This window comes from Levilactobacillus zymae DSM 19395, assembly GCF_001434115.1.
Lineage (GTDB): Bacteria > Bacillota > Bacilli > Lactobacillales > Lactobacillaceae > Levilactobacillus > Levilactobacillus zymae.
On the sequence record NZ_AZDW01000022.1, the window covers coordinates 1 to 87,272 of the forward strand.

69 protein-coding genes, 2 tRNA genes, 1 other RNA gene and 1 pseudogene are annotated in these 87,272 nt (G+C 50.6%); 23 read left to right on the forward strand and 50 right to left on the reverse strand.

Annotated elements, in window-relative coordinates:
- Nucleotides 1-48: 48 nt before the first annotated feature.
- The gene (locus FD38_RS05120) at nt 49-942 is read right to left on the reverse strand and encodes a HAMP domain-containing histidine kinase (protein ID WP_057731951.1); all 894 of its coding nucleotides are present in this window, start codon (nt 940-942) and stop codon (nt 49-51) included.
- Nucleotides 943-1,245: 303 nt separating this feature from the next.
- Between FD38_RS05120 and FD38_RS05125 the strand changes: the two genes are divergently transcribed.
- The 3 genes from FD38_RS05125 to FD38_RS05135 all read left to right on the forward strand — a co-directional run bounded on the left by FD38_RS05125 (nt 1,246) and on the right by FD38_RS05135 (nt 3,282).
- A complete protein-coding gene (locus FD38_RS05125; RefSeq protein WP_057731954.1) occupies nt 1,246-1,611 on the forward strand; it encodes a hypothetical protein in 366 nt (121 codons plus the stop codon).
- Between the two features lie 259 nt (nt 1,612-1,870).
- Nucleotides 1,871-2,878: a GIY-YIG nuclease family protein gene (locus FD38_RS05130; RefSeq protein ID WP_083485276.1), complete on the forward strand. Its 1,008-nt coding sequence runs from the start codon at nt 1,871-1,873 to the stop codon at nt 2,876-2,878.
- 29 nt (nt 2,879-2,907) lie between these two features.
- On the forward strand, nt 2,908-3,282 hold the full coding sequence (locus tag FD38_RS05135; protein WP_057731957.1) for a hypothetical protein: 375 nt from the start codon (nt 2,908-2,910) through the stop codon (nt 3,280-3,282).
- Between the two features lie 70 nt (nt 3,283-3,352).
- On the opposite strand, the gene rfbB is transcribed toward FD38_RS05135, so the two are convergent.
- Together rfbB and FD38_RS05145 are read right to left on the reverse strand one after the other, a co-directional pair.
- On the reverse strand, nt 3,353-4,384 hold the full coding sequence (gene rfbB, locus FD38_RS05140; RefSeq protein ID WP_057731959.1) for a dTDP-glucose 4,6-dehydratase: 1,032 nt from the start codon (nt 4,382-4,384) through the stop codon (nt 3,353-3,355).
- Nucleotides 4,385-4,449: 65 nt separating this feature from the next.
- Nucleotides 4,450-5,526 (reverse strand): LCP family glycopolymer transferase, encoded by a 1,077-nt coding sequence (locus tag FD38_RS05145; protein WP_057731961.1) that lies wholly within the window; start codon nt 5,524-5,526, stop codon nt 4,450-4,452.
- A 310-nt stretch (nt 5,527-5,836) separates the two neighbouring features.
- On the opposite strand from FD38_RS05145, the pseudogene FD38_RS05150 reads away from it, so the two are divergent.
- A pseudogene (locus FD38_RS05150) lies at nt 5,837-6,550 on the forward strand (IS30 family transposase).
- 387 nt (nt 6,551-6,937) lie between these two features.
- Here the strand turns inward: FD38_RS05150 and FD38_RS12760 are convergent.
- The 14 genes from FD38_RS12760 to FD38_RS05210 form a co-directional block, all read right to left on the reverse strand.
- On the reverse strand, nt 6,938-8,179 hold the full coding sequence (locus FD38_RS12760) for an O-antigen ligase family protein (RefSeq protein ID WP_147007837.1): 1,242 nt from the start codon (nt 8,177-8,179) through the stop codon (nt 6,938-6,940).
- A gap of 167 nt (nt 8,180-8,346) precedes the next feature.
- Nucleotides 8,347-9,768 carry an oligosaccharide flippase family protein gene (locus FD38_RS05155; protein ID WP_057731963.1) on the reverse strand — a complete coding sequence of 474 codons (1,422 nt, stop codon included), beginning with the start codon at nt 9,766-9,768 and terminating at the stop codon, nt 8,347-8,349.
- Between the two features lie 6 nt (nt 9,769-9,774).
- A complete protein-coding gene (gene glf, locus FD38_RS05160; RefSeq protein WP_057731965.1) occupies nt 9,775-10,896 on the reverse strand; it encodes a UDP-galactopyranose mutase in 1,122 nt (373 codons plus the stop codon).
- A gap of 4 nt (nt 10,897-10,900) precedes the next feature.
- Entirely contained in the window at nt 10,901-11,797 is an 897-nt protein-coding gene (locus tag FD38_RS05165) for a glycosyltransferase family 2 protein (protein ID WP_057731967.1), read from the reverse strand.
- Between the two features lie 663 nt (nt 11,798-12,460).
- The gene (locus FD38_RS05170) at nt 12,461-13,558 is read right to left on the reverse strand and encodes a glycosyltransferase (protein ID WP_057731969.1); all 1,098 of its coding nucleotides are present in this window, start codon (nt 13,556-13,558) and stop codon (nt 12,461-12,463) included.
- A gap of 18 nt (nt 13,559-13,576) precedes the next feature.
- The gene (locus FD38_RS05175; protein WP_057731971.1) at nt 13,577-14,647 is read right to left on the reverse strand and encodes a glycosyltransferase; all 1,071 of its coding nucleotides are present in this window, start codon (nt 14,645-14,647) and stop codon (nt 13,577-13,579) included.
- 255 nt (nt 14,648-14,902) lie between these two features.
- Nucleotides 14,903-15,571, reverse strand: a complete 669-nt coding sequence (locus FD38_RS05180) for a sugar transferase (RefSeq protein WP_057731973.1) — start codon at nt 15,569-15,571, stop codon at nt 14,903-14,905.
- 18 nt (nt 15,572-15,589) lie between these two features.
- Complete coding sequence (locus FD38_RS05185; protein WP_057731975.1) at nt 15,590-16,369, reverse strand: tyrosine-protein phosphatase; 780 nt, start codon at nt 16,367-16,369, stop codon at nt 15,590-15,592.
- Nucleotides 16,366-17,121, reverse strand: coding sequence for a CpsD/CapB family tyrosine-protein kinase (locus tag FD38_RS12560; RefSeq protein WP_083485279.1), 756 nt, complete (start codon nt 17,119-17,121; stop codon nt 16,366-16,368). The genes FD38_RS05185 and FD38_RS12560 overlap by 4 nt, the downstream gene beginning before the upstream one ends.
- A 10-nt stretch (nt 17,122-17,131) precedes the next feature.
- Nucleotides 17,132-17,938, reverse strand: a complete 807-nt coding sequence (locus tag FD38_RS05190) for a YveK family protein (protein ID WP_057731977.1) — start codon at nt 17,936-17,938, stop codon at nt 17,132-17,134.
- Nucleotides 17,939-18,455: 517 nt separating this feature from the next.
- The gene (gene cydC, locus FD38_RS05195; RefSeq protein WP_057731979.1) at nt 18,456-20,192 is read right to left on the reverse strand and encodes a thiol reductant ABC exporter subunit CydC; all 1,737 of its coding nucleotides are present in this window, start codon (nt 20,190-20,192) and stop codon (nt 18,456-18,458) included.
- Nucleotides 20,189-21,922, reverse strand: a complete 1,734-nt coding sequence (gene cydD, locus FD38_RS05200) for a thiol reductant ABC exporter subunit CydD (protein ID WP_057731981.1) — start codon at nt 21,920-21,922, stop codon at nt 20,189-20,191. Before cydD ends, cydC begins: the two co-directional genes overlap by 4 nt.
- 645 nt (nt 21,923-22,567) lie before the next feature.
- Nucleotides 22,568-23,578 (reverse strand): cytochrome d ubiquinol oxidase subunit II, encoded by a 1,011-nt coding sequence (gene cydB / locus FD38_RS05205; RefSeq protein ID WP_057731983.1) that lies wholly within the window; start codon nt 23,576-23,578, stop codon nt 22,568-22,570.
- Nucleotides 23,571-25,022: a cytochrome ubiquinol oxidase subunit I gene (locus FD38_RS05210; protein WP_057731985.1), complete on the reverse strand. Its 1,452-nt coding sequence runs from the start codon at nt 25,020-25,022 to the stop codon at nt 23,571-23,573. The genes cydB and FD38_RS05210 overlap by 8 nt, the downstream gene beginning before the upstream one ends.
- A gap of 576 nt (nt 25,023-25,598) precedes the next feature.
- Between FD38_RS05210 and FD38_RS05215 the strand changes: the two genes are divergently transcribed.
- Nucleotides 25,599-26,549, forward strand: coding sequence for an NAD(P)-dependent oxidoreductase (locus FD38_RS05215; protein ID WP_057731987.1), 951 nt, complete (start codon nt 25,599-25,601; stop codon nt 26,547-26,549).
- A gap of 45 nt (nt 26,550-26,594) precedes the next feature.
- Here the strand turns inward: FD38_RS05215 and FD38_RS05220 are convergent, their stop codons facing one another.
- Nucleotides 26,595-26,963, reverse strand: coding sequence for a hypothetical protein (locus tag FD38_RS05220; protein WP_147007838.1), 369 nt, complete (start codon nt 26,961-26,963; stop codon nt 26,595-26,597).
- A 187-nt stretch (nt 26,964-27,150) separates the two neighbouring features.
- Between FD38_RS05220 and FD38_RS05225 the strand changes: the two genes are divergently transcribed.
- Complete coding sequence (locus FD38_RS05225) at nt 27,151-27,531, forward strand: hypothetical protein (RefSeq protein ID WP_057731991.1); 381 nt, start codon at nt 27,151-27,153, stop codon at nt 27,529-27,531.
- Between the two features lie 58 nt (nt 27,532-27,589).
- Here FD38_RS05225 and FD38_RS12765 read toward each other — a convergent pair whose 3' ends face one another.
- The 3 genes from FD38_RS12765 to FD38_RS05240 form a co-directional block, all read right to left on the reverse strand.
- Nucleotides 27,590-30,997 carry an LPXTG cell wall anchor domain-containing protein gene (locus tag FD38_RS12765; RefSeq protein WP_057731993.1) on the reverse strand — a complete coding sequence of 1,136 codons (3,408 nt, stop codon included), beginning with the start codon at nt 30,995-30,997 and terminating at the stop codon, nt 27,590-27,592.
- Nucleotides 30,998-31,318: 321 nt separating this feature from the next.
- Nucleotides 31,319-36,361 carry a phosphodiester glycosidase family protein gene (locus tag FD38_RS05235; protein WP_057731995.1) on the reverse strand — a complete coding sequence of 1,681 codons (5,043 nt, stop codon included), beginning with the start codon at nt 36,359-36,361 and terminating at the stop codon, nt 31,319-31,321.
- 277 nt (nt 36,362-36,638) lie between these two features.
- Nucleotides 36,639-36,710: transfer RNA gene (locus tag FD38_RS05240), tRNA-Gln, on the reverse strand.
- A 170-nt stretch (nt 36,711-36,880) separates the two neighbouring features.
- Here FD38_RS05240 and FD38_RS05245 point away from each other — a divergent pair.
- Nucleotides 36,881-36,954 (forward strand) — tRNA-Glu (locus FD38_RS05245).
- A 166-nt stretch (nt 36,955-37,120) separates the two neighbouring features.
- On the opposite strand, the gene FD38_RS05250 is transcribed toward FD38_RS05245, so the two are convergent.
- From FD38_RS05250 to FD38_RS05275, 6 genes are all read right to left on the reverse strand, one after another.
- Nucleotides 37,121-40,723 (reverse strand): mucin-binding protein, encoded by a 3,603-nt coding sequence (locus FD38_RS05250; RefSeq protein WP_057731998.1) that lies wholly within the window; start codon nt 40,721-40,723, stop codon nt 37,121-37,123.
- 510 nt (nt 40,724-41,233) lie between these two features.
- A complete protein-coding gene (locus tag FD38_RS05255) occupies nt 41,234-42,580 on the reverse strand; it encodes a glucose-6-phosphate isomerase (protein WP_057731999.1) in 1,347 nt (448 codons plus the stop codon).
- Nucleotides 42,581-42,723: 143 nt separating this feature from the next.
- Entirely contained in the window at nt 42,724-43,593 is an 870-nt protein-coding gene (locus FD38_RS05260; protein ID WP_057732001.1) for a GRP family sugar transporter, read from the reverse strand.
- 182 nt (nt 43,594-43,775) lie between these two features.
- Nucleotides 43,776-44,927, reverse strand: coding sequence for a class I SAM-dependent methyltransferase (locus tag FD38_RS05265; RefSeq protein ID WP_057732003.1), 1,152 nt, complete (start codon nt 44,925-44,927; stop codon nt 43,776-43,778).
- Nucleotides 44,928-45,341: 414 nt separating this feature from the next.
- On the reverse strand, nt 45,342-46,808 hold the full coding sequence (locus FD38_RS05270; protein WP_057732005.1) for a sensor histidine kinase: 1,467 nt from the start codon (nt 46,806-46,808) through the stop codon (nt 45,342-45,344).
- A gap of 2 nt (nt 46,809-46,810) precedes the next feature.
- A complete protein-coding gene (locus FD38_RS05275) occupies nt 46,811-47,539 on the reverse strand; it encodes a response regulator transcription factor (RefSeq protein ID WP_057732007.1) in 729 nt (242 codons plus the stop codon).
- A gap of 267 nt (nt 47,540-47,806) precedes the next feature.
- Between FD38_RS05275 and ssrA the strand changes: the two genes are divergently transcribed.
- Nucleotides 47,807-48,177, forward strand: a transfer-messenger RNA (tmRNA) gene (ssrA, locus tag FD38_RS12570).
- A gap of 322 nt (nt 48,178-48,499) precedes the next feature.
- Entirely contained in the window at nt 48,500-49,465 is a 966-nt protein-coding gene (locus FD38_RS05280) for a hypothetical protein (protein WP_057732009.1), read from the forward strand.
- 77 nt (nt 49,466-49,542) lie between these two features.
- Here FD38_RS05280 and FD38_RS05285 read toward each other — a convergent pair whose 3' ends face one another.
- Both FD38_RS05285 and FD38_RS05290 read right to left on the reverse strand, forming a co-directional pair.
- On the reverse strand, nt 49,543-49,812 hold the full coding sequence (locus FD38_RS05285) for a helix-turn-helix domain-containing protein (RefSeq protein WP_057732011.1): 270 nt from the start codon (nt 49,810-49,812) through the stop codon (nt 49,543-49,545).
- 2 nt (nt 49,813-49,814) lie between these two features.
- On the reverse strand, nt 49,815-50,996 hold the full coding sequence (locus FD38_RS05290) for a hypothetical protein (RefSeq protein WP_057732013.1): 1,182 nt from the start codon (nt 50,994-50,996) through the stop codon (nt 49,815-49,817).
- 239 nt (nt 50,997-51,235) lie between these two features.
- Here FD38_RS05290 and FD38_RS05295 point away from each other — a divergent pair, with 239 nt between their 5' ends.
- Genes FD38_RS05295 through FD38_RS05310 form a run of 4 tightly spaced genes read left to right on the forward strand, consistent with a single transcriptional unit; the run spans nt 51,236 to nt 55,262 of the window.
- On the forward strand, nt 51,236-52,288 hold the full coding sequence (locus FD38_RS05295) for an ABC transporter ATP-binding protein (protein ID WP_057732014.1): 1,053 nt from the start codon (nt 51,236-51,238) through the stop codon (nt 52,286-52,288).
- Entirely contained in the window at nt 52,281-53,174 is an 894-nt protein-coding gene (locus FD38_RS05300; protein ID WP_057732016.1) for a carbohydrate ABC transporter permease, read from the forward strand. The genes FD38_RS05295 and FD38_RS05300 overlap by 8 nt, the downstream gene beginning before the upstream one ends.
- Nucleotides 53,171-53,989 carry a carbohydrate ABC transporter permease gene (locus FD38_RS05305; RefSeq protein WP_057732018.1) on the forward strand — a complete coding sequence of 273 codons (819 nt, stop codon included), beginning with the start codon at nt 53,171-53,173 and terminating at the stop codon, nt 53,987-53,989. Before FD38_RS05300 ends, FD38_RS05305 begins: the two co-directional genes overlap by 4 nt.
- Before the next feature lie 10 nt (nt 53,990-53,999).
- Complete coding sequence (locus FD38_RS05310; protein ID WP_057732020.1) at nt 54,000-55,262, forward strand: ABC transporter substrate-binding protein; 1,263 nt, start codon at nt 54,000-54,002, stop codon at nt 55,260-55,262.
- Nucleotides 55,263-55,353: 91 nt separating this feature from the next.
- Here FD38_RS05310 and FD38_RS05315 read toward each other — a convergent pair whose 3' ends face one another.
- From FD38_RS05315 to FD38_RS05340, 6 genes are all read right to left on the reverse strand, one after another.
- The gene (locus FD38_RS05315; RefSeq protein WP_057732023.1) at nt 55,354-56,190 is read right to left on the reverse strand and encodes a CAP domain-containing protein; all 837 of its coding nucleotides are present in this window, start codon (nt 56,188-56,190) and stop codon (nt 55,354-55,356) included.
- 161 nt (nt 56,191-56,351) lie between these two features.
- Nucleotides 56,352-57,317, reverse strand: coding sequence for a helix-turn-helix transcriptional regulator (locus FD38_RS05320; protein ID WP_225430789.1), 966 nt, complete (start codon nt 57,315-57,317; stop codon nt 56,352-56,354).
- Nucleotides 57,318-57,400: 83 nt separating this feature from the next.
- Nucleotides 57,401-58,264, reverse strand: a complete 864-nt coding sequence (locus FD38_RS05325) for a metallophosphoesterase (RefSeq protein ID WP_057732025.1) — start codon at nt 58,262-58,264, stop codon at nt 57,401-57,403.
- Between the two features lie 143 nt (nt 58,265-58,407).
- Nucleotides 58,408-59,817: an anion permease gene (locus tag FD38_RS05330; protein WP_057732028.1), complete on the reverse strand. Its 1,410-nt coding sequence runs from the start codon at nt 59,815-59,817 to the stop codon at nt 58,408-58,410.
- A gap of 1 nt (nt 59,818) precedes the next feature.
- Nucleotides 59,819-60,337 (reverse strand): LeuD/DmdB family oxidoreductase small subunit, encoded by a 519-nt coding sequence (locus tag FD38_RS05335; protein ID WP_147007839.1) that lies wholly within the window; start codon nt 60,335-60,337, stop codon nt 59,819-59,821.
- A complete protein-coding gene (locus FD38_RS05340) occupies nt 60,337-61,596 on the reverse strand; it encodes a 3-isopropylmalate dehydratase large subunit (protein WP_057732032.1) in 1,260 nt (419 codons plus the stop codon). The genes FD38_RS05335 and FD38_RS05340 overlap by 1 nt, the downstream gene beginning before the upstream one ends.
- 110 nt (nt 61,597-61,706) lie before the next feature.
- Between FD38_RS05340 and FD38_RS05345 the strand changes: the two genes are divergently transcribed.
- From FD38_RS05345 to FD38_RS13125, 3 genes are all read left to right on the forward strand, one after another.
- On the forward strand, nt 61,707-62,630 hold the full coding sequence (locus FD38_RS05345) for a LysR family transcriptional regulator (RefSeq protein WP_057732033.1): 924 nt from the start codon (nt 61,707-61,709) through the stop codon (nt 62,628-62,630).
- Between the two features lie 31 nt (nt 62,631-62,661).
- Nucleotides 62,662-63,486 carry a glycosyltransferase family 8 protein gene (locus FD38_RS05350; RefSeq protein WP_057732035.1) on the forward strand — a complete coding sequence of 275 codons (825 nt, stop codon included), beginning with the start codon at nt 62,662-62,664 and terminating at the stop codon, nt 63,484-63,486.
- Between the two features lie 227 nt (nt 63,487-63,713).
- Complete coding sequence (locus FD38_RS13125; RefSeq protein WP_057732037.1) at nt 63,714-64,337, forward strand: C40 family peptidase; 624 nt, start codon at nt 63,714-63,716, stop codon at nt 64,335-64,337.
- A 56-nt stretch (nt 64,338-64,393) separates the two neighbouring features.
- Here FD38_RS13125 and FD38_RS05360 read toward each other — a convergent pair whose 3' ends face one another.
- The 4 genes from FD38_RS05360 to FD38_RS05375 all read right to left on the reverse strand — a co-directional run bounded on the left by FD38_RS05360 (nt 64,394) and on the right by FD38_RS05375 (nt 66,900).
- Complete coding sequence (locus FD38_RS05360; RefSeq protein ID WP_057732039.1) at nt 64,394-65,179, reverse strand: hypothetical protein; 786 nt, start codon at nt 65,177-65,179, stop codon at nt 64,394-64,396.
- The gene (locus FD38_RS05365) at nt 65,166-65,885 is read right to left on the reverse strand and encodes an ATP-binding cassette domain-containing protein (protein ID WP_057732041.1); all 720 of its coding nucleotides are present in this window, start codon (nt 65,883-65,885) and stop codon (nt 65,166-65,168) included. The genes FD38_RS05360 and FD38_RS05365 overlap by 14 nt, the downstream gene beginning before the upstream one ends.
- Entirely contained in the window at nt 65,878-66,252 is a 375-nt protein-coding gene (locus FD38_RS05370) for a GntR family transcriptional regulator (protein ID WP_057732043.1), read from the reverse strand. Before FD38_RS05370 ends, FD38_RS05365 begins: the two co-directional genes overlap by 8 nt.
- Before the next feature lie 153 nt (nt 66,253-66,405).
- Complete coding sequence (locus FD38_RS05375) at nt 66,406-66,900, reverse strand: alcohol dehydrogenase (RefSeq protein ID WP_057732044.1); 495 nt, start codon at nt 66,898-66,900, stop codon at nt 66,406-66,408.
- A gap of 211 nt (nt 66,901-67,111) precedes the next feature.
- Between FD38_RS05375 and FD38_RS05380 the strand changes: the two genes are divergently transcribed.
- Nucleotides 67,112-67,483, forward strand: a complete 372-nt coding sequence (locus tag FD38_RS05380; protein WP_057732046.1) for a DUF1304 domain-containing protein — start codon at nt 67,112-67,114, stop codon at nt 67,481-67,483.
- 862 nt (nt 67,484-68,345) lie between these two features.
- Here the strand turns inward: FD38_RS05380 and FD38_RS05385 are convergent.
- Nucleotides 68,346-68,528: a hypothetical protein gene (locus FD38_RS05385; RefSeq protein ID WP_057732048.1), complete on the reverse strand. Its 183-nt coding sequence runs from the start codon at nt 68,526-68,528 to the stop codon at nt 68,346-68,348.
- A gap of 370 nt (nt 68,529-68,898) precedes the next feature.
- On the opposite strand from FD38_RS05385, the gene FD38_RS05390 reads away from it, so the two are divergent.
- A complete protein-coding gene (locus FD38_RS05390) occupies nt 68,899-69,357 on the forward strand; it encodes an OsmC family protein (RefSeq protein WP_057732050.1) in 459 nt (152 codons plus the stop codon).
- A 45-nt stretch (nt 69,358-69,402) separates the two neighbouring features.
- Here the strand turns inward: FD38_RS05390 and FD38_RS12925 are convergent, their stop codons facing one another.
- On the reverse strand, nt 69,403-69,576 hold the full coding sequence (locus tag FD38_RS12925; protein ID WP_170218388.1) for a hypothetical protein: 174 nt from the start codon (nt 69,574-69,576) through the stop codon (nt 69,403-69,405).
- A 29-nt stretch (nt 69,577-69,605) separates the two neighbouring features.
- Nucleotides 69,606-70,058 carry a MarR family winged helix-turn-helix transcriptional regulator gene (locus tag FD38_RS05395; protein WP_057732052.1) on the reverse strand — a complete coding sequence of 151 codons (453 nt, stop codon included), beginning with the start codon at nt 70,056-70,058 and terminating at the stop codon, nt 69,606-69,608.
- A 228-nt stretch (nt 70,059-70,286) separates the two neighbouring features.
- Between FD38_RS05395 and FD38_RS05400 the strand changes: the two genes are divergently transcribed.
- The 4 genes from FD38_RS05400 (at nt 70,287) to ppx (ending at nt 75,941) form a co-directional block, all read left to right on the forward strand.
- On the forward strand, nt 70,287-71,108 hold the full coding sequence (locus FD38_RS05400; protein ID WP_057732054.1) for a LicD family protein: 822 nt from the start codon (nt 70,287-70,289) through the stop codon (nt 71,106-71,108).
- Nucleotides 71,109-71,320: 212 nt separating this feature from the next.
- Nucleotides 71,321-72,853, forward strand: coding sequence for an acetate and sugar kinases/Hsc70/actin family protein (locus FD38_RS05405; protein WP_057732056.1), 1,533 nt, complete (start codon nt 71,321-71,323; stop codon nt 72,851-72,853).
- Nucleotides 72,850-75,018 carry an RNA degradosome polyphosphate kinase gene (locus tag FD38_RS05410; RefSeq protein WP_057732058.1) on the forward strand — a complete coding sequence of 723 codons (2,169 nt, stop codon included), beginning with the start codon at nt 72,850-72,852 and terminating at the stop codon, nt 75,016-75,018. The genes FD38_RS05405 and FD38_RS05410 overlap by 4 nt, the downstream gene beginning before the upstream one ends.
- Nucleotides 75,015-75,941: an exopolyphosphatase gene (ppx, locus tag FD38_RS05415; protein WP_057732060.1), complete on the forward strand. Its 927-nt coding sequence runs from the start codon at nt 75,015-75,017 to the stop codon at nt 75,939-75,941. Before FD38_RS05410 ends, ppx begins: the two co-directional genes overlap by 4 nt.
- Nucleotides 75,942-76,017: 76 nt before the next feature.
- Here the strand turns inward: ppx and FD38_RS05420 are convergent, their stop codons facing one another.
- A complete protein-coding gene (locus FD38_RS05420) occupies nt 76,018-76,578 on the reverse strand; it encodes a sugar O-acetyltransferase (protein ID WP_057732061.1) in 561 nt (186 codons plus the stop codon).
- Nucleotides 76,579-76,634: 56 nt separating this feature from the next.
- Nucleotides 76,635-77,246: an FMN-dependent NADH-azoreductase gene (locus FD38_RS05425; RefSeq protein ID WP_057732063.1), complete on the reverse strand. Its 612-nt coding sequence runs from the start codon at nt 77,244-77,246 to the stop codon at nt 76,635-76,637.
- 63 nt (nt 77,247-77,309) lie between these two features.
- Here FD38_RS05425 and FD38_RS05430 point away from each other — a divergent pair, with 63 nt between their 5' ends.
- Nucleotides 77,310-78,665, forward strand: coding sequence for an aminotransferase-like domain-containing protein (locus FD38_RS05430; protein ID WP_057732065.1), 1,356 nt, complete (start codon nt 77,310-77,312; stop codon nt 78,663-78,665).
- Nucleotides 78,666-78,791: 126 nt separating this feature from the next.
- Here FD38_RS05430 and FD38_RS05435 read toward each other — a convergent pair whose 3' ends face one another.
- The 6 genes from FD38_RS05435 to FD38_RS05455 all read right to left on the reverse strand — a co-directional run bounded on the left by FD38_RS05435 (nt 78,792) and on the right by FD38_RS05455 (nt 86,825).
- On the reverse strand, nt 78,792-79,100 hold the full coding sequence (locus FD38_RS05435; protein WP_057732067.1) for a hypothetical protein: 309 nt from the start codon (nt 79,098-79,100) through the stop codon (nt 78,792-78,794).
- 380 nt (nt 79,101-79,480) lie between these two features.
- Nucleotides 79,481-80,566 (reverse strand): ABC transporter ATP-binding protein, encoded by a 1,086-nt coding sequence (locus tag FD38_RS05440; RefSeq protein WP_057732069.1) that lies wholly within the window; start codon nt 80,564-80,566, stop codon nt 79,481-79,483.
- 203 nt (nt 80,567-80,769) lie between these two features.
- Complete coding sequence (locus FD38_RS05445; protein WP_057732071.1) at nt 80,770-82,200, reverse strand: glycoside hydrolase family 73 protein; 1,431 nt, start codon at nt 82,198-82,200, stop codon at nt 80,770-80,772.
- A gap of 96 nt (nt 82,201-82,296) precedes the next feature.
- Nucleotides 82,297-83,001 carry a glucosamine-6-phosphate deaminase gene (locus FD38_RS05450; protein ID WP_057732077.1) on the reverse strand — a complete coding sequence of 235 codons (705 nt, stop codon included), beginning with the start codon at nt 82,999-83,001 and terminating at the stop codon, nt 82,297-82,299.
- Between the two features lie 200 nt (nt 83,002-83,201).
- On the reverse strand, nt 83,202-83,324 hold the full coding sequence (locus FD38_RS13075; RefSeq protein ID WP_087741706.1) for a hypothetical protein: 123 nt from the start codon (nt 83,322-83,324) through the stop codon (nt 83,202-83,204).
- Nucleotides 83,325-83,468: 144 nt separating this feature from the next.
- On the reverse strand, nt 83,469-86,825 hold the full coding sequence (locus FD38_RS05455; protein ID WP_057732073.1) for an SEC10/PgrA surface exclusion domain-containing protein: 3,357 nt from the start codon (nt 86,823-86,825) through the stop codon (nt 83,469-83,471).
- Nucleotides 86,826-87,272: the final 447 nt, after the last annotated feature.

Genomic DNA, 87,272 nt, shown 5'->3' on the forward strand with positions numbered 1-87,272 from the left:
ACTTGAATCATGTGTTTGATGGGGATTTTGGAGTTTCTGGTGAATAATTCAGGATCGGTTGTCTTTCTTAAGTTTAACATTAAGCATCGTCCCGTAGAAATGTTCTTTAAGACTATGGACAACCGGATTTACGTGTTGCGGATCAATTCGCAAATGAATATCGTTACAATAAACATCCAACGACCCCTTATTCAATTGGAGAAACTCTTTAATTAAAGCTAACCCCAAGCCACCACTCTCATCACCACGAGTGGTAAACCCATCAATAAATGCTTTGCGGATAGCCTCCTCACTAGAAATCTTTTGCCCAATTTTTTTATAATACTGCTGGACATTCTGAACGATACCCACGCCCAGGTCCACGACACACAGATCAATATCATGGGATTCACTTTGGCCGCTAGCGATACAGCCAATCGGACTCTTAGAATGTTCCAGTGCATTCGCAAAAAGTTCATACAAGCGGGCCGTAATATCTTGCCGTAAGGGTTCCGAAAAATGAATATTAGCCTTGGCTAACCATTCCTTCGTAATATAAGTTTGAATTTTATCATTCACGGAACGGTCTTCCGTACTCCCTATAAAATGATTGAACTTTATGTGATTTGAATCCACGCTCATCATAGAGTGGTATTTCTTAAAATTAGATCCTAAAAAGCCGTCTTGACTTAACGTTTCAAATACTTGGGCGTTTAGACTCCCAATCTCATAAAAGACATGGTATCCCTGTTGGGCGAAAACATAACTAATCGCTCCCAGATACGAAACACCATTTTGTTTGAGAACCTGGCATCTTTCAAAATTAAAACTCACATTAATATCTTTGCTTGGTTCGTCGATGTCCATACCCAAAATATCGTGGCACCGACCATTTAACTTTACCAGTACCTGATAACCCTCAATGCTATCGTCAATTGAAGGAATCTGAATCACCTTTTTCAATTTAATCCCCCACAATTGTCAGCCAATCGATACGCTTAGTATCAGTTTATCATACCCCACTAACTTTAGCCGTGTGGTTATTCTGCCAATACTGAACTAATCATTTATAACAGCAATCCTTCAAGTACTCTCATTATTAACCAGTTATCACCCCACACTCAGATTTTGTTTTTCCCTTTTCAATATTGTTCCGAATTTACTTGGAATTTTTTTCTATTCACTTGTAATTTACCTTGTTTTTCCAAACTCCTTTTGAGTATTCTAGCGGTGTTTCAAAATTCTAGAAAGGTAGGTTATGTCATTATGCATAATAAAGTTAAACAATGGATTCGCAAAAAAACACAGCAAGCCGCTCGCCACTATTCTGATGAGGAATTAAAGCTTCGCATTCAAGCTCTTAATTCTTCATCAGCTAGTTTACCAACCGTTGTATCAACCACTTCATTTCTCGCCCTGGTTACACTATTTGTCACCATTTCAACTTACACGCTAACGGCTATCTCCCAAGAACATGCAGCAGCGTCCGCTTTATACAACCAACAATCCATTTTAAACGACAGTATCTTCGCCATTTTACTAATCCTTATCTTCATTTCGTACAGCCAAAAGTATTACTACCACGTTAAGTCAGAAACTTTATTCGAGATTCTTCGCAAGCGTACCAAGTAACCATCTAAATTTAGAATTCTAATACCCTTAAAGTATAAATAACGAGTTAGCCCATTTTCAAATAAGCTAACTCGCTTTTTATTCGAATCAGCGCTTCACTTTCGTGATCACTGTTTACTCATAAACCAGCATTGTGCCGCCAGTCTCTGCATTTTAGTTTCCCATAAAATAGTTTTCCTTAACTATAATCTTTATATCACTTAATTTATAGTCAGTTCTAATTACCATCCCCACCTAAAAGCGGTAAGATGGATTTATAATGACTAATGAACTGGGAGGAATCACCATGGGGCTTTTCGGTAATCACACTGATACCGCCGAGCTACGCACCGCCAATCAGCAACTTCAACAACAAACACAGGCCTTACAACAACGATTAGATACCCTAAGTGAACACCTACAAAACGCCCAAGCACGGTATGATCAGGCTTCCGTGCGGATTCAAGACCTGTTGACCAAGATTCAACAGTTGAACGAGCAAAAACGGCAACTATCGACCTGGCACTTTTTCGAAAAGGACGAGGGCCATCACAACTACGTTTACCAATTGCGTCTTCGGGACGGTAAGTATTACGTTGGCTCAACTAGTCACTTAAGGAGCCGCATTCAGGCACACTTTCTCGGTGAAAACGAGGACGGTTTCAAATGTGCTTACTGGACGACCGACCATCACCCGTTAGAAGTCATCGGTTTAACGGAATTTACCGACATTACCCGACCCGATTTGGAAGCAGCAGAAACTCAGGCCACGTTAAAGCTGATGAAACGGTACGGTTACCAAGCCGTGCGGGGCGGCAAATTCACGGCGGTTCAAGAAGACCAACTCGTTAAAGTCCTAAATAACCCCGCTAACCAGCACAAATTTGGCTATCAGCCACAGGAAGTGGGTATCTCCGCGACTAAGCCGGTAATCGCCACACATTCACAACCCGATTATCTGTCAAAGTACCTACCCCAGCAACGACGAGCCGCCATCTTAGCCGCGCCGGCCAATGCCATTATCGCGATTACGGTATCCGACAGCAACGACTATCTGCTCTTTCACCGATTACGAAAAAGTCTTAACTTTGCGTTTAAGAAGTTATCAACGGGAAAGTTCACCGTGGCTGGGGATGACCAATCCTCTAAGCGATTCGCCAAAGTCCAAGAAGCCGTTATCTTGACGGACTGTACCAACAGTCAGGAAGCCAAGGCCTACTTGGATCAACGGCAAAAACAGTTGGCAACTAACCACCACACCGTGTTTCGGGAAGATTATACTAAGTGAACCAAATCTACATAAAAGGAAGTTTTACCATGTTCAAGAAACTCATGATTACCACGTTAACGTTACTCCTCAGCTTGGGTACCCTCGCAACGGTTCAACCTGCTTCAGCCAAAAGCGTCTACCGGTCGATTCCTAAGTCATACCGGGGGACTTGGGTTCTGCGCTCCCCTAAAATTAAGCGGGGGCAAAAGTTAGTAGTCCACGCCCGTTCCATTAAGGCCGCCGCGATTCACCTCAAGGGCAAGCGCCTGGGTATCCACGTCGGTAAGGGCTATGTCACCGTCTTTCAGGCACACAAGGGCGAACAGGTCGGGGAAAACTTCAACCTTAAGCGTAGCCACTACAAGCACCACAAGGCGTTGAAGATTACTTACGACACCCAGACGGAATACTACACGAAGTAGGTCTCTAAACCTAAGATTTCTCACACTAAAACCGCCAACCGGAAAAATCTGGTTGACGGTTTTAGTCGTCTTATTGTCCCTGCCGCCCATACTTCGCTTCCACCGCAGCCTTCTCAGGCTTCCACCAGTCTTCATGCTCACGGTACCAGTCAATGGTTTGCTGTAAGCCCTGCTCAAAATCGATGACTTCTGGCCGCCAACCCAACTCTTGGCGCAACTTGGTGGCGTCAATAGCGTAACGGCGGTCGTGTCCCGGTCGGTCGCGGACGTGATCATAGGCATCGACCGGTTGCCCCATCAGCTTTAAGATTAGTTCTAAGACCTCCTGATTACTCCGCTCACCGTTGGCCCCAATCAGATAGGTCTCGCCCAGCTTCCCGCGGGTCAGGATATCCCACACAGCCCGGGAATGGTCGGTCGTATGAATCCAGTCGCGGACATTCTGCCCACTTCCGTAGAGCTTCGGTCGAATGCCGCTCAAGATATTGGTAATCTGGCGTGGAATGAACTTCTCGATATGCTGGTAAGGCCCATAGTTGTTGGAACAGTTGGAAATCGTCGCCTTCAGACCAAACGAACGCACCCAGGCCCGCACCAACATGTCCGAACTGGCCTTGGTCGCCGAATAGGGACTGCTGGGCTGATACGGCGACGTGGGCGTAAATTTTTCACCCGCACCCGTCCCCTGTCCTGGTAAGTCAGCACGTAAGGGTAAATCACCGTAGACCTCATCCGTGGAGATGTGGTGGTAGCGCACCCCATACTGGTGACACGCCTGAATCAGGGTATAGGTGCCCACAATGTTGCTTTGAATAAACGGGGCCGGGTCCAGTAGTGAGTTATCGTTGTGACTCTCCGCGGCGTAGTGCACGACGGCATCGGCGGCCTGCACCAGCCGATTGACCAACGACGCATCGCAAACGTCGCCCACCACCAACGTCACCCGGTCGGCGGATAACCCCGTGAGGTTCGCCCGATTACCCGCGTAGGTGAGTTTATCCAGGACCGTCACGTGTCGAACCTCCGGATGGTACTCAACGACGTACCGGACAAAGTTGGAGCCGATGAAACCGGCAGCACCGGTAACTAATAAATTATTCATAGCAACCCTTCTCCCTAATCAAAAAGACCAATCCGCAATGAATTGGTCTCTTCAAATTAATGATTTTAATAGCCGTAATCGGTGGTTCCGGTGGCGTCAGTCGTCGCCGTGGTGGTTCCGGCCGTCGTAGCGTCCGAAGTCGTCGAAGTTGAGCTAGATGACTTCTTACTGCTGGTACTGCTAAACAGGGCAATGGAACCCGTGGTCTTATGTGGCAAGTCCAGCCCGTTACGGATAAAGTTCGTCACCCGTTGTAATTCTGGCTTCTTCATGACTTCCATGTCTTGGCCACTAAGTTCTTTTCCGTGACCTTGTAAGTGGGTTTGCTTAATATTACCAGTTGCCTTTCGGTAATCTTTAGCAATGGCTGTTAAATCATCAAAAGTTAAATCAGTTTGAGTTTGTTCTGCTAATGAATTAATGAAATCTTGGTTTAATAATGCGGAAACTGATCCAGTTTTACGTACTATTGCCATCAAAACATTACGTTGCCGAGTCTGTCGACCGTAATCTCCTTGTGGATCTTTATAGCGCATGTCAACATAAGCCAACGCCTTTTTCCCATTCATGTGGGTTTTAACGCCCTTCGTAAAAGTATATCCCAAATTACTAAAGCTTAGAGTTGGCGTTACATCAACACCGCCAACTTTATCAACTACCTTAATCAATCCCTTAAGATTAACTAAAGCGTAAAAGTCGATAGGAATATTCAACATTTGCTGAACCGTCTTAATTGACGTCTTAGTCTTTCCCCATGCATACGCTGCATTAATTTTTGACGGGGCCTCACTGGTATAACCAGGAATAGACACAGCCGTGTCCCGCGGAATACTTGTAATAGTCGTTTTATTAGTCTTGGGGTTAAGTGTAACAACCATCATACTATCAGTTCTTCCACGATCAGTACGATTAAATTCACCTGTATCAGTTCCTAACAAAAGAACGGAAACGGGCTTTTTATCTTTTAATTGTTGCGTAACATTTCTTTCTTTTTGAATTCCTGAGGCTTTAAAAGAACTATTTATAGACTCCTTCACACTACGATATCGTTGCATTCCATAAGCGGCCCCTCCAACCACTAACAACAAAATTATAGTTAAAAAAACATTTCTAACCGTATGTGTTTTTTTTCGATGTTGCATAAGTATCCCTCCGCTTACTAACTAAAAATAAGTAGCCCTAGGTTAACATATTGTTACCATACATTAGCCTTATTCACATCAACCATTTTACCGCAAAATACTGGCAATAGTCGGTTAAACTCTTTTTCTTTAAAATATCGATAACCATTCATACTCAAATGTGAATGCAGAAATACAAAACATATTATGTAAACGTCAATTCATCCATGTATAAGCAAAAGAACGTCTTCCTTGTATGATTGACGGATTTACAATTGAAGTGCAACAAGTGAGAAGAGAATAAAAGAACTCATAGCCTGAGTCCTGTAGAATGAAGTCACCACAACAAACATTTAAAGGAAATCTTACCTTAAAAGACCGAGAATGCATCTGTTGGGCGTCACTTTAAACGACACCTATCAAGGGTTCTAAAGCCACCGCATCACGCGAAATCAAGCGCAATGGCGGTCGTAAGGCCTATTCGGCCGTCAAGGCTCAAGAGAACTATCAAGGACGTCGGCTAAAAAGCCGACGTCCTAGGCTTCTAACTAACTTGAAGTTACAGGATTTTATCCTTCACTGTATTGTTCAACGTCAGTGGTCCCCGAAACAAATTTCAGGTCGTTTAGCCCTGGTAACCTTAGTGGACCGTAAATCTCGGTACTTATCATCTCAGCGGGTTCTCAAAGTAAATGCCAAGAACGTTACACAAACGATGATTGACCTACTGCATACCACGACGCCTAAACGAGTTCGGACGCTTACGCCGGACCGTGGAACTGAATTCTCAGGATACCGCGAAGTTAGTCAAGAGCTAAACATTCCGGTCTATTTTCCCAATCCCTATGCGCCCCAACAACGGGGATCCAATGAGAATACCAACGGCCTCATTCGAGAATATTTCCCCAAGGGAACCGACTTAGACCAACTGACTGATCAAGATATCGACAAGTTTGTCAGGGATTTGAATAACCGACCACGCAAGGTCTTAGGCTGGAAGAGTCCATTTAAAGTTCTCTTCGAGACAAAGTCGCGCTTGATCTGACAATTCGTCAATCTGATTCCACCAGTAAAATTGTCTGCTCTTCTAAGTTGTTTGACTTATCACTAAAACCTAAAATATCCTTTTGTTCTTTTGTTATTTACGGTGTAATAGCCTACACAATTTATTAAATGTGTTTATATTAAACGGCAAGCTATATATTTCTTCTTTATAATTTACAATTAGACTATTTGTATAATTATTAAACGTTGTAAATTAATATAATCTCACATATTTTTTCATTTTAGCGTGAAGCTTGAATTCCTTCAACTCTCTAATATAAATATTTACACCAATATAATCTCTATTTTCAACGACTATACTCTTTTAGTAGCCTCATAAGTAAAAACTAAACCCACAATTCAAGTTATTTTTCTATCCCTTCCGTAACTATTTTACATTGGTTTTTCGAGTCAGATAACCAGCCCAAAAATAGCATAGTAGCAGTAAATATATATATGTACCATCAACAATGGTAAATACAAATAAAACAAATGATATTAAAGACAGCCCCAATATCCTTTTAGAATAGACTAAACTTAATACTGTAGGAATAACATAAAACATTAAACCTAACACGCCCCCATATGCCAGCACTTCCATAGCACCACTGGAATACCCAGTTAATCCTATTAATCTACGAGAGTCCATATATTGTATAATAGTCGTGTAATTACCAAGTCCATTTCCCATCCAAGGATGATCCTTCCAAGCTAAAAAACCGGCCACTATATCATTGAACCGTATGCTTGATGATGAGTTCCAATTTGGATCTATTTTATCCGATAAAATTCTTATAACAGAAAATATTAACGCAGAAATACCAACCAGAAAAATTAATACCTTTAGCACAGCTGACTCCCTATCAACTACAACGAATTCGTAATAGGCAACTGCAAGAAATGCAATAATCACTCCTGTAGTTGATGTCGTAGTGAGTAATGCTATTCCAAGTGTCAGCGTAATCCAATTATAACCGCTTTTACTTACGAATAAATTTATTAAAAATGCTAAACTAAGTATGTACGAATACATTGGCGCTTCAACGAATATCCCAGTATTTCTAATTGTATCAATTCCCAAAAAATTAACTGATCCTTGAGCAATAAAATGAATGTGAAAGTATCCCGGTATTGAATGTTCCGTCCCCCAAGCAATGGTGCTTTCAGAATTCGTAGGTACTCCTAAAATAGATAATAACCAGAAGAATAACGAGAGAACTGCTAAACATAAAACAATATTTCTGAATACAACAAGTAGACGCCCGCCAGCACCAGACGTAAAGTAGTCATACATAACAATAGTTCCAGCAATCGGAATAAACAAATAGCTTACCATTGACTCCATAGAAAAAGCATATATTTGATAACTAATCGCTAAAAATGATATCACTAACAACAAAAACAATAATACAAACCATATCAATGGTTGTATATTTCTTTTTAATATTACAAATCGAAGTACTGCTCTCAAAAGAAATAATGCGGTCAACAATACCCACACTATTTTTATTTTACCTGAATTATTATTTTCACAAAACAACACACTATTACACTGTAATAGTGTTACAAACATATAGAAATATTCAAAAAAGACTAGCATATAGGAATATGTTGCTTTTTTTCTATTCATACTCTTTCACCACTCAATTTAGACCCAATCCTTAGGAAATTAATTTTAAAGTGCTTTCAATATATTCTTCACAGGATCTAATGTAGACTGTCCTGAAGTTATCTTTTTAGTAATTCAACGTTATCCACGATTACTTCATCATATAGTATGATTCCACCTTTCAAACTTCATTTACGATTTTTAATCATTTGTATAGTTTCACCAACCATTTTAACCCTAAATAACAACAATAAAAGAGTATAGATAGTAATTCCTAAAAGCACTTCTATTATAAGCATTAGCCATGTAGAACTTGTATTCCTATCAATTAGATTAGTAACTACAAACATTAAGAAACCAGCAGTTAAATATTTAAAAGTATCAGTAAATAATAGTTTATAATTTACTTGTTTTCTAATAGACAGTAATTGATATCCAGTTACTGCTATCTCGGATAATACTGTCGCAATAGCCGTTCCAACTGCCCCCAAAAACATAATTAAAGGTATATTTACTATTATATTAATAATGGCCCCTAATATAACTGACATCGTATAAAAATGAACTTGCTGTGTAGGTAACAAATACTGAGCGCCAATTACATTACTCCAAGCTATTAGCAGTATAACAATCGATTCAATAATCATTAATGGTGTGACGGCAGAAAAACGTGAGGTAAAAAACAGTGGAACAAATTTTGACGATACCGCCATCAATCCAAAAAACATTGGAACAGATACTGCAGTTACAAATGAAAAACTCTTATATAGATACAATCGTGTTTTTTTATGTTCACCATTTGCATAGGCATTAGCTACATGTGGTAACATAACTGTTCCTGTAGCTGTAACAATAGCTAGAATCATCTTGACTATCTTATCAGACTGTTCAAAATACCCCGCAGCCTGAACCGATACCATTATTCCAAGCATAGTTTTGTTAACGACGGAGTATATCTGGATTGCAATTTGAGGAACAAATAATACAATCGACGGCATAATATGATGGACAATATGCATATCATTAAAATTAGGATGACCCACATATTTTCGCAAACTGGGAAACAGTGTTAAATTTCCTAAAAGCAACGATAATGACAGTATCATAATGTAGGTTGTTAAGTCCTGATCTGTTTTTACCAATGAAAAGATCAAAATTAGCGTAATTATTTTCACCATAAAGTTTCTAACGACCGTAACAACAAAGTTCTCAACACCCATGAAAAACCACGATATATCAAGCGCAACCGCAATTAATGACACAGATTGTGCCCAATAATAGGCATGATAATGGTTTGTAGTAGATAAAAATAGTATAAAAGCCATATACGCAATAATTACCGCAATTATTCTCATAATAAATATTTCGTAAAATGTCTGTGTCATTTTATATTTATTATCCCGCACATAAGCAATTTGCCGATTACCATACAAGTTGACACCAATACCACCAAGTAAAATAAAATACTGAATAATCGAATTAGTATAAGAATTAATGCCTACGCCCTTAGGCCCCAATACCCGCGATAAATACGGTGTGGTTATTAACGGTACTAATAATATAAAAACTTGATAAGACGCATTGTACAGATAATTCTTAACAACTCTCATATTTCTTTATTCACCAAATTCCTGCTTAACTGCCTGTAACGCCGCCATAATAGTTTGATCCATATTATAGTACCGATATTGACCTAATCTTCCTCCAAATATTATCTCCGGATTTTTAGACTTTGCCATCTCGCTATATTTCGTGTATAATTCTTTGTTTCTCTTATTATTAATAGGATAATACGGCTCTGCGCCCTTACTCCATGTAGTAGGGTATTCATAAGTAATAACGGTTTTATCTTTATTTCCATTTCCAAATTCAAAATGTTTGTGCTCAATAATTCTAGTAAAAGGAGTCTCTTCATCGGTATAATTAACAACCGCATTTCCTTGAAAATTACTTGTTTCTTTAAGTTGTGTTTTGAATTTGAGACTTCTGTATTCTAAAGTGCCAAGTTCATAATTATAAAATTGATCAATCATACCCGTAAATATTATCTTCTCATATCCACCACTATACTCATTAATAGAATTAAAATAATCCGTTCCAGTATGAACATCTATTAGATCGCTAGCCAACATTTTTTCTATAATCTGAGTATAACCGCCTATTGGTATTCCCTGATAAGGATCATTGAAATAATTATTGTCGTAAGTGAAGCGAACCGGTAACCTTCTTATAATAAATGCTGGTAACTCTTTTGCTGAGATTCCCCACTGCTTTTCTGTATATCCCTTAACCAATTTTATATAAACGTCCGGTCCAACTAATGAAAGCGCCTGCTCTTCAAGATTTTGAGGTTTCCCATTTAATACAATGTTCTTTTTTTGTTGATCTATTTTACGTTTAGCTTCATCGGGTGTAATCACACCCCAAAGTTTATTAAACGTATTCATATTAAAAGGCAGGTTATAAATTTCGTTATGATAGTTAGCAATCGGACTATTTACATAGTTATTGAACGTTGCAAATCGATTAATATATTCCCATATATTTTTCATACTCGTATGAAAAATATGAGCACCATATTTATGAACCTGTATTCCTTCAATTTCCTCTGTGTAGATATTTCCTCCAATATGATCTCTTTTTTCTAAGACAACAACATGGTGTCCCCTCCTTGCCGCCTCAAACGCAAATACTGATCCAAATAGTCCCGCTCCAATTACTAAGTACTCTTTTTTCATATAATTATTCTCCTTTAAAATACTCTATCTTAGGACTAAATTTTATTCCATCCATAGTTCCTTTTACCAAAACTTTCAGTTTCAATAATTTATATTTACCTGGATAGAAGATGATTCTAAAGAACCAGACTATTCTTCCAACAAGTGTTTTTAGCAATCTTCGATATCCCAATTCACGGCTCAAATAAACACGATTTCTAAAATCATAATAGTACCTACTTATCCGTCCAACATTATTATTTTCATGTACAATATTTGTAGAATTATTAGCTGCCATTTTATGTATGATTTTAGCATCTAACACTTGAACACCTAAATATCCATTGCTAATCAGTCGTCTAGTATACTCAACATCATCTCCCCATATAAAGAAATCGCGAATAGGTAGTCCAACAGTCAATACTGCATTTCTGTAAATTAAAATGGCAACAAACGAAGCTTCATCAACATATCTGACACTTTTTTTATCAGCTTTTTTACTTGATATAAGGGGTTTGTTCATAACCGCCAGAGAGCCATCAGTCCAATAAGTTTGGCCCACAGCAAAACCTCTGTTTTTTTCTGGTACAGCACTTAATCCCACTTCTAATTTTGTTAAAGCATTCATATTCGGAACTGTATCATCATCCATTAACCAAACATAATTACTATTACTATTCTCTAGAAACATCTTAAGGCCGGTATTAAATCCACCGGCCCCACCAATATTTTTTCTCAAATTCTTTACAATTACTTTTTCATTTTTAGCTTCTATTTGCATCAAATAGTCAAGCGTTCCATCAGTACTAGCATTGTTTACAATAAATATATGTTTTAAATTCATCGATAACAAGTTACTTAAACACTCTTTCAACTTATTAATACGATTGTAAGTAACAACTATAGCATCAGTGTTTACCAAAAGGATTCTCCTAACCAAATATTTTTAAAAAGCGGATGTGTACGAATGCGTTTGCCCCGTATTTAAAATCACTATACTTACAAATCAATACGCGGTAAAAATAGAGACTATTAAACCCGATAGTAAAATTCGCACATGGAGTATTTTACTGGGATTACGAGCCAACTTTGATATTAATAGATATACTACAAATACAAAACTATATAATTCAATTGACGAACTGTTAAATCAAGTTCAACTTTCGTTCTTTAATGGTGCCTTTGACCTTTCGGCTTTTACCACGGTGACGTAGCTTACAGGCTAAACAATCTGAAACCTAAAAAGTCGTTTGTTTAGCTGACGTCCCTGATAGTTTAGGCCCTGACAGTAAGCTTTACGACCGCCATTGTGCTTAATTTCGCACGATATGATGGCTTTAAGTTCGTTTAAAGCGACGCCTAACAGCAGACATTCTCGGTCTTTTAAGATAGATGGTTGTACGGACTCATAACCTAAAATCTCCTTTAGATGTTTATTGTGGTGACTTTATTCTACCGGACTCAGGCTATGGGTCATTTTTTATTTTCTTCTCACTTGTTGAACTTCAATTGTAAATTCTTCGCACAAAAAACAAGGTATGGTACTAACGCGTATATAAAAATCATTAAATATAGTTCATATGAACTATATTTCCTCTACTGCTTGTTTATAAAAACCATTTAAATTCTCCACTTCTTTTTCTATTGAAAAGCCTTTTTGAACTAAAATATCTTTAATTGTGCTAAAATCGATTTTTCTTTCGTGTACCAGTCGATCTAGATTTTTTTCCCATTTTAGATTACTTAAATTCAAACTCAATAGTTTAGTAGTGGATAGTATTTTAGCATCTGAATCAATTGTATTGGATATTAGCATTGGTATTCCTGAACATTGCGCTTCAATAGCCACAATAGGTAACCCTTCATACAAAGAAGGCAATAGAAACACATCCATGACCGAATAATACTTTGACACATTATCAACATTCCCAGTAAACAAAACTCGATTTTTGATGCCCAGATTGTCCGCTTTTATTTCCATTTCCTTTTTTAGATCTCCATCACCAACTAGCAAAAGATATGCCTTACGATTTAAATTCCAATAATAATCGAAAAAAATATCTAATAATCTACCATGGTTTTTTTGATCAACAAAACGACCAATATGACCAATCACTACTGCATCACTTGGTATGTGTAGCTCGCGTCTTTCATCCTGATTTTTCTTTCTAATATTAATAAAATTATCAATATTAATCGCATTCCTTATAACCTTAAACTTACTTTTACCATATAGAAAATGTCCAGCATCTTCCCCGCAAGCAAGTAGTTTTGTAGCAAATATTATATTCAACCTCTTAAAAATCCAATCCACAAATCTAGGATTGCTACTTGACGAAATATGTGAATGCGATATTCGAACCTTAACATGGCATATCCACGCTATAAATAATGGAAAAAAATTCAACAAACTCATATGACAATGCACAATATCCGGTTGTTCACTCTTTATTATTCTATAACTCTGCCATAAATTTTTTAGTGGATGATGCCGTTTATCCGAAATCCGCACGCATTTATCCCCAGCTCTCTCAAGCTTATTCAGACAAATTTTATCAGGGTCATGTTGAAATACTACGATTTGCGTAAAATCAGTATTTTTATTTAAAATGCCCGTGTAGTTAATTAACATTTGTTCTACCCCACCTGATCCTATACCAGATATAAAATGTATAATCTTCATAAGCATCTCCTATAAAATTCAGATATTACTTAAATACACTTTCTGAATACCATTTATCATTTTTTCAATTGAATACTCTGAACTATATAGTTCGAGACTTGCTGCAGAATACGATTCTTCATTTTCTAAAATATCAGCTGCTCTTTTTTTAATCTGATAAGGTTTATCAGAATCACTCAGTAAATATCCGTTATTTTTAACTAAGGATTTATGTCCAATAATATCCGTTAATAATAGCGGAAGCCCATACGATAATGCCTCTAAAACAGAGAACGGAAGTCCTTCATACCGTGACGTGGACAGATATACATCCGCCTTTTTCAAATAACTAGCTACGTTATTTGAATATCCAACAAATTTTATTTTACTATCCAAATCTAATTTCTTTACCTTTGCCCTACATGATTCAAGTAATGGTCCATCCCCAACCCATACAAATTTACAATCTAATTCATTCAATATGATTTGAGCCAAATCGATGAACTTAGAGGGGTTTTTCTGATCAGCACATCGAGCAACATTTATAAAGGTTGTCTCTTTATGACTTTGATTCACCAATTCTTGTTTCGGAACGCCATTGTTTACAACCACACTTTTTTTTCCTGCAACTAAGTTACTTCTTAGTGCATACCCTTCTTCTTCCTTTGATACGTGAATAACGCAAGAAAAAAAGTGGTTCATGAACCTTTCTATAAGCCTCAAAATTCCATTTTTCAAAACTCCTCGGTCCATTTCAGAGTAATAAGCATGTGGAGTAAATATAACCGGAATCTTGCTAAAAAAAATCATTTTATAAAGTACCATTGCAATACCTGCAATGGTACTATGAGCGTGAACAATCTGTACTTGATTTTTCTTAACAACCTTATTAATGCTCATTAAGGACTCTAAAAATTTTATTGGATTTTTTATTTCAGACAACTTGTCTTCAATTATATAATCTGATGGGATTCCATTTTCCCTTTTAGAGCTTACCATTACAACAAAGTCGAACTTTTTCTTATCTAAATAAGTATTTAAAAAATCTAATTGCGTTTTTACTCCTCCGCCATAAGATTCACAAAGTTCTAGCACACGTATCTTAGACAAAATATCCTCCTAACAATGCTTTTAAATATGTACTCTCCTATCAAAAAGTTTAGAATTCGTTATTAGGTAAAATTAATTAGACCCATCTTCACAAAAAATCGTACTCAAAAATAACTTGTTTCAAGTTTCCTTTCCCATGCAAATACATAAAGTAACGCCGATATTGAACCACTCCACTGAAAATTAGAAAATATATTGCATTATCTACTGACATTGAAAACCCATTATAAGCTACCGCTCAAACTTTTATGCTAATTAATAAGCACCTTTTCCATTAAATATTTTTACAATATTCATCCACATAATCTTTAAATCTACACTTAAGCTCGCTTCGTCTATATAATGCATCTCAATATTTGCTCTCTCCGGGTACCCAACATTACTTCTACCACTTGCTTGCCAAAGTCCCATTGCTCCCGGCTTAACTGATAATAACTTTTCAACATTATATTCGGTAAGTTCTTCCTCGACTACCGGTCTAGGACCTATTAGTGCCATATCTCCTTTAAGGATATTAAGGAATTGAGGAATTTCATCTATTGAAGTTTTCCGTAAAAAAGACCCTAATTTAGTGATTCGAGGATCATCTTCTGGCTTTAACTTAAAATTATTTTCTACATATTTACGATATAAAACTGGGTTATTATGCAACTTTTCATCTGCATTCACCACCATGGATCTAAACTTAAACATTTTAAAACGCTGTCCATTTAGTCCCATTCTAACTTGTCGATAAAATAACGGCCCACGATTACTAAGACTAAATATGTCTAATAACCAGACGACCAAAAAAATAGGAGACAGCATTACCAATGCCAGCAAAGAAATTGTAATATCAATCAGTCTCTTAGTAAAAAGGTATCCTTTAGAATAACTCTTTACATGTACTTTATATTTACTTGATACTTTTGAATCTACTTCCATATATGACACACTCCCAGCTTAAAATAGCCAGAATCTTTTTTTCTTTAACGATGAGATTCTTGTCACCGTTCCCCGAACCACTTCATCCCCATTAATAATTGCTTTAGCATTCGCATTGAATTGAATAGCTAACTCTTTTCCTTTTTTTCTTTCTAGTTTTTCAAACGCTTCATGCATTACGAAACGTCGTCCTTTAAAATTATGCGCATCAGACGAAAACGCGAACCCCAAATTTGCATCAATGATCTGTGATGTCAATTTCTCAACATCTTTATCGAAAATTCCCAAATAGCTACTACTAGTGAGCTGTGTGAGACACCCCATCTCGACAAAGTCATATAACTTATCAGGATGCTTCTGAAAACCATGATTTCTTTCTGGATGGGCAATTACTGGCGTAATACCTCTCGCCAGTAGTTCAAACACCATATCCTTGGTATACTCGGGAATACCACTATGCGGTAGTTCCAATAATAGATAATGGCCGCCCTCATCCATATATAAAATATCGTCATTGTCAATGGCTTCAAGTAACTCCCCAGTTAAATGAACCTCTTGACCCGGAAACACAGTTAACGGAATTTCGGCATCATCAATGGCCTGTTGGAATTTCTCCACACGAACTAAAACATCCTGCTTATGATTGGTGTAATCCCCATCCATATGGTGCGGCGTTAATAAAATATGACTAATTCCTTGACCAACTGCTGCCCGAGCCATATCCAGAGCCATCGGCAAATCCTTAGCTCCATCATCCACTCCAGGCAACATATGACAGTGTAAGTCAATTAAATTCATTTCTTATCATCCGTTCCATAATAACCACCATAATTACCGCCATAGTAACCACCGTAATAACCACCGGATTTTTCAGCAGTTACACGATTCATCACAGCACCTAAAATATTGGCATGTACCGTTTCAAGAGCCTGCTTAGCGTGTCGTACACCAACCTTTTCAGCAATACCTTGTGGAACCACCAAAATTGTTCCGTCTACACGAGCCCCTAATAACTGCGCATCAGTAACAGTGTTAACTGGTGGCGCGTCTAAAATAAGTAAATCCGATTGATTAACCAACTCTTTCAGTAGTACTGCAGTCCGAGAGCTATTTAATAGTTCTGAGGGATTAGGTGGAATAGGACCACTTGTAATCACAGACAAGTTAGCAATCATCGTCGGCTGAATAACTTCTGCTAACTCTGCGTTCCCAGATAAATAATTAGATAAGCCTACTCGATTACTAACATTAAACGTACGATGTATAGTTGGACGACGTAAATCAGCATCCACAAGTATAACTTGAGATCCTTGATCGGCCCAGGTTACAGCAACATTATTGCTAACAGTAGACTTCCCTTCTGAAGGAGCAGATGAGGTAAACATAATCGAATGTAATTTATTATTCACTGAAGAAAATTGAATATTTGTACGCAGTGTCTTAAACTGCTCAGAAATCATCCCAGTAGGATCAGAATAAGTAACTAAACCAACTCCATACTTCAAACTGCTATCGTCTAACTTCTTTTGTTTTCGTTTAAATAATGCCATTATTCATCACCTAAATTCTTTTGTGTCGACGTGGTTCAACATCACCAATGCCATCTGTAATTAAAACATCACCATTATTTGTGTTTGGACGTATAACATGTCGACTCATACGTTTCTTAATTTCACTCTCGTCAATTTCATTAATTACGCCTAAACTGGTTAAGCCTAAATCTTCAGTTAAAAAGCTTTCAGTAGTTACTGTCTTATCACTTAATTCACGAACAAAAGCAAAACTAATACCTAAAACCACTCCCAAAAGTAGACCTAGCACCATGTTCAGAGCTTTTCGTGGACTAACTGCATTGTAATTAGGCATTGCTTTTGAGACAATGGATACATTATGGACGCTCATCATCTTTACAACCTGTTTTTTAAAAACCTTTGCCGTAGTATTAGCAATTACCGCAGATGTTCGTGCATTACTCGTCTTTACCGTAACTGAGAAAACCTGTGAATTTTGTTGGCTACTAATAGAAATATTATTTTTCAATCCATTAATTGAACCAGGATACCCTGGATAGATATTCACAGTCTTACTAACTTTCTGAAGCACCGTTGGACTAGTAATGATATCCTTGTATGTACTAATCATTTGGACATCAGCCTGAGTTTGTTGCAAGGCAGCCCCTTGCATATCTGCAGATAACTTTCTATTTACCAACAGTTCTGTAGTAGCTGTATACTTCGGCGTCATCACAAAAAAAGTCACAAATGCTGCAGCCAGAGTGACCAACAAAGTCGTTATAACAATAGTGCGCATGCGCTTACGCAAGATTCCAAAGATCTGCGTGATGCTAATGGTTTGTTCTGAATCCATTGTTTCCTCCACATCCAACGATTATTCTTTACAATTCATCATCAAAATCGTTAAATTTTTCTAATGACACTTTAGGTAAGCATAGCACTATTAATCGCCGCCCACAATCCGTTTTTGGGCGGTGCAGTTAACAGTTTTCGCATTTAATCACCGTTACTTAAATTTAACGAAAGCACGTGCTAGTTACCTTTTCTTGTCATCTTAGTTCCCAACTTGGCGGCCTAATCCGGGTTATTTTACAATTATATTTCAAATTGTGCGGGATTAAAATTGCCCCGCTCACCCGTCATAGTCCTCAAGTATTGTAATTGACCCCATTATATTTATCAAGAGCCAATCGCTAGATTCAGGCCTGGCGCCCTATTGTTTGGTCAATTTATTTAATAACCATTTTCACCCTACCACATCTAAACCGGCGTTTCTACGGCCATTTTCCTTACCTTTGTCCCCGTTAATCACTAAAAGACAAGGGGTGTCACAATACGGTCAATCCGCATCGTGACACCCCTTGTCTTTTTTAATGGCCCCGATCCAAATCATACAACGCCCGAAACCGCGCGTTATCGCGGTAGAGCGCCTGGGGCGTCCCCTGCATGTCGAACTGGCCGTTTTCGATAAAACGGACCTGGTCGACGTGCTGAATGCCCGTCAAGTGGTGGGTGACCCAAATAATCGTTTTATCCTGCAGGACGTCAAAAACCGTATCCAACAGGTGTTGTTCCGTAATCGGATCCAGACTGACCGTGGGCTCGTCCAAGATAATCACCGGCGTATCCTGCAACAGGATCCGCGCCAGCGACAACCGTTGGCGTTCGCCCCCAGAGAAGCGGCTCCCCGCTTCCTGGACCTGCGTGTTATAGCCGTCCGGCAGACTGCCAATCAGGTCGTCGAGTTCCACGGCCTTGATCACCCGCCGCACGTCCTCGTCCGTGGCGTTTAAATTGCCCAACCGGACGTTATTCATCACCGTGGTGTTGAACAAGTAGGGTTGCTGGTCCAGCACCCCAAAGAGCTGGGCGCGTTGGTCCTGCAACTGTGCCACCGGCACGCCGTTGACCGTGACCTGCCCCTGAGTCGGCGTTTCGTCGCCCAGGATCAGTTTCAGTAAGGTACTCTTCCCGGTCCCACTGGGCCCCAGCAAGGCCAATTTCTCGCCCGGCCGCAGGGTCAACGACAGGTCGTTGATCACCTGCCGTTGGGCCCCCGGATAGGTGAAGCGCACGTGGTCCAGCGTCAGCGTTTCGAAGGCGCCCACCGTGACCTGGGGGACCTGCACCGGTTCATGTTCGTCCAGCCGGTTGACCCGGTTGATGGAGTCGCGGTAGACCGGCCACTCGCTGACCCCTTGGCTCATGTCCGCGAAGGGTTCGACCGTCGGGAAGAGCGCCAACCCGAAGGCCGCCACCCAGTTAGCCTGCGCCTGGTCGTGGGTGAACATCAAGCCGGCCCACCAGACCAGGAGGATGACCGCGGCACCGAAGATGACCTGAATCGCCAGGTTACGCCACCACTGGAAGTAGTGGTCGCTCCGGCGCAGGGTCGCGATTTCGTCGATGGGGGCGTCCTGCTGGCCCAAGAAGGCCTGCCGCCGCCCGGAGATCAACCAGTCACCCAAGCCCAACACGGAATCGGTCAGCTTGGTGTAGAAGGTCCGTTGTACCTGCCGCGCCTGAAACTCACGTTGGCCGTTGACCGCCACCGATAGCAGCGGCATCAGGATCACAATGACCCCCAAGAGCAGCAACATCAACAGGCCGAACGCCCAGTTGAAGTAGCCGATGCCGATGACCACGAACAGGTACAACAGCCAGCCAATCACCAGCGGAAAGACCGTCCGCAGGTACAGATTTTCGATGTGGTCGATGTCTTCGGCCAGTATACTCAAGACGTCCCCCGTCTGATGGGTCTGACGAATCGCCACAGCCTGTTTCTCCACAGCTTGGTATAAACGCTTGCGAAAGTCCGAAACGATGCGCAGAACCCAATTATGGCTGGTCAGACGTTCGGCGTACCGAAAGGCCGGCCGACCGATCCCGAAGGCCCGCGCCAAGACGATGGGCACGTAGATCATCAAGATGTTATAGGGGTGCGTGGCCGCCTTACTGATCAGGTAGCCGGAGTTGAACATCAGCGCCCCGCCACAGAAGAAGGTCATGAAGCCTAGGAACAGGACCAGCGCGAGCAGGCCCTTATACCGTTTCAGGTACGGCATCACCCAGTGATCGTGTTCAAACGTTTTAAAGAAACCTTTCATGCCGGTTCATCCCCTTCCATTTCGGCCCGCAGCCGGACGTAGGCCCCGTTTTGCGCCTGCAACTCGGCCGGCGTCCCCTGTTCGACCACGCGACCGTGGTCCAGCACCAGGATGTAGTCCATCTCGTTCATCCAGTGCAGCCGGTGGGTCGCAAAGAAGACCAGGTGGTCCTTAAAGACCGGCAGCATGGTCTTTTTGAGTTCGATTTCGGTTTCGATATCCAGGTGCGCCGTGGGTTCGTCGAACAGTAAGATGCGCCGCGAGTCGTCCAGAAACGCCCGGGCCAGCGCGATCCGTTGTGCCTGTCCGCCGGAAACGCCCCGGGAGCCCTCCCCGATTTGGGTGGCGAGGCCGTCCGGTAACGTGGCAATCCAGTCCGTCAGCCCAGCACGCTCGGCGGCTTGCGCCACGGCGGCGTCACTGGCGTCCGGCGTGTAGAAGGCCAGGTTATCACGGAGGCTAGCGTGGAACAGGTACGGTGCCTGGGGAATGTAGACGAAGCTCTTCTGCCAAGCGGCCTGGTCCAGGTGCGGCACCTGCGTCCCCCGCACGGTGATTTGGCCGGCTTGGGGACTCAAGAAGCCACTGAGCGTGTTGATTAACGTCGATTTACCGGACCCCGAGGCCCCGATGATACCGACCTTTTGGAAGCCGTGCACGTTGAGGCTGACGTCCTTTAAGGTCGTTTCGTCGGCGGCGTACCCCACGTTGACGTGTTGGAGGGTCAACTGGTCGTCGGCCGTCCACACCGGCGTCTGGGCCGGTAGCGTTTCGCGGTCGGTCGGCGTCTCGCGGTGTAAGATGTCCAGGACCGCCGTTAACGCGTTTTTCCCGTTGAGGGTCGCGTGGTAGTCGTTGGCGAAGTTGCGAATCGGTGCGAAGTAGTCCGGCGCCAGCGTCAAGATGATTAGCGCCGGTAGGAGTTGAATGGTGTTGTCCATCAGGCCGAAGCCCAGGAACACCGCAATAATGGCAATCGATAAGGTAGTAAAGAAGTCCAGTGCAAACGTCGAGGTCATGGCGATGGTCAGCGTCGCCATGGTCTTCTTCCGGTAGTCCTCGCTGACCTCGTAGACGTTACCGGCGTACTGTTCGTTGAGCCCCAGCTGTTTGAGCGTTGGCAAGCCCCGCAGGGTATCGACGAAGTGGTTGGACAGCCGCTGGTAGCCCGCATACTGCCGGTCGGCCTTGGCCTGCGCCGCCAGCCCCAGGATCACCATGAACAAGATGATCAACGGGTAAATCGCCAGTAAAAACAGCGCTTCCTTCCATTGTATAAACGCGATATAGATCAGGATCAGCCACGGCGTAATTGATAGGTCCAGGACCTTGCCGATGATCATCATTAGGTAGGTCTGAATCTTGTCGATGCCCTCTAGGCCCATGGTGACCACGTTCCCGGTTCCCTCTTGGGCTACCACGCTGGGACCCAGGTCAAAGAGTTTAGCCATGAACTGCTTGCGTAGGCGCTTGGTGGTGCCCTCCACGAACGGGTAGGTCAGCCAGTTCTTCAGCACCGTGACCAGGTGCCGGCCCAGAAAGGCGACCGCGAAGATGGCCAGCGGCGTGCCGATGGTGCCGACGCCCTTGAGTTGCCACAGGTTGACGATGGCCACCGCCAGGTACTTCGCCTGTAAGATAATTAACCCCGCTTGAATCAGGGTCAACAGGAGCTGCCAGATAATGACTTTGCGCACTCCCGGAAATTGAAACACACGTTGATCAATCAATGAAATCCCCCCAATACAAGTTCTGCTTATCGGATAATGTTTCATGGGGCCTGAACAGGATACCTGACGTAACGCTAGTTTAGTCTATGCCGGTATTATTCTGCCTATTTGTATGTATGCCAACACGCCGGCTTTTCGTGTCGCCTGTTATCCAATGCTTGGCAACACTAGCAGGTAGTGACTTTAGAGCCCCATAACTGTTACTCAACCGATGATTGCTAATGCCACACTATCCGATACTTATACCATTTATGATACTGCTTTCATTTCGCTTTGACGAGTATGGTGACCGCCGAAAATGTCTGTGTCCCTAGTGTGCTAAATCCTAAAATCACCTAGATATCAAAAGAACCGCCTCACCGATACACAACACCGGCAGGCGGTTCTTTGAGTATCACCACTTAAACGGTGATACCAGTTCAATTCAGTTTAAATAATCTAATCCATCTTCACCAACAACGACCAGTGTCCAGCCTGGAGGCGCTCAGGGGCTCAGCCAGCGAAATTATTCTTAGTCGAGTGATTTTCTCGGCTTAGAATAAGGCCGAGTTTTGAAACTCGCGGGTTTGGCGAGGTTCAAAATCGTGCCCGCAGGCGTTCCAGCCTCTGAGCGCCGGAAGGCGAAAACTCACACCTAGCGTAGCTTTAAGCGTTTTGCTTCGGTGAAGCCAGCCGCTTGTAGAAGACCCAGTAACTCCAGATGAAGTAGATCAACACGATCGGTAGGATGGAGAACGTCAGAATCGTCATCAGGTGCAGCGTGTACGGCGAGTTCGACGAGTTCTTAATCAGCAGCGAGTACGCCGGATTGTTGGCGACCATGACCCGCGGGAACAGCCCGTTGAAGATCAGGACCACCACGCTAATCAGTGACAACCCACTACCGACAAACGACAGCCATTCGTGGTTGCCCAGGACGCCCCAGTAAGCCAGCGCCGTGACCACGACCAGGAACAGGACAATCAGCGTCGTGGACATGGGTTTCTTGGCGAAGAAGTCCGTTGAGAAGAACAGCAGGATGGCAAAGACCACTTCTCCCGCAAACAGCACGGGGTAGAGAATCTTGTTCCAGGCCCGCGCACGGTCACGCAGTTCGCCGGAAGTCTTCAACCGAATGAAGTTTAAACCGTGGACTAAGCAGAGGACCGTAACGGCCACCCCACCCACGATGGAGAACAGGTTGACGTAATCGGTAAAGTGGGCGGTCATGTCGCCGTTTTTATCGATGGGCATCCCCTTGATCATGGCCGTGAACAGCATCCCGAACAGGAAGGCCGCACAGCCCGAGCCGATGGTGCCGGCCCATTCCCAGAAAGTCTTCCAGCGTTCCGTTTGCATGTTGGCCCGGAATTCGAAGGACACGCCCCGGAAAATCAGGCACGCCAGGATCAGGAATAAGACCAGGTAGAAGCCGGAGAACAACGTGGCGTACCACATCGGGAAGGAGGCGAACATCGCCCCACCGGCGGTAATCAACCAAACTTCGTTGCCGTCCCAGTGCGGGCCGATGGTGCGGATCACGACGTCGCGTTCCGCATCGTTGCGGGCAAAGCTCTTGATCAACATGCCGACCCCGAAGTCGAACCCTTCGAGGAAGAAGAAGCCGCTGAACAAGACGCCAATCAGAATAAACCAGAGTAATTGTAAACTAGTCATGGTTGAACGCCCCCTTCGAGTAAGGATCGATGTCGACGTCGGAAGCCGAGTAACCGTCGGTGTTTTCCGCATCCGGTCCGGCCTTTAACGTCCGGTGACATAAGACGACCATCACGACGCCCATGCCCGCAAACATCAGGAAGTAGACAATGTTCGACGTGAGCAGCGACGCCACGGAAACGTTAGGCGAGACCGCATCCGCAATGGTCAGCAAGCCGTAAACGACCCACGGGTAACGCCCGAATTCGGTGATGAACCACCCACAGGTATTGACGATGAACGGTAGCCACAGGCACAGGCCCATGATGTACAGGAACCACTTCTGCTTGACGATGGCTTGCGACTTCTTGCGGTTAAAAATCAACCCCACGATGGCCAGTAAGGCGAACAACGCGCTGGCCCCGGACATGATCCGGAAGCTCCAGAATAAGGTTTTAGTTGGGACGTAGTAGTTGATGTCGTTGCCGTACTTCTTATCGTACTTGGCGTGCAACTCCTTGTTGGCCTGGTTCATCCCGGTAACCGTCCCGGTCAATTTATGGTAACTCAATAAGTTCAAGACATATGGAATATCAACGGACCAGGTGGTCTTGTGGGCCTTAGTGTCGAAACCGGCAATGGCCGTCCACTCACCCTTTTCCGTAGAATTCTTATACAAACCTTCCATGGCCCCAACCTTCATGGGTTGGTTGTTGAGCAGGTAACGCATCTGCGTATCCCCACTAGCAATGGAGCCTAACGAGAAGATCAAGCCGATGACTAAGGCCACTTGCATGGACTTACGGTAGAAGGTCACGTGTTCCTTCTTGAGTAAGCGCCAAGCGGAGCAACCCGCGATGACGAAGGCAGCGGTTACAAATGCCCCAAAAATCACGTGTGGAAATTCGTTCCACAACTGGGGGTTCCCCACGATTGCGCCGAAGTCCGTCATTTGAACGTGCCCGGTCTGCTTATTGATGATGTACCCCAACGGGTTTTGCATAAAGCTGTTGGCCGCCAAAATCCACAGGGCCGATAATGAAGAGCCGAACATAACTAACCAAATAAAGAGCACGTGCACCCATTTGTTAAACCGGTCCCAGGTGAACATCCACATCCCGATGAACGTGGATTCCATGAAGAACGCGGCGAGCGCTTCGATGGCTAACGGCGCCCCGAAGATGTCTCCCATGAACCGGGAGTATTCCGACCAGTTCATCCCGAATTGGAATTCCTGAATGATCCCGGTCACCACGCCGACGGCAAAACTATACAGGAACATTTTGCCCCAGAACTGGGCCATCTTCTTGTAGTCCTTGTCGCCCTTGACGGCGTACATGGTTTCCATCACGGCCACCACGAACGCCAGCCCAATGGAAAACGGTACGAAGAAGAAATGGAAGACCGTGGTCATTCCGAATTGGAATCTGGCTAAACCGAGTATGTCTAGACCAAGATTTATCATTTTTCTAACCTCCCCAAACGTTATGTGTGTGAATAAATAATTGCTGACTTGCCTTCATTATATCGAGTGATAAGTCATTATTCAATGATTCACGATGATTATTTGCTCAAAACGTGATTTTTGTGAGCGTTTACCACTTATTTTGTTCGTTCACCTTGGTAACAGATTGGCCAATGTGTGCTAATTAAGTTCTATGAAATGGTAGCGATTTCTTACAGCTTATCGAAACCTTCCGTGCTAAAATGAAACTACACCCTGACGACGTGTTGGGTCAGGTCAAATAGCTACCCGTAGCCGCAGTTCCCAATCTGAAGATGATCTACGCAAAACCGCGCAGTCTGACCAGAAAGAACCACCGTTCAGCCCGGAGGTGAGCAGGGGCTCAGCCGGTGAAATTATTCTAAGCCGATGTTTTTTGTCGGCTTAGAATAAGGCCGAGCTTGAAGACTCGCGGGTTTGGCGAGGATTCAAGTCGTGCCCACTGGCGTCACGGCCCTTGATCACCGGAGGGCGAGCAGTTTAGCCGACCTCCCCAACACGCCTAATTATTGTGTTTCACTTAGGAGGATTTTTGCGATGACAGAACGAATACTTGCGTTACAATCCCTAACCGCCGACCACCTGGCCGCCCTGAAAGCGGACGGTTTAGACGTAGTCACGGCGGCCGACTACCAACCCGGTGGTGCGCCCATCACCATTTTATACGGCTGGGACGACGACCTGGGGCCCGCCGTGATCAACGACGAGCATAACCAGGTTCACTGGTTACAGACCCTCAGTGCCGGCATCGACTACCTGCCGTTGGACCTGATTCGCGACCACCACATCAAACTGACCAACTCGAGTGGCGTCTTCTCCGACGCCATCGCCGAATCCACCCTGGGCTACCTGCTGTACTTCCTGCGCGGCTTTAACGAAGCCGTCAAGAACCAGGCCGGCCACTTCTGGATTCAACCCGCCCGCACCGACCTGCATAACTTGAGCGACCAGACCGTGGTCATCTACGGGACCGGGAGCATCGGGCAAGCCATGGCGAAATTACTCAACGGGTTCGACAACGCCCCGATTGGCGTCAACCGCAGCGGCCACCCCGTCGATGGGTTCGCCAAGACGGTCAGCCTGGCCGAAGACGCGACCATCCTGGGTGACGCCGACATCGTGATCAACGCGATGCCCGCCACGGCCGAAACCAACCACTACTTCAATGCCGCCTTCTTCAAACAGCTCAACGGCTTGCGAATCTTCGTCAACGTGGGCCGTGGGACCGCCGTGGACTTACCGGCCTTAGAACACGCCCTGCTCTACCAGGAAGTGCTCCACGCCGCATTGGACGTCTTTGAGACCGAACCGTTCCCGAAGGACGCCAAGCTCTGGGACTTCCCGAACGTCTTATTGACGCCGCACCAAACCGGATTTTCCGACAACAACTTAACGCGGACGTTTGAAATCTTCCGCAAAAACCTCACCAGCTACCTGCAAGACGGGACGTTGGTGGAGAACATCGCCGACCCGTTACGCGGGTATTAACCGGTAATTCAAAGACCCGCTGAGGACCAGCGGGTCTTTTCGTGTCTAATCAATGCCACTCTCTTCGATCCTGGCGGGGGCTTCGGCGGCCGTTAAATAGCTCACCGCCCCGTCTAAAATGTCGGCCACGTTTCCGGTCAGTTCGTCAATGTCGGTGACCTTATCTCCCAGTAATTTCATGACCTCCTCAAATTGGGCTAAGACCCGGTCCTGCTCCCCTAAGCGTTGCCGCATCTGTTCCGACGTCATGTCGTAATAGCTGTCGCGCGGTGTCAACTGAGTCAACGCCGGTTGGACCAGTTGGCACACCGCCATGGTGGTCGCGCACGCGTTTTGCACGTTGCCCACCACCATTTGGCTGTACTGGAGTTTCACCAAAGTTTTCGCTAATTGCTGACTATCCATTGTTTTCAAAGTAACGTCCCCCTCACGTCCTTTAGTTACTCAATAGGATAAACCATTTTATGCGGTGAGAATGTGTGAAAGGGTTTTCTTTGGTATGTGAACTCCTTAACCGGTCGGACTCACCCGAAGACGGGGCCGCAACGACCGGAAAATTTGTGGTACACTAGGGCATCAGAACAACTAAAGGAGACTAACCATGCCTAACACCAATCAACCCGATGAGGCGACCCGCGCCAAGATTCGGCGAAAAAAACTAAAGACCAAGGTCGGCGACGAAATCTGGGACCGTTACCAGCGCAGCGTTAAGAACGGGATCCTGACCCAGAAGGAAGCCGACGCGGCCATGCTGGTCGAACACAAGAAGGCCGTCACCAAGAAGAATCGCGAACGCAAGGCCAAGGGCCCCAAGCCTAAGAGTAAAAAGGTCCTCCACCGCGAGCACGCCCAGAAGCGCGCCGCCAAGGAGTGGGAAGACCGCAAGCACCCCACCGGTCACCGCGCCCGGCGCCGCATGAACGACTATGCCGACCCGGAAACGTATCAATTGAGTCGACGGTCGGGGGGCCGGCGACGGTAATTCCAGCATAAGCAAAAGTAGTTCCCATCCCCTTTTCGGATGAGAGCTACTTTTTTTGTTAGTGATGGCGGCGTAAGAATCCCATGGCGCCTAAACAGCTAGTTAACAGCGCTAGTCCCAACCATTGAAAGAAGTTGGTAGACCGTTCGGCCGTCTGGGGAAGCTGAGCTTGAAATTGAACCTGCTGGCGTTGATGAGGCGTTATGGTCGTTAGGTTACGACGGCTCGGCTTCGATTGCGGTTTAGTACCGGTGGCCGTCGGTGGCGTTGGCACGATGTTGCTGTTCTGGTGGCCGCCCACTATTAGTGGTGTTGGCTTGGGCGCAGCAGTGGACGCCGTTGGTTGGTTGGCAGTCGCCTGGGGGTGCGGTGCTGGCGTCGTTGTGGTGAGGTCCGACTGGGATTGCGTGATGGGCCCCTGTGGCTGGACCGGCTGCGGTTGCGGCGCTGGCTGGGGATCTGGAACCGTGGTTGGCTGTGGTATGGGTTGAGGTGTCGGCTTAGGCGTTGGAACTGGCTGTGGCGTTGGTTTGGGGGTCGGCTTGGGCGTCGGAACTGGTTGTGGCATTGGTTTGGGGGTCGGCTTAGGCGTCGGAATTGGTTGTGGCGTTGGCTTGGGGGTCGGCTTGGGGGTCGGTTTGGGCGTTGGAACCGGTTGTGGTGTTGGCCTGGGTGTCGGCTTAGGCATCGGAACTGGCTGCGGCGTTGGTGTTGGTTTGGGTTTCGGCTTGGGCGCCGGAACTGGCTGCGGCGTTGGTTGAGGAATTGGGGCGTAACTGACCCGAACCAGAACATCGTTACTATCTTGAGCCATCCCCACAGCCGGCACCCGGGTTAAGTCCCCAGTAGCTATCGTCATCGCCACCACCCGTTGCCCCACTACCTGTGGATTCTGGACCGCCGGGAACTGAAATTTCTGATCAGGGGCGACCAAATACCATCCCAGTATCGTTGGTTGATCCGCTGCCGTGAGCGGTGGCAACGATGCCGTATCGGCGTGTTGATAATGGCTTACTTCTTGCGTAACTTGATTGGTCACGGTCAGGAAAGTCATGGTCTGGGTGCTTGGCGCAACTACGGGAAGTCCCTGAGCATCGACGTAGAAAATATCTTCGTGTTTGACCTCGCGTTGCGCCGTGATGTTCGGCGCCACCAGAATCTCATAATTTTTCACTGGCGCTTGACTGGACGCAAACACGATTTGCTGGGTTGGGTCCTGGACAACGTGATAGTGCTGTTGTTGGAGCGGCTCTAGATACGGCTTACTGGAGAATTGACTGGTAGTTCCCCATTTCCCCCGTAGACTTGGATCCTGGGTGTAATCTAACGACTTTAAAATCTTTCCCGTGGCGACGTCCTTGATGGTCACTGTGGCACGATTCGCGGGATTGTAAATCATAATAATTCCTTGGTTGAATCCTTGGAAGGGCACTTGGTGCAAATCCGCAACTTGTTGCCATAAGTCACCATTTCTATCAGGACTAGTAACCGCCATTTGGTAGAGATAATCTGGTAAATCCTTAACATAAGTTATCAAGGATTGCGTTGGCGACGCTAGCTGTTGAAACCGAGCGCTGATGGGCTGGTTTTGAGCGTCCCGAATGACCGTCTGTTGGTTCTGGGGGTCAACGCTAAGATAACGGATGTCCACGTTCCAGGGGGCCACATCCCGGTAGAACAAGATTGTTACTTGTTGCGACCGGGGGCCAAATACCAGGTTCGAGTTCGTGAGTTGCTGTGCTTTTCCATTTCCCGCTAAAAAGTCTTGATATTGACCGGTTCCCGTCAAGGTTAGCGACGCTAGATGTAACCCCTTATTCAGTTGTGTTTGGATCAACGTCTGAACCGCTGGGGCCGTTTTCAAATCGGTCGTTGCCCCCAATGTTCCCGAAATGACTGCCGCGGGCCCCACCGTTAGTTGTTTACCATCTGCTTGTAAGAGCTGGGCTTGCACGGTCACGATGCCCTCTTTTGCCGCTAACCTATACGGTTGAATGATGATACCGTCGAATTTATCTTGCGCATCCGACCAAGCAGCCGTTAAGCTACCATCGGCAACAGATGAATCCGCTTGTAGCTGATACCACGTCAGTGTATTGGCGTTAACGTTTCCCACATTGGCGGTCGACGGAAAACTATTTTGGTAAAGATCGTGTTGAGCTGGGTCTAATCCCGTAATCGGTAAGTTCTGATTACGTTGGTCCTTAATGATAAATGACGGTGTCGTGTACCCCAATTGCGTCGTCGCTAATTCCTGCGGTAACACGATTGGGGTGAGTAAAATATGTTGGTCACCCATACTAATGGTCTTAAGGTGTTGGTCTGAAGCCAGCGGCGAAATATCCGCAATTTGATTGTGGTCTAACTCAACCTCCGTCAGCTGCTTTTTATCGGCTAAGGCGGAAATATCATTGATGGCAAAGCTACTAATATTGACACTGGTTAGCTCTTGAAGGGACTTAAGCGCCCGAATGTCCCACAAATTTCCGGCCTGAAGTCCCCCTTTCCGCGCGTAAAAGCCAACTAGGGGGTCGGGGGACAGATAAATTGTTTTGAGATGGGTGGCGTTTTGTAAGCCTTCTAACGAATACATCCCCGTTAACGCCCAATAATACTGCGTGGGCGTTTTACCATCGTTGTTGACGGATTGTAACGACTGCTGAGAAAACAGGTCCGTCAGGTCTGTGGCCATCTGAGCCTTCGTAAACTGTTGACGAAATTCATTGAAGGTTTTGTATTGACGGCTAAAATTATTTTCCCAGATAAAGTCTTGCAGGGCGCCATCCGGTAGCCACTCGTCGATGTATAGTGGATGGTGCCCATCCGCATAAACCAGTGACGACCCCTTGTCTTCCCCCTTAGCGTCTATCGCAATATGATTGGCGTACGATTCTCCTTGCCAATTGAAAGCCCCCGGAACCTGATAATTCGGGCTATAGTGATCTACCCGGCGTAAATCCGTATCTTGCCCCGCTCCATCTTGATGAACATAGGTTGATTGGGGCCGGATTTGCTTAGGAATCGTCAACCCTTGGTGTGGTTGCGCCGGCACGATGTTCACGAGTTGCTGCGTGTCGACCGGTGCGATTCCCGCTTGAATCGCTGTGGAATCCGGCTGCGTTACCGGGGTCGCAGAAGCCGCGGGAGTTCCTGACGCCGAGGTCTTCTGTCGTACTGGCGCTGTTGGTTCATTAGAACCCGCGTGTTGGCCGGAAACCATTGCTTGGGTGCTTGACGATTGGGTTGAATTATCATTCGCTGATTGTACGTTGGCCTTCAGTCCGACTTGCTTTTGAGTTGCAACGTTCTGCCCATTTTTCTGAATACCGGATGCTAACGCCGGTTGCTGGTCTGCATGTGCCTGGGTTAAATTGGCATTGAGTAATAACAAGGCTGTTCCGGCCACCGTCCCGGCCGCAACCCATTGCCGCTGTCGTTTTTTCCCCACTTCTAATTTTCGTTTCACGATTGCCACCCCTACTCCTTTTGAGATTAATCGTTCCGCGACAACTATAGGTCGGAAATGTTGGGTTTTCAATACCTACAATCATTTTTAGTATAAAGCACATAATAAAACGTGCATTTCTTATTATAGTTGTAATATTGCGACAAATTGCTCGCTAAACGCCAAAACGCGCCACCTAGATCAACGGTTGAGTTGATTTGGGTGGCGCGTTTTTGGTTAATCGTTTTGAATCTAGGCCTGTTAATTATTGGTTACTGATTCTATCAAAAATCAATCTGTACCAGTTTAAGCATTCGTATCCTTAAAATCGATCTAGGTACTTTATTTAACTAAATTATGGTTCGCCGTAACGTAACCACCAGCTACGCGGTAACGTAACGTACCGTGTGCTGAGTAGTCCCAACCCTGAACCTTCAGCTGTTTGTTAGCCGCGATTCCGCGTAATCGGTGCTTTAATTCAGCCTCTTTGTAGAGCGTGACGCGGTGCTTAGTCCTAATCGTCCGAGGCATCTTCAGCTTCCCAGCTTGGACCTGTTGCTTGTTGGCCGTGATATACGCCCCATTCGTCAACTGGAAGACCAGTGACTGACCACGATGGATCAAACGCTTGGTTCGTAAGACTTGACCTTGACGGTAATGATGCTTCACCTTCCCAGTCAATTTGGCCGACTTGTACCCCGAAAGGCCCTTCGCATTAATGACCGTTACCCGTTTAACCAGCTTCGTGTAGTCCGCATTTTGGACGTAACTCGAACTAGCCGTGATGTACCCGGTTTGCTTGTACGTCTTGGACTTCCGATTGACGTCGCGCACGTGGAACCGCAGACGGCCATTCTTCGCCTTGACCGTCCCTAAGACCGCGAACTCTGGTTGGTGCATTTGCGGTTGCTTACTAAACGAGTTCATCCGGGCACCCTTAGAGAAGTTCGGCTTCCGGTACAGTGCCAAACCGCGAACCCCGATCACCTTAGCAGGTGTCTTTTTAGCCGTTGGTTTCGTTGCACTTGGCGTCGTTGGCTGCGACGGTTCCGGCTTGGTCACACTTGGCTTGGAAGTTTCCGGCTTGCTTACGCCAGGCGTTGCACTTCCTGAAGTTGAGCCTCCCGGCGTCGAAGTCCCTGGTGCTGTTGAACCCGGATGCGTTGCTCCTGGTGTCGTTGAACCTGGGTGCGTCGTTGCCGTATGGTCCATTGCCGTTAATTCAGCTGCATCAACTTGGTTCCCCTGAGCATCGACCGTTAATAAGGACAGCTTGTTGCCATCAATTTTAACCGTCAAGAAAGTCTTTTGTTTCTTGTTCGCTTCGGTTTGAATCATGTCCCAAACTTCAGGTTGGTTCGGCCGAATGTCGTACGTCTTTTCGCCGGTATGTCCCGCCGCGATATAGGTCGTCCCATGCGCGGCCTTTTTACCTCCGACCAGTGGGAACGTCCGCCCGTATGAGTGGTCATGGCCACTAAAGACCACATCGATACCCAATTCATCACATACTGGTGGTAACATCTTGTTAAACATCGTTGAACGCGAATCGGCCGGGTTTTTGTTGTAGGCTGGTTGGTGGGTCGTCACCACCCGCCAAGTCTTCTTAGACGCCTGCATATCTTGCTTCAACCAGTCCAATTCCCGCTGCATTTCTTTAGGATCATCCGTCCAACCAATTGATGCGATGTGCATGTTGCCGTAGTCGACTGAATACGTCCCCTTGCGGACCGTCTTCGGCCCATTGCCGTTAGGAACCCCCAGCATCTCGATGGACTTAGACCCATCGTCCCCCATGTACTCATGGTTCCCCATCACGTGGAGCATATCCATCGAATCGTAATACGGGTGTTCATCAAAGATTCGGGCCGTGGCTTCGGCTTCCGTATAGAGGGTTTGGTCATCGTTAAAGTCCCCGACGTGAATACCAAAGGCTGGTTTATCCTGAGACTTTTCTACGCCGTTCAGGAAATTATCGAAATCGTTCAATTGACCATAGTTACCAACCTGGGTATCCCCAAAGACGTTAAACGAAAACTTATTACTATCCGTAAGCGTCGTAAAATGCCGAACGGCTGACCAATTAGTGCCATCCCCTACGCGGTACGCGTAGGACGTTCCCGGCTTAAGTCCCTTAGCATCAACTCGGTTAACCGTCACGGCACTGGTATCACTGTCGTAAGTAAACAGCGAATTCCGCCCACTCTGGCTCGTCTTAAAGGCCTTGTCCTTGTTTGCCGCGTAGTCTTTGTCCGTGGCGATTTGCATCAATGACTGAATGGTATGATCAACGGGCTTGGTCATCCAGGTAATCGTCTTCCGCGTCGTTGGGTCTTGTGATGCCCCCGTCAACAAGTGCGATGGCACTTCACTGGTCTTGTCTCCCGGTGCATAAATGATCGTTGGGGCTAAGAAACTATGCGCTGCCCCGTTATCCGCACCAATTTTGATTTTTCCTGCCTGCGTCGGCAGCTTATCCGTTGGGACTTCACCTTGAGCATTCGTTTTGCCTAACGTAACGGACTGGCCGTTAGCCGTTACCGCAAAGACGTCTACCCCGGTTGCGGGTTTACCTGCAGCGTCTAAAATCGTGACCGTATTCTTCAGTCCCGCCACAAATGGGGTGTGCTTGACCTGATAATCGGCCTGCGCCTTAACCGTGTGTTCTTCCGATGCCACGGTCAACGCCATATCAGTCGGTGCGGCGTCCTTCAGTTCAACCGCACCGCTCAGTAATTGATACGTTAACGGGGCATCGGCCGGCGTATCCCGCGGAACGTTTAAGGTAACGGTCATCAGTGGCTTGGTCTTATCGGTACCTAAATTCTTTAGCGTAAAGGTCGTTGTGCCGTCCTTTGACTCGGTCGCATACCCGTTTTGTTTGCTATCCTCAACCGCGTAATCAACGGACTTAATGGTAAAGCCCGGTGCCAACTTCATCTTAAAGACGGCCGACTTCAACTTCGTTAAATCATCGGCGGTAATGTTAAATTTGGCCGTATCGCCTAATTTTACGGTTTTATCCAATTGATTCAGGTGAATCCCCGTAGCTTGGTTGGCTTTCACCGTAAAGTACGCTTCTTTTTCGGTCTTGTTCCCGAACTTATCCACCGCCACGACCTTCACGTGGTGCGTCCCGTTCATGAACTTGAGACCCTTGAGCGTAATCAAACCATCCTTATCCGGAATAAAGTGGGTCTTATCTGCTGAATAGTCATGGTCATCCACGTAAACTTTACTATTGTCCCAGTCAATCCCCGACATATTCGGATCATCCGGATCATCGTGCAACTTAGTGGTAATCGTCACGTTGCTATCCGTAAAGGTCTTCCCGGCCACGTCGATACTATCAACGATGGGATTCTTCAGGTCATCCTTGTTCACACCGTAGACCGCCCGAATGTTATCCACGAAGATATGGCCTTTAGCGGCTTTACCACCACCTGGCATCCCCGTCTTAACGGACATTACCCGAATTGCCAGTTTTGAATCGATGCGAATGGGATAAGCCACGCCATCCGGAAGTGGGGCTTCCACGTACTTCCAGCCCGTCCAATCAATCCCAGTTGACGTATCCACGAAGTCCAACGGCATCGCGGCGTTCGCCCCGTCATGGATGGCCATCCGTAGCCAATCGCCCTGGGCTTCTGGCGTAGCGTAGACCCACATTCCGATACTCTTAGGCGCACTCGGAACATTAATAGACTGGTCTTTAGGCCCAGCGTAGGAACCGGCCGTTTTGTTGTTCAACGATGAGTCCGTGTAGTCAAAGTCCACCCGGAGGGCCTTTTTCCCAAAACGAACCTCGCCGTCGTCTGCGGTCACCGTTGAGATGCCACCCTTCACGGCCGGAACTGAAGTACTTGAAGTCCAATCCGGCACACCATCTTCAAAGTCAACGATGGTTTTAGGCAATTGGCCGACTTGAACGTTCACTTGCGCTTCTAAGCCACTGACGCTGGGGAGTGTGGCCTTAATGGTACCACCAGCACTACCTTTGACCCCTTGGAACTCGTCATAACCCGACATGACTCCTAGATTAGCAGGGCAGTCCCACTTAACTTCATCATCTTTTAAGTGAACTTCCCGTTGTCCCGCGTAAGCCGTTAAATTTAGCGACCGCTTTTCTCCCGGTGCCAAACTAAGTTCCTTGTTTAAGAAGCTCAAACGGTCTGGCTTAGCCAGGGTAACGGTACTCTTCCCTAAGACCTTATTACCTTGCTTTAATTCGACCGTCACATTTCCAGTCTTACCGTTAGACGTAAAGACGCCTTGGTTATCAATCGAGCCCAAAGACTTGTCATCGATCGTCCAAGTCAGCCCAGACGTAGGAAGTTTCGCGTCATAGCCAGCTGCATCGACCCCACTCGCCTTAAAATCAACCTTAGTGCCGGCTAAGTAGGCTTGATCTTTTGGGGACACTTCGGCACGGTCCAATTGATGGTCGGACTTGGCGTTCGTCACAATCAGCCAACTCGTGCTGACCTTCCGTTCCGAACGGTCGGATGGGCGATTTTTTAAGGACAGGTCCTTTTCGCCGGGTGTCCGGGAGAGGTAAGTCGTCGAGCCCCCGCCATCAAAATTAATCGCGTCCACGGCTCCCTTATCTTTCATCAGTTTAGCCAACTCGGATAAACTCATCCCGTCGGAATATGGAGGTTGTTGCCCATCAACGGAGACAAAGAAGACCGTGCCATCCGCCTTGATACCAACCGCCGTATGTGCCGAATGCGGCGTGCCCGGTACGCCCTTTAAACTATCGGCGGACTGAACCTGTCCGTCTTTGACCAGTCGGCCTAAACCGCCCAGTGCTTGTTCTAGGTTGCCCTTTTCCTTGTCGTAATCGGCTTGATCCCCAATTACCGGTTTACCCGCTCTAGTCAATCCAAAGAAACTTTCACCGCTATTGGGTTTAGACGCGTGAATCTCTTTTCCGTCCTTGATAATGGTCCCCGAGGGTTCCCCGGAACTCATGTTAAAGAAATCGGCGTTGACGGCCGCTACCACTTGGTGTCCCTTCTTAATTGCCGCGTTCGCTTGGTCCCGCACGGTCTGCAAACCATACTTCTCTCCGTCATCGGGCAGCCCCGGACGCAAAGTAGCATTCTTACTAAAATCAACGGAGACCGTGTGCACGACGTCTTGGCTGTTTTTATCCCCAATAAAAGCTGACCGATTATCCGTCACTCCGGGAGCCAATTCGTTTGATGAGCTTTCAATCGGGTGATCGTACCCCTTAGCGTCATCGGCTTTAGGTTGGACGACCGGCCCCGCAGTTGTTGCTTGGCGTTGCATGGTATTCGCCTGGGCAACCGGTGTCATCAATGGTGTTAAAACTAGGGCAATCGCCAAGGTAGCGCCTAATTGCCGTCTTTTCTTCATCATAAATTCAAATCCCTCTCTGTCTGTAAACCTAAAGTATCTAAGCAACCAGCTTAACGTCACCACCACATCAAGACGATTGTTGTTTTTTCGCATTGAAGTCGTCGTAACTTGAGTATCAGTTTACGGGATTCCAACTTAGTTTTGGGTAAGTTTACAAAGTCTGTACAGAGATAGCGGAACCTTTACACGTTTATAAAACCTATGATAATGATTAGCTAATTCTAAAACAAAAAGCCGATTTCCTAACTTAGAAGTTAGAAAATCGGCTTTTACCTTATTGGGTATACTGGGATCGAACCAGTAAATTACGGATTCAGAGTCCGGTGCCTTACCATTTGGCGAATACCCAATGAGCTATGGTGTTGTGCGAAACAACTATTTAATAGTACCTTGTTTCCGAATTAGTGTCAACCGATTTTAACGAAAAATGCATAACTCCTCAGACCAAGAATTTTTATGCACAAGCCGTTGACAATTTTTCTAAAGAAGCGTAAATTAGATGTTGCTAGTCAATGACATTGCCCGCTGGTCAAACTGGTTTAAGACGTCGCCCTCTCAAGGCGGAGTTACGGGTTCGAGCCCCGTGCGGGTGATCATATAGGCGCTAAACGTTGTGAACTCGACGTTTAGCGCCTTTTCGTTTGCCTTAATTAAACTGTTATTCTTCGAATTACAAAATTAGAAATAATCATTTAAATATATTAGTTATATCGAATACAAAAAGGGCGCTTCCACCAAACGGAAACGTCCTTTTACAATTTAATTTCTCTTCCGCCGAAAACCAAACCAACCTAACAGGCTCAAGCCCAACGCTCCCAACCAAGCCCACGGCGTTGTCTGCTCGTTGGTTTGAGGTAGCGTCGTCGTCGCCGTCGTCTCATCGGCTTGCGTCAAATCGGTCGTGGCCGTCGCGTCCGCGGTCCCCGTGGCGTTCACGTTTGCCGCAGCGCCACCCGGACGACTGGCCTGAGCTGGTGCCTTAGCGGCCGGTAATTTCTGTCCTGGCTTGACGGCGTTCGCCGCGTTACCGCCCGTTGATGGGTCCGGCAAGGCGAGGTCCGGCTGGCTTCCCACGTCAATGTCCGGGACGTCTGGTAACCCTGGTTGGCCCGGGTCGACCGGTGGTAGGACCGTCCCCTTCTTCGCGTAGGTCACCGTGGTGGTCAGATCCGCGCTGGTAGCCGTCACGCCGTTCACCGCCGCCACGGTCGCCAGGTTCGGCGTGTAGCCGGTGACGGTTGGCGACTTGATCGCCGCAAAACTACCATTGCCGTCAATATTTTGCCATTCACCCCAGGTCGCCACGCCCGTCACCAAGTCACGCGTTCCGGTCCGCGTAAACGTCAACCAGGCCGTGTAGTCCGGTGCCGCCGTGGTCCCGTCCGCGTAGACGTAGTGGATGGTTTGGGTGACGCGTTTACTGTTATTGACCGTTGCTAAGCCGTGTTTCAAATGCACGGTAAACGTCTGCACGTCCGTGGTAAATTCGGCACCCGTGGCCGGGTAATCGTCGCTGACCAGTTCGTAGCCCTGCTGCAGGTAAGCCTGAATGGCCGCCGCGGTCCGGTAATCACTGATGGTGCCCGCATCGCCCTTCAAGGCCTCCGTGTGCAAGACCTTCCCCGTGGTGTCGTCCACGTAGGTGATCAGGATGTTCTGCGCATCCCTAGCGGTATAGGTCACCGTGGTCGTAAAGTCGTCACTGGTGGCCGTCACATCGGTAATGGCCGCCACTTCCGGCTGGTTGGCGATGTAGCCGGCCAGCACCGGTGAGGTCTTCGCCGCAAAACCGGTTTGACCGTCGATATTTTGCCACTCGCCCCAGGTTTCTGCCCCGGTCACCTGGTCGCGGGTCCCCTCGCGCGTAAACGTCAACCAAGCCGTGTAGTCCGGTGCCGCCGTAGTTCCATCCGCGTAAACGTAGTGGATGGTCTGGGTGACGCGTTTGCTGTTATTCAGGGTCGTAACGCCGTGTTTGAGGCGCACGGTAAAGGCCTGGGCCTGATCCGTAAACGCCACCCCGTCAACCGGGTAATCGTCGGTGACCAGTTCGTACCCCTGTTGGAGGTAGGCCTGAATCGCGGCCGCCGTCCGGTAATCGCTGGTGGTGCCGTAGATTCCCGTTAAGGTGTCGGTCTTGAGCGTGGCCCCCGTGGTCTCGTCCACGTAGGTCACCGTCACGTTTTGGACTTCCTGGGCCGTATACGTTACGGTGGCGGTCACGTCGGCGCTATCCACGGTGATCCCGTCCACGGCCGGAATTTCCAATTGGTCCGCCAGGTAGCCGGCCAGCACCGGTGAGGTCTTGGCCGCAAAACCGGTTTGACCATCGATATTTTGCCACTCGCCCCAGGTCTCCGCCCCGGTCACCTGGTCGCGGGTCCCTTCGCGCGTAAACGTCAACCAGGCCGTATAGTCCGGTGCCGCCGTGGTCCCATCCGCGTAGACGTAGTGAATGGTCTGGGTGACGCGTTTACTATTACTGAGCGTCGTTAGACCGTGTTTCAGGTGAATGGTAAAGGCCTGCGCCGCGCTGGTGAACGTCACCCCGTCGGCCGGGTAATCGTCCGTGACCAGCTCGTAGCCCGCATCCGTGTACCCCTGAATCGTGGTGTCCGTGCGGTAATCGCTGGTCGTGCCCACGTCGCCCGTCAGGTTCTCGGTGGCCAGGGTTTCCCCGGTGGTGTCGTCCACGTAGGTCACCGTGGCGGTAGCGGTGGCTTCACCGATGGGCTGGTACACGATAGCCCCCGCCATCAGATCAAAGTCCTTCATGGGTTGACCTAAACTATTTTCGGGATACGTTGTATACGTCGCATCATCATAGTAAAACTGGCCATAAACCAGTTGCCCGTTATGTAACATCGGGTTAACCAGCGTGTACTTCCAGACCTTCTTTTCTTGACCATTCTCAATGATCGTTGCTTCGTGGGGTTCCGCAATCACCAGGTCCCCACTACCATCGTTCTGATAATAACGTACTTGATACTTGACTGATTCGCCTAGAATACCTTTCATGGGTGACGTCACTTCGACCGTATCCCCCGGCTGATAAGCAATTTTATCCGTTGCTTGGTAATACTGGTTTCTCCCTACCACTCGCGATGCCGTATTGGGTGACAGGGTGTTCAGGGCACTGAAATCCATGATGCTGTTCCCGGAAAATGCGACTGTTTGCGACGATGTCGTTGGATTTTCTAAGATTTTTTGAACAAAGGGTGCCAAGATTTCAAATTGGTGGGTCGTCATCCCGGTAAAATGTATTTTATTAATATTGGTGGCCGTGAATTCCAGATTTTGAATGGTATCCGATTCATACTGCGTTATCGTCTCTAACTGCTCATCGCTCGCGCTTCCCCAAAAATCAGAGGTCCAATCCAACCAGCTAATCTTCACCCCTAATAAAGGTGAAAAATCAATATTTTGGACTTCCTCACCCGAGGACCCCAGTTGAGCATATATCGTTATCCCTTTGCGATTTTCTGGCAGATACCTAAAAATTTCTAATCCCTTAAAACTCAAAATCGGTTGAAAAACATTGTTACCATTCGCGTCTTTTCCAGTCGTATCAATTCTCAGTGACGCGGACGGACTAGCGTTTCTAATCGTATCTAAATAGATGGCATCCCCATCTTTCAGGCCCAGCGCCTTCCGCACGGCCGCCAGTAAAACCGGGTCGTCAAACCGGGCACTCAAATCCTCATCGTCGCTAATCTCATCGGGGTCGGGCGTCGGCGTGGTTGCCAACGCTGCTGGCGCGGCCATGGCTTTGGCCGGCGCCTGTTGCGCATGATCAGCGTCCGACGCCTCTCCTGCCACGGAATCCGAATCCGCCGGCTGTTCAGTGGCTGGTGGTGTCGTTGAATCCCGCTGTTCATCTGGCGTTGTGGTTACCGTCGGATTGGCCGGGTTCTCAGTCTGCGGCGCCGTTGAATCCGGTTGATCAGAAGTATCTGCTTCCGGGGTATCTGCTTCCGGGGCATCCACTTCCGGAACCGTCGTGGCATCTGCGTCCGACGTCTGCGCCGGTTCAGTGGGTTCCTGTTCCGGTTGGTCGGTCGCTGACTGCGCCGAATTCTTCGGGGTTTGTTCGTCCGGTTCGGACGTCTCGGTCACCGGTGCCGGGTCCTGGGCGGCCGCATCCGTCTGGGCCTGTTCCGTCGCGGTAACGGTTGTGATCGTTGCCTGCGTATTTTCTGGCGTCGTTTGCGCCGCTTGGCTAGTGGTCTCAACTGGTGAAGTGGTCGTGTCCGCATGTGCCGTAGTTCCCGCCAAAACCATCCCGGTCAAGACGGCCGTCGCTAGGCTAGACGTAATCCACCATTTCTTACTATTGTTAGCGGTTACATGTTCTCGTGTCATTCTAGTCCCTCCTCTAAAGTGGTCCCCACCACTTTAAGTTACGCTGTGATTGATTAAGACAATTAGCCAATTCAATATCTCACAAATAAATTATACACTATAACTTAATTAAAAACCATTTCTACGATAAGTAATTAATGTTGTCATCTACCGGTAAAGTCGTTGAATTTACAATCTTGTGAAGCTAATAATCACTATCGTTTCGGCGCTATCGCGGGAATTAGCCCTAGTTTTCACTAGATAACTGAACAATCGCCGATTTCGGAATGTTTTCCGCAACTTGTCACCAGTCGTTCGTCAGCTACCGGACACTTTTTTAGTTGTGGGTAATCTTTATCTGAATTATGCCGCCAAACCACGGGATTAGCAAAAAATTTATCTTATGGGACAAAAAATATTTTATCAACGGCGGTTTGCCGGGCTATCTGTCCCACCAAATGCCCCCTAGAACGACCAAAAGCGCCCCACAAAATTGTGAGACGCTTTGTCGTGTTCAATGAATAATCAAGTTTAGAGCCGGTCGTTCAATTGCTTGCCGAGGTCTTCAAAACCAGGCTTGCCTAACAGGGCAAACATGTTGGTCTTGTAGGCTTCCACACCGGGTTGGTTGAACGGATTGATGCCGTTCAAGTAACCGGAAATGGCAATGGCCACTTCGAAGAAGTAGATCAGGTAACCCAAGGTGTATTCCGTTTGATCCGGAATGTGCACGCTCATGTTCGGCACGCCACCATCGGTATGAGCTAAGGTGACCCCTTCAAAGGCCTTAGTGTTGGCAAAGCCCATGGTGCGGCCTTCCAGGTAGCCTAAACCGTCTAGGTCGTCGGCTTCCTTCGGGATATCCACGTCATGTTCTGGTTGGTCCACCATCACAACGGTTTCCATCAGCTTCCGTTGACCTTCTTGGATGTATTGGCCAAACGAGTGCAGGTCGGTACTGAAGTTGGCGGAAGATGGGTAGATCCCCTTGCCGTCTTTCCCTTCGGATTCACCGGTCAATTGCTTCCACCATTCGGCGAAGGCGGCCAGGCGTGGTTCGTAGTTTTCTAATAATTCAACCGTGTACCCCTTACGGTATAAGATGTTCCGTAAGGCGGCGTATTGGTAAGCTTCGTTCTTAGTCAAATCTGGGTTGACGTAGGCGTCCTGCGCATCGGCAGCCCCCTTCATCAACTGGTCGATGTCGGCACCGGATGCGGCGATTGGCAACAGACCCACGGGGCACAAGACGGAGTAACGGCCACCCACGCCATCGGGGATGACGAAGGTTTCGTAACCAGCAGCGTCGGCTTCGGTCTTCAGGGCACCCTTGGCCTTGTCGGTCGTAGCATAGATCCGCTTGTTAGCTTCGGCTTGGCCGTACTTCTTGATCAACATGCCCTTGAAGATCCGGAAGGCGATTGATGGTTCCGTCGTAGTCCCCGACTTGGAGATCACGTTAACGGAGAAGTCCCGGTCGCCAATCAAATGAACCAGATCATGGACGTAGTCGGCACTGATGGAGTTCCCCACGAAGAAGACTTGGGGACCCTTGCGTTGATCGGCAGGTAAGGTGTTAAAGAAGGTGTCGTGTAAGAAGTCCACGGCCATCTTGGCGCCCAAATACGAACCCCCGATACCGATAACGACCAAGACTTCGGAGTCCTGACGAATCTTCTTAGCGGCGGCCTTGATCCGGTCAAATTCCGCTTTATCGTAGTCATGAGGAAGGGTCAACCAATCCCGGAAGTCACTCCCGGCACCGGTCCCTTGCCGCAATTCTGTATCCGCGGCGTTAACCATGGCTTGGATTTCTCCAAGTTCATTATCATTGACGAATGGTGCAAGTTTGGAACTATCAAAGGCGATATGTGCCATATTCAGATAACCTCACTTTGTATTTGTATTGACTAGTCCATTATAACGCTTTCACCCTAAATGTAAATGGTCTAGTCCACAATTTTTATATAAATTTAACCATAAAAAAAGGCCGACAACGCCCGTCATCAGCCCGTTTAAGCTTATTTCATCAAACCGAGAGTGACCCCACCAGCGATGACCAATAAGGAGCCAATCGTCGTGTAGACCATTTCGCGGCCAGTCTTCTTTTCGCCCAGTAACCAGATGCTCCCAAAGGTGGAAATGACAATCCCACATTGTGCTAACGAGTAACTGATGGCCAGTCCGACCTTCGGAATCGCCATGAACATGAAGAAGTTCCCAATCCCCCAGACTAATCCGGTGATGATGTTCTTCGCGGTCGCCGTATGCCAGACCTTCCGGCGGTTCTGCGGTGACAAGACGATAAAGATCAGGGCCCCTAAAATCATCCCTAAGGATTGCGGGAACAAGATCAGCTTGGAATCCAAGCCGGACAAGTTAACGATCACCGTGTAGAGCACGTAACCCACCGTCGAGATGGCGATGGCCGTGGCCCCGCGACCGGCTTCGACCGGTTCGCTGCTGACCCCTTGCCGCTTGTCCCGTAAGGACGTTAAGGCGGCCCCGGCAATCAAGACGATTACCGCGATGGTGCCCATGGTCACCATGCTGGCGGTCTTCCATTCATGGAAGAGTAACACCCCGGCCAAGGCCGTCCCGGCGAGTTGTAACCCCGTTGAAATCGGCACGGTCCGCGAAATCCCAATGAACTTCATCGATTGGAACTGTTGGAATTGTCCCACCGCCCAGCAAAGACCGGACGCAATTCCGACCAGCATCGCGAAGCCGGTCAAGTGAACGTGAAAATACATTAATGAAAACAATCCGAACAAAACTGCGCCGGCCGTCATTCCCAAAGTTTGTTGGTAGGAAGTCCCACCTAACCGGCCACTGATCAGACCGATACTGCCCCAGCAAAGTGCCGGGATCAGTGCGAATAAAATTGCCATTTGTAAATACCCACTCTCGTTTCATTTATGCCGAATTTATTGAAAACGCTTCATAATTAACGCACAATTAAGTGTAATGGTTTCTTCACTAAATGTAAACTATTATCTTCCAAAAAAAGCGCGAAGGAACAGTGGTCTAACCGTTCGTTCGCGCTTGATTGTGAAATTTTCATGCGTTTTCATTAATTAACTGATAGCCGAATTCCCTTCAAAACTTCGCTTTGACGGTCGGCATCGTTAGTCATAAAGTCGTCCGGCGACTGGAACGTCGTGGAAACAGTTACATGACCGGTATAATTTTCGGCCGCGTCATTTACCGTTGTCCGGAGCCGTTTTAATGAATAGCTCGGCGCCGTCGTGGTAATCAGGACGGTCGACCCACTCGTTGTGACCTGCAAGGCCTGTTGGATCAGGTCTTCTAAGTCCTGCGTCAAATCAAACTTGCGCTTCTTGCCGCGGATGAAGGCCGGTGGATTGATGAAGACCGTGTCAAACGTCAGCCCATGCTTGATGGCGTAATCCAAATAGTTGGCCACGTCCATGGTCCGCATTTCTACGGCGGCCTGGTCGAAGTTGTTGGCGGTCAGTTGCGCCTGGGTCAACGTAGCGGCCCGGTTGTTCGGGTCGACCGTGACGGCCTCGATGGCGCCCCCGACCATGGCGGCGGTGACCACCCCGGTCTCGGCGCTAAAGAGGTTCAGGACCCGCCGTTGTTGGCTGTTGTCGTGAGCCCAGGCCCGCACGTCGCGGAATTCCAGGGCCAGTTGTGGCCGGGCCACGCTGAGGTCGACCGGATAGCTCACGCCGTCTTCAATCACCGTCACAACGTCTTTCGGCAAGTCACCGGCAATCACCTGGGGCTTCTCTTGACCCGGGGCCACAGACAAAATCGTGACGTCCTTGCCCATGACCTTCTGAAAACCGGCGTAGATCAGCCGGGCTTGGCGCTTCAACGCCTGGTTTTGCCAGCGGAACACAAAGATGTTTTCCGGGTAGGCGTCGACAATCAGGCCGCCTAAGCCGTCCCCCACATCGTTAAAGAAGCGGTAGGCGCCCTGCGCGTTGATGGCCACGCGCTTGGCGTTAGCGGCCCGGAACTTGCCGGCAAAGAAGCGTTCGTCGATGGCGTCACTTTCGCGCAGGCTCAGCACGTAGCCGGCCCCGCGGTGTTGCTTGGCGAAGTAGGCCGTAGCCACGAAATGGCCGTGGTTTTCCAGTTGGACCCAGGCGCCGTCGTCGAAGTCCTGCCGGTTTTCTAAATCAGTTAAAGCAATCACGGGATAGCCGTCCTCGAATTTACGAACGGACTTCCCGGTAATTTGTATACGTTTCAAATTTTTCCTCCTCATATGGGTGGTACTTTTGGTTTAAGAGCGTCACTGCTGTCTAAACTGGCATCTTCCGGGCCAACCTAAACTGGCTGGAACGGGGTGGGCGCGGCTTTGAGCCCCCAAATCAGGTCTCAAAGTCCGACCTTTCACTAAGCCGGTCAAACCCACCGACTAAGTGAAATTTCACCCCTGAGCCAGTTTAGGTTGGCCCTACAGACAGGATAGTTCATTGCCTTATCTCAACGTGAACTCAATTCGGTCACGAATTTAAAGCACACTTTCCACAGCTCAATTCATATTTTTCTCTCTATTACAGTTACGTCACGCGAACAAGCCAACATTGGCTTGACCGGAAGCGTTCAGTTTGCGCAATCCACACAAATCCTTAACACTCTCCACTATTCTAACATGCTCGGGTTAATCCGTCTTGGCTCGGTCGACGTTCGTCTGGTGTTGGTCCGGGAAAATCACGGTGAAGGTCGTGCCGACACCTTCCTTACTGGTCACGCTAATCTTCCCGTGATGCAACTGCACCAGCTGATGGACGATGGATAGCCCCAACCCGGATTCGCCGTACTTGGTGTTCTTCCGCGACGGGTCGGCCTTGTAGTAGCGTTCCCAGATATTCTTGAGTTGCTCGTCACTCATCCCCATCCCAGTATCGGCGATTCGGATGATGGCCTCTTCGTACCCCCGCTGGGCCGAAATCGTGATCTGGCCGTCTTGGGTGAACTGAATGGCGTTTTGGGTGATGTTAAACATAATCTGGACGAACCGGTCGTAATCCGCGTACACCGCCACGGATTCGGGAACCTCCAATTCCAACGTATCGCCGGAATCCTCGGCCTTTTGTTTCAATTGTTCGACGATGTTGTGCAGCGCATCGACCGCGTTAAATTCGTGCAGGTTCAACGTAATCTGGTTGGACCGAATCTTTTCGTAGTCCAGGTTTTCGTTGACCAAGCGAATCAGCCGACTAGTCTCGCTACGCATCAGGTCGATGCTTTCTTCCTTACTCTCTTCGGGAATCGCATCGTAGGCCAGGCCTTCCAGCAAACCATTGATTGTGGTCAGCGGCGTGCGCATCTCGTGGGACGCGTTGGCCATGAACTCCCGGCGGCGCTGTTCTTGCCGTTGAATCTCTTCTTGGGATTCCTTTAACGAATGGGTCATCCCATTGAAATCGTTGATCAAATCATCAATTTCGTCCCGGTTACGGCTGACCATTTGCACGTCGTAATCGCCCAGCGCCACTTGGTTGGTGGCCGCCCGCAAGCGGTTGATTCGGTTGGTGTAGTAGCGCGCCAGAATGTAGCTGGCCACGATGGCCACCAGAATCGACACGAACAACGCCCGAATCAGGTTGTGGTTGATCTGGTTGATGTTGGTGTTGATGTCGGACACGAAGGCCCCCATCACCACCACCGCGACCAACTTATGGTTGTAGAAGTAGGGCTTCATGACCTCGGTCATCGCCGGGGTAATGCGCCCGTTCTTGTTTCGCACGCGGCGGTCGACCACCTTGTGAATGATCTGGTTATCCTTCAACTTGCGCCAATCCGTTTTATTAATGGATTGTTGGTAGAGGTTAGCGGGAAACACGATTTTGTTGTCGGCACTATAAATCGTGACGCTGACCGCTTGGTTTTGCAGCAGTTGTTCACTATTTTCCAGCGCCGTAGTGTCGAAATTGACCGTCTTGGGATTATCGGCACTGATCCGCAGGGATTGTTCGATGAGGCTGTTCGAGTATTTTTCCAGCGAATTCCAGGTGTTACTGTACACCATCCGCCGGGTCATCTGGGTGTACGACACGCCCAAGAGGACCAGAATAATCGTAATGGCCGCGAAGAATCCCAGCATTTGTTGATACATTAACTTCATTGCTATTCGGCTCCACTATCGTCAAATTTATACCCCACGCCCCAGACCGTCTGAATGATCTGTGGGCCGACCTTTTCGATCTTTTGCCGCAGCTTCTTGATGTGCGCGTCCACCGTTCGTTCGTCGCCGTAGTATTCGTAGTCCCAGACCAACTGTAAAAGCTGTTCGCGGGAGAAGACCTGCCGTGGCTTTTGGGCCAACGTCTTTAACAGGTCGAACTCTTTAGGCGTCAAATCTTCGATCTGCTTGCCGTTGAGGTAGGCTTCACGGGTCTTGGTGTTGAGCTTGAAATGTTCGGTGACCACGTCAAAGGACTCGGTATCGTCTAACGGCGCGTCCTCGCTGCCCTTCGACACGGGCCCCAATTCGGCGCGGCGGTGTAGGGCCTTGATCCGCGCAATCAGCGTAATCGGGCTAAACGGCTTGGTGACGTAATCGTCGGCGCCCATTTCGAGGCCCAGGACCTGGTCGCTTTCCGAGTCTCTGGCAGTCAGCATGATAATCGGGACCGTCGGCGACAGTTTCCGAATCTCGGCGCTGACCTGCATACCGTCTAACCCGGGTAGGTTCAGGTCCAGCGTGACCATGTCCCAGTCGTTGGGACTGGCGGCGAACATTTCCACGGCTTCGTTGCCGTCATAGGCAAACTGCGCGTCCCACTTTTCCTTTTTGAAAAACATCGACATCATTTGTGAGACGGAATGATTGTCTTCAATCATCAATAACTTCATATTTAAGGACGACCTCCAAAATGGTTCTAATTTGTGGCCGACTAAAAGCTGGTGGGTGATATGACCCCGAGCTTACCCGGTGAATCAGACCGCACCATGATAGAATCGTGAAGTTTCTGTAACTTTTAGCGGCAGCCGAAACGTTGCGGCTTGGTATTTACCTATTATACTATACTGTCTGGCCGGAATTTGCCTTAAATTACCCGCGATTGGGCGAAATATTTTGCAGGTCTCCCAGAGTATGGTAAACTTGATGAGTATCGTTTTGGGGCCGTTCTGGATTCGACTGGTATAGGTCGAGCCTTGGTTGCACTCCGTAGCGGCATCTACGTTAAAAGGTCCAGTTTATTATAACTGCAAAAAATAATAACAATTCTTACGCTTTAGCTGCTTAATAGGCGCTTAACGTAGATCCTCCTAGTCTTACCCGCGGGCTAGATCTGGGTCCTAAATTTAACGGGTTACGCTGACTGGCTTCCACCTGGAGCTGTTCAGAAGAGCTTAATCAGGTTAGCTCAGCATGTTGGCCCTGACAGGCGGCAAGTTGTTGGGTGAAAATTTAAGTAGTCTGCCTATGAGTGTAGAGGCTGGGGTGGCGATATGCTAGGACGCGGGTTCGATCCCCGCCGGCTCCATAAAAGACTTTTTGCGGGATGAGATGATCCCAGAAACGCTGGTAAATCAGCGTTTTTATTTTGGTCAATTTTAATGGCTAGTGTGATTTGATTACCGGTTAGACAGCCAAAATGACATTCAAAAATCAACCAGTGGTGGTCGGAATAATCAACTGTTAGCTTAGCGGCTAGCAGTTTTTATTTGGCCATTTTCGGCTCCCCTCAGATTTATTTAAACTTTTTGCCGGCCCTTCTCACCTGCGCCAAATGGTGACCGCCCTCTTTCGTACAATAAGGGTATCGATTGCAACGATGATCGATAATTACATTAAAGGGGTCGATTTTTATGCAAACTAAGCAAACTGTTTATTCTCAATTAGTAACCGAACCAACTGGCTTTTCACTGGTAAATGAAGCGGGACAGCCCGATCGGCCCCTGCACCTTTACGACTTTGCGTCCTTTCTTTCCTACAAAAACTTACCGACGAACCAGGCCATCCGCGACGCCATCGCGACCCAAACGCAACCGCTGACCCCCGCGACCGCCGAAACCGTGGCCGGCGTCGACGTCACCGTTGACACCACGCCCTTCACAGACTCCGCACGGAACCAAGAACCGTTTAATAACGACTACATGTTCGTCGCCCTCAACTGCGCCGTGCGGAAGGAAAACTACAGCGACGAAAAATGGCGGATGTTCCACGACGTTCAACGCAAGCCCAACACGTTCTACCTGGCTTTCAAAACCAACGCCCCGCGCTTCCGGGAAGCCTACATTACCGATATCTTGAAAAATAGTCTGGAAAGCCTCGCCAGCAATGCCAAAGCAAAATTTTTCGTCGACGAGGAACAAAAGGGCACACACCACCTACTCACGGACGACGTCACGACCCTGGCCACGATTCTGCACGCTAAAGACGTCAAACGCTTTGCCCGCGACCAAAAGGCCAACGCTCGCCGTGCCACGCCGAAACCCATCTTACCCGTGACCGCCGTGGCTGAATTCGCTGCGTTGATTCCCGCCTACCGCGACACCTACCGCAAGAGCGCCGCGCTATTTAGCCGCGAATGCGCCATCGTGCAACCCAAACAACTCATCGTGTTCGGCAACGATGCGCTCGCCACGATGCAAAACATGGTCAACGACGGCCTATTTGACGCTGACCCGACCGTTCAGGGCCTGATCAAAAACGCGCTGGAAACCGAACATTACGCCGCTCAAGGCAAGGTTAAGGGAAAGGGCATGGCCGCTCGGTACTGGATGGCGGCCGCCGACACCCTCACCGCCGCGACCGACCGCGCCACTAACTAATTTCATCCGTATCACCACTAAGGGCCACCCGCAACCGGGTGGCCCTTTCACTTTTAACCCATCGCCCTGCCGTGGTTTTAGAGTTGGTGAGCCGTCATAAATTGATCCGCGGAAACGCGACTAATTCGACAAATATTGCCGACGATGGTGACCCGTAAGCCTTGCCGGATGAAGGCCGCCAGGGTCACGGGCGACACGTGCAAATATTTAGCCGCCTCTGTTTTAGTCATATACGGGTTGAACTGCTGCCGTTCGCCGGCCTCCCTAAAGGCCCTCACCGCCATGGCCTGCATGACCGTCCCAATCTGTTGAATGGCCTGGTCTGATAATTCTAAGGGAATCTCCACGCTCATGCCTTCCTTTCCGACGCGTCTTGGCCGTCACCGTCAAACTTCTGGTACGCCGACCCGAACCGCGCCATGAATTCCGCTAACAGTTGCGGATCCTGCCGCTGACTGACGACCGGCCCGCTGACCGGCGTTCCCGTGGTCAACGGCCAGAAGTGCGCCACCGTGGCCGCCAGATCCGGCGCCGTCACATGTTGGCTGACGTACGCGTCCCAGAAACGTTTCATCTTGGTGGTCTGCGCCCGAAAATCCTGTTCCGCCTGGTCGCCTTGAATCAGGTCGTCTTGGAACCGCTCAATGGTTTGTTGCCGCTCAAGCGCCTCGGCCCCCGAAAAGGTGATCTCCCACAATAACCACGCCACGCCTTCCCAGAAGTGGTCCGCCGGTAAGGTCAGGTCCATCCCCAGAAGCTCCGGGTACGACCACAGATACAAATCGGCGTGGTCCTGGCCGTCCGCGTCATCATGCCGCTGCTCGGTCCAGGGCCGGTCGGCGTGACGCGGCTGGTAGCGCACCACGATATGTTGCTGGGTGGTCGGCTGTGCCAAGTCGCTAAAGCTGCGCAGTTCCGTGAGCGCGGTGGTCAGAATGGTGCGCACCTGGGTTTCGTCGTAAGTATCCCCCAGTTGGGTGGTCAGTTCACCGACCATCACCGCGAAATTCAAGGAATCAGTCGCCGCCGGTAAAATATCGGTCCAGTACGTAATGGGCACGGGCCAGGCCCAGAGTGTGAGGGTCTCGCTGGTCAGGGCTACGTGCTGGTTCAAGTTTTCCTGATCGACGGCAGACAACGGGTTCCAGGTCACCGAATAGTGCCGGTCGGTCGTAGCCGTATGCACAATCAGTTGCGTCACATCCTGAAATGCCAAGACCCGGTCGCGGCCATCGCTTAGGCGCGCCTTACCCGTCGCAAACGTTTGGGCGTGAAAGTTAGCTGGCTCGGCGGCCACTTGGAGTTCGAAGCCGACCAGGTCGGTCGCCGGGCCCGTCTCACCGGGCAAGAGCCAAAAATTCGTGACGGCCGCTGCTTCGATGGTGACCGTTTCGACGTTTTCAAAAACCAGTTCCACGGACAACGCCATGAGCCGCGTGAGGTCCACCTGCGTGGCGGTCTGGCGTAACCGTTGGAGATAAGCCCGAGTGGCCCCGACAGACACCCGGCGTTGATAAGTCGTTAGATTCACTGCAATCCCCTCCTTAACTCGTTGCGCCCCTATCATAGTCAAAAATGCCGGTCAAACCCAAGTTAACGTCTTACAAATTTAATAATATGAAGGATTAGCTTTTTCCGCAAAATTGGCTTCCGTCACGCCAACCAAACAACTCAGCCCCTTCACGGTCATCTCACCATACCAACGGCCGCTCAAATAGTTTATAATAAATCGTAATTGTGTTGCTTGAAGACCCGTGAGGAGGCGCTACCGTGCAAGTGAAGTTAACCGATATTACCCTAAGCTATCCGTCACAACCGCCCGTCTTGACTCACCTCAACTTGACGGTGGCTAACGGCGAATTGGTCGCGTTATTGGGCCCGAGCGGCAGTGGCAAAACCACCCTACTCAACCTGTTGGCCGGTCTGCTGACCCCTAGCGCCGGGACGTTGACCTTCGACGGCACCGACGTGACCCAGCAAGACCCGCGCCAACGCCACATCGGCATGGTCTTTCAGGACTACGCGCTGTACCCGCACTTAAGCGTCTTGGCCAACATCGCCTTCCCGCTGAAAATGGCCCACGTCAAGCGGCCCGAACGGCGGGCCCAGGCACGCCACTACGCCCAACTGGTCCACGTCGACGACCAACTGACCAAGTTGCCCCGTGCCCTTTCCGGCGGCCAGCAACAACGCGTGGCCTTGGCCCGCGCACTGGTCAAACACCCCGCGTTATTACTGCTCGACGAACCCCTCTCCAACCTCGACGCCGCCCTTCGCGTCGAACTACGCGACGAGATTCGTCGTCTCCAGCGGCTGACCGGTGTCACCACCCTGTTCGTGACCCACGACCAGACCGATGCGCTCCGGATCGCCGACCGCATCGTGGTCCTTGCCAACGGGCAGATTCAACAGGTCGGGACCGGCGAACAGCTCTACCGGCACCCCCACACCCAATTCGTGGCCGAGTTTATCGGGACGCCGCGCCTTAACTGCGTGCCCTACGCTACCGCGGCCCCCTTCCTAACCATCCCCGGCCTCCCCACGGCCCGCACCCTGGGCATCCGCAGCGAAGCGCTCACCCTCGTCCCGGCCACGGCAACGCCCCAGCCGATCCTCGCGCAGTTAACCGCGACCGTGACCCGGCAAGTGGTCATCGGCCGCGACCGGCAGACCAACCTGGCCACGCCCTGGGGGTCCCTGCTCAGTACCACTCTGCCCGCCATGCCGGCCGGTCAACCGGTCCAACTCGCCGTCACCGCCCGCGGGAGCTTTCTGTTCGACGCCGCCGGACACTGTATTTGGGACGGTGATTGCGATGCTTAACGCTAAACCGACCTTAAAATCCACCCTGGTGGCCCTCCTATACCTGGCCCCCTTGCTCCTGATTGTCGGGGTCTTTACCCTGTGGCCGCTACTGACCTCGTTTCTGATGAGCGGCTACACCCACTATAACTATTTCACCAACCACGTTGGCGGCTTCGGCGGGGCTAATTTCAGCTACCTGTGGCACGACCCTAACTTTCACCTGGCCCTCCGGCACACCCTGATCTTCGTTTTAGGAGTGGTCCCGGCCACGGTAATCCTCGCCCTGGGAATCGCGCTCCTGTTGAACCGCATCACCTGGCTAGCGACCTTCTTTCGCACGGTCTACTTTCTGCCGTTCGTCACGGCCACCGTGGCCATTTCGTTGGTCTGGGGCTGGTTGTTGCGGCCAGACAACGGGCTGATCAACCTCCTCTTTCGGACCCACATCGACTGGCTCAACGACCCGCGGTACGCGCTGGGGGCGGTGATCATGGTCTGCATTTGGCAAAATCTCGGCGTCAACATCATCCTGTTTCTCGCCGGCCTGGGCCGCATCGATCGACGCTACCAAGCCGCCGCCACCCTCGACGGGGCGTCGACCTGGCAACGCCTGACCAACGTGACCTGGCCACTGCTCCTGCCCATGACCGTGCTGATCACGGTCAACGCCATCGTGACCAACTTCAAGGTCTTCAACCAAATCTACGCGCTCTTTCACGGCACGGCCGGTCCAGGCAACGCCGCGCTGACGTTGATGTACTACCTGTACCAGCAGTTCTACGTGGAAAACCAATATCCCGTGGCCGCGGCCTGCGGGGTGGTCCTGTTCGCCCTGATCTTACTGGTGACCGGACTGGCGGCCCTGTACTTTCACCGCCACGCTTGGTGGGAGGGTCGTCGATGAAAATTTACAAGATCACGTTCATTTACCTGCTGCTCACCCTGGGCGCGGTGACCATGTTACTGCCGTTCGGCTGGATGCTGTTGACCAGCCTCCAACCGGCCGCCACCACGTTTGCCACCGGCCACCTGGCGATTCCTACCGCCTGGCAGTGGGTCAACTACCCACGCGCCTGGCACGCCGCCCCGTTCGCCCGGTACTGTCTCAACTCACTAGTGGTCACCCTGACCACCACGGTCGGGCAAATGCTTACCAGTATTCTGGCCGCCTTTGCCTTCACCCACCTGCGGTTCTACGGGCGCCGGGTCCTCTTTGACGGCCTGATTGCCCTGATGATGGTGCCCGGTGAACTCCTGTTGATTCCCAACTTCGTGACCATGACCCGCCTGCACTGGGTCGACACCTACGCGGCCCTCATCGTCCCCTGGCTGGCCAGCATCTTCGCCATGTTCGCGCTCCGGCAGGCCTTTACCGCCCAGTCACCGACCACTTACTACGCCGCGCGACTCGACGGGGCCAGCAACTGGCAGTACCTCTGGCAAATCCTGGTCCCCGCCAACCGCTCGACGTTAACGGCGGTCGCGGTGCTGCAGATCATCGGCTCCTGGAACGCCTTCATGTGGCCGTTGATCATCACCAATTCCGACCGGTTGCGGACGTTACCGGTCGGACTGATGGCGTTCACCAGCGAGGCCGGTACCAATTACCCGTTACTGATGGCCGCCACGGTTTGCGTGCTACTCCCGTTATTGGTCCTGTACCTTCTGTTACAAAAATACATCATCGCCGGGGTCACCCGAACGAATCTGAAAGGATAACCAAATACATATGAAATATCTTCGTCAATTACTCTTATATGGGCTGGGGGCCCTCGTCGTTGTGACCCTCAGCGCCTGCGGCCGGTCCCAAGCGGCCACGTCGACCACCAGGCCCGTGACCATCACCTTCTGGCACGGAATGACCGACCAGCACAAGGCCACGCTGAACCACCTGATCACCCAGTTCAACCGCTCGCAGACCCGCTACCGGGTCGTCGGCAGTAGCCAGGGCGATTTCGCCAGTCTCCAACACAAAATCATGGCGGGCGCCAAGGCCCACACGTTGCCCACCATCGCGCAAACGGCCTACACCAACGTGCCCACCTACGTTCAGGGCGGCTTCATCACGCCCCTTGACCCCTACCTCAAGCCAGGCGCGCTCAAGGATGTCTACCCGGCCTTTCTAAAAGCCACCACCTACCGAGATCGGACCTACGCCTTTCCGTTTTCCAAGTCGGCACGGATTCTGTTCTACAGTCCCCAACTCCTCAAACGGACCGGGTTACGGGTGCCGCGGACCTGGGCCGAGCTCAGTCGTGACGGGCAAAAAGTCCACGCCCAGGGCCTGACCGGGGTCGCGTTCGACCAAAGCTTCATGAGCGAACTCGACGACCTGATTGCCCAGACCGGGACGCCGTTGATTTCCGACCAACTGAAGGTCAACGCCAACAGTCCCGCCGCGCTGAAAGCGACTCACGTGATCTACGACATGCTCCAACAAAAGACCGCCACGACCGCCGGCACGGACGGCTACGGCAGTACCCAATTTTTCGCCGGCAAGACCCTCTTCTACTGTGGGTCGTCGGCGGCCATCCCCATCATGCAGGCCAGCGCACCCAAGGGCTTCCGGTGGCAAACGGCACCCCTGCCCAGCTATCAGGGCCACCACGCCACCTCGATCGCCGGTAACGACCTGGTCTTGTTCAAGTCCGCCTCACCGGCGCAACGGCGGGGGGCCGCGGCCTTCATGACCTTCCTGTTACAGAAGCGCCAGACCACCTACTGGGCGCAAAAGACCGGATACCTGCCGTTGACCAAGGCCGCCCAGCGCGACACCAAGTTTCAGGCTTACCTGGCCAAACACCCGACGGCCAAGGCGGCCAACCAGTCCATCAAGTTCGGCTTCCAGGACGTGGCCTTTCGGGGGTACCCGCAATATTTCATGGCGCTTAGCCAGGCCACCGACCAGATGACCAGCCAGCACCAGACGCCGGAAAAGGCCATGGGCAGGCTACAACGACAAACTGAACGGATTATTAAGCAGAATCGGTAAACGCAAAAGCGACTGCCCGCCACATGTATGCTGTGGTGAGCAGTCGCTTTTTTTGAATTAACTGGTTAGCGTTACCGGGTCAAACCCAATCCTAATAGTCTTCGTTGATGGCGTTGTAGATGCTGTCACCCTTTTGGGCCCAGCCAATCCCAATCTTGGTCGATTCTGGGTGTAACAGGTTATCCCGGTGTCCCCAGTCGGAATCCGCATCGTCATACAGGTATTCGTAGGCCGCCCGTTTGCCGACACTCAGCGGATCATACCCGCTTTCCATGTAGAGACATTCCGAAACGCCTGAAGTGATTCCGAATTGGGGCGCCCGGTCAAAGGCAATGAAGTTTCCCGCCTGGTCGTAATGGTCCAGGGCGTTCAGTTGCTTGGTATCGTTGGCCCGGCTCGCCGCTAGCTGCATGAACTGGCTATCGATGACCAGCGGTGCCGCGTGTTTCTCGGCCCGGTACTTGTTGACCGCGGCTAAGAAATCCTGGTTAGCCTGAGCTTGCCAGTTAGTGGTCGTGGCCTTGGTCGTCGTTGGTTTGGTCGTGGTCGTTGATTGGGGCGTGACCTTCGTGGCGACCTTGGCGGGCTTAACCGTGACCCGCTTGAGGTAGCCGTGCCAGATCCAGCCCTTAAACTTCTTGTTACTTATGTAGTAGTACATTGCGGCGGACTGATTGCCCTTTTTGATCTTCGCGTGCTTAGTGACGTAGAGCGTGGCGCGCTTAGTGGTCGCAGCCTTGGCTCGTACCTTGGTCAGCTTCGTGGACGTGTAAATCTTGCCCTTAGTCGCGCGGTAACCCTTCTTGGCCACCTTGGTAACCTTCAACGTCCGGGTCTTGGTCTTGGCTTGCGTGGGGACGGGCGCAACGGTGGCCAGTCCCAGCACGGTCGTGAGCACGGCCACTCCGGTCAATTTCATCAACTTCATCATTTTTCCTCCAATGGATAAATTTTGATTGGTCGTCTGAAACCGATTCCAATCAACGTTTCCCATTATACCCTGCCGGCCCGTCATAATTTGTCATCTGCGCCGCTGATCCGTAACTTTTCTAAAAAATAACGTCAATTATTATTTGATGAGGGTTCATTTTAACCCTCTTTATCATCAGCAATCAAATATTGGTCCCGTGCAGCCGTCAATTCAGCGCGCATTCGGTTCACTAGCGACGGTGGCGACACCACTTGCAGGTGCGCGCCCTGACTCAGCAGCCAAAACATCGCACCATCCACCTTGACGTAGGCTTCAATCAGGTGACTACCGTCCGGCCGCGTTTCCAAGACCCGCGACCCGGGAAAGTGGTCCAGCACCGTTTGTAAGTAGTAACGGTAGATAAAACGGATCTGGGTCAGCGACCCCGAATCCAACAGGTAGGTCTGGTGGCGGTGGTCCTGTAAAGAGAACCGTTCGGCGTAATCGAGCTTTTCACCGGCCGCCTTTTCCAAGATTTGCTCGATCCGGTCGAGGCGGTATAACCAGTAACCGCCCCGCTCCTGGCTCAGCATGGCCACGTAGAAGTAGTAGTTTTCGAAAAATAGCGCTACGGGCTGGGCGTGGTGCGTCAGTGGCTGGGGTTCCGTGGCGTGACTACTCAGGTAAGTAAACGTAAGCCGCTGGTTATTCACGATGCAGTCGGCCACTTCCTTTAAGCGGTGAAGCAACGGTTTGGGCCGCGATAAGGGCGTGTAACTGCCCCGCGGCACCGTGAGTTCGCGGCGGACCAACGCGCGCATGGCGGGTGAAAGACTGGCACTCAAAAAATCCAGTGTCGCGGCCAACTCGGGCGAGTTCAACGCCCGCGACCCCAGCAAGATATTACTGGTGGTCAGGACCATCTCCAAATCGGCAGTCTCACTGCGTCGAGCCAGCCGGTAGGTCCCCGGGCGTTCTTCGATTTCACCGACCCGGTATTCCGTTAGTGCGCGGCGGATGTAGGAAATGTCACGCTGACAAGTCCGCAAACTGATCTGATATTGTTTTTTTAAGTCGGTCTGCTTCAGCGTTTCGCCACTCATCAGTCGGACCATCATCTCGGCGACCCGTGCGTTGCTCTCCATCCCGGTTCCTCCTCATCCAGTTGATTAGACCTTCATCATAGCACGTTTTGCCACGAAAAAAGCCGTCATCACGGCTTTTTCATCTATGGTTGTTCGGTTAACGCACCCAGTCGGCTGACGGCGGCTTCGCTTAACGGCTGCTCGCCGGGCGTCAAGTGTTGCTTGACCACGCGCACGGTCTGCACCAGTTGCCCGCCGGCCGTTAACGTCAACGCCAAGATGCCGCCATCGTAGGCGTCCGTGTGACTGCCGGCATCAATCAGATACCGAGGCACGTCGTTAGCGGTGGCCTGCATTTTCAAATAGCCCGCCTGGCCCGGCCCCTGCAGCGTCTGAACCGGCGTGTGCCCGGTGACCATGACCTTCCCCAAGGTGTTGGGATGCCAGCCCAAATCGTGGTGAGCGGCGTCACGAAAATAGTAGTCGTCCCGAATCCACAACAGGTCGTCGCGGCGCTGGTCATTGGCCGGCCGGTTCCAATCGATGCCCGCGTGCGCGGCAAACAATTGATTTGTCTCCCAGGTCAGTGGCAAATGGGTCAAGAAATCCGTGAACGGTCGTAACGGGCCATGGGTCAACGCCGCACCGACCCGGGCCAACCGCGTCGAGCGAATCCCCAGCTGCCGCCAAGTTTGCACGCCGTGGTTGATTTTCCAGGTCTGGTAGGTCAATTCGTCCCGCCGTGCGGTCTGGACCCAAAAGTCGTCGTGGTTCCCCAGTAAAGCCACGTCGCCGTGGTGGGTGACGCGGTCTTGAATGATTCGTAAGACCCCCAACGGATCGCGCACGACCGGCTCCACGTGGTCACTAAACCGTCGGATGGTGCGTCCGTCGATGTAGTCGCCTAAGAAGATCAGCCGACTGGCGGCTACCACCGGGTCGGTCAACAAGACTCGCAAGTCGGCCGCCGCCCCGTGAACGTCCCCAATAAACGTAAAGTTTTCCATATCGCTTGGCCTCAATTCTCTTAATTCCAGTTCCTCAATAATTCGATTCTACCTAGAAACCCACGGCCAACGCAATTCAGACGATTCGTAATTTTGGGGATGACAATTAAAAAATCCGGCCGATTTAGCCGGACTTACTCGTGTTACCAAATACCAATGAGTTTCATCCACCCCAGACCCACACCGACCCAAATCACCAGGTAGTAGAGTCCCAGGATAAAGTTCAACCGCCACCAATCATTCTGCGGAACGTAACCCGACCCGAAGAAGACGGAAGCCGGACCGTTCGCGTAGTGCGTGGTGGACGCATAGATGGCCGACGTAAAGGTCAGAAGTAAAGCCGCCAAAAGATGTGGGACCCCGGCCGCCAACGCCACCCCTAGCAGGGCACTGTACATCGCGGTCACGTGAGCCGCCTGACTGGCGAACAAGTAGTGTGAGTAGAAGTAGACAATTACTAAGACTAGTAAGACGGTCAACCAATTAAGTCCCTTCAACTGACTAGAAATAGCCCGCGATAGCCAAGGAATGAATCCCAGTTGGTTGAGTTGATTAGCCATAAAAATCAGAATCGAGAACCACACGACCACGTTCCACGCCCCGGTCTCGTGTAAGACGTCTTGAGCCGTCAGCACGCCCGTCAGGAGCAACAACGCTACGGCAATAAAGGCAACGACCGTGGCGTCTAGCCCCAGCATCCCCGAGAAGATCCACAGCACTAACGCCAAGCCGAAGATTCCCATCATGAGTTTTTCTTGTAATGTCATAGGCCCCATTTTGGTCAGCTCACGTTGGGCCCAGTCCCGCGCGTCCGGTGTCTCCTTGATTTTCGGCGGATACAACCGGTAAACCAGGTAAGGTACCGTGGCTAAACAGATAATGCCAGGAACCAGCGCGGCCAAGAACCATCCGAACCACGAAATTTTGATGCCAAACGAAGCGGCTAAACCTAACGCAATCAGGTTAGGGGCCATGGCCGTCATGAACATGGCACTGGTCACGGTGTTCGCATGAAATTCCGTGAAGATCAGGTAGGCTCCAATGTCGCGTTCCGTGTGTTGCTTAGGCGTCGAGCCAAAGGTTTCCGACAGCGACTTGATAATTGGGTAGATGATGCCCCCGGCCCGGGCCGTGTTACTCGGCGTGGCCGGAGCCGTGACCAGGTCAATCCCTTCGATGGCGTAGGCCAATCCCAGTGTTTTCTTGCCAAACAGTTTCACGAACCAGAGTGCCCAGCGTTGCCCCAATCCCGTCTTCGAAAAGCCCCGTGAAATCATGTAGGCCATAGCAATTAACCAAACGGTTGTGTTGGCAAACGCCTGAATCGCCGTTTCGATGGGGGCAATCCGTAAGACCAGCAACACGGTCAGGCCCAGAATGGCGACCCCCGCCAATGGTAACGGCTGCGTGATGCAGGCCACGATGGTCGCCAGAAACAACGCCAGCAAATGCCAAGCAACTAACGAGATTCCCGCCGGTCGCAGGGGGCTGGCTAACCAGACGACCAGACCGAGAATTACCGGTAGCGTGAACGCCTTATACTTAACAGCCATCTCATTCGCGCACCTTTCCCTGACTCGTCATGGCTCGCATCAAGGGCTTGATCCCCCCGTGAGAAAGGATATTCATGATGTAATCGTCAAGGGGTTCAACGGGGGCCGTCCAGCCGTTGGTCAAGTTTTTAAATTCGCCGGCTTTCAGGTCCAATTGAAGTTGGTCGCCCGGTTGAACGTGGGCGTGGACGTGCGGACAGGTGATGACCGGAAGCCCCAGATTAATCGCGTTACGAAAGAAGATCCGGGCAAAGGATTCCGCCACGATGGCGCCGACCTGGTTGCCCTTTAGGGTAATCGCGGCGTGTTCACGTGAGGAACCGCAGCCGAAGTTAGTCCCGGCCACGATGAAGTCGCCCGGTTGCGTTTCCTGGACAAAGTCGGGATCGTCGCTGCCCGCCATGGCGTATTTCTTGATATCGGCCTCTTCGGTATATTCAATGAAGCGTGCCGGATAAATCTGATCCGTGTCGATGTTCTGACCAAATACATGTGCGTGACCCGTTCTTAAAGTTTTCATCATTCAGCCTCCACGTAGTCTCTAGGATCCGTAATCTGACCGGTCAACGCCGCCGTAGCGGTCGCGGCCGGAGAAGCCAGGTAAATCTGGCCCTTTAAACTCCCCATTCGACCGGGGAAGTTCCGGTTCGACGTCGACATGCAGACCTCATCGGCGGCAATCAGCCCTTGGTGAATCCCGATGCAGGCCGCACAGCCCGACGGCGACAGGGTGGCGCCGGCGTCCAATAGATCTTGAATATACCCCCGCGCAATGCATTCTCGGGTTACTTCGCCACTGGCCGGGACAATAATCAGGCGGGTATCGAGTGCAATATGGTGCCCCTTTAAGATCTTGGCCGCAGTGGCAAAGTCCTGTAACCGTCCGCCGGTACACGACCCAATGTAGGCTTGATCCACGTGGACACCCTGATAGTCGCTTAAATCGTGAACGTTATCCACATCGGCGGGGGCGGCGACCTGCGGCCCAATCTGTCCCACGTCGTACGTGATTTCTTCTTGGTAGTGATAATCCTCATCGGTGGTGTAGACGGTGTAGTCCGTAACGCCCTTCGCCTTTAAGAAATTCCGCGTCCGGTCATCCGGTTGGATATAGCTGGTCGCCGCCCCCATTTCCGTGGTCATGTTACACAAGGCCAAGCGTTCGGAGATGGTCATGTCCTTGAGCGCCGGCCCCGCAAACTCAATGGCCTTGTAGATGCCGTGGTCGGCTTTCAGGTCACCCAAAATATGTAAAATCACGTCCTTAGCGTAAACGCCCGGGTGAAGGTGCCCCGTAAGGGTGATTTTGATGACTTCCGGCACCTTGAACCATAATTTTCCAGTGATGAGAATCGTGGCAAGGTCGGTCGCCCCCACGCCGGTCCCAAAGGCTCCCAAGGCCCCGTGCATGGTCGAATGCGAATCCGTGATGACCACGATTTCGCCGGGCTTGGCTAACCCGCGATCCACCACCACCTGGTGACAGACCCCTTGGTTAACGTCCATCAGATTCGCGATACCTTGTTCGTGGGCGAACTGCCGGAACTTCTTGTGGTCCTCGGCCTGAATCACGGTCGCACACGGCGCGTAATGGTCGAAGAAAATCAGAACATCGTCGGGATGTTTGACCCGTTGACCGCCCATCTCCACAAATGACTTCACCGTTTGATAATACAAATCATTGATGCCGGCCACGTCAACGTCACAATTGACGATTTGACCCGCGTGAACCCGGTCGACCCCCGCCTTAGCCGCGAGGAGCTTTTCGATTGCGTGCATGTGATCATCCTCCTAGTTGGTTAGCTACATCTTGATAGTAACTTCACAAAGGCATAAAATCTAATACAGATAATTTACTTTGCATAAATATTATTTATGGAGGAAACCACATGGACCAATTTCAAAGTTACTTTTACGAGATCTACCAGACTGGAAACCTCACGCAGGCCGCTAAAAACCTCTACCTCTCCCAACCCGCCCTCAGTATTTCCTTAGCCAAGCTGGAACGTCGCTTGGGTGTGACCCTCTTCGACCGCAGCCAAAAACCACTAGCGCTCACGGCGGAAGGCCAGCTATATCTGCAAGAAGTCCTCAAGGTGCGCAATGCCGAGGCTGATTTTCGGCACGAATTAGCCGACCTCCAGGGCCAAACGACCGGGGAGATTCGAATCGGGTCTTCGCAATACTTCAATTCCTATTACCTGCCAGACGTGTTACTGGCCTACGAACGTCAGTACCCGCGGGTCACCGTGCGGATTCTTGAGCGCAACTCCGAATTACTCAACCGGGAATTGTACGCCGGTAACGTCGACCTCATCGTTCACTGCGGGCACGTCGACACCCGTAAAGTTACCGTGCAACCCGTACTCGTCGACCAGGTCGTTCTGGCCATCCCCAAGGTCCTCATCACACTCGACCAAGCCCACCAGTTGCGTTCATTCATCCAAGGGGCGTCTCAACCGGACGTCATTGCTTGGTTGGAACAGCTGCCCTTCATCTCGGTGTCTCCCACCAATAACTTCCGCGAGCGCATGGACCTGATCTGTGCCGCGTTGAGTTTCCGGCCCCACGTCAAGTACGAGATGTACCAATTAGAAACGGCTTTTCACTTGGCCGCTCACGGATTGGGCGCCACCTTCGTGACCGACCAAATTCGACAGAGCATTGCCAACCACGACCTGTACTACTTCGACCTGAAGCTCCCACTCGCTCAGCGCACCTTCTTTGCGTTAACGCGAAAGCGCGGCTATCTGGAGCGCCCCTTACAAAACTTTCTGACCACCTTAATGGACCCGCCTGCTCCCACCCGTTAAACTAGGGGTAACTTAACTTGGAGGTGCCCCCATGGCGTTCAACTTACTCTTCGCCGTCGACGACCACTTCGTCGACCGCATGCTTACCACCCTGTATTCTTTACGACAAACCACCGCGACCACCGACCCGATCCACGTCTACGTGATTCAGGACCGGCCATTTGCGCAGGCCGACCGGGTGACTCACATCCTGACCAGCCTAAACATGACCTACCACCCCGTTATCGTTGACGAGACGCTCTTCGCTGACGCCCCGTTGTCCGACCGCTACCCCAAGTCGATCTACTACCGGTTGTTGGCGAGCGACCTCTTACCGGCCACGGTCGATAAGGTCCTCTACCTCGACGCCGACATCTTAGTGATCAACGACTTCACCCCGTTCTACCAAACGGATCTCAGCCAAAACCTCTACGCGGCGGCCATGCACACCGACTTTTTCAACCTAACCGGGACCGTTAACCAGTATCGGCTGGCCACTAACACACCGCACTATTTCAACTCCGGGGTCTTGCTGATCAACCTGGCCCGGGCGCGGCAGGTAGTCGATGCCGCCAAGATTTTTGCGATTATCCGTGACCATCACGACGAACTCCTCTTGCCCGACCAGGACGTGCTCAACAAGCTCTACGCCGACGATACCCTGGCGGTCCCCGACGTGATCTATAACTACGACGTGCGCAAGAATCTGACCTACCAGGCCACCAGTCAGGGAAAATGGGACCTCAACTGGGTGGTCGCTAACACCGTATTTCTCCACTTCTGTGGCACCAAGAAGCCCTGGTTACCCGGGGCCACGGACCGTTTCGCCTTCCTGTACAAGCACTATCAGCACCGGTTAGAATTTTCACTTTCCTAACTATCGAAAATCACCATCGTTTGGCCGCTTAAGTGTTTGTCACAACCGACATCTTGGTCATCAAACCGTTAAAGTTTGTTATCGGGCCGCAACCACCGGGTAACCTCACTTTTCTATACTGGAACTTGTACGTTAGGTACATACAAATTCTTGTTATGGAGTGATACATTATCAAAGCTTTCACTAAATCCATCTTACTCGGTTCCTTAAGCGCCGCGGCCTTACTAATGGGCGGGGCCCAGGCCAGCGCCAGCACGGTGCGGGTCCAGGCCGGCAACACCGTCTGGAGCCTGGCCCAACAGCACCACGTGTCCGTCAACGCCATCGTGTCCGCCAACCAGCTGGCCAACGCCAACCGGATCTACGTGAACCAAAAATTAACGATTCCGGACGGCCAAACCACCAGTGCGGCCACGACCAGTGGGACTGCTGCGCACCACAGCTCCACTACCACCACGACCTCATCTCCTAAAACCACGACCAGCTCGACCACGACGGCGTCTGCTTCCACGGGCGGCGGTATCGCTACGGCCCTAAAAATCGCCAACAGCAACGTACCCTACGTTTACGGCGGGTCATCGATGAGTGGGTTCGACTGTTCCGGCCTGGTGCAATACGCCCTGGGACTGAGCGCACGGACCACTTACCAACAGACTAAGCTGGGGACCCACCACTACGACGTGGCTAACGCACCGGCCGGGGCCATCCTCTTCTGGGGCTCCGACAGCGCGCCGTACCACGACGCCATCTCGCTGGGGAACGGCAAGTACGTCGCCGCCCAGAACGAAACGGACGGCATTGGCGTCTTTAGCCAAAGTAACTGGCAACCTAGCTACTACATCGTGCTCTAGGCACGCAAAAAGCGAAATTCCCATCAACGGGAATTTCGCTTTTTTTCGGTTCTAAATTAGTATTTGGCTTCCACCCAGCGTTTCATCATAAAGATGTTTAACGCCGCGACCACCGCAATGGCCACAAACAGGCTGAGCAGGTCCAGCCAGATGCCGGACGCGTTGAGCGTGATGTCGGAGACCGTCGTGAAGTGGTTGTAGACCTGACTTTCCAGGTGCGCGATCCAGCTCATGAAGCGAATCGCCACCCAAGTCAAGATTACGGCCAAGACGCCCTTAACGATCCGTTGTTGGACGTTGGGGAGAAACGCACTGATCGTGTTGGTCCCAAAGTGAATCAGGTTGACGAACACCCAGATCCACAGAACGATAGCAACGGCCCAAAAGACCGTCGTGGTACCGTATAGGGCTAAGTTACGCAGGTCCGCCGCGTTCATCTGGAAGTTCACGTTGGTCTGGAACCAGTTGCGAATCGTCTTACCGGTCATGGCCGTCCCAATCAAGACCAGGACCACTTGGACCACGCCCACGTAAACCAACGCCACCAACGACGTCACCAGGTTGGCGAGATACAATTTGGTATCGCCCGTCGGCAACAGCCGGTAGGTATCACTGACCAACATCTGTTCGTTTTGCCGGGTCAACAGGATGAAGGCCACGAATCCGAAGACCGCGCCCCACCCCATCACCGTGGTAATCATTTCTAAATTGGCTAACCCGAGTTGCCAAATCTGGTAGAGCATGGTGATCACCACGGCAATCAGGTTAAAAAATAATAGCTGGTTCATGCTGCGAAACTTGGGCCGCCACATGACCCGAAATGCGTGACTAAAGCTCGTCATCGTGAATGTCCCCCTCGTAAATGCTTTCGTAAAAGGCTTCGATGCCCAGGCCAAACTCACTGCGAATCTGGTCACTACTCTTGTGGGCGCATACCGTGTGGTCCTTGATGATGACCACCTCGTCGAGCAACGCCGCAATCTCCGACACGTAATGGTCACTGATCACCATGGTCGCCGAATCTTGCTTCCACTGAATAATGCTACTGATGATGCGTTTCCGACTCATGCTATCGATGCCGTTAAACGGTTCGTCGAGCAAATAGACCGCCGCTTCCCGCGACAGGGTCAGCGCGATGATGAATTTCTCGCGGGTCCCCTTGGACAACGTAGACAATTTCTGGTCGTCATCGATTTGTAAGAACGTGATGAGGTCCAGATACTTCTTCGCCGAAAAATCCGGGTAGGCCAGCGCGTAGAAGTCGCGAATCTGGCTGAGCTTATCGGCCGGTCGGAACCCCTGGAGCGCTTCACTAAAACTGACAAAGGCCCGCCGCGGCGCCTCGCGCGTCTCACCGTGTACGGCGATCGTGCCCTTGGCGTTCTTGGCGACCCCGGCAATCAGGCGCATCAACGTGGTCTTCCCGGCCCCGTTTTCACCCAAGAGTCCCACAATCTTGCCCGGCGCAATCTGCAAGTTCACGTCCGTCAAAATCGTCTTGGTATTTTTGCGATAATTTAATTGGGTAATCTCAAGTGCGTTAGTCATCTGCGTCCCCCCGGTGTTGAATGTAGGCCTTAATCTCGGCAATAATTTCCGCGTCGGTCAGCTTTAAGGCGTGGAGTTGACCGTATAAGTCTTGAATATAAGTCGTCGTCAGTTGTTGTTTCAGCGTCGCAATTTTCGCCGCATCCTGGGTCACGAAATTGCCGCGGCCCCGCTGGGGGGCAATGTACCCCTCGGCAATCATTTCCCGTAAGGCGCGTTGCACCGTGTTGACGTTGACGGTCAGGTCCACGGCGAGTTGCCGGACGGCCGGTAACTTGTCACCGAGCCCCAATTCGCCGGCCACCATCCGATGATACAGGTAATTCTTGATCTGATAATAAATCGGCACCTTATCATCAAATTGCATTTTCTTCACCCCACTAGTGTTATATCTTTCTATAACACTATAACACGAATTCCCCGAAAGGCAAATTAAAGTTCCCTAAGAAGACCGGCCGCACCAAAAAAGCCGGCCCCAACGGACCGACTCACTTGGCTTCTATTCAACTGGTTAGGGGCGTTACCCCTCCGCCGGCACCTTTAAATTGATGTCGTTTTGCTTCGCTAATTTCTGTTCCGCCGCTTTGCGTGCCGCCACGGCGTCGTAGAAGTCGCTAAAGGTTTGGTTCAAGACGTAGTGGCCGTGGTAAAATAGGCGTGCGGCCCATTTGCCGGAGCGTTTGTCGAAACTCACGCCGATGACGCCCGAAATATTCCGGGAGCTTAGCTTGGTCAGCGCCGCCACGTTAGACCCGTTAACCAGGGGTAAGTTGGTGGCGTTCCCGATTTGTTTACGCGTCCGGGGATCCTGGGTCAGCCGGGCCTTGCTGATATCTCGCCGATAGCAGCCGCAGCTGACCGTGATGCCGTGCCGCAGCCGGTAACTATCGACCGTCACCAGTTGCCCACAGCTACATTTACATAACCACGTGGCGTTACCATTCTTGGCGGTACCGTCCCGCCGGATAACCGTCAGTCTGCCGAATTGTTGTCCACTTAAGTCTAGGAGTCTCATTAGTAATTCCTCCATTCTTATTTTCAGAAAGCTTAATCTACTGCAATCTACCCCGAAGGTTACTCGAGCTCCCCTGTAAAAAATATCCTTAATTAAATATTCTACACACCAAGCTAAAAACTAGCTTAAATTATCCGTTATTTATTCAAATTTATGGCTCCGGATATGAATAATTTTATCATCATTGCCGGCCCGGAAAGAAGTAATTTGCATGACAATTTTAATTACTAGTCTAACTATTTTAGTCGCTGTCGAACATTTAGGCATCATGGCCCTCGAAATCTGGGGTTCCCCCGCCCAACAAGCTAAGGCGTTTGGCATGCCCCTCAGCTTCGTCCAACAGCAGCCTGCCCAAACGGCGCTTGCCAACCAGGGCATCTACAACGGGATGTTGGGGATCGTCATCCTGGCGAGTCAGTGGTTATTAACCGGAACCGCCCAACACCTGACCACTGCGCTACTTTTGCTCTACATCGTGGTGGTGGCCCTGTTCGGGAGCCTGACCGTCAAGCGCACCATCTTCTGGTTACAGGGCTTCCCGGCCCTGCTCACCCTCTTGTTATTATTGGGGTGGTGGCTTTAAGATTTTCTTTAAAAAGTGGTTTACAGACACGGAATCTCACGTTATAATGTAGTCACATATTCAGGTGAGAGCCTGCCACGGTTTTGCGATTATTGGAGGAGTTAATTGACCTTTAGCCATTATTAACACCATTAAACCGTACACATACTTCTATTCTGCTGGTTGCGTTCGTGCGTAACTAGCTTTTTTTGTGCGCTGATTTCGTTAACTCACCCATAAGATTACGAGAATCAACTTAAAGTCTACTTAAAAATAGTCACGATTCACTAGCCAATGCGGCTGATGAATCGTGACTTTATTTTTAATAAATTATCGGAGCACCCCTACATATGTGGGGAATGCAACAGGATATCAATCATCTATTTACTGAGATGAGAGTCACCCCCACATGTGTGGTGAATACCAGTTGTTATTCACCAAGCCAGCGGCCCGGAAGGAATCACCCCCACACGTGTGGGGAATACCATGATCAGGCGCTCGAGGTGTTTTTCCGTTCGGAATCACCCCCACACGTGTGGGGAATACTAAAGAGATCCCCGTACTACGGCCTTTTAAAATTCACCAACCACCATTTTTCATTAACTTCATTTCAATTCTAGTCTACCAAGGCCCCCTAAAAATTTCAATTTCGGCACTCCCAGTAACTCATTTTTCGTCAAAAAAAGACGTTCCCGCACGAGAACGCCTCAGCTCTTTTTTACAACTTCTACATATGACTAGCGGAGATCCAAACGATGCCTAAGTGATAAATTGCGACCAGCATGATGGCGATAAATAGCCAGCCACAGGTGTAATAAACATAATACATTCCTGGATGCTTCATGTCGTTGCCCCCTTTACCGGGACTTTCCTGACAACCTATCTATCCTACTGGAACCACCGCACGACGGGTTTGCGCCGCCAGCATAATGGCTTCCTGTTCAGCAATCGTTGCTGTGAATTGCCGCATGCGCTCCTCAGCAACGACCTGCGCACCGTGCTTTTGCGCCCGCCACGTGATCATTTGAAACTTACGCTTTTCTTCTGACAGCTGATTATCTAACATATGGCTCCCCCCAAATGCTTGCGCCAGTGTTCTAATTCCTGTCACCGTATATTATAAGCACATTTTTTTAATCGGTCTACCCCTAAATTCAAATATTACAAAACTTTTACACGGCTTGTCACCATGGGCTTATTTTCACGTCTTTTGGTTAGTCACCTATCAAATTAGTTGTAATTTATCATAATTGGTATAGCCGTCGTGTGCAACCGGTTGCTATTCCATTTAGCAAGCGATAGTTTACACTATTCGTCAGCTTGAACCTTTAATGGTTTAGGTTAGTCTGCCGGCCATCATTTTCGACGTTAATCAATTGTGTTTTGATTCTAACCGGCGTAGGCTAAAGATAGTTTATGAAAGGGGTTACTTAGCCATGTCCATTGATCGTGAGAAATTCCCACCGTTATACCGCACCGTTGCCATTAACGACGACGGTCTGAACAGTCACTCCTACGTTCCCGGGGGACTCGATGTCGTGACCAGTTCCCCGCTGTCCGCCAACCCGGGCGCTAATCCCGAGCAATTTTTGGGGCTCGCCCTCAGCACCTGCCTCAACGCGACCCTCGAGGCCATCGAAAAGATGCGTCACCTGCCGCACACCTCGCAGGTCCACACCATCGTCGAATACGCACGCGACACCAAGGGCTTTCAGTTCTACGTGACCGCCCAGATTCGAATTCCCGGGGTTGACCGCCAAACGGCCATCGCCATGGCCGATCTAGCGGAGCGGCGGTGTCCCGTGGCTAAACTCTTGAGCGGTAGTCCCAACGTGACCGTGGCTTTAGTTGACCAGTTCAGCGAGGTCGAACCCGTCACCGTCAAGACCAAATAAAAAAATGGACACGCCCAGCCGCTTAGCTGCGTGTGTCCATTTTCATTAACGATGGGACAACCGGCCTTTCAACCGTTGCCACCATGATTTTGACTGTGCTTCCCCGTATACGTACGACTTGGGGTGGCGTCCTGGACGCTTATCCTCGTGGTCGTCATCCATGAAGACAATCTTGCGCCAGCGCTTGGCCTCTTCGTCACTCATGCGCTTTTTGCTCATTGACTTCAATCTCCTTTTAACTTAAGGATTCAATTATCTCGATTTTTCAGGCGGGTCACCTGGCTGAAGTCCCGAATGAAATTCAGAATTTCCTGGGCCTGATCTTCGCCGTACATATCCAACCAGCCCTGAAACCGGTGGTCAATTCGTTGGCGGATTAACCGTTCGGCTTGTTCACCAGTTGGGGTGGCCAGAAAATACAACCGGCGCCGATCGTTCTCGTCGGGTTGTTGCCGTAAATAGCCTTGTCGCAACAACACCCGAATCTGCCGGGAAATCGCGCTGCGGGTCACCTGCCGCTGGCTAGCAATGTCCATCAGCGTCACGTTTTGGTGCCGGGTGATTTCGCGCAGAATCAGATACTGTTCAAACGACAAATGAAACGCCTTGGCTGGCTCCGAAATAAATTCATCCAGATACTTTAACGAACTCATGTACACGTCGATGAAGGCGTCCAATAAGGGTTGTTCTTGTTCAGCCATGAATCCCACCTACAATTCTCAAAATACGATTTTTATCTTAGCATTTACATTCCGCAAATACCAGTTTTTTTCGTGCGCGACCAGCAATAGCCTGAACTAAGTTATGGTAGAATAGAGAAATGTTTTAGGGCTTAGGAAGGAGGCCGGCGCTTTACTCATTTTACCACCGGAACCCCGGAAATTTATCGAAAAAACTCGCGTCATTCACGGGGCAGAAAGGACGTTTAAATGTCAGCTTTAATTGATCGAATTCACCGTGTCGAACTGGGAAATCTAGCTAAATTCACGCAACTTTGCGCGCAATTAGATCTTCCCTACCTGTTACTAGGGGGATCGCTACTGGGCGCCATTCGTCATCAGGGGTTCATCCCCTGGGACGACGACGTGGACGTGGGGTTACTGCGGGCCGATTACGACCGGCTCTTAGCCGCCGCCCCGCCCCTGTTAGCCGACTCCCACTATTTCTTACAAACGCCCAACAGCGATCCCAACTACGCCCTGAGCTACGCCAAGCTACTCGACCGCAATACTTATATAGAAGAGAAGAACAACGTCAACAACGCCCGCAAAGGGGTGTTCATCGACATCTTCCCGCTCGACCGGATTCCGGACGAACCCGCCCAGCAACGCGAACAGTTGGCCAAATTCCAGTGGTACAATACCCGAATTTTGCTCCAACTGCGGTATCATTTAGTTAGCAACCCGTTGATGAAATTGCAAAGCCCGTTGGACGCCGACCAGTTAGCCGACGTGCAGGCCCTAAAGGACGCCCGGGAGATGGTCATGACCCAGTATCAGGCCCGCACCGACCTGACGCAGGTCAAGAACCTGGCTTCCCAGTACGCCTACGATAAAGAGGTCTTCAGCGTTGCGCAGGTCAGCGACCTAACTACCGTCCCCTTTGAGACGTTAACGGTTCAGGTTCCCAGCGACTATGCGACAATTTTAACGGCGATGTATGGGGATTATCAGGCCTTGCCGCCCAAAAATCAGCGGACAGAAAAACACCTCGAGCGCCTGATCATGGACAATCAAATGTTCACGGAGTAAGGGGCCGTTGTTGATTCAGCTAAACGCGGTCGTTCACCGATACTTAGGGACCGATTAACGTTATTATGTGATTAGTAACACAATCTCGTCACAGCATGTCGTCACCTCATTAAGCCGGTGAGCGAGACTGCTTCACCGACAGAGACGCCTTCGGCTCAGTTAGAAGGCGTCTGCTCCACCACCTAAAATTTATCAAGAAAGTAGATGAGCATATGGCTGATAATTATTTTGGCGCCATCCTGGTCAACGTGACTAGCATGGAACTTTCAATTGTCAATCTCAAAACCGGTCAACAAGCCGAACACGTTCTATCGACCGTCGCCATCGGGGAAAATATTTACAACCATGTCGATATCGACTTACAGACCGTCGTGGACGCCGCCGAAGCGCTCCGCGGTTTTCTCCAAATCATTAAAGACTACGGCGTCACCCACTATAAAGCCTGGGGATCGCAGGCCCTCTCCAGTGCACCCAACGCCGACTTCATCCGCGATCAGCTCTACGTGCGGACCGGTCTGCGGTTACACTGGCTATCGCTGAGCGAAGAATCCTTCGTCCGCAACGAGGCCATCGCCATTCATTTCGCCGACTACCAACGGTTGACCGAGAAGCACGCGGCCATCATCGGGTTAAACTCCGGTAGTACCACCTTCTCGTTTTTCGACCATCATGAATTGAAAGCGTCACCGAACATGAAACTAGGACCGACGCGGGCCAAGGAAGTCTTACAAAACCTGCGGACCACCGCGCCGAATCCCGTGGCCGTGCTGGATGACTACATCAACAGCAAGGTCGACGACTTCTACCGGTTTATCCCGGAAGACCTCCAGCAGGCCACCAACCAGGTGATCCTGATCGGGGCCACGCCGCTCAACGGGTTCTTCATTCCCAAGGGGCAAAACAGCTACACCCTCTCGCTCGAACGTTTCCAGCAGTTCGCCCACGAAGTCACCGCCGCTTCGGACCAGTACTTAATGGAACACTTACAGATCAGTGAAGAAGCCATAGGGTTAGTCTTACCCGAAGTCCGCTTGATTCAAAAACTACTGACCGTGGTCCACGCCGAACAGGTCCACCTGGTCAACCTCAACGTCTTAGACGGACTGACCACCAACCGGGCCATCGCGGAAGGCTATTACCGCAAACAGGACTTCAATAAGCAAATTCTGGGTGCGGCTTACGCGGTCGCCCAACGTTACCGGGTCGAACCGCACCACATGGCGTTGGTCGAAAAGTTCGCGTTACACCTCTTCGACCAATTGAAGCCGCTCCACCACTTGAAGGCCCGCGACCGGCTCTTGCTGCACATCGCGGCCATCGTTCACGATAGCGGCGGGTTCATCGACACCCACCAGCACTACCTGCATTCGGATTACGTGTTACAGCAATCCGAGATCCTGGGCTTATCTGCCGAGGAGACCCAGATCATCGCCGCGGTCTCGCGCTACCACAGCGCCCGCACGCCCGGTGGTGAACTGGACCGTTTCCGACAACTGGGGTCGTCCAAACGGCTAGCCATCGCTAAGCTGGCCGCCATCTTGCGGTTAGCCGACGCCCTCGACGACGCGCACCAGCAGACCGTGGAACGGATCTCCGTTTCCGTGCGGCCGACTCAGGTCATCATCACCGCCTTTAGTGACGATGATCTGGAACTGGTCCACTGGGCCTTCATGCGCAAGGCCGAATTTTTCACGGACGTCTTCGGGTTGCAACCCGTGTTTAAACAGAGGAGGGTGCACAAATGACATCAGAGTTTAAGAAAACTAAATACTACACCAACCGGGAACTTAGCTGGCTGGATTTCAACGCCCGGGTGCTGGACGAGGCGCGCGACAAGACCAATCCCTTGCTCGAACGGGTCCGGTTTCTCGGCATCACCCAGAGTAACGTGGACGAGTTCTTCATGGTCCGGGTCGCTTCATTAGCCAAGCTGGCCGCCGTCAACTATCCCAAGGCCGACGCGTCGGGGATGACCGCCGAGGACCAACTCCTCGCGGTCAACGCCAAGGCCCACGATCAGGTCATCAAGCAATATTCCACGCTCACGCGGATGCTTCTGCCGCTACTGGCCAACCAGGACGTCCATCTCAAGACGCCCCAGGACCTGACCGCCGATCAGCACCGCTTTATCGAACACTATTTCAACAACGAAATTTCGCCCGCGTTGACGCCCATGGCCGTGGACAGCTCGCGCCCGTTTCCGTTTATCGGTAACAACACGTTAAACATCGCCCTGCGGCTCCACAAGGCCGGCGACAAGCACGACAAACGCTTCGCCACCGTCCAAGTACCCGATATCTTCCCGCGGACCGTCCGGCTACCGGGCGGACAAAACGACTTCATTCTGCTCGAAGACGTGATCAAGACCTTCATCGGCGACCTGTTCTTGGGCTACAAGGTCCAAGAAGCCGCCAACTACCGGGTCATCCGGGACATGGACCTCGACGTGGCCGAAGAAGACACCTCCGACCTCTTGAAGGAAGTCAAACACCAACTCAAGCAACGAGAACACGGGAGCGCCGTACGGCTAGAAGTCGAATCCGGCATCTCCCCGGCCTTACAAAAGCGCCTAGCCAGTTCCATCAAGGTGCCGGCCTACGCCATTTACAGCATCGGTGGGCCCATCGACCTGACCTTCCTGGGGAAATGGACCAAGCAGATGACCGGCCTGGACCATCAACGCTACCCTAAGTTCACCTCAGCGCAAACGCCGGGGATGGGGGCCGACGACGACCTCTTCGCCACGATTCGCGACCACGACGTTTTCGTCCAACATCCTTACGACTCGTTTGACGCCGTCACCAACCTGATCAAGCAGGCCGCCAGCGACGACGAGGTCTTGGCCATCAAGATGACCCTCTACCGGGTCTCCGCCAACTCCCCGATCATCAAGTCCCTGGGGACCGCCGCACAAAACGGCAAACAGGTCACCGTGCTGGTCGAAGTCAAGGCGCGATTCGACGAAGAAAACAACGTCCACTGGGCCCAACAGCTCGAAAAGATGGGCTGCCACGTAATCTACGGACTGATTGGCCTGAAGACCCACTGTAAGCTGGCCCTGATCGTCCGTCGAGAAGAAGACGGCATCCGCCGTTACATGCACATGGGAACCGGGAACTACAACGACGTGACCGCCCACTTCTACACCGACATGGGTCTGTTCACCACCAACACGGACATGGGCATCGACGCCTCCAACATTTTCAACATGTTGTCGGGCTACTCCGAACCACCGTACTTCCACCAACTTCACATGTCGCCGGACGGCATCCGTGAATTCCTGGTCAGCCGGATCAATGAAGAAATCAACAACGCCCGGCTCGGGCAACCCGCCTGGATCAAGATGAAGATGAACTCGCTGTCCGACTCGGCCATGATCGCCAAGCTCTACGAGGCCTCCCACGCCGGCGTGCACATTCAACTGATTGTCCGGGGCATCTGTTGCCTCAACGTGGGCATCCCCGACGTCAGCGACCACATCGAAGTCCACTCCATCGTGGGGCGCTTCTTGGAACACAGTCGGATCTACGCGTTCGCTAACGGCGGCGACGAACAGGTCTACCTGTCCAGTGCCGACCTGATGACCCGGAACCTGAACCGGCGAGTCGAACTTCTCTTCCCGATTCTGCACGCCGACCTGCGCCACCGCATCTTTGATATTTTCCACACCATGTGGGATGATAACGTTAAAACGCGGGTGTTGCAGGCTGACCGTGAGTTTACTCGGGTCGACCGCCGGGGGCTGGAACCCCTGGACGCCCAAACCGCGTTTATGCAAGCGGCTGAAGCTAAGACCAAGCAACTCCCCCAGGACACGGACCAACCCGTGGGTGCGCCCCGGCAGTTCCGGCCAATGCTGAGTCCTAAAAATCAGCCGAAATCCCCTATGGATCGGAGTCCTCAACAATGAAAAACCTCGTCGTCATCGACCTGGGATCCAACTCAGTCCGCATGACCATCACCGAAGTCGACAACCACGGTAACTACCAAACGGTCAACCAGATCAAACGCTACGTGCGGCTCTCGGCCAACATGGGTCCGGAGAAAGTGCTCCAGCCCGACGCTATCGACCGGACCCTCGCCGCTTTGAGCGACTTCAAGGACGTTTATAGCCAACTGGAAAAGCCCGACATCCACGCCGTCGCCACGGCGGCCGTGCGCCAGGCCTCTAACCAGAAGGCCTTTCTGAAGCAGGTCAAAGAACAACTCGGCCTGAGCCTTAAAGTTATTTCCGGGGCCACGGAGGCCCGTTACGACTACCTGGGTGTGATCAACACCCTGCCGATGGTCAACGGCCTGATTGTCGACACCGGGGGTGGATCGTCCGAACTGATCCTGGTGCAAAACCAACAACTCAAGCACGTGGTCTCGATTCCGCTCGGGTCGGTGACCCTGTCGCAGAATTACCTGGAAGCCGACGTGGTCGAGTCCGCCTCGCTCTTCAAGGCCATGACCTTCGTCAACAACGTCTTCAACGACGTCTGGTGGCTACGTGAGGCGACCAACCTACCGATCATCGGCCTGGGTGGCGCCAACCGGACGCTGGCCAAGATCAACCGGCGCAAGAAGAACTTCCTAAACGCCGAGGACGTCCACGGTTACAAGTTGACCGACGAAGACGTCTACGAGACCCTGACCCAACTCCTGGGGCTAGACCTGGAAGGCCGCAAGAAGGTGCCCGGACTAGCCAAGGAACGGGCCGACATCATCGTGGGCGGCCTGATTCCGGTCACCCTATTGATGCGGTTGCTGGATTCACAGCAGATCACCTTCTCCAACGCCGGCTTACGGGACGGCATCTTATTCGAATACCTGAACGACTTAAAAGCTTAGGTCACAGTTACCTAATATATCTCATCAAATAAAGGCACTTCGCGAAAAATCGTGAAGTGCCTTTATTGAGTGTGTTCTACTTTTCGGTTAGCGAGCGAATCACCTTCGCCGGGACACCGCCCACCAGCACGTTATCCGGCACATCGTGAGTCACCACGGCGCCCGAGGCAATCACCACGTTATTCCCGATGGTCACACCGGGATTAATGGTCACCTTACCGCCAATCCAGACGTCGTTACCGATGGTCACCGGTTGCGCCTTAGCCAGGTATCCCCGCCGTCCCGCTGGCGTCAGCGGGTGATTGACCGTATAGATATCAACGTTAGGCCCCACCATGACGTTATGCCCAAAGGTGACCGGCGCGATGTCCAAGATGGTCAGATTATAGTTACTCAGGAAGTCCTCGCCCACGTGAATGTTCTTGCCATAATCACAATTAAACGTGACTTGGACCGAGACGCGTTGGCCGGTAGACCCAAAGATTTCACGAATCTTAGCCGTTTGCTGGTCCGGCGCCGTTGCCGGAATCGCGTTAAACTCCTGACAAAGTTGTGCCGCTCGCGCCTTACGTTGCGCTACCGCGGGGTCCCGAAAGTCGTACCAGTCGCCTGCCTTTAACTTTTCTAATTCTTCCATTTCGCTTCACCTCGACTCCCAGCCTACAACTTAGAGTCGCCTCGAAGTCAAGGCCGTTAGTCCGTTGCGGCCAACGCTTTAGTCAGGTAGGCGCTCAACTGGTGTTTCGTGGCTTCCACGATGGCGGGCTTGTCGCTATTGGCCAGGTCTAGCCCCTGCGCGCGAATGACTTCCATGGCCGTGATGCCCATCAGGCTCATGATGGTCCGCAAGTAATACGGTGCGATATCAGCGGTTACGTACCGGAAATCGTGGGCGTAGTCACTGCCACTGGATTGAACGTAAACCACCTTGTGTTGGTTACTCAGCAGGCCCACCGACCCGTCGGCCGTGTATTTAAAGGTCTCGCCGGCGATAAAGACGTTGTCGATGTAGTCCTTGAGCTTGCTGACCACGTTAAAGTTGTGCAACGGCATCAAAATCACGGTCAAGTCGGCAGCCTTCCACTGGTCAATCAGGTGGCGTTGGACCGGGGACATTTCCGTTGCTGCCAACGTTTCGGCCGTAATCCGGGGAATCTGGGTGGCCGGGTCGTAAAGGGTCAGCGTCTCGACCTCGGCGTGTGGCGCCTGCGCCGCAATGGTCGCTTGGGCCGTGGCGGTCAACTGGTTGATCGTGCGTTGGGGATTTTGGTAATCGGGATGAGCATTAATTAATAAGATTTTCATGGCTAAAAAGTCCTTTCTTTGCGCTAAACTAGATTTAAATACTTGAATTAAGGGGGTCCGGGTATGTTAACCCTGAACCGACAGAGTCACGAACAACTCTATCATCAACTCTACCGCCAACTACGTGCCGAGATTGAGACCGGCGTGCGGCAGCCGGGCCAAGTCCTGGCCAGCACCCGCTTTTTGGCTCAGCAACTGCGAGTCAGCCGTAACACGGTCGACCACGCGTACCAGGACCTGGTCGCGGAAGGCTACGTCGTCAGTAAGCCCGGTGCCGGCTATCACGTGGCCCAGCAGCTCCCCTACCTGACGGACATGAGCGCCCTGACCCAACCGGCGACCACCGAGAAATTTCGTTACGACTTCACGGAAAGTTACGACCACCTGCGGCTATTTCCTAAGCAGGCCTGGCGTAACGCCGAACAGGCCATGATGTTCACCGGCCTGCCCCACATCCAACCGGCCAACGGGGACTTGCAGTACCGACGCCAACTGGTGGCCATGCTGGCCCGCGTCAAGGGTATCCACGCCACGCCGGAGCAACTGGTGGTCACCAGCGGCTTCAACGAGGCGGCCGGCATCATCGCCAACCTCCTGCCCGAACTGACCGCGGGCCAACTCGGGGTAGCCAATCCCACGGCGCCCAACGCCCGCCACGTGTGGCCGCGCTTAGACGTGCCTACGGTGCCCTTCACCCCGGAAACGCCGCCCACGACCTGGCCGGCGGCGTTGGGTTACCTCCTGACGCCCACGCACAACTTCCCCACCAGCTACGGCTTCACGGTCGCCGAACGACACCGTCTGACCACCTGGGCCCAGGCGAAACACCGGTACCTGATCGAACTGGACACCGACGGCACGTTGGACTACGGTGGCACCCCCGCGCCGGCGTTAACCCACGACTATCCCGAGCGAACGTTTTATTACAGTAACTACGACGACACGTTGGGGTCGGCGCTGTGCCTAGGTTTTCTGGTGATTCCCGCGGACCTGGTGCCGACCTACCAGGCGAAATACAGCAAGTTACCCAACCGTAATTCTCAGTGGCAACAGCAAATCGTCAGCCACCTCATCGCTAACGACGCGTTAGAACGCTTTATGCGCCAGCTCACGCTAGTCTACGCTAACCGCCGGCAACTCCTCTTAGACACCCTGCAAACGGCCTTTGGCGCCGCGCTGGTGCCCATGGGTGCGCCCGCGGGAACGTTCGTGACCCTGCACTTGACCACCGGCGAACGGGCCAGTGACGTCATCGCCACGGCGGCCCAAGCCGGGGTCGGTCTCGTGGACCCCGATCGTTGCTGGGTCGACCTGCACGAGGACTACCAGAGCCTGGTCTTGAGCTTTCGCCAGGTCGACGATGCCCAAATCATCGCGGGGATTCGCGCCTGGCAAACCGTGTGGCACCCCCGCGCTTAACAAGGTCTATTCTACGAGTCTCGCGGGTCGCCCCCAAGCGCCAATTCCGAAAAAAACAGGGGACCAGTTGGCCTCCTGGAACCACGAAAGGGACTGCGAAAAATTCGCAGTCCCTTTCAGTCTGGGTTACCCGATATGGTTTTCGTGCAAGATGGCGTCGACTTCTTTTTGAATCTCGGCCGGCTTGGCCCATTCCTGAAACTCGGTAAAGTCTTCGGCGGGCATCTCGTAATTCTCGTTGACGTAATCTTCGTAGGCCTGAACGTGCGGCGTGTGGGCGATGTTCAGTTGTAAGATCCGCACCTGCTTGATCAAGCCCCGTTCGGCCGCTAATTCCGCGCGCCCGTTTTGGACCATGTCACTGATCTCCATGTATTTTGACCCGTCGAGCCGGGTAATTTCTTCGATTAAGGTAAAGGTTTCATGACTTTTCATTTTAAAACTTCCTCCTCATACTGGTTCCATTATACCGAGTTTTGCGCCAAACAAAAACCACTACCAGGGAATGGTAGTGGTCGGCATAAGAGAGAAAGAGAATTGATTAGAAGGTAATTATTAATACCTTACAGCTAATAATATACTTGTTTCTGTAAGCGCTGTCAACACTTTTCCAATAAAAAGTTAAGCGGTTTCTTCTTTATTCACACAAAAGGCCGGAAAGACAAGCTTTCCGGCCACCATTTAGTCTGCACCAAATGAGAGATAAATCCTTGATCGGATTCATTGGGCAACCCGATTAAGGGGGTAAATAAATGGTAAGTTAAAGATACCACTAAAAATGATAGAAATCTATCTATTTTTTAATGTTTTTTTAATTATTTAACGGTATTGGTGGCGTTAGCGTCGTGCAAGACCGTTTCGGGGTGCACCAGGTTCGACGGATGCTGGATCACGTCGCCCACGGAATGGCCCGACACGTTAACCAAGCAGACCAGCACGAACAAGATACCGACCGCCGTGGTCAGAATCCGGTTGCCCACGCTCATCTTTTCGCTGATGACGGAACCGTAGAAGTCCTTTTTGACCTCGCTTGCCACGTTGGCGTTGTCCGGTTCGGCCTTTTGGCGTTCGTCGGTGACTTCCTTTTGGTAGGCGTCGATATCAAAGGCCTTCTGGTTGGCCTTCATCTGGCGTTGGAAGTGCTTCTTTTCCTTCTTGGTTTGAGCCTTGAACCACTTGGTAAAGCCCCGGTAATCCTTGACCACGGAAGCCGTGTCGCCGATTTCCTTTAACGTCCCGTAGTGGATCCAGGCGACCCGGTCACAGAGGATTTCGATTTGCTTCAAGGAGTGACTGACGAAGATGATGGTCTTGCCCTCGTCCTTGAATTCCGCAATCTTGTCCACACACTTCTGGTAGAAGGTGTCATCCCCGACGGATAACGCTTCGTCGATGATCAGGATGTCGGGGTTCACGTGGACCGCGATGGAAAAGCCCAGCCGTGACTTCATCCCGGAGGAGTAGCTCTTGACCGGCTGGTACAGGAAATCACCAATGTCGGCAAAGGAGACGATGTCGTCCATCAACGCGTCGATTTCGGGATTGGTCAGCCCCTGCATCAACGCCTTCAACCGGATGTTTTCGAGTCCGGTCAGGTTACCCCGCAAGCCGGCCCCGATGGCGATGATCGAGGTGTCACCCCGCACGTCCACGACCCCGGTAGTTTGGGGGATGATTCCGGAAATAATGTTGGACAACGTGGACTTCCCGGACCCGTTGACCCCGATCAAGCCCAGCGTTTCGCCCGGCTTAACTTCCAAGGAGATGCCCATTAATGACCAAAAATGGGGCACCTTGCTATTGCGTAACGAGAAAAACGACCGTAATTTTTCGGACTGACTCTTGTACAAGTCGTATTCCTTGGTCACGTTTTGGACCTTAATTTTATATGCATTATCCATGAATTAAACTTCCTAACTCAATTATTAGCGTGCCGCGTCCCAGACTGGTCCGCCGCTTAATCTGTAGTATTATACCAGAAAATCCAGGTCAACGGGCGGATTCCCCGTTGAGCTTAGACATTTCTTTAGCCGCGGTAACTTAACTCCCCCATTATACTAAAAACCCACGACAAAACAACTCGTCGTGGGTTTCCCTATTAGCCTTAATTCAATGCCCGGGCATCCACCCAGTACTTGGTCTTATCACCGCTGAACTGAATGCGATACCAGGTGGTCTTGTACGCTGGCTTGGTACCAATCTGGTCAAAGGTCACTTTGGTGCCGACCTTGGCCTGACTGGGCCATTTTAATTCTTGTTGGTTAAAGTGGGTCTTCTTAACGTGATTGTACACGTGATACTTGGTGTACTTCTTGCTCAACGTCCGGGTCCCAGTGGTCTTGGTGTAGGCCACGTAATCGTATTGGGGACTAGCCGTCGTCCGGTCCGCAGCAACCCAGTATTTGGCCTTAGCTACCCCGATACGGTACCAGGTGCTCTTGACCCCATCCTGGGTCTTCACGGCTTGTTGGTCGGCCGTGTAGCTCTTGGCCGTAAGCTGACTCAAGGCGCCCTGCGACTTCGCTAAGTACGGGGAATTAAACACGTGGTTGTAGTAGTCCCCACTGGTGGTACTCAGCTTAACGGTCGCCTTCCCCGTCGTGTATTTCACGGTCGGGAGCGTCAACGCGGAACGATAGACCCAATACTTCTTCGCCGATTTAGCCGGCGACAGGGTCACCCGGTACCAGGTGGTCTTCTTCCCGGTCGTGGGGTCCTTTTTGACGCCCCGCATGTTCAGGTAGACCAACTGGCCCGTCCCCACCTTGAGCTTGCTCCAAGCGGTCTTGGTGACCTTCTCGCGAGTGCCCTTGATGTGGTTGTAGGCTCGATAGCTGGTGTACTTGCTGCTCAACCGGGCCGTCTGGGTCCCGCTAGCCCCGTAATACTTGGCCGTGGCGTAGGTGACCGGTTGCACGGTCGAGGCACTGCTAGATGAACTAGCGGCACTAGACGACGAACTGGTCGTGGTGCTGGCCTTCTTATCCAGGCTTGCTAAATCGTACTGTTGAATCAGGGAGATCAGCGAGGCCCCATACTGGGGCGACGTCGCGTAAGTCCCCGTTAGCGCGTTCGCCGCGGCCTCGTAAGTCGCCGCGTTTTCGCGCCAGGTGCCACTATAATAAGCGGTGTTATAGCTCAACCCATTACGCAAGAGCTTGGCGTTATCGGTCATTGACGCCTTGGCATTGGGATACTTCCGGAAGTTGGCCGACGTAGTGTAGAGTTTCCCGTTGGCGTCGTATTCGGACGTTTCCATGCTGACCGATTGGCCGTTATAACTGCCCTTGATGCCAAAGTAATTGTTGGCCTGTAAGGTAAGCTGACTGGTGCCCCAGGCGCTCTCTAACGCCGCTTGGGCCATCATGACGGACGGATACAATTTATATTGATTGGCCACCGTCTTCACGGGGCTTTTTAATTTCGAAATGAAGGTCTGTTGGGTGGTCGCCGCATGACTGGTCACCCCAACCGCACTCCCGAGGCCCACGCCGATAATCGCCACGGCGATGAGCCACTGTTTGCTTCCTTTCATGATGTTTCCCCCTTAAAATCGCTTTCAGAACAAGAATACCATAATTCCTGAAACTGGCGGCGAAAATTTATCGAGGAAACGGCGGAAATTTGCGGTTTACTTGAGCTGGCTAGCGGCCGCTTCGTCCAAAATCACGTGAACGTTCGGATGCGTCTGCAAAAAGCTGGCTGGTACGTCGGGGGTGACCGGACCTTGTAACATCGCGGCTACCGCGGCGGCCTTGGCTTCACCGTAGGCCACAATCAGGATTTCCTTGGCCTGTAAAATGGAGCCAATGCCCATCGAATAAGCGTAACGGGGAACCTCATCTTCGTTGTCGAAGAAGCGGGCGTTCGCGTCAATCGTGGATTGCGTCAGGGCCACTTTATGCGTCGTGGAATGTTCGTCGGTACCGGGTTCGTTAAAGCCCACGTGACCGTTGCGACCTAACCCTAACAATTGTAAATCGATGGGGTTGGCAGCGATGATGTCATCGTAGCGCTTGGTTTCGGCCGCCGCGTCGGCGTTCAGGCCATCGGGCACGTAGGAGTGGGCAAACGGCTTGGCGTTAAACAGGTGTTGTTGCATGAAGTACCGGTAGCTTTGCGGATGATCCGGGCCTAAGCCCACGTATTCGTCCAGGTTCACGGAGGTCAATTGGCTGAAGTCTAAGTCACTGGCTACAAGTTGTTGATAGATGGAAATCGGCGTACTCCCGGTAGCTAAACCTAAGACCTTAGCCCCGGCGGTCAACGCCTGTTGAAAGATCTGGAAGCCAGCCTTCCCACCAGCGGCTTGGTCCTTCACGATTTGAACGTGCATGTTTTGTAATTGCGTCATCATTCTGCATCCAACCTTTCTCTCTTAATGGTATAGCCCAATTATAATCGCTCTAGACCAGTTTTGCAAGAAAATGTCTCAACATTCGTGTTGACCCGCAAATCATTAACTCACTTATTAGGCTAGTGGCCGCCAATTTTTCCAAATAAATAAGACGGTGATCCGTGTGAGCGGATCCCGTCTTATTTCCGACGAACGCCTCGTCGGTTGGCATTTAATTCATTTTGCTGTTTCCGGAACTTTTCGAACGTGGCGTCCCGTTGCTTCTGGTTCTTGTGTGAATTTTCGCGTTTCGTGTACTTCATGGTCGTCACCCTCTTCTCGTTTGTGTTATGGAAACACTATATAACGAAAAGTTAGGGAACGCAAGATTTTAAGCTTAAGTCACTTAGCTGCGCCGCGCAACCAAAAGAACCGATTTTACGGCCACGTCACGCCCGACCGCGGTCTTAGTTGCGTTGCCGCCGCCATGCCGTGAGGCCAAACACGCCGAGCAATAAACCTAACAGGGATAAGCCTGCTGGTGCTTGTTCACCGGTTTGCGGTAACGTGGTGTGCTTGCCAGCTAAGCCTGGTAAGACCACTTGTTGGTTGGTCGTCTTGTCTGCCGGCGTCATGGTCAGCACAGTCTTGCCGTGACCCTGGCCCGTTGCGGTGGTCTGAACCACGCTGGCCTGACCACTCGCGTAACGTCCCCGTGCGGCCTTGGCAACTTGTTGTTTAGCCGCCGCTAAGTCGTGCGTTGGGGCTTTCTTAGTGGCCTTCTTAGTAGCCGGCTTAGTCGTCCGGGTCGATTGGTCCGCCTTGGTGGCCGTGGTTGGTGCTGTGACGGGTTGACTAATTGGCGTAGCCGTTGAAGTCGTTGGCGCTGTTGGTTCCGTTGGGGTTACCGGCGTGGTTGGCTCCGTTGGTTCCGTTGGCGTTACCGGTGTGGTTGGCTCCGTCGGTTTCGTTGGGGTTACCGGCGTGGTTGGCTCCGTCGGTTTCGTTGGCGTTACCGGTGTGGTTGGCTCCGTCGGTTTCGTTGGGGTCACTGGCGTCGTTGGTTCCGTTGGCGTTACTGGCGTTGTCGGTTTAGCCGCATCCAGTAAGGCTTGCAATGCCTTAGCCCGTTCAATCGGGACCTGAGCATCGGCCTGTTGTTGGGCAGTCTGAGCGGCAGCCAGTGCGGCTTGGGCGGCCTTAACCTTTTGCGTGGCGGCGGCTAACGTGGCAGCCGTGGCCGTGGCGTTAGTCTTGGCGTTGGCCAGTTCGGCTTCGGCGGCCTTCAGCGCTGCCAAGGCGTCTTGGTAGGCTTTAGTGGCCGCTGCTAAGGCTTGGGTCTTCGTTTCCAAATTTTGAGCATCTTGGGCTTGAACCTTCTGGTCGGCCGCTAATTTATCCTTAGCCGTTTGTAAGGCTTGGTTGGTCGTGTCCAAATTGGTTTTAGCCGTAGTCAAGTTCTGCGCACTCTTTTGGTAGTCGGCTAACGTGGCGTTCAACGCGTCAAGTTTGGTGGTATCGGTCTTCGTCGTGTCCTGGTCTTGAGCTAACTTGGTGGTTAAATCGTTAACCCGAGTGTTAGCGGCCGTTAGGGAGTTAGCGGCCGTGGTTGCGGCCGTTTGCGAAGCTGCGGCCTTAGTTTGAGCAGCTTTTAAGGCAGTTTGAGCGGCAGTGGCGGCCTGTTGATCAGTCCTCAAAGTCTTGGTTAACTCGTTCACCTTGGCTCGCTGAGCTGTCACGTCATTGTTGGCTTTAGTTTGTGCGTCTGTATCGGTTACCAATTGCGCTTGCTGTGTCGTTAAAGTAGTACTCAACTTCGTCGCCACAGCCTGAACTTCATCAACTTTATTTTGGGCAGCGGTTAAGTTAGATTCAGCCTCTTTATTTGTATTAATTGTTCTCTTGGCTAAAGCCAAAATATTTTGCGTATTGGACTCAGCGATACTTAGTGGCCGATAGTTCGCATCGAGCGCCTTATCCGTTACCCCTGGTGTAGGAATCCCAGCTAATGACATAACGTCTCTATTGAATTTAGCGTTTGTCGGAATATAGGCCGGCGTATCCGTCACAATTTCAAAATGATCTTGACCTAATTTATCAAAACTGGTTCCCAAATAACTGGCTGCCGTTGGTTCATATTGCCCGGCTAAAGCCAGTGCATGTCCAAATGAGGAGTCCTGGTCTTTAAGCATCATGTCCCGGATAGTGTTATAGACGGCTTCCTTTAATTGATCCATGTTCCCGGCGATTTTTCCCGTACTATCCGGTGCAATGTTGACGTACCCGTTTCCCAGACTTTCGTAATAATTATCGTCCGCATTCAAACCATATTTCGCATCACCCGCAACTTTAGTAATAGCCGCTACGTCGTGAGCATGTTTCTGACTCAGATTCCAATTATCTTGATTGTACTGAGTTGCAATATCGTTAGCAAAATCCACGGCCCCCTGCGTGACTGCTGTCGTCGTATTTCCTAACGCCGTCCGAATTTGGTTGACCATATCCGCGGTAAACATCGATAATTCATTACGCTGTTGACCCGTTAAAGCCGCGATGTCAGAAAAAGTAATCTGTTGGTCATAGCTATTCCCGTGATAGACATTTCCAGTAACTGCTTGGGTGAGGGCTGGGGTTCCAGCTTGAATGGCCGTCGTTACCGCCACTTGATCTGCCGCTAATTCGTCTGCAGCAACGTGATTCAATTGGTCCATTTCTACCTTATTCATCGCTGTGGCAATATTGGCTAACGCTTCTTTGTACCCCGTAGGCAACGTGATTGTATTGGCCACCGTCGTACTCTTCAGACTGTTATACCGGTCAATTTGGGCCTCATTAACGTCAACCGCAATTTGGGCAATTTGCCGATCGCTTAACGCCTGAGTAAGAGTAGCTGCACTATCCTGGGCCGCTTTCAAGGCAGCTTGAGCGTCGGCTAAGTCAGCTGCGTTCTTGGTAACGGCCGTTTTGGTTTCAGCAATATTATTCTGATCGGTCGCGATGGCCTCCTTGGCCGTTTGCGCAGCCGCGTTAGACGCCGAAATGGCCGTCTGCTGATTAGCTAATGCCGCATTATCTTGAGCGACTTGCTGATTAACCTGCGCAACTTGATTTTGGGCCGATTCGGCGGCAGCTTGGTCAGTTTGAGCAGCCTGTGCTGCTTTCGTTGCCGTGGATTGGGCTGCTTGCTGAGCAGTTTTTGCTTTGTCAATGGCGGCTTGATCTGTCTGTTCCGTCGTCTTATCTTTAGCGATTTTGGCCGTAGTTTGTGTAATTTGATTCTTAGTGGTCTGAACGTTTGTCGGTGTCGCATTCTGTGCAGCCTGTTGGGCTTTATCATACGCCGTTTGGGCGTCTTGTTGCTTTTGCGCTGCGGCATCAACGGCTACTTGGTCCGTCTTGACCACCCCGTCTTGGGCCGTAACGGTTGCCGCCGCTTGATCCTTAGCCGTCTGAGCAACCTGTTGGGCCGCACTGGTTTGATCGACTAACTTTTGGGCCGCGTCAACCTTGACCTGGGCCGCGCTTTGGGCCTGCGTGGCCGTCTGATTTTGGTCGGTCGCCGTAGTGGCTTGGGCCTGCGCATCCGTGGCGGTCGATTGGGCCGCGGTCGTGGTTTGCCCAGCTTTAGCCGCATTATCCTTAGCCGCTACCACGTTAGGCGCCTTTTCCACCTGTTCCGCTAACGTATCCTGCTTAGTCTGTTCCCCGGTTGCCGGCGCCGCAGTCTTGGCCGGTGTCGCATCGGCATGTGCCGCCTGACCACTAAATGCTAAAACCCCTGCTACCGTTGCAACGCCAGCTACAATCTTTTTCACCTTTGTCATCTGTTTTTCCTCCCACGTTCTGACACCGAAATTAACGCCGCTGATGCTGATAAATGGCAAACATAACTAACCAAAATAATTAATCTCGGTATGTACTTCATTACACTCATCATTATAGTATTAATTTAGTTACATTTATAGATATTTGTTACATATTTTTTAATAACAATATTTGATGATGATCAACCATCACGCCCTGTTCCTAGTATTTACGGGCATTTAGCGGCATTTCAAGGCTCAATTTTGCTAATAAATTTCTTTTCGTACAGGGGAACTAAGATTTATATCTAGTGTAAAAATGACGATTTTAGCCAGCATTTACCGCTAAACGTTGGATTAAACTAATTACTTCAAAACTAATCAATGATGCAAAATATAAACGATTATCTCAACAAAAAAAGAGTTTGGGACATAAGTCCCTAAATTCCAGTAGTTAAAAATTGGTCC

Coding starts and splice junctions, on each gene's coding strand:
- FD38_RS05125 (WP_057731954.1), top strand. CDS start 1,246: ATGCATAATAAAGTTAAACAATGGATTCGCAAAAAAACACAGCAAGCC.
- FD38_RS05130 (WP_083485276.1), top strand. CDS start 1,871: ATGACTAATGAACTGGGAGGAATCACCATGGGGCTTTTCGGTAATCAC.
- FD38_RS05135 (WP_057731957.1), top strand. CDS start 2,908: ATGTTCAAGAAACTCATGATTACCACGTTAACGTTACTCCTCAGCTTG.
- rfbB (WP_057731959.1), bottom strand. CDS start 4,384: ATGAATAATTTATTAGTTACCGGTGCTGCCGGTTTCATCGGCTCCAAC.
- FD38_RS05145 (WP_057731961.1), bottom strand. CDS start 5,526: ATGCAACATCGAAAAAAAACACATACGGTTAGAAATGTTTTTTTAACT.
- FD38_RS12760 (WP_147007837.1), bottom strand. CDS start 8,179: ATGAATAGAAAAAAAGCAACATATTCCTATATGCTAGTCTTTTTTGAA.
- FD38_RS05155 (WP_057731963.1), bottom strand. CDS start 9,768: ATGAGAGTTGTTAAGAATTATCTGTACAATGCGTCTTATCAAGTTTTT.
- glf (WP_057731965.1), bottom strand. CDS start 10,896: ATGAAAAAAGAGTACTTAGTAATTGGAGCGGGACTATTTGGATCAGTA.
- FD38_RS05170 (WP_057731969.1), bottom strand. CDS start 13,558: ATGAAGATTATACATTTTATATCTGGTATAGGATCAGGTGGGGTAGAA.
- FD38_RS05180 (WP_057731973.1), bottom strand. CDS start 15,571: ATGGAAGTAGATTCAAAAGTATCAAGTAAATATAAAGTACATGTAAAG.
- FD38_RS05185 (WP_057731975.1), bottom strand. CDS start 16,369: ATGAATTTAATTGACTTACACTGTCATATGTTGCCTGGAGTGGATGAT.
- FD38_RS12560 (WP_083485279.1), bottom strand. CDS start 17,121: ATGGCATTATTTAAACGAAAACAAAAGAAGTTAGACGATAGCAGTTTG.
- FD38_RS05190 (WP_057731977.1), bottom strand. CDS start 17,938: ATGGATTCAGAACAAACCATTAGCATCACGCAGATCTTTGGAATCTTG.
- cydC (WP_057731979.1), bottom strand. CDS start 20,192: ATGAAAGGTTTCTTTAAAACGTTTGAACACGATCACTGGGTGATGCCG.
- cydB (WP_057731983.1), bottom strand. CDS start 23,578: ATGACTAGTTTACAATTACTCTGGTTTATTCTGATTGGCGTCTTGTTC.
- FD38_RS05210 (WP_057731985.1), bottom strand. CDS start 25,022: ATGATAAATCTTGGTCTAGACATACTCGGTTTAGCCAGATTCCAATTC.
- FD38_RS05215 (WP_057731987.1), top strand. CDS start 25,599: ATGACAGAACGAATACTTGCGTTACAATCCCTAACCGCCGACCACCTG.
- FD38_RS05225 (WP_057731991.1), top strand. CDS start 27,151: ATGCCTAACACCAATCAACCCGATGAGGCGACCCGCGCCAAGATTCGG.
- FD38_RS05235 (WP_057731995.1), bottom strand. CDS start 36,361: ATGATGAAGAAAAGACGGCAATTAGGCGCTACCTTGGCGATTGCCCTA.
- FD38_RS05250 (WP_057731998.1), bottom strand. CDS start 40,723: ATGACACGAGAACATGTAACCGCTAACAATAGTAAGAAATGGTGGATT.
- FD38_RS05255 (WP_057731999.1), bottom strand. CDS start 42,580: ATGGCACATATCGCCTTTGATAGTTCCAAACTTGCACCATTCGTCAAT.
- FD38_RS05260 (WP_057732001.1), bottom strand. CDS start 43,593: ATGGCAATTTTATTCGCACTGATCCCGGCACTTTGCTGGGGCAGTATC.
- FD38_RS05270 (WP_057732005.1), bottom strand. CDS start 46,808: ATGAAGTTAATGTATCAACAAATGCTGGGATTCTTCGCGGCCATTACG.
- FD38_RS05275 (WP_057732007.1), bottom strand. CDS start 47,539: ATGAAGTTATTGATGATTGAAGACAATCATTCCGTCTCACAAATGATG.
- FD38_RS05280 (WP_057732009.1), top strand. CDS start 48,500: ATGCAAACTAAGCAAACTGTTTATTCTCAATTAGTAACCGAACCAACT.
- FD38_RS05300 (WP_057732016.1), top strand. CDS start 52,281: ATGCTTAACGCTAAACCGACCTTAAAATCCACCCTGGTGGCCCTCCTA.
- FD38_RS05305 (WP_057732018.1), top strand. CDS start 53,171: ATGAAAATTTACAAGATCACGTTCATTTACCTGCTGCTCACCCTGGGC.
- FD38_RS05310 (WP_057732020.1), top strand. CDS start 54,000: ATGAAATATCTTCGTCAATTACTCTTATATGGGCTGGGGGCCCTCGTC.
- FD38_RS05315 (WP_057732023.1), bottom strand. CDS start 56,190: ATGAAGTTGATGAAATTGACCGGAGTGGCCGTGCTCACGACCGTGCTG.
- FD38_RS05320 (WP_225430789.1), bottom strand. CDS start 57,317: ATGGAGAGCAACGCACGGGTCGCCGAGATGATGGTCCGACTGATGAGT.
- FD38_RS05325 (WP_057732025.1), bottom strand. CDS start 58,264: ATGGAAAACTTTACGTTTATTGGGGACGTTCACGGGGCGGCGGCCGAC.
- FD38_RS05330 (WP_057732028.1), bottom strand. CDS start 59,817: ATGGCTGTTAAGTATAAGGCGTTCACGCTACCGGTAATTCTCGGTCTG.
- FD38_RS05335 (WP_147007839.1), bottom strand. CDS start 60,337: ATGAAAACTTTAAGAACGGGTCACGCACATGTATTTGGTCAGAACATC.
- FD38_RS05340 (WP_057732032.1), bottom strand. CDS start 61,596: ATGCACGCAATCGAAAAGCTCCTCGCGGCTAAGGCGGGGGTCGACCGG.
- FD38_RS05345 (WP_057732033.1), top strand. CDS start 61,707: ATGGACCAATTTCAAAGTTACTTTTACGAGATCTACCAGACTGGAAAC.
- FD38_RS05350 (WP_057732035.1), top strand. CDS start 62,662: ATGGCGTTCAACTTACTCTTCGCCGTCGACGACCACTTCGTCGACCGC.
- FD38_RS13125 (WP_057732037.1), top strand. CDS start 63,714: ATGGGCGGGGCCCAGGCCAGCGCCAGCACGGTGCGGGTCCAGGCCGGC.
- FD38_RS05360 (WP_057732039.1), bottom strand. CDS start 65,179: ATGACGAGCTTTAGTCACGCATTTCGGGTCATGTGGCGGCCCAAGTTT.
- FD38_RS05365 (WP_057732041.1), bottom strand. CDS start 65,885: ATGACTAACGCACTTGAGATTACCCAATTAAATTATCGCAAAAATACC.
- FD38_RS05370 (WP_057732043.1), bottom strand. CDS start 66,252: ATGCAATTTGATGATAAGGTGCCGATTTATTATCAGATCAAGAATTAC.
- FD38_RS05375 (WP_057732044.1), bottom strand. CDS start 66,900: ATGAGACTCCTAGACTTAAGTGGACAACAATTCGGCAGACTGACGGTT.
- FD38_RS05380 (WP_057732046.1), top strand. CDS start 67,112: ATGACAATTTTAATTACTAGTCTAACTATTTTAGTCGCTGTCGAACAT.
- FD38_RS05385 (WP_057732048.1), bottom strand. CDS start 68,528: ATGTTAGATAATCAGCTGTCAGAAGAAAAGCGTAAGTTTCAAATGATC.
- FD38_RS05390 (WP_057732050.1), top strand. CDS start 68,899: ATGTCCATTGATCGTGAGAAATTCCCACCGTTATACCGCACCGTTGCC.
- FD38_RS12925 (WP_170218388.1), bottom strand. CDS start 69,576: ATGAGCAAAAAGCGCATGAGTGACGAAGAGGCCAAGCGCTGGCGCAAG.
- FD38_RS05395 (WP_057732052.1), bottom strand. CDS start 70,058: ATGGCTGAACAAGAACAACCCTTATTGGACGCCTTCATCGACGTGTAC.
- FD38_RS05400 (WP_057732054.1), top strand. CDS start 70,287: ATGTCAGCTTTAATTGATCGAATTCACCGTGTCGAACTGGGAAATCTA.
- FD38_RS05405 (WP_057732056.1), top strand. CDS start 71,321: ATGGCTGATAATTATTTTGGCGCCATCCTGGTCAACGTGACTAGCATG.
- FD38_RS05410 (WP_057732058.1), top strand. CDS start 72,850: ATGACATCAGAGTTTAAGAAAACTAAATACTACACCAACCGGGAACTT.
- ppx (WP_057732060.1), top strand. CDS start 75,015: ATGAAAAACCTCGTCGTCATCGACCTGGGATCCAACTCAGTCCGCATG.
- FD38_RS05420 (WP_057732061.1), bottom strand. CDS start 76,578: ATGGAAGAATTAGAAAAGTTAAAGGCAGGCGACTGGTACGACTTTCGG.
- FD38_RS05425 (WP_057732063.1), bottom strand. CDS start 77,246: ATGAAAATCTTATTAATTAATGCTCATCCCGATTACCAAAATCCCCAA.
- FD38_RS05430 (WP_057732065.1), top strand. CDS start 77,310: ATGTTAACCCTGAACCGACAGAGTCACGAACAACTCTATCATCAACTC.
- FD38_RS05435 (WP_057732067.1), bottom strand. CDS start 79,100: ATGAAAAGTCATGAAACCTTTACCTTAATCGAAGAAATTACCCGGCTC.
- FD38_RS05440 (WP_057732069.1), bottom strand. CDS start 80,566: ATGGATAATGCATATAAAATTAAGGTCCAAAACGTGACCAAGGAATAC.
- FD38_RS05445 (WP_057732071.1), bottom strand. CDS start 82,200: ATGAAAGGAAGCAAACAGTGGCTCATCGCCGTGGCGATTATCGGCGTG.
- FD38_RS05450 (WP_057732077.1), bottom strand. CDS start 83,001: ATGCACGTTCAAATCGTGAAGGACCAAGCCGCTGGTGGGAAGGCTGGC.
- FD38_RS13075 (WP_087741706.1), bottom strand. CDS start 83,324: ATGAAGTACACGAAACGCGAAAATTCACACAAGAACCAGAAGCAACGG.
- FD38_RS05455 (WP_057732073.1), bottom strand. CDS start 86,825: ATGACAAAGGTGAAAAAGATTGTAGCTGGCGTTGCAACGGTAGCAGGG.